Below are 115,343 nucleotides of genomic sequence, written 5' to 3'. Positions count from 1 at the left end.
ATAACAAACAAGAGGTAAAGTTCACAATACAAGGTATGACCTGCGAGGGTTGCGAGGAACATGTAAACAATGAACTGTCTAAAGTAAATGGAGTATTAGCTTATAAAACTTCTTATGCCACCCGGAGCAGTTTAGTCACTTTTGATAAATCAAAAGTTGATGAAAAGACAATAGAGGCAGCAATTAATAAAACAGGATACAAAGTAAAAAGCTATGATTTTATGAATGCAGATAATACAGGCGTTTCATTCTACGAAGCTCCATTAGTTTGTCATGCTGCCCCATCAATTGGTTGCGGCAGTAAAGCAAAGTTTTTGTTAGTTGATTTAGAAAAGTATAATGATGCAGTAGAAGGGGCATGGTTAAATAAAACGGGAACAGTTGTAGCAGTAAAATGGAATACTAAAACCGAAGCAGATAAAAAAGTAGAAATTATTAAAACGGTTAGCACCAATCATAATATTGAACTTACTACTTTAGCCCAAACAGAAGCAACTGATTATGCTAATACATTTCCGAATAGCAGTGAATGGTATAGGGGCAAAGAGGTTGATAAATTAAGTAAAGAAGAAGCAGGTATTATTGCAAAGAATACTATTGCCAGTTACAAAGAAAAGAAATTGATAAAGCCATCATTTGAAAAACAGTTTCAGGCGGATATTGAAATGATTTATGCTGACCTGTTTCTTTCAATTTCTTCTTACAAAGACTTAACAACAGAAGCGTATAATAAAGTAGAGAGCCAGATACAACAAGCCGGAGAAAAATATGTAGGCAAAGGCAAAATGCCTCATGTAGAACTTTGTATTGCATCTGAAGAAAGTTGTGAAAAAGATAAATCATGTTCACCCGGAAGCGGTAAATCTTGCTGCGATAAAAACTAATAAAGAATGGAGAAAACACTAACGCTACAATCTACTATTACTTGTCCCGAATGCGGTTTTCAAAAAGATGAAACCATGCCTACGGATGCCTGTCAATACTTTTATAAGTGTACAAACTGCGAAACAATATTAAAACCAAAGCAGGGAGATTGTTGTGTGTTTTGCAGTTACGGCACAGTAGCTTGTCCGCCAATTCAGATGAATAAATCTTGTTGTGCATAGCCTTATTAAAATAGTTTCTTACATCATTATTCTTCTCGGAATAGTGCATATTAGATTTGCTTTTCCTCTATACATGAATACCGATACACTCTGGTTTGTAGGTGCAGGTATGGCAATTGTTTTTTCAGGACTACTTAACCATGTTGCAATAGACAGAGGCGGTTCAAAGTTCACAAAATGGATAGCAGCAATAACAAATGCAATTAATGGTGCAATGTATTGTTTTGCTTTACCCATACTGAAAGAACCACAGGTATATGCAGGTATCACTATTTTTCTGATAACTACTGTAGCTTTTATTGGTTTACGGCAACGGTTTTAGCAGAATATTATTTCTGAATTGTTTAGTTCTTTTTTGAAGAGGGGGAGGTTGGGATAAAATGGAAGTGATATCATAATATCAATTATTGCATATCCGATAAAGAGGTATCGGGCAGTGAATAAAGCAATTGAGCAGGAAATAAAACAGGAGAACAGGAACCAGATCAGTCTGAATTTGTAGAACTTTTCATATTCACTCATTCTTACATCAAAATCCTCTATTGATTGAATTTTAGAAAGCTGCTTTTTCTGGTAACTGGTGTGTATCCAGGCAAGGGCAATCATTCCAAAGAGAATATGTAAGGTGAATTTTGATACAGGAATTGTATCGATAAACACCAGCCCGTTTTTTAATAATAGGTAGGAAACTAGTACAAAAATTGCCTTAACAGCAAGCGATTGAAAGAAAATGGTGCTGTACTTGTTCTTCTGAATGGGGTATAAATTCATTGTGTTTTAATTAAAATATTCTTCATTGTCTTCCCTGGTGTGGTTTGAAATCCAATCCAAATGTGTTTCATATATTTCTCTTAAAGGGGTAGGCTCATCGGCCCATACGAAAAAACCTCTATCGTCGTATAGGTGAAACCCCGTATTGTTTTCAGCATCTAAGAAATAATCACTTTGACCTATTTTGGGGTCAATCCCATTATCTCGGTTCGCTATGCCTGTAAGTATATTTTCGATATTTATTTTTTCGATTGGAAATTTTCCTATTGATATGGTAGCACCAATCTTTTCGTAATATTCGTTTCCATTTTGGTCGAAACTGATCATCCCGGAATGGACGATTTCGTTCGTTGTGATGAATTTATTATTGCTGTCAGATCCAAATTGTTGAAAGTAGTATTCATCATTGGTTTTAATAAGTTGTTTGCCATCGTATTTATAAGATATAATCCACAAAGGGTTTTGGGTTTTACCAAACAGTTTGTTCCAGATGAGGGTAGCGCGACTTGCAGCCTGACTAATCCTCTTGTTATTTTCCACAGTTTCTTCTTCAGAAGTATTGATTCGGATGGTTATTTTTCCGCCTAATGTATGTTCAGTATCTATTTGGGTATCGGGGTAAAATATTTTCAGGTAATTTTCTAATTTATGGCGGATACTATGCATAGTAAAGCGGGTGTTTAAAAGCATTTAAGCATGCCCATATTTATTGGAATGTAGTGATTTGCGTATTGTTAATCACTAATAATTCAACATTGAAGCCTGCCTTTACAAGGTTTTGAACCACCTCATCTGCAATTTGCTTTGCTTTTTGGAAGCTGCATTCTTTGTTGAAGGTCATTTGGATACCCGGTGGTTCCCAGGAATAAGAAAACTCATCACCTTCAGTTTGAAAATAGCTCCATCCATCTCGCTCAATCTTTTTTACCTGATAGGTGGTAGGAAAAAGTAAGGTGTTGAACTGCTCTGACGATAATTCATTGTCACCAGTGATTAGAAATTCAAATTTCCCAGGCATATAAGCTTGCATTACGGGGTTGTATTTAAAATAAAAGTAGATAAATTATTCGCAAGAATAAACGCTGGCACCATATTGGAGTGCATATTCCTCCGAACTGGCCACTTTATTCCGGGGCAAATTGACCACTAAAAGTAAGTGCCATTTTAGTATTTAACTAGTTAGTATCATTTTCTTGACAGATTCAAAATAGTATCTGAATTCTCCTCGTTCATATCACCAACAACTATAAATTAGCCTTGGAAATCAGTAATCAATTAAGACCAGAATCCAATGATCAATTATTTGCGGAATTCAATGGTCAATTTATCCGGAATTTCCAACTAACACATCCTGTTTTGGATAAACAAGATAAAAACGGTCTAAAGTAGTTTGTCAAGATTTCGAAACTATTGGTAAAATTTATGTATTTTCAGCACACACTACAAAGTAAAAAATAGTGATTGAATAATTCATTGAACTAATAGGTTTTGTCATTTCCATCTTATTGATATTTAATTAGTTGTGAGCTTTGTTCGACTCCCCCCAGCTCCACATTTTATTGATTTTCAAGTTGTTTTAATGTAAGGGTTACCCGGTGGGTAACCCTTTTTCAGTTAACCGTGTATAATCCATGTGTTATCCATGTGTTATCCTTGTGCCGTGCTGTTGATTTACAATAGATTAGTGCAGTATGACACAAGGATAAGACATGGATTATACATGGTTAAAGCAAGGATAACCGGCTGAAATACCGTGTTTTCACGGGTTGCGGGAATCATTTTTCTCTTTTACATTTAGTTAAGGAAATATTACTTGCAATGATGCCGGGGAATTTCTATTTTGGAAACAGAATCCTTATCGCGGTGCCTGTGACCGAGGGGGCGAAGCTATTGGGTAAGCTCATCCCAGCTTCATCCAAACTTCATCCTAACTTCTTCCTATCATCAAAGCAATAATTCAACTTATCATGACGGGTTAAAGAGGAGGGGAGTTTCCGTGGCCTGAACGGGGAGATTAATTTGGTGCAGTAATGAAACGTGAAGAGGGGTTTAGAGATGCGGTGCATTGGGAATTGGTTCGGGTTCACCGGATTTTTCTTTCCGGGATTCATCATCGGGGGGCGGATCGGATTGCCCTGTTTTTTCCGGATGACCGGGTATTGCTGAGAATTTTACGTCCGTTGGGCATACAGTGGTCCAGAACGCATCGATGCTGGTATGGGCCTCTGAGCGCGGTCTGGTTTCGGCGGTTGGAGGAGTTGGCAGGTGGTTATCTTGAATTGGACAGACGGGCGTTGGATTTGTTTCTAAAAAAAGAGGCGGTACCTGAATCCTTAGATGCGGAAATAAGAGCGGCCTGTATTGCGGGGACTGAGGAATCCAAGGAGTTAAAAGAGCCAAAGGAGCCGCTGGGGCTGATGCCTCCAAAGGTGCCGATGTCATCAGAGGTGCCGGAAAGTTTTCCTGTTCGGCCCCATTCCCTGGATGAGAAAAATCGATTTTCAAACGAGAATAGGACTGCGCTGGAAGCAACGAGAAGGGAGTTGATTTTAAAAGCGTATAGCCCGAGTACAATCCGGACTTATTTGTATGAGTTAAGTAGTTATTTTGGTTTGCTGGGAAATCACCGGGCGGATGAAATGACGGTTGATCGGATCAAAGATTATCTGGCCTATTGTTTTACGGAGTTAAGGTTAAGTGAGCATACCATCCATAGCCGGATCAATGCGTTGAAGTTTTATTATGAGCAGGTTTTGAAGCGGGACCGGATGTTTTTTGAGATTTCGCGGCCGAAGAAGCCATCGCAGTTACCAAAATTATTGAATGAGGAGGAGTTGTCGCGATTGTTTAATGCGTTGGTGAATCGGAAGCATAAGGCGATGTTGTTTACGATTTATAGTGCGGGATTGCGGGTAAGTGAGTTGGTACGGTTGAAGCTGGCCGATATAGATGCGGTACGGATGCAGTTGTTGGTAGAGCGGGCGAAGGGGAAGAAGGATCGGTATGTGAATTTGAGTCCGGTTTTGCTGGATATTTTGCGGAAATATATTCAGTTGCAGGAGCAGCGGCCGCGGGAGTATTTATTTGAATCGGAGCAAACGGGTACGGCTTATTCGATTCGAACGGTTCAACAGATTTTTCATCAGGCGAAGGAGCGAGCCGGCATATTGAAGGAGGTAGGGGTACATAGTTTGCGGCATAGTTTTGCGACGCATTTATTGGATAAGGGGGTAGATATTCGTTATATAAAAGATTTGCTGGGTCATTTCAATATTAAAACAACGGAGCGTTATTTGCATGTGAGTAAGAAGCAGTTGGTAAATATTGTGAGTCCGTTTGATGATTTAATCCGGCGAGGTGGGGTGGAGTGGTAGGTTAAAAGGGGATTCGTTTCCAGGGAATCCATCACATTATAATCCGCGGCATTTTAGTTCGTCAAATCTAAATCCACTTAACCACAATCCGCCTCAACGCAAAGCCCACCCCCAAAACAGATTGACGCAACCGCAATTTGATTAAACGCAATGAACCCAATTCATTTTCAACAATTTAAGTTTTAACCCCCAACGTCTAATTGCGTAAATAAAAGCGTTAGTGGCAACCTTGCATCCAGAACCCAATAATCAACATCATAATAATTAATTGTGACAGGAGACAACTTTAATCGGTACAGAATTTCAACAAATTTTACGGTTCTCAAAATCGGTATTGTCATATTACTTTTTTCAGTCGTATTTTTCTTCATAAAAGAAGTTAGAAATGAGACTTTCAATTATAATTCAATAGCCGGACTGGCTATAGCTGGATTAACTCTGACAGCAATATTTTATTACATTAGTACAAGAAAAAGGATTGACTATGACGATATAAAACAAAAACTATACATAGTTGATGAAAAAAAACAGACAGAAATCGAGGTGCCTGTTGAAAACATAGATAAAATATACATATCTGCATTTGGACGAGGAGGCGACACATCATATGTAATTGTCTATAGAGATTATAATAATCAGAAAAATAAAGTAAGACTATATCCAATTTTTAATGACAATTCGATTAAGACAATTAAGGCAGACGCTAAGCATAAAAATCCCAATTTAATTATTAAAAACTGGTCAATTGGATGGAATGAATTTTTTGAATAAGTATCTCCTTTAAATTCATCGGCCGCCACTAACAGGCAGTTTTGCGCAATGCTGGCGGGACATCTGTACAATGAACAGCAGATCCTTTCTGTACAGCAGTACGGGCTATGTACAGATTCATCAAAAGAAAAAAGATTTAAACATTAATGAATAAATTAACATCGGGTCCGGCAATAGTGCTTCACTTCCAGCACTGCGCAAAGCTGCGAACCGTTACAGGCAATGGCGAAACTCCTAAATTCATGAGACTCCCAATAATTTCAGGCAACATTGAGCGACGAATGTTAATAAACTTTCGAGCAGACCCATCTGTTGTATCAAAATTGCTACCGCCTCCTTTTACTCCAAAAATCTACCGCGACAGTGCAATTGTAGGAATTTGTTTAATAAGGCTAAAGAAGGTAAGAGTAAAAGGGTTACCAGAATTTATTGGATTTGGATCCGAAAATGCTGCGCATCGAATTGCAGTAAACTGGACATTATCCGGAGTTAAGCACAGTGGCGTATACATTCCCAGGAGAGACACTTCATCCGTTCTAAACAGCATGGCAGGCGGTCGTATATTTCCTGGTGAACATCATCATTCAGAATTTATATCTAAGGAGAGCAATGGGACGTACCAACTAAACATGTCAAATACCGATGGGACAAAAATTTCGGTTCGGGCATACTTAAGTGAAAAGTATAATCCAGCCTCAATATTTGAAAACTTAGATACAGTATCTAAATTCTTTGAGGAGGGAGCCATAGGTTACTCGCCAGCAAAGGGACACTACGACGGTATTAAGTTAGACGTCACCAAGTGGACAGTTAAGTCATTGAACGTAGAAAAAGTGGAATCAAGCTATTTCTCGGACCCTACACTATTTCCGGAGGGATCAATAGAGTTTGACAATGCGCTGTTGATGGAGAATATTGAACATGAATGGCATGCTATGGAAAATATTAGCCACTGCCTGTAACAAGGGGTTTGGCGTCAGTGGGGCGCGACGAACAAACAATCAGCTTTTAAAATAAATCAACATTTGATCCGGCTGTGGAATCAAATTCAGATAAAGAAACATAATTCAACATTAATTAACATATGGGCAATGGTCCAGGCGGGACATTAATAATTCCCCACCGAACGCCAAGCCCTGAACGTTGGCTGCCATTTTACCAACCCTCCTAAATAATACAGCATAAAATGACTTTAGAAGCTGCATTGACAGAAATCAAAACGTTTTGGAGTTCAACCGAGCCATTTCCATTTGGAAAATACGACAATAGTCATCATGTAGACAGACTTAAAAAAGAGTTTGGTGTTGTAATTCCTGAGATTGTGCACAACTACGTAAAAAGTTTCGCCCCATCCAAAGACTTTTACTTTGATACAGTTGGTAACCCAATGTGTGTTTATGGTATTAACAATTTGAAATACAAACAAGACGGCTACAGTTATAATCCAGTAAAAAAAGAAGCTATTGAAAATTGGGAAAAAAGCTTTTTTATTTTTGCGGACGAGGGTGCAGACCCATTTATTATTGATTTAAACGAAATAGAAGACGGAATTCAAAAACTAATTCACGGGACAGGAGATTGGAATAATGGAGAAATTGTCGCAGATACATTCGGACAATTTATATTGTGTAGTGCAGCTCAACATCATGCACTAAACAACTTTGGGGACGACCCAATTATTGATGATGAGAGAGGTTTTAGTCTTACAGAGAAAGCTGCCAAATGGTATTTTAAGAATATGAAATTCTGGGCGAGTAATTATTATGATGAGTGGTGTTCGGTTTTTGACAATTGCTGACAAAAAACGGCAGCCAACAACTAAGCTTCGTCGGGTGCGAAGCACCAACGATGAAGCCAATGTTGCACGGAAGCTTCGATAGCCGGGCAATTACTTATGGGGATTGAATAGTAGAAGTTACTGGTGTAATAAATGAAGCGGGAGGATATGATTGATCTGTTGCTACAACATTGAGCTGCTTTCTTTCTTAGGTGAGCTAATTTTCCAGGGCCTCGATTTATTTACTGACAATTTTACGTGTTTTTCTTAGGTAATGGATATAGGTTTCCCTGGCCGGTTTGGCAAGTTGTTTTCATAGGGTCGACTTTTCAATGGATGTTACTTTGCTCATTAGTTCAATAGGCGGCCCCCGATGATCAAAATCCATCACCAATTGCATCCGGCCTTTTTTGCAACAGGGGCAGATCCCTTCAAGGGGTACGGATAGTTCTGAAGTGGGCTCTTCTTTTTGAACGCGGTTCTGCTCTGGTGTTAGTTGTTCCCGGATACTTGCAAGTGCTGTTTGTTTGACCGCATTACTCAACATCCCATAATGCCGGATCCGTACAAAACCTTTGGGAAGAATATGCAGGGCGAAGCGCCGAATAAATTCAACTGCGGATAAAGACATTTCTTTTTTTGTACCCGCGTGTCGGTAATCCTTATAGGTAAACTGAACGGTTTGATCATTAGCGCCTGTGATGCGATGATTGCTAATCGCAATTTTATGTGTATATCGCCCGAGATATTCAATTACCTGATCAGGACCACCGAAAGGTCGTTTGGCATACACTACCCATGGGGTAGCAAAAAGCTGGTTGAAAAATTCCGGTGCTTGTTCCGGAAAGGCTTTGCGCAACGCTGCTACATACCGGGCCCGGAATACCGCACTCAGGGCTTTTACCGGATAGAGAAACTTGCCCTTGCAGCGGGTGCTTTTCCACTGACCAGTGGAACTGATGCCGCCACCCGGAATAATGCAATGTAAGTGGGGATGCAAGGTCAAGGTTTGTCCCCAGGTATGCAGGATGCTGATCATGCCGGTTTGAGCACCCAGGTGTTTAGGATCCGATGCAAAAGATTGAATGGTGCTCCAGGCAGTGGAGAATAGTAACCCATAAATAACAGCCGGTTTAAACAGTGCCAATTGATTAATGGCCTCTGGCAAGGTAAACACGACATGGTAGTAGGGAACAGGCAATAGTTCTTCCTGCCGGGCCACCATCCAGGCTTCCCGTTGCTGCCCCTGACACTTGGGACAATGACGATTGCGGCAACTGTTATAGCTGATACGCAGGTGTCCGCAGCTGTCGCACTGATCAATATGCCCACCCAGTGCTGCAGTTCTGCAGCGCCGGATCGCATGCAGGGTACGCCACTGCCAACTGTTTAGGTGTAGTTGCTCATTGGCTCGCTCCCAGTGCAGGTTCAGAATAGTGGACAGTTCAAAAGCCGGCTGCACCCTTTATCTGCCGTAAAGCCGATCCAGCACACTCAGGGGTGGTCGATCAACAGGTTGTGCAACATGTAAATAAATCATGGTGGTATCGATGCTCTCATGACCCAGCAGTTTTTGAATGGTCATAATATCGATACCGGCTTCCAAAAGATGCGTGGCATAGGTATGGCGAAGTGTATGAACCGAAACTTCCTTTTTGATACCAGCCTGTTTGACGGCCTGAGTGACCGCCCACTGCACACCGCGCTGGGAATAGCGGCTGTCAAAATCACCCCCTTTGCGGCCTTCAATAGCAGGATCACCTTTGCCATTAAAAAGCCACTTCACGGGACGTTCGGCATCGATATATTTTTGAAGACCAGCAGTTAAAACAGCACCAATAGGAACATAGCGATCTTTCTTGCCCTTGCTTTGCCGGATGTGCAGCATACGGCGGTTCAGATCAATATCAACAAGTTGCAGGCTGCGAACTTCCATACAGCGAAGACCACAGTCATAAAGCAAAGCGATAAGAATCCGGTGTTTGAGTAGGGAGGGTGTGTGGAGTAGTTGTTTCACTTCTTCTCTGTTGAGTACCACCGGAAGTTTATCTTCCCGTTGAATAGCCGGAAGTGCGATCCGTTTGTGATCAAGTCCTTCCAGCCGGAAAACAAAGCGAAGGCCGAAAACGGTGTGTTTGAAATAGGATTCAGAGGGCGTATTATGTTGCTGCTGAAGGAGATACAGATAATCTTCAATCTGATCTTCATCAAGTTCGGTTGGCAGCGTGTTGAAATGCAAGGCCATCTGTGCAACATGACGAGCATAATTGTTAAGGGTACTTTCACTTCTGCCGGAAGTCTTCATGCGACGTTTTAGACGCGTAAATAAATCAGAAAAACCAGCTACATTAGCACAAGCTTGTGCAACCAGTGTGGAAGGACGCGGAGAACGGTTTGTAGTAGACATAATCTTTGATTTTTGGTGAAATCAAAAGCTACAAACCGTTCCCCGAATTTGAGCACGAAAGGCTACCGAAGGTTTAGTGCAACAAAAGGTTTGCCGCAAGGCTGGCGGACGTGATAACAATCGGCAGTTGTACTAATATCGGATAATATCGGGCTTGACCGAATTCTATTTGGCTTTTAGTTGTTAACTTCAACATTAGTTTTTCAATCGGCTTTAGTTGCCGGGCAGACAGTTATAAATACCAGCCCTGCGGCAAGCCTCGAACGTTGGGTGCAATACTACCAGACCAATCCTATGCAGTTAGACTCAATAAAATCTGCTCTATATCGACTTGAAGAGTTAATGTATGGTTACAATTTCGAAGTGAAATTAGGTATAGAAATTTTTGAAAATTGCAACTCAATAGTCAATTTCAAAATAAAATTAAGAGAAGCCTTTCCAGAAACAAGACCTGACGAAGCTACTTTGATTGAAGTAGATAGAGCTTCTTTTTGGCAAAACATAAATGAATGTCTTGCTTATCGTGGTGACAAATCCGAAGATTATTATCTCGGCGACGAAAATAAATTGCGTATTGAACTAGAACAAAAAAAGTATACAGATTTTCTTAAAGACTTTCTATCACATAGTTCAAAAATATTTGAATATTCAGACGAACGTGGAATCCCTGGTTACCCAGTATGGTGGGAATATAGATATTTTATTTTCGGAGAAAATGATATATGCATATTTACATATGGCGCAGCTTCTGATTGACTCGTATCGCACCCAACAAAGGGTTTGGCGTTAGTGGGGCGCGACGAACAAACAATCGGCTTCTACTATAAATCAAGACTTGATCCAACTACTGAATCAAATAAAAATTAAGAATCGTAATTCAACATTAAATAATTTATGGGCATTGGTCCAGGCGGGATATTAATAATACCACCACATCGCCAAGCCGTAATCGTGTGTGACTTGAATCTACTGTGGTGAACACAGGATGAATGCTGTAAAACTGATGGAAGCCTTTTGTAGCGATGCAAAAGATTGGCCTTCCGAAGACGACTTTCAGGAGTAGTTTTCAAACCACCTTATGCTGCAGATAATGGAAACATATTTGTGGTGAGCGATAAGGAAAAGCCGGAACTTGATTCCGGTAGGTGTTTACCAGGGAGCTGAACGCAAGTGAACCAATGATGAAGTCTCGTAAGGCAAATTACGATGTCAAAAGCAGGTAATTACGTTTGTACCTGCAACAGAGTGTAACGGTTACCTGATTACTGGTTACACGGCATCCGGGGTTAAGTTGGCAGGAACCTGGTATGGGCTGTTTTATGGAACAAGTGAAGTCGTTACCATCCTGTAAAATCGCAAGAGGACGCAGGCACTAAAGGATGTAGTGAGGTAACGGTGGCAGACTTAGTTATAGTAGCGATGAAGTTCCTGTAATGGGAGTGGAGCGAAGAACTAAGCTTGTTTAGTTTCAGCAATAATTTACAACCAGCAATGGAATGATTGATTACTATGAAGCAAAGTCACAGCCAATCACCAGGCTTATGGTTTGGCAGGCATACAAGAAAGTAAAAGCCAATAAAGGATCGTCAGGCAAAGATGCAATGAGTTGGGCATACTTGGATAAGCATGCGAAGACCTTGTTGTATAAACTATGGAACAGGCTTTCCTCCGGTAGTTATTTTCCCATGCCAGTCAGGCAGGTGGAGATTGCGAAAAGTGATGGAGGTGTTCGCCAGTTAGGCATACCCACATTGCTGGACCGCATAGCCCAGGAAGTAGCAAAACACCATCTGGAAAAGCAGGTAGAACCATTGTTTCACAACAGCTCATTTGGTTACCGGCCAAAACGCAGTTGTCATGATGCTGTGGCGCAGGCAGAGCGCAACTCATTCAATCATGATTTTGTAATTGATCTTGACATTAAAGGATTCTTTGATAATATAGATCATGAGCTGATGATGAAAGCCCTGCAACACTACTGCAAAGACAGATGGGTGCTGTTGTATGCACAGAGATGGCTTAAGGCGGGCGTAATGAGCAAAGATGGCAATGTGCTGCCATCTGAGGCTGGCACGCCGCAGGGCGGTGTTATAAGCCCGTTGCTGGCCAATGTCTTTTTGCATGCAGCCTTTGATAAATGGATGGAGAAGGAACATCCGGGAAAACCCTTTGAGCGCTATGCAGACGACATTGTGGTGCACTGCAAAACAGAGAAGCAGGCAAAGTATGTGTTAGCTATGATAACACGCCGATTAAACGCCTGTAAACTAACCTTGCATCCGGTAAAGACTAAGATTGTAAACCTGCGGGGGACAGCTGAAAAGAAGTATCCGAAAGGTTATGATTTTTTAGGCTTTACCATACGTCCGTCATTTAGTCAAATTAAGGGGAAGAACCTGCTGATGCCTGCAACGTTCATCAGTACTAAATCGAAGAAACGTGTGCTTGAAAAGTTTAAGTCGATGTCGATTCACAAAAGGCGCAGGCCTTTGAAGGAAGTAGCAGCGCTACTGACCCCAGTAATACGTGGTATCATCAATTATTACCACAAGTTTTGGGATGGGCACATGCACAAAGTTTGGTATCAGTTAAATCAAAGACTATTGAAATGGGTAAAGTGGGAGAAGGGTTTGTATGAGCATGCAGCCATAAAATGGTTGAAACAGCGGTATAAAGAAACTCCCCACTTATTTCCACACTGGCGGTTTGTGCATCCATAGCAAAACTTGCAAGTGATTTATAAACAAGAAGAGCTGTGTGAAGGGAGACTTTCACGCACAGTTCCGCGAGAACGTAGGGGTGCAACTCCCTTGCGTGACTCGATTGTGTGTAATTTTAACGACCCGAAACTATGAGCATTTTCAAAAGACTTTTTTCGACAAAAACAGCCGGACAGTCAAATGGGCAAAGTTATTTTTCTGAAGGCGACATATTTTATACCCATTTCGACAATCAATATCACATTTACAAACTATTAGTTTTTGTCATAGATTTGGAATGCTATCACGTTTTGGGTTATAAACCATTGGACACTTTGCCAAGTACCAAGAATATAGACAGTTTAACAGTTGCAGTTTATCATTCACCAATTGACAAGAATGGATTTAAAAATGCAAAGCTTCTAACAAACGATAAGATTTCATCAAAAGACCTAATTGGCTATCACGAATATTTAAGACAGATGAAGGAACCGAATTATTATATTCCAATTGCAAATGAATATTATCAAGCAGGACTTCGCTTGACTGAGGAGAAGAGGCACTATGATGCGATTGACTCATATTCAAAAGCAGTTGACTTAATGCCTGATTTTTTTGAAGCAATCGATAATAGAGCATTCTGCAAAATGGACTTAGGGCAATGGGCTGGGGCAATTGAGGACTTCCAAGAATCATTAGAAGTAAATCCAAATAGTTTGCTTGCAGAATTTTCAATTGGTGAGTGCTATCTAAAAATGGACAACTATCAGAAGGCTAAAGAACAATTTGAGAAAGCAATTGCTATTGACCAAACTCATCAAGCACCAAAAGACTTTTTAAAAAAGGTAAATGAGTTATTAGGTACTTCGTAGGACAAAAAACTAAGCACAACTTAGGAGTTTGGCGCTATTGGGGCGGACGGATCAAGAATTGGCGGTAAAATAGAACCAGGCATCAGTTTCAGAAGATGAATAAAATAGAGATTTGGTATTTTATTTTTAACAGAATATAAATAAATCCTGGTTTGATTTGTGGCATATCCATCCATTAGATTTCAAAAAAAATGAAGTAGGCTCAGAATGGGACGTTTCTTTTGGCTATTTATTTCAGACATACCAAATCCTGGTTAAAAAAATGAAGAATTACCCAAGAGACTATCAATGTTGGATTGAAATTGATATTAATGATCCGGATCAAAATGCTATTTACTTGCATTCAGAAAATCCCAATTCAGATAATTTTCCGATAAAATATTCGGAATCAAAAACACCGGAAATAAATGATAGATTTAAAGCTCTTATTAATAAATATGGATTACATGTATGTGGCATAAGGAGTATGGATGGGGATTTTATTTTCATATTTGATAAGGATGCTGGAATACCATTAAATAAATAATCTGCCGCTAACAACAAAGCTTCGTCGGGTGCGAAGCACCAACGATGAAGCCAATGTTGCACGGAAGCTTCGATAGCCGGGCAATTACTTATGGGGATTGAATTGTAGAAGTTAGTGGTGTTATAAATGAAGCGGGAGGATATGACTGATCTGTTGCTGTAACATTGATCTGCTTCTTTTCTTAGGAGAGCTAATTTTCCAGGGTCTGGATTTATTTACTGACAATTTTACATGTTTTTCTTAGGTAATGGATATAGGTTTCCCTGGCCAGCCGGAAAACAAAGCGAAGACCGAATACGGTGTGTTTGAAATAGGATTAAGAGGGTGTGTTGTGTTGCCGCTGCAGTAGATACAGGTAATCTTCAATCTGATCTTCATCAAGTTCGGTTGGCAGCATGTGGAAATGCAAGGCCATCTGTGCAACGTGTCGGGCATAATTATTAAGGGTGCTTTCACTTCTGCCGGATGTCTTCATGCGACGTTTTAGACGTTTAAATAAATCAGAAAAACCAGCTACATTAGCACATGCTTGTGCAACCAGTGTGGAAGGACGCGGAGAACGGTTTGTAGTAGACATAATTTTGATTTTTGGTGAAATCAAAAGCTACAAACCGTTCCCCGAATTTGAGCACGAAAGGCTACTGAAGGTTTAGTGCAACAAAAATATTTGTGTTACCAGGGCGGGACAGTGGAACTTCAGCAATAGATCATTGATGAGCAGCGGCTCGGACTTGTGATATTTTCCATTAGGCTTTTGAATATAAATATGGACTTTTGCAAGTAAATAATCGGCAGAGCAGGGCTGGACGTTAGTAATTGCCATGGCAACACAAATACTTCAACGTTGCACGCAATATTTATGATGCAATCACCAAATCAATATAAGCTAGACAAACGCATTTTCACAGAGATTGACTTCGACAATATGCAATGGCATGACAATCCAATTCATGCCATAACTTTCGGAGACAACTTTGAGTTGTTATTAGACATTGACTATATCTTCGAGTGGATTATAAAAGGCAATAAATATGTTTTTTGGATTTCGCCAAGTACATTAATTTTTGAAAACGTCTATGATTTGATATTAGATATTGGCCCAGCAACACCAGGTTTGACAATTGACTTTATCACAAAGGGAAATCCCCAAAAACCAAACAATACAGAACATATTAATCGTGACATCGAATTTGATTGGACAATTGAAACCCATGAAGGCTCTATTTCTTTTAAATCTATAGGATATAAACAATTTGTCAGACAGAGACCAAGACTACTTGCTACCCAAAAGATAGACAATATAGGCAGAGGCGGGATAACGTTTGACAGAATAACATTTTAAGCAATACTGCAGGCAACAGGGCAGTCGTTAGGCGTTATTCAATTGAGCATCAAAAGGTTCAAAGCAATTTTGCAGAAGTACCAGTTTTGGTAACTTTACAAAAACTACTAAAATGGGACGTAATACATCTGTATCCCTCGGTGACTATTTTGAGGACTTTGTAGAATCCAAAATTTCAGAGGGACGGTATAAGAATGCAAGCGAGGTAATCAGAACAGGGCTTCGTTTGCTGGAAGAAGATGAGCAATGTGTACTTATGCTACGTGACGAAATAAAACAGGGTATCTCCAGCGGAATTGACAATACGTTTGATCCAAAAAAACATATGGGAAAATTGAAATCAACTGTAATAATATGACAAAACTGATGCAGCAACGATTTAAATAAAGGAGTATACATGACCCTCAAACCTATAAAGACTAAGAAAGACTACCAGGTAGCTATATACAGGCTGGAGGTGATCTTTGATGCGCAGCCAGGAACTCCGGAGGGCGACGAACTGGAGGTGTTAGGCATTCTGATTGACAAGTATGAGCAGGAGCACTATCCAATTGAATATCCTGATCCGATTGAAGCTGTTAAGTTTCGTATGGATCAGTTGGGATATAGTCAGAGTGACCTGGCCAGTATGGTAGGGCTAAAAAAGTTGGGCAAGTGAAATACTGAATAGGAAGCGTAAGCTTACGTTGGAGATGATCCGGCAGTTGCATCAAGTACTTGGTATTCCGACTGACGTATTAATTCAGAGTTGCTAACTGAATTGCACTTCAGCCAACAGGTGTATTTCCGTAAAGCGGAGGGGGCCAGTGTAATTCAGCTGTAGAATATTAATCAACACTGGGCCTGGCTTGTCACGGTTTCTATTTAGCGTTGGAATAAAACATTGAACTAATAATAAATAGTCAGCCGGCTGGCCTAACGGGACATCAGCTATGGCCCGCCCTGACGTAAATACCTGAACGTTGGCGGTAATTTAAAGCAACAACAGACAAAACTATGACTACGTGACAAAAAAATTACAACTACTATTTATTTTTACACTTTTACTAATATTAATTTTTTGGTTTGGCGATCTGTTTTTGGGGACACCAGCAAAAGTCTCCGACAACGCAATTACAGAAGGTTGGGCTGATGACGATGCACATTCTAATAGCGAATTAATCAATGCACGACTTCTCTCATTGATATACGCAATACCAACCCTTTTGCTTTTATTGCTTACCATTAAATCCTATAGACTCAAAGACTATAAGTTATTCTTTGGGACATTTCTATTTGGTATGACACTTTTTCAAATAATTTCGGTTTTTGGATTTTTTAAAGTGACAGACAATGCCCCTGGTTTCTTAAGACCTGTATTAGCAGTTCTATTTATTTTGTTTTTAGCGGGGCAGATTGTTTCAGTTTATAAACTTTACAAATTAAGAGACCAAACTATGCTGGTGGGGATGAAAAATTAGAATGTCAATAAACTACCTCTAACGAGCAGTTTTGCGCAATGCTGGCGGGACATCGGTACTGGTAATAGTGCTTCATTACCAGCAATGCGCAAAACTGCCGACCTAAAGCTGAAATGCAATGACGACATAACTAATACGACAACTACTAATCACAATATTTACAATGGGGATATTTAATTTATTCGGGCAGGACAAACCCAAACAAGATCCATACTGGGAGTTTGATAAACAGGCACATTTCAGACCTAAACTAAATAAAGGTGACTTTTTCAAACTAAAAGGCTTTGACTTTGGTTGGTTTGTACTTGAACCAATTTCAAAGTTTGTTAAAGACAGAGACTACGAAATTGAAAAATGCAAGTCCCTATCATACGGACAAAAAGCTCTTTATTATTGGTGGTATATTGACGGACAAGTGACAAACGGCGGGTTTGTTCAATTCTATTACAATGGTTATGGTTGTTATGTGCCAACAATCATTAAAAGCCTTGAATCCATTGGCGACAAAAAAATGGCGCATTTAATTCAGAGGGCCGAGAACATTTATCAAAGTAACAAAAAGCTAATGGACAAAGCCAGAGAGAAGGATTTGTTCTGCAGTGATTTATATGAACGACTTGAAGAAATGTCTGCCTTAGACGATGCGTATTATATTCTCAACGACAAGACTATGGCTAAAATAGAAAAGTACATCAGAAAAAATCCAAAAGAAATTTGTATAGACGAAGATGGAAAAGAGTTTGATATGAAGTTTTCAGGTGAGTGCAAGACTTTTTACTCTGAAAATGTGATCAAAGATATTTTTTATTTGGAAAATGGTATTGTAAGTGGAGAGTTCAAGAGCTTTTATGAAAATGGGAAAATAAAAGAGCAAATTCAATATTCAAAGGGTGAGCAAACAGGGGAACGAGTTGAATACTACGAAAATGGGAATAAGAAATATTCTATTCGGAAAGACTCAACTTTACAACTGGTTGAACATTTTTGGTATTACGAAAATGGGAAACCAAAAAAGTTAGAACATAAAGTTTTGGACAAAGACGAAAGAATTGGTGAGTATAAAGAATGGTATGACAATGGACAGCTTGCGGAAACTGGGATTTATGTTTCAGCTCACGAAAGAGAGGGGAAATGGCTTGAATTTTACAAGGACGGAAGCAAAAAATTAGAAGCCGAGTTTATAAATGGCAATTTCTTTATTCAAAACTGCTGGAATGAGAAAGGAGAACAAACTTTAAAAGATGGTACAGGTTTATATATTTATGATTATAGTGGTTGGGAAGGACATTTAGACCATAATGAACAAGAGTACAAAAACTATAAAAGGCACGGACAACAAAAAACATTTACCAATGGTGTGTTAAGTCTTTACCAAGAAATGGAAAATGGAGTGGAGAATGGATTTACAAGAAGTTATTATAAAAATGGGAAAATAAAGGAAGAGAAAATTTATAAAGACGGTAATACCATATCTACAAAATTATTTCCTAAATCAGATAATCCTATTGGTAAAGTATCGTTTCAATATTTAATGAAAGATGAATGGTTGAAAGACGAAAACCTGCCAACTGCAGACACTTATCCTATTTGCACTAATGAAGATGAAATAAAGAGACTTATTAAAATACCTGAATCATTATTTGAACCGGAATATCAAGACGTAGAAGGATCAACATGTCTTTGGCTTTCAGTTAATGAAAATGGAAATGTTACTGATATAAAATTTAGATCTGCGTATATGACGGGAGGGCAAGAATTTACGGAAGTTGCTGATAAAATGAAATTTAAGCCTGCAACAAAAGACGGAATGAATGTTTCTTCATTCATTTACATTATTGCAAACTTTAACATTGAGTGACGATATCCAAAGATGCACCTCAGTTAACATTGGTATTACCAACAGCAACACCTGTCCGTAAGCCCGCTGGAAATTGTTTTTGCCCGAATTGAAAAAACTTAAATATCTTCAGAAAGAAAATCTGGCTTGACTGGCAAATAGTCTTGCAATTAATGTCCAAAATCCCTTTACGTGTACATCCGCTGCCCTTATAATGGAAATTGTTAATCTATCCTTAAGGCAGTGTCCAAAAATTGAGCAGGCTCGGTAATGGCCCTGAATCTAATAGTAGCATCAACACCTGTTACCCTGATACATTTTTTCAAACTACAATCTATCTGTTTATGAAAAAGTCTGGTATCGGTCCTTCGCTTTTGGTCAAATCGCTCCTTTTGTTCTTGCTGTTACTGCATTTCCACCTGACGCCATTAATTATGGCACAATCGGTTGATTTTTCGAATTGTGCCAGGTGCTCGCCCCGGCAAATTAGTTTTCATACCGATGTACAAACCAAATACCTGGGCATTTGGGGCGAAAACCCGGGCGTGCCTTCTACCTACTGGTTAAAAGGCACCAACAAATTTGGCGGAGGCTGGGAAATCGGCAATGTGGTAGATGCCTTTACAGAAAATAACTGGCACCCGCTGCGGGTTCCCAAGCAAATTATGGTAGGCACCATCCATAGTTTTGGCGTACACGATTGGGGTACAGAAAGTGATTGGAATATTCATATTGCACCCAGCCAGGATTTTGAAAGCCTCATTACTACGGGGCTGGAGCGCATTTATACCGATACTGACGAATGGATGCGCACCTCTGATGGTCGCTATACCATTGAAGCTGAGATCACGCCTCCTGTCTATGGCCGAAACAACCCATGGTTCAATAATATAACCGAAAAAACCTACCTGCAGAATAAACAGGTGGGCGTGTATGGACCTTTTGTTGCAGAACGACTTCATGGCTATCGTCCTGAAATTCATCCGGCAGAACAAGTATGGTGGAAAGAAAATGATAACACCACGGTATTGCTCCTGGTGGCAGATGCCTCCTTCCGCTTCGATGAAATGTCGGATTACTCAGAACAGGGTGCCATTGGGGATCCCAAACCCTGGTCCTTATCCAGGGCGCAGGAATCGCTTATTAAAATTCCGTTTAGTGTGCACCCAGGCCGGCAGGCCACTGCCTACAGCATTATCAACCTCATGGGCCGCCAGGGTTTTTACAGCAGCGCTTCTTATCCCGATGCTACTGTTGGCACCACGCATACGATCCGTTATGACGGAAGAGATGTGTTGACTGTAGTTGAATCTTCAGAGCTGGGTCAGTATGTGGGCATCAGTTTTGAAGAGGTTTGTTTTAATGCTTCCCAAAATCTGTTGCAGGGTTTTATCCAATTAAAAACTGCTATCGGCAATGGGGGCGACTACAACCAGGGATTTGTGGCTATCCAGATTGATAAAAAAGTATTTGTTGCCGGCGAATCTCCGGCGTTGCTGCAGGGCAATATTACCGAAGGTAACAATAGCTGGCAGGTCTACAACCAGCAATACAAGAACGAAGTGGCTTTTGGAGATATCGTATCATCCGATAAAACAGGGAAAGGTTATGTTGACGGGTTCATTGATTTTAATGGCAATGGCATTACTGATTTATTTGTAAGAAAAGACGGGCGGTGGATGGTGATGTACGATGCCAAAGGAGATTGGGTAGAAATCAACAACAGTTCCATTCCACTGGAGTCGCTCCGTTTTGGCGATATCAACGGCGACCGGCGAACTGATATCATGAGCGTGAGTCCGCAAAAAAAAGTACGGGTTTCTTATAGTGGAACCGGTCTGTGGCAGAACCTTACCGATGCCGGCGATCAAACCACTGACTTCAGGGTGGGCGATTTTAATGGCGATAACCGAACCGATATTCTTTATATGAAATTAATGCGTGTCGATCAAAATACATCTCCACGGGTGTTTCATTATAATATGTATGTAAAATATTCAGCTGCCGGAAACTGGGTGCTGCTGGAAAATGATTTTCAACTAACGAAGGCATCCGAATACAACGATAATTTCCGTTTCGGAAATTTCAACGGAGATAATATCACCGATATTTTCCGATTAAGCGGATCCAGATTTTATGTGTACTGGAATGGCCGCGGCGACCGCCAGGTTCTTTGCAACCTCCAGGCACAATACAGTGACCTGAATCATTTTATTTTTATAGACGATCATACGAGGAGCCGGTACACCGATGTGGTGTATGTACAGCCCGGTACCAATGTGTGGAAATTCTATCACGAAGGGCGGCGGATTACGCCCGGTAGAAATATCACGTATAACAACAAGGCAGAAGTTGTATTTGCAAAAACCGTGGCCAATGGGTTAGTCACTCCGCTGGCATTGGGAAAAGCTTCCCGCTTTCCAACGGTATCCGAACTAGAGATGCCCATGGTGAGCCAGGTAAAAATGGAGCCTTATGTACTGCCCGAATGGCAAAAAGGTTCGCTAAAGCGGGTACAGACCGATGGCCGCAGTTTGTGGCAGTACGATATGGACCTGGTATATTATCCCGGTATTAATCCGGTGCGTTACCGCTCACAGAATGCACCCAATATCAGTGCGGTGAAAGAAGCCCGTACCGGAAATGCATTAAACTTTTCGGCAATTAGCAGCCTGCAGGAAAATGGTCCGGGTAAAAAAATAGCCAGAGTAAGTAGTGTGCCGGTTTCCGCAGCCGGCGGTAAAGTGCAGGTGAAATTAGGAGAGATAGATGAACCTTTTACATTTGAACAGCCACCGCTTACGGTGGGTATCCGGGCTAAGCTCCTGAGTGAACAGGTTGCACGAGAAGGCAGTTGGGCCGTGTGGAAAGATTTTTTACAGCCTCTGGCGAAAGAACTATACCGGCCGCTGCTTAGCGCTGCGCCTGCTAATGTGCGGAAAATAAAAACCATAAAAGTGCAGGCTTATCCTTTATATGCTGTGTTCGAAAAAGATGAAGCAGTCCTTGCCGAACAAAGTGCGCTTACCCGGGAACTTAACAGTGTAGCCTACGGAACCAACGAAAGCAGGAAGACAGCATTATTCGGGACCAATAAAATATTTTCAGTGGAGTGGAAGCTTGTTTTGAAGAATCTTGTTACAGGGGCAACCGAAACAGTACCGCAAAGCAGGATAAGACTGAACAACGACAAATGGAAAAATGACCTGTTGGAATATAATTTCCCCAGCGATGATAATTTATATGAGCTCAGCGCAGAGGCCGAAACGGTGGATGTGCTGGGCAATCGCTCGGCAAAAAAGCAGGTATTCCGATATTACAACCAAAAAATAATTTTCACGAATGATGTGGCGCAGATCGCTGGCTGGGCGAGGTCGGCCTCACTGAATGAAAAAGCACAGGTAAGCCTGCAGGAAAAGGTCAGGGACCTTCAAAGCAAATCGTATTCACCGATCGACCTCTTGCAGTTTGTAAGGTAACATAACAGGACGGACAGATCTGTTGCCGGTAGTCGCAAACACTCTTCAAATAATATATCCATGCAAATATCTGCCTCAATTTCGAATTCTGGTAGCCACAACGAGGTTAAGGTTAATACCACCAATAAAACGAAATCCCTCTTAATTCCTCCCAAATCAGAAGGGAACGGTTCTTCAATTAACGGAGGCGAGTTGTTATTTCTGGCCCTTGCAACCTGTTTTTGTAATGATATCTACCGTGAAGCTTCAAAGAGAAAAATGCAGATTAAGTCAGTAGAGGTCTTTGTTTCTGGGGAATTTGGAGATGAAGGTACGCCTGGATTTAATATTCAATATGAAACGAAGGTGGACTGCGATGCAACAGAGGAAGAAATTAAAGATTTAATTTTCTATGTTGACCAGATTGCCGAAGTGCATAATACACTGCGGGTTGGTACTCCGGTAACATTGAAGAATTGAAGGACATTTGCCAGTTAAAGAAAAAATGGTCATTGGATGTAGTATTTTAAACAACACTGTATGGAACGTATGAAAAGTAAACTAGTTGTATTTATTTTCAGTATGCAATGCATCTACGGTTTTGCTCAAACCAACATTTCATCCAATCTAAAGAAGCAGGTTGATTCATTGGTAAGTATAGAAATGAAAAATCAGCGTATACCGGGTCTTTCACTTGTAGTAGTACGTGATGGAAAAATTGATTATGTAAATGGTTATGGCTATTCTAATCTCGAACATAAAGTACCTGTCAAAGCCGAAACCATTTTTCAGGCGGGTTCGGTAGGCAAACAGTTCACTGCATTTGCTGTGCTGCTGCTTGTTCAGGAAGGTAAAATAAGTCTTGATGATAAACTCACTACATATTTTCCGGATGCACCTTCCGGATGGGATTCAATTACCGTTCGCAATCTGCTTAATCATACCAGCGGTTTTGGTGATTATACCAATACAATTGATTATCGGGCCAATTATACGGAGGATAGTTTGTATCAGGTGTATAGAAAAAGGCCATTGCTCTTTAAAGCCGGCGAAAAACAACGATACAGTAATATGGGGTATGCTACCCTGGGATTAATTATCAGTAAAGCTGCTGGTAAATTTTATGGCGAATATTTAAAGGAACGAGTTTTTTTACCATTGGGCATGACTACAGCCCGAATTATCACTGAAGAGGATATTGTACTAAACAGGGCAGCAGGGTATCGGTTGTTGAATGACAGCGTTAAAAATCAGGAGTGGGTGTCTCCTTCACTCAATACCACTGCAGATGGATCAATGTATGTAACTGCATTGGATATGGCTAAATGGGAAGCAGGTTTAAATGCGGGGAAACTGCTGAAGAAGGAATATTACGATCTGATGTGGGCACCTACCAAACTCAATGACGGAACAATCGAAAATTATGGATTTGGCTGGTCAATTGATTCAGTAAATGGCAACAGGATAGTAGAACACAATGGCAGCTGGCAGGGATTTGAATGTACCATCAAACGTTATCCTGAAAAGAAAATGGCGGTGGTGGTATTTGCAAATCTAAAACGGGCAAGTACCTATAAAATTTCAACCAGAATCTTACGTATATATCAGCCGGAGTTAAGCCTTGCCAGTTTAAAAATAGTAACGGATACAGAGCCCGGCATCTCTAAAAAGGTAAATGAGTTTATCAAGAGTGTGATTGAAACAAAAATGCAAACGGATCAGTTCACAGCTGAATTGGCGGCGGAGCTCATGGATAGCACAATGCAGGCAAGAGGATCGGAATATTTCAAATCTAAAGGGGAGTTTTTAAGATCAGAGTTAGTTTCCAGAAAGGAATTGGGTAATGGAACCAGGGAGTATCGTTACAGGCTGATATTTAGTAAAGAAATTTTAGGGTTAATGATTCAGTTCAACAAAGAAAACAAGATCCAAGACCTGCAAACGAGTGAATAATTTCTAAAATTTACATTGTTTACATTTTTAATTACAACCCAAATCACACCATCCGCCGAATCTCTGACTAGCTTTGCCGTATAAATTATAGTATATGAAATATACTCAAAGAAAAATTTATGTGCTCGTCGTATCGCTTGCTGTGCTAAGCGGACTGGTATTTGCAAATCGGGGATCTAAAAATGAAACGAAGGCATCCAACCTTCAGGAGACGAAAAAATGGGAGGCTTCTCCAGACGGTATAAGGTACAAGGAATGGGAACTTTCCCCCGCAGGCAAAAAAGTGCATGCCAGTTTTGATAAAATAAAAAGGGAAATAAATACTTTCTCCGAAATGGAAGCCGTGGTAAGCTCTGTGACTTTCCAGCGCGAAAACGCTAAATCATCCGGACCCAAATGGCTGATAGTCCGAATTCAGGGCGAAGAATACATGATGCAATTTGTTCCAAGTGAGTTTCAGCAGTTGCAAAATCTGCAAGTGAACGACAAAATAATTGTAAAAAGTCGCAGTGCCGGGTATTCACCCAATCATCCCTATTTGATTCTATCAGGCGACTATATTGCGCTAAAAAAACAGGTTCTTTTTAAACGTGACTTTAGCAAGAATAAGGGTTGCTGAGGGAAGGTACTTTACAGTACAAAAATGTAAGGATTCATGCTTCATTGTACTATTATATATGAAGTATAATTAGTATATTAGTTATCTGTATGAATGCGCAAAAAATAACACCGTGTATCTGGGTGGAGACAACGGATGCCAAAGCAGTGGTTGATTATTACCTTTCTATTTTCAGGGAGGGTAAATTGAAAGAACATCGCCAGTACAAAAATCCACCTGAAGCAGGAGGGGGCGATTTTGAAACTGCTATTATTGAAATTAATGGGGTCGAATTCAGCATTTTAGCAGCTGGTCCTTTTTTCAAATTTAATGAGTCAGTTTCATTTGTAATAAATTGTAAAGACCAGGCTGAAGTGGATTATTATTGGGAGGCGCTGACTTCAAATGGCGGAGTAGAAAGCTCCTGTGGCTGGTGTAAAGATAAATATGGTTTATCCTGGCAGGTAGTTCCAGATGAATATTTTGAATTGATAAACAGTGAGGATGCTCAGGTTAGAGAAAAGGCAATGAAGAATACATTTAAACAGAAGAAACTAATACTTTCAGAACTTAAATAAAGTGTTGAAGTTCAGAATTTTGAACAATAAATTTTAATGATAAAAAAATATTCGGTTTTAATAAGCTTGGTCATTTCTGTGGTTTTGATTGTAGTTGCTGCTTTATTATATCCGGGAGGCTCCATTGTTGACCAAAATTCCATAGGGTTTGACTGGTCAAAAAATTACCTAAGCAACCTGTTTTCTCCAAAAGCTATGAATGGTTCCGAAAATCCTGGCAGAATTTGGGCAGTAATCGGAATGGTATTTCATTCAGTTGGGTATGGACTTTTTTTTATCAATATGTCAAAAAAGATCTCTTCGAAAATATGGTCTGCTGTTTTACAATTTATAGGGTTTTTCAACCTGTTGTTAATTTTTTTAATTGCAACACCCTTACATGACCTGGGAACATTTTCAATTATTTTAACCTTGTTAGGTTTATTTGGTATTACGGTTTTCGTCCTAATGTCAAAACTTCATTTTTTTAAATTTTGCTGTATTCTCTGTTTGTTAATCTATTACTGTTTCTTTTTCTTTTATGGTTTTGGTTATACGGAGTGGTCAGTGATACTGCAGAAAGTATACGTTATAACCTCTATTCTGTTGGTTTTAGGCCTGGAGTATTTTACCAGATATGAAGATTTTAATTCAATAAAATCAGTAGAAAATCCTTCCTGAACGAAGTTTTTTGTAATAAATCCGAACATTTCTGTACTAATAACGTACAGAGTGTTCATTTATGGATTTTACTAATTTATTGATAATCAATAGAAATAAGAATAGGTATAGCTATTGAAGGATTTGTTTCCACAAATCTGCGCTAAAACTAAAGCCATGCTTAAAAACTATATAAAAACAGCCTGGAGGCATTTATGGAAGAACGGAGTTTATTCCTTTATAAATATTACCGGTCTGGCTACAGGTATTGCTGTAGCAATGCTGGTTGGATTATGGATCTGGGATGAACTTTCTTTTAATTCAAATCACCAGCATCATAACCGGCTGGCACAGGTATTTCTTAACCAAACCACCAATGGAGAAACCTCTACCGATGAAACCATTGCCATGCCATTAGGGGAGGCCTTGCGTACCCTTCATGCGGCAGATTTTAAGCGGGTATCGCTTTCTTCCTGGGATAATGAGCATACGCTAACAGTGGGAGATAGTAAACTACCGGTGTCAGGAAGATGGGTGGAGCCTGATTTTCCTGAAATGTTTACGTTCGATATGGTTATGGGTAAAAGGGGTGTACTCAGGGATCCATCTACGGTGCTTATAGCGGAATCCATGGCAATGGCCCTTTTTGGTGAGGAAAATCCAATAAATAAGACAGTAAAACTGGACAATAAACTGGAGATGAAAATAGGGGGAGTATATAAGGATTTACCCCGTAATTCCAGTTTTTATGAAACAAAGATTTTGTTGCCCTGGGGGAACACCGAAAACTGGATGAATAAACAGACCAGCTGGTCTAACCACTGCGGTGTATTGTATGTTCAATTAAATCAAAACACTGATTTTGCTGCAATAAATGAAAAAATAAAAAATATCCCTACTGCGCATATTGAGAAGGTGAAAGAAGAGGTTATGCTTCACCCAATTACAAAGCTCAACTTGTACACCGAATTTGAAAATGGCCAAGCTGCAGGCGGACGTATTCAGTTTGTCTGGTTGTTTGGGATCATTGGAGTATTTGTGTTGGTGTTGGCCTGTATCAATTTTATAAATCTTTCTACGGCAAGAAGCGAGAAAAGGGCGAAAGAAGTAGGTATAAGAAAAGCTGTTGGATCCTTACGCAGTCAATTAATTGGGCAGTTTCTATGTGAATCTGTTTTATGCGCTCTGATTGCTTTTGTACTGGCATTGGTATTGGTGCAATTATCGCTTCCGTTTTTCAATAGTTTGGCCGATAAACAAATGAATCTTGTCTCAGTTGGTCCACTGTTTTTATTACTGGCACTTGCATTTACCTTTCTGACAGGAATTGTTTCGGGTAGTTATCCGGCTTTATATTTATCGAGGTTTGAGCCAATTAAAGTGTTGAAGGGTATTTTTAAATCGGGGCGGTTTGCTTCATTGCCGCGAAAAGTGCTGGTGGTGGTGCAGTTTACTGTTTCCGTAAGTTTAATTATTGGAACCATTATAATTTTTCGGCAAATTGAATTTGCAAAGGACCGCCCGACTGGTTTTTCCCGGAATAGTCTGATATCCACACCACTTACCGAGGGATTGTATGGAAAATACACCATTCTGCGAAATGATTTGTTGCAAACAGGTGTGGTGGAGAATATGGCGGAATCATCTCAGCCGACTTCACATTTCAGCAATAATAACAGTCTGGATTGGAGGGGGAAGGATCCGAATCTGGATATAAACTTCAGAGATGTTAATGTAACACCCGATTTTGGCAATACCGTTGGTTGGACAATAACAGAAGGCCGCGATTTTGCGAAAGAATGGGGTAATGATTCGGGTTCTGTTATACTCAATGAAACTGCAGTGGCCGCTACAGGTCTTTCATCACCTGTGGGTGAAATAGTAACCTATGGCGGAAAGGCGTATACGGTGATTGGAATTGCAAAGGATATGCTGACGCAATCGCCGTATGAACCCATGCACCCTGCGGTGTTTTTTTGCAAAGGCTGGATGGGAGTGATTACCATCCGGTTGAAGCAGGGTGTACCTGAAGCTGATGCATTGGACAAAATAGGAGGGGTGTTCAAAAAATATACACCGGATACACCATTCCAATATAAATTTGTGGAGGAGGAATATGCAAAGAAATATTCCAATGAAGTGCGGATTGGTAGTTTGGCCAGTTTCTTTGCAGTACTTGCCATTTTCATTTCATGTTTGGGTTTGTTTGGGTTGGCCTCTTTTATTGCGGAACAGCGAACAAAAGAAATTGCCCTGCGAAAAGTATTGGGAGCTACGGTGTTTAATCTTTGGAAAATGCAGTCGAAGGAATTGGTGAGCCTGGTGCTTATTGCCTGTCTTATAGCCATCCCCATTGCCTGGTATTATTTGAATAACTGGTTGCAGAATTACAGCTATCGGATGGAGTTATCGGTTTGGATCTTTATTGCGCCGATTGCAGGTGCCCTGGTCATTACTATTCTGACAGTGAGTGTTCAGGCAGTAAAGGCAGCGATGGCGAATCCTGTAAAAGGTTTAAGAACAGAATAGCCATGTTTAATAAATTATTAGCTACCCTGGTTTTGTTTTCAATAATGGAGTGTGAGGCACAAGTTATTGGAAAGAAAAAAACGATTTTATTTATTGGAGCGCATCCGGATGATGAAACGGCTATTAGCGAAGTGCTCACTAAATATGCGCGACTTGGAAACAAGGTTTATGTACTAATAGCAACGAATGGAAAGGATGGGACAAGAGTTACAAAAATTCCGGCAGGAGATTCATTGGGTACAATAAGAAAGGCTGAGTCTGTATGTGGTTGTAAGGCATTGGGCATAGAGCCTCCCATCTTTTTAGGTATTGAAAGACTGGATACAAAAATCGGAACCGGTAACTATTTTAGGGAGCATCAGCGGTTTCAGGATTCGTTAAAGGTGAGAATTCCCGCACTTGCTCCTGATATCATAATAACAGCCGGTCCGGATGGTGATACACATCATTCAGAGCACATTGTTGTAGGTGCTGCTGTAACAGAGTTGCTTCTTGCGGAGGGTTGGGTAGAAAAGTATGCCTTATATCATTTTGCGTGGAATAAAGGGGTGGCGTCTATAGATCCCGAAACTTATATGGATGAAAAATACGTGAATCTAAAAATCAGCTATACGGAAGAAGATGAAAGGAGGGCGATAGTGGCTTTAAATTGTTATATAACACAATTTACTCCGGAAGAATTAAAGGAAGAAGCAGACAGAAAACGGATGGACAAAACAAATACTATTAACTTCAGAAAGTTTGTGGTAATGAAAGGATTGATAAAAGATTTTGAATAAATTTCTGGTTCACTACCAATGGCACAGGTATTTTACTGTACAAGGTAGACCAAAGAATCAGACTTAATTGGCAGCAATACACTCAAATTTTGAAAAAATGAAAATACTATTGCCTTTATTTTTCTGCCTGGCTATACTTGGCTGTAGCAAAAAGGAGGGATCTCAAATTTCTGGATTACTTTCCAAAAGTTGGAAAATGACGGGAAGGGTGATATTAACTCCGCTACAGGGAACACCTTTAGAGGGGACTTCCAATGATTGGTTTAGTCCGGGTGGTTGCTATAGCGATATGATTTGGACTTATAAACGCAATGGGGAATTTCAAAATGAGCCGGCAGGTTCCTGTGTGCCCGGAACGGCTAATGGAATTGATACACTACGTGGCAGATGGGCACTTGTAAATGATAATAAAGTTATCAAAGTGCAATATACAGGTAGTGGATTTGAAAATTTTGAATTTCGAATTGTTACATTAACCAATACATTAATGGTTGTTGAAAGAGTGGAGAGGACCTCGGTGGGTGGTTCTGTAGTGCTGGATCTGCTCAATCAGTATGAATTTGTGCCTAAATAGAATCAATGCCTGTTTTCCAATGGATACTTTGGGAGAGAAGTGATGTTCTTCATAAATACAGCCATCGCACAATCGCCAATAAATTTGTCGATGACGCCGCCCTGTGCAATGATTCTTTTAGTATGGTCAGTTCCAGGTCATCATAATTTACCGGTTTGGTAACAAAGTCGAATTCGCTACGGTTCATGGCGGTACGGATATTATCCATATCACCATAGGCTGATACTATCACTACTGCAAGCGGATCATTGCTTCATTTCCATTGGCTGCAAATACAAAAACATACCGTTGTTCGCGGATATGACGTTTGAATTTTTGACGACCAGAGCTTCGAGATCTGCCTCTTCATTTCTGGAGCCCTGGATTGCGGGTATGCTGATCCGGCCTATTTTGACAGAGTTTTTAAACAGGAGTTTGGTAAAACGCCCCAGGAGTGGAAATTGCTGCAGATTTAATGTATCAAATTTGCACAAGTGCTGTATCAAAATCGAACATTCATTGCGGGTGTTAACACTCTTATTGATTAGAAATCAATTAACTGTAATCCGGCATATTTTTCCCTGATGTTTACTTATGCTAACTATATACCTGAAATTGGCAATCCGCGGAATCGAAAGAAATAAACTCTTTTTATTGGTCAACATAATAGGGTTGGCTGTTGGGTTGGCTACCTGTTTGCTGATGGTATTATATATTTTTGATGAATTGAGGGTAATAAAGGAGGTAACTTCCTCTTGCTTCCTATTTAATGCATGTTTGATTGCAGGCATTTGCCTATTGGATTGAATTGGCGTGGTGGATGTTTGTGTTTTCCGGAATACTGGCAGTAGGTATTGCCTTATTTACCGTAAGCTTTCAGGCATTGAAAACTGCGTGGAGTAATCCGGTTAAGAGTTTGCGTTCTGTATAATTTTTAAAAGTCAATCTTAAATTAAAGTATGAAAAAAATCATCGTTTTTGTGTTTTTTCTTTACGTTGGTTCCTTCGCATTTTCACAAGAAAAACTTTCGGATTTTATAGATGCAGTTGCTTCAAAAATTAACTTCAATGGTACTATTCTTATTGAAAGAGAAAATAAGGTTGTTTTTAACAGAAGCTATGGATTTGCAAATTTGGAATGGAAACAGCCAGGCTCAATAGATACCAAATACAAGGTGGCTTCCATAACTAAGTTTTTTACAGCAGTTTTGATAATGCAGTTGGTGGAAGAGAATAAAGTTGGACTTGATATGACAATTCCTGTATATATTCCAACCTATAAAGGGGATAAGACTATAACTATTCGTCAGCTGCTAAACCATAGTTCGGGAATGAAAAATATTGATACTATCAGTTCTGTTGAAAGTGCCGTTCTAAATGGTGTTCCGCTTTATCAAACCCCCAGAACAGCAAAAGAATTATTGGAGAAATTCTGTAGTGAACCTGTAGTTGCCAAACCTGGATCAGAGTTTAATTATAATAATGCTGATTATATAGTATTAGGTAATATTATTGAAGCGGTGTCTGGAAAAAGCTATGGAGAAGTTTTGCGGCAAAGAATTCTGGAGCCTCTGCGGATGAGCAATACAGGGTTGTTATCTCAGCATATTTTGTTAGACAAATTAGCTTCCAGTTATTTTAAGCGGGATGATTTGAAAAAAATAGTACCTGATCTGCCTGCATATTGGGAGAATTGGTATGCAGCGGGTGCCATGTATTCCACAAGTGCTGATTTACTGATTTTTTCGAAGGCAGTTTTTGGTGGTAAAATTCTAAAAAAGGCTTCACTTGATTCAATGTTTGTTTCCGGGAAAGGAGAATATGGTTTTGGAGTTTGGGTTTATAATGATTATGAAATTGATAATAAGAAGTATACTATTGTAAAGAGACCCGGACAAATTATGGGAGCGCAATCAGTGCTTTTTCATATTCTTGAGACGGGCCTTACAATTATTATTTTAAGTAATACCGGTTTTATTGATATAGATGGAATGGTGGCTGATTTAGCTGTTCAGGCTAGCCGTGTTGTTAATTGAACAATAATTCATGTAGGGTTAAAAAAAATTGGTTAGCAATTTTCCGAATTCCAATACAGTGCGACTATCGATTGAGGGTGGCAGGTGCTTTAGGGGGTTGGCTAATGTAGAAAAAATTACCCTTTAAAACTGAAAATTTACAAGTGTAAATGGAATTATTGGAAGTTTTGGATTTATCTTTTTGTCATGAAATCAGTTAATCACCTCTCACAAGTTTGGGTTCTTTTCCTGGCTCTATTTCTCAATGCCTGCCAAAGCAACGGGGAAAAGAACAATATTAATTCAATCAAAGATCCGCTTGAAATAAGGTTGGGTGATTTTATTATGATGGCTTCTAATTATGACGGAGCATTCTTCCGGAACGGTGATTCCATCCCTGAGGCTAAATCAGCTGAAGAGTGGTTGAGGGCCGGAGAAAACCAGACCCCCGCATGGTCTTATTTTAATAATGACAGGCATGCCGGGAAAAAATATGGGAAGATTTATAACTGGTATGCCATTAATGATCCAAGAGGTTTTAGTCCGGTTGGCTGGCATGTGCCTTCCAATGAAGAATGGATTCAACTGGAAAGATATATCATATCGGATTCCTTAATCTATTCTTTACTTGGTGGGTACCGAAGTAAAGAAGGAATTTTTACCGGGATGGATGAATTTACCTATCTGTTCAGTTCATCCGAGCGGGATTCAATTCAGAATGATATTTGGGGTAGGGGCCTGCATCGGGATAATGCAACCATGATGAGATGTGGTATGTATAAGGGACATGGCTTATATGTTCGTTTGATTAAGGATTTATAATACACGATTGCGCAAACTTAGTTTACCCATCAAAACTGCCATCCAGTCGATTTCCATTACCTCTATATTACAACATTTTCAGGAGGTGCTGATGCCGTATTTGGAGGAATCCGAACCAATCCGGATCTGAAATGGGAAGCCGCCAAACAGGCTGATATAGGGTTTGATTTCTCCTTTTTCAACCGCCGGCTTTCCGGTTCCATTGAATAGTATGAACATCGTACGTCAGATCTGTTATTGAATCTTCCACAGCCTTTAAGTTCCGGATATGGAGTGAAAACGAAGTATTGTCACTGGGGCCACTGGATCAGATATTCATGGGTGGTGCTGGTTTTATTTTCAATGCAAGCATTATTCGTCCGGGGGAATCACCGGGTACAGAATTAAATTGTAAATTAGGTTGCCAGCTATTAAATCTGGCCCAAATGGCAGAGCTCAAAACCAAACAGACAACTGCAGATGTGGAGGAATTTATCCACTCTTTTGCTGATACGGAACAAAAAAAGGCGGATAGTTTTGAACTTGTAAAACTGATGCATGAAGCAACAGGAGCTGCACCCAGGATGTGGGGCCCCTCCATTATCGGGTTTGGAAAATATCATTATAAATCGGAACGCAGCAGTCAGGAAGGGGATTGGCCATTGGTGGGATTTTCACCCCGCAAAGCAGCCATATCACTATATGTCTATACCCCCTGCGATGGTCAGGAAGAACTGCTTGGAAAACTGGGGAAGTATAAAATGGGCAAAGCCTGTATTTATATAAAAAAACTGGCTGATATTGACATTGCTGTATTGAAGAAAATGATGATGGCCACCATTCAATTTTTACAAACTACATATGGAAAAAATTAAAATAGAGCTCAAATGGGCCATTTATTTTTCATTGATGGTACTGGCCTGGATGAGCCTGGAAAAAATGGTTGGGCTGCATGATAAGCACATCGACTATCATCTGTATTTAACCAATTTGTTTGCTATTCCTGCTATTGCTGCACTGGTAATGGGAATACTTACAACTGCTATTGCGATGATCTTCCTTCGTTCAAAGACTAATAAAGGGTAAGTATTCTTTTCCTTTTAACTTCTGTTCCTCTGCGTCCTTTCCGGTTCTCCTCGGATTCCTTTCCAAATCGCCTCTATTTCCGAAGGCATCCCGAAGGCATCCCGAACCCAATTCGAAGAAATGGACATTTATCCCACCATACGCCGAAGTCCGTCACCAAAATGAACGGAGCCCGTCACAAATCCGACATAAAAGGTAAAAATCGATCCTATATTTGGTTTCAGCGCAAAAGCTGTTATATAACAGGAGTCGTATATTTTTTGAATTTGAAAAAATGGGTGATTCAAAAACTAAGAAACAATTATATACTGAAGTTGCCCGGGTGTTTATAAAACTCGGGGTCATTGGTTTTGGCGGACCGGCTGTTCATATTGCTATGATGGAAGAAGAGGTGGTGAGAAAACGGAACTGGCTATCGCCGCAGCATTTTCTTGACCTGGTAGGTGCAACCAATCTGATACCCGGACCTAACTCCACTGAAATGACCATGCATTGTGGTTATGAAAGAGCAGGCAGGAAGGGATTGCTATTGGCCGGCGTATGTTTTATACTGCCCGCCGTATTAATTACCGGATTTATTGCGTGGGCTTATCAGCAGTATGGAAAGTTACCGCAAGTACAACCTTTTTTATTTGGTATAAAACCGGCCGTTCTTTCCATTATTCTGATGGCTATGATAAGTTTGGGTAGAAAGGCAATTAAGTCTCTTCAATTGGCTCTAATAGGGCTAATTGCATTAATAGCAGTGCTGCTTGGATTCAATGAGATACTGGTATTTTTTTCGGCAGGTACACTGGGGATTCTTCTTCACCTGATTCAATCAGGCCGAACCATCAACGGAGTTTTTCCTCTGCCTGTGTTTTGGATCTTTTTAAAAATTGGATCCATATTGTATGGGAGTGGATATGTATTATTTGCATTTCTGGATGCCGAATTGGTAGAAACCGGGCTGCTGAGTAAACAGGCTTTGATAGATGCAATAGCAGTTGGACAATTTACGCCCGGACCGGTTTTTTCATCAGCTACTTTTATTGGCTGGCAGCTGGGCGGACCAGGGGGTGCTGTTGCGGCTACCATAGGCATCTTCCTGCCTTCATTTGTTTTTGTTGCCCTGCTTCGTCCGATTATTCCGATTCTGCGGCGTTCCCTTCTAATGGGTGCGTTTTTAGACACCGTAAATGTTGTTGCCATTGCAGTTATAGGTGCCGTTCTTTTTGAAATGGGCAGTGAGAGTATCAACGACTGGCGAACCATGCTGATAGCAGCCCTGGGTTTAATCGGAATATATTTTTTCCCAAGGTTAAATTCTGCGATAATAGTTATTGGCGGTGCGTTGGTTGGTTACCTGTTAAGTCTTATTTAGTTCAATCGTTTGAGCCCTCCTCCATTTCCAGAATCAGATTAGCTATCAGGGCTGTCCAGCCGGTTTGGTGTGAGGCTCCCAATCCCTGGCCTGTATCTCCATTAAAAAATTCATAGAAGAGATGATGGTCTTTAAAATGAGGCAGTGTCCATTCTTTATGTTCAGCCCCATGGTATTGATATTTTCCTGATGCATTCCGTTCGAATATTTTCAACAGGCGTTTGGTTAATTCATTCGCGATTTCTTTCAGTGTTTTTTTATTACCTGATTTTGCCGGAAACTCATACGTGAATTCATCCCCATAATAAGTATGGTATTTTCGAAGCGCGTTTATGATCAGATAATTGATTGGCAACCAGATGGGGCCGCGCCAGTTGGAATTGCCACCAAACATGGAACTGGTACTATCGCCGGGTTCGTATTGAATCCTGTATTCATGTCCCTGGTAACTGAACACAAAGGGATGATCCTGATAATGCTTTGATAAGGATCGTATACCATAATCGGAGAGGAATTCTGCCTCGTCTAATAAGCGCTTTAATAATAGCTCGAGCCGGTCGCCGATCATGATGGCGAATAAATAATTTCCATCCTCATTTTTCTTATTGATGTCAGAAATAATCCGGGTGAGGTCGGGACGGGTTTGCTGGATGACCGCGACTCTGGTATTAAATTCACGTAGCTGTTCAAACATACTCCCGTGCATGATTTCAACAGCCAGGAGGGGGATGATGCCAACAAGGGATCGCACCCGCATTCGCTGACTGCTGCCGTTTTCAAACTGGATGGCATCATAATAAAAGCCATCTTCCTCGTCCCATAGAGAGATGTCTTTTTTGCCGATATGATGCATGGCCCAACCAATGTTCAGGAAATGCCGGAAGAATTTGGCGGCAGATTCTTCGTAGGCTTTATTATGTTGGGCAAGTTCCAGTGAAATCCGAAGCATATTGATGGCATACAATGCCATCCAACTGGTGGCATCGGCCTGTTGCAATTTTTTGATGCCCGGCGGCATATGGTTACGATCGAATACGCCGATATTATCAAGTCCAAGAAATCCGCCTTCAAAAATATCAGTTCCATTAGCATCTTTTTGGTTGACCCACCAGGTGAAATTCATGAGTAGTTTCTGGAAGGATCGTTCAAGAAAATCCCAGTCGGGGATTCCTGTCTTTTTGCGGTCGGCTTCAAAAACATACCATACACCCCATGCATGTACAGGTGGATTTACATCGCTGAAATTCCATTCATAGGCCGGAATTTGGCCATTGGGGTGCATATAATATTCACGAAGGACAACCAGTAATTGCTGCTTTGCAAAAAATGGATCCACATGAACAAAAGTGGCCGCATGGAAGGCGAGGTCCCAGGCTGCAAACCAGGGGTATTCCCATTTATCGGGCATGGAAATGATATTTCTGGAAGTCAGGTGCTGCCAGTCAAAATTGCGTTTATAGTTGCGAGTGGGTGGATTAGAGCCGGGCTCACCAAACAGCCATTTGTATACATCGAGGTAATAGAACTGCTTGGTCCACAGAAGTCCGCTGAAACTGCTCCGCAGCAGGGATTTTTGTTGTGCGGGTAATACTGCCGGAATCAGGGAGGCATAATAGTGATTAGTTTCAATGATTCTTCGTTCGAATACTTCTTCAAAATCAGTCCAGGGATCCTGGAGGTATTGTTTGCAAAGTCGGATCTGAAAGCAGGCTGATTCACCGGCGCCGATTCTTTCTTTGTGCCAGATGGCTGCTTTGGTGCCTGTTTTGAGATGATTAACAGTGGGTTGCTGGTTTACGACATAATTGTTGATACCGTCTTTTACATAGAGACTATCATTTGGCCGGTGGTAGATTCGTTCATTATTGGTTTCATTATCGCAAAAAAGTTGTTCTCCCCCCTGGTGATAAAAATAAAAAGTGCCATTTCTGCTGGAATTAGTTTCCAGGCAATGGGGAGATCGGCGTTTGATTTCCGGTTTGCTGAATCGGGGATTGTGGTTCCAGAAATTCCGGAACCAAATCTGTGGCAATACATGAATGTCGGCAGGTTCGGGACCGCGGTTATACACGGTGATCTGCATTAGGATATCATTGTATTCTGCCTTAGCATATTCAATAAAACAGTCGAAATAACGGTTCTCTTTAAAAGCATCGGTATCCAGTAGTTCAAATTCGGGCTGATGCCGGTCGCGTTTATTTTTTGCCAGCAATTCTTCATAGGGAAAATTGCGCTGGGGATATTTGTAAAGGTATTTGCAATAGGAATGGGTAGGGGAGGAATCAAGTTGGAAATACAATTCTTTTACATCCTCGCCATGATTTCCTTCATTATTGGTGAGGCCAAAGAGTCGTTCCTTGAGCAGGGGGTCTTTTCCATTCCAGAATGCAGGAGCCAGGCAGAGAATCTGATCGCTGTCGCAGAATCCGCCAATGCCATCTTCTCCCCAGCGATAGGCATAACTTCTGGCAAGGTCATGGTTGATGAAACTCCAGGCATTCCCTTCCACACTATAGTCTTCCCGAACGGTTCCCCATTGGCGGTCGGACAGGTAGGGCCCCCATCTTTTCCAGTTTTTGCTATTGTTTGAGATGGAAAGCCGATCTGATTCACTATTTTTAAACATACGCAGTTGAGTTATTCCATGCAGCAGCAATGGATCAGTTGTTATGGCGGAGCAACCGTATGTTTGTGATGCAATCAAATCATAATAATACGGATGTTTTCCCAAAGAAAAGCGGGAAATCTAAGACGAATTTTTAGTAAGTTAAAAGTGTGATTATGCAGGAATTGCCATGCCGCTTCATGCTCAGTTTTGCGGTGCGAGGCAACCGGCATCCCAGTTTTTTGAGTCCGGGAAGAGCCAGATTAACCATTAAGAACCCTCAGGATTCAACCGGAACCCATGTTTATGTTGCCAATGCTAATGCGATGGAAATAGAAGGTGCAACAATTGTTCTGACAGATGCCCTCATACTTGCGGGTACTACCGGAAAACAACTGGCGGTACTATCATCTCATCCGGGATATTACAAATAGGCAAACGGATATATTATTTGGTTGCGTGTTGATCAAAGCTAATCATCCAGCTAACACCAAAAGGATCTGTCAACATGCCGAAATAGGAGCCCCAAAAAGTCTGGTTCATTGGCATGGTAGCTGCGCCACCATTGGATAGACCGGCATAATAACGGTCAGCATCTTCTTTAGAATCTGCATTTACAGAAATGGAAAAATTATTTCCCTGAATAAATCCGGCCTCATAGGCAGATCCACAATCACTACCCATTAATACAGATTGGCCAATTTGGAGTGAAATATGCATTATTTTATTTTTGTCGGAATCCGGAACTTTATAGTTTTCATTTTCGGGCATTTCTCCAAAACGGCCAACATGAATGAATTCTCCGCCGAAAACCGATTTGTAAAACTGAAAAGCTGCTTCACAATTGTTTTTGAAATTTAAATACGTGTTGGTGGTTAACATGGCTTTCTTTTTTTATGATAAAGGTTATTTTTCCATGCGAATACGGAATTCCTGAATTTTGGCAGGTGTTTCCGGAGATAAAGTAAAGTAGATGCGGATATTGGCTTTTTCACCGTATAGTATAAAGGTTCCCCGTAAATTGTTTTCGGGTTTCATTTCACCGGTTCGGATTATTTTTCCTGCTTTCCTAAAAAGCTCTGCGGACTCTTTACGGAGACTATCGATCAGATAATCCAGAAAGAAATTTTCGGCAAAGCTCTCTGATTTTTCTGCGTTTTTCCAATCTGGTAAAAAAGCAGTTAGTTCTTTTTGACGTTGTATCAGAATTGGTGAAGGTTGAATGTTTCTGGGCTGCAGACCAGTTTTTTTAATTAACAGATCAATTGCCTCTGTATTTAATCTGGAAGCAGGTGCATAGGTCTGGTTGATGAAACTTACAATTCCGATACCATAATCAGGCAATATGGCCCAGTTACTTCCAAATCCTGGTAATCCTCCACTGTGTCCCACAGTAACCCTTCCATCGCAATCGCTCGACCAGCGAAGCCCGTACCCATAACCCGAGCTGATGGGGCAGGTTCGTCCATCCGGGTATTTATAACCTGGATTTAATCCGGCAAAGTTCCAGGGATGTTGCATTTCCCGCAGGGAGCTTCGTTTAAGCGGCCCATTATCCGGCTCATTTCTTGCAGGCCAGGCACCCAGCATAAAGCTCATATAGCGAGCAAAGTCTTCTGCAGTGGTAAGTATGCCCCCCATGATGCCATAAGCGCCATCGTGCTCAAGTGGTTGCGCCACCCAGTCATCATTTATCCAGCGGTAACCAATGGCCAGTGTGGAATCCGGAACATCAGCATACTCCCAATACGTATGAAACATGCCAATTGGCTTCCATATATATTGTTGTATATATTCCTGGTAGGACATGCCAGATACTTTTTTTATTATGGCACCCAGCATGGCAAAACCCATATTACTGTATTCATAGGCAGTGCCTGGAACGGTGGAGTAGGAGATGCCCTTTTTAAACATGGCATGCATTTCTTCATCGGATATACCAAGTTGTCGGTCGCCCCAGGGATTGTCTTCAGGAAAACCTGCAGCATGAGTCATTAATTGACGGATGGTAATCGGACTGGCATCTGTAGTGAGGTAGTTTGTATTAACCAGTTCAGGAATATAAAGATGGGCTGGTTCATCCAGTTGTAACCTGCCCTGATCTCTCAATTGCAAAATGGCTACTCCTGCAAAACTTTTGGACATGGAAGCGATGCGGAAAACTGATTCTGGATTAACTGCAGACTTTTTTTCCCGGTTCGCCATACCTGAAAATTTGAGGTGCACTAATTTCCCATTTGCTACGATGCCATATACGAAACCGGGATTGTTTGATTTTGCAGCAAATTCGGTGAATAATTTATCCACTTCTGCAAATCCATCTGAGAGTTTTGTAAGATCCGTATTCTGAGAATAGGCAGCCATAAGCGGTAAGGCACAAACGAAAATCAGGAGAATTCTAATCTGATAAAACATAAGAAAGAATTGGTTTATGCTGTTGGGATAAATTCAATTTCAAGACAGGCACCCACTGCATTGGCTTCCGTTACCACCTGTGGAATACCGTTGATAATGTCTAATGATGGACGATGTATATGCCCGGCTAATACCCCTATAATTGCGGGGGAAGTAAACACGGTGCGATGAAACTCCATTGTGGCAACAGTATGTCCACTTTCGGGCCAGCGCTCTCTTCGCTCCAAATCAAAATTGCGATCTGCTTTTGCTCCCCATTGCGGATGGCCACAACCATAACCAACTGACCGGCCGGGTGCATATAATGGAATATGTAGCATTACCAGGACTGGCTGTGAAGTCTGTAATTGTTGTTGGAGAAATTGCAATTGAGTTGCGCTGATCTGGTAGTTCGAATTGTCGAATACAAGGATCCGGACGCCGTGCAATTCTGTGACCTGCATCATGGGGTCATTCTGTTGATAGAGCGGTAGTAAGCGCTTTTGGATCCAATCGTTCCGTAAATCAGCCATGGAGCCCTGCATACCTTCATAATGCCAGTCGTGATTACCTGCGGTGTAGAGGTAAGGTAAACCCGCACTGCGCATTTTTTCCACCACAAATTCTATTGCTGCTTCGGAAGGAAAGCTGACTATATCTCCAATGAGTGTTACGAGTTCTGCCTTGTTTTTTGCCGCGAGTTCGAGGGATGCAACCAGGCTTTTTTCTGGATTGGTGGGTTCGCCGGTTAAATAATGGTTGGTTTGATTATACGCTTTGGCCATGCGGGCACTATAGGTTTGGAAGGGCAATCCTCTTTCATCATCCCGGAAAAGATGGGTATCCGCAATCATCACTGTTTTAAACTCTTTTTTGATTTTCGGATGAAAAAACTTTAAGCGGGTTCCATCGAGTGAAAAACTTCCGGTTCGCTTTGTTTTTTCAGGTGCTCCGGGAACCGACCAGGCAGGAAGACCGGCTCCCAATCCAGCTGCGGTGAGCAGTTGGAGTAGATCTCTTCTTTTCATGTTGGAGGAACTGTTTCCCTAAACTACTGAAAAAACTCGTGGTAGGCCGCTGAATTATAGTTGCGGGCACCTTCGATCCGATCAACCAGTTCTCCTTTTTCATTAAAAATAAAGGTGGTTGGAATGCCTGATACTTCAAATAAAGAAGGAAGGGTCTGTTCTGCAAAATAAACAGGTGATTGAATCCCGTTTTTTAAAGCAAATTCAACTCCTTTTTTACGGTCTTTATCCACGGATAAGAGAACGATGGTTGATTTGGAGGTATCCATTTTAGCGTAGAGTTCATCCAGTGAGGGCATTTCTTCTATGCAGGGAAGGCACCAGGAGGCCCATAAATTAACCAGCAGTTTTTTCCCTTTTAAAGATGCAAGATCAAAGGGTTCATTCTTTATATTTACCAGCTTCACGGAGGGTAATGGTGATCCCGCCAGTTTGTTTTTCTGGTTCATTTCCTCAAAACTATTACTGGTCCTGGGTTTCATGGAATTATCGCAACCTGTCAGTATAATGCCGACCAGTATGCTTACCCATAATATTTTCTTCATATCCTGAAAATTACCAAATGATTTACTAAAAAAAGCTCAGCTTGTGACAAGAGTCGGTTAAATATGGTCCGATCCGATAATGGTCCAGTCTTTCTGTGCCATTCCTTTCTCCAGCCAGCGATCCATTTCGGCTGCGCAGGCGGGTAAGATAGCGAGATGTTTACCGGCTTGTTCGGCGATATCCAACATCAGACGGGCATCTTTCCTGCTCATTTGTAATTCCCAGGACGGCTGGTCGTAGTTGCCACTCAACATACGTGCCAGTCGGGTTGGTGCGGTTGCCCCTGCATTCCAGTTGTCGAATAATTTGGTGATATCCGCATTGGGAATATCCATCGATTTAGCAATAGCAAGCATATCTGCAATACCGGTTGTCATGGTTATCAAAAAGGAATTTCCCATTAGCTTGATGGCGGCTGCGCGACCCGGTTCTTTGCCATAATAGATTACTTTACCTGTCATGGGTGTAATCATGGGCATAACCTGTTCCAATTGTTCCGCATTACCAGAAATCAGCATAAATCCGGTGCTTTCAAGTGCATTTGCCGGCCCCATAAACACGGGAACATGCACGTAATGAATTCCTTTGGCAGCCCAGTTTTTTGTGCGGTCAATGGCGCCCTTCATCGTGGTTGTGGTATGGTCAAGGATAAAGCTGCCTGGCTGAATGGCTTCTTCTGCACTGGCTAATACAGCATCAACGGATGCGTCATCCGAGAGGGTCAGGTGAATGCGTTTGGTGCCACGAACAGCGTCCTTTATATCATTAAAAGCGATGGCACCGTCTGCTTCCAAAGCCGTTGCTTTTTCCGAGGAACGGTTCCATACCTGCACTTTTTCTCCTTTTTTCAACAGGGCTTTGGTAAAATTGGATCCCAGCAGCCCGGTGCCGATAAATGCGATCATAACTAACTATTTAGCAGGCTAAGGTCCGAAATCCGGCCAACTTTCCATCATCTTTAGTATAGGCAGCAAATCATTGGAGCGCAACCAGTTTTTCCAGGCAGGATCTGCTAATCGGTTAGGTTGTTGTTGACATGCTATCCAGATTTTTTGAGCAAAGAGGGGGCCCTTCTCATCGTAGAATTTACCCGCTGCAGCATGCCAGTTACTTTGGTACCATCCATAGTTTTTTGGAAATTCACGTCCGATTTTTTCATAGTTGTTTTCCAGTTCATCCAAACCCGTGTAAGGATACTCACTCGTGCCTGCAGCAATTACCATTTTGGGAAATGTTGTAAGTGCAGGCAGGGATTCCGGTTCTTTTTCGGCAATATAGGTATGTAATAAAAGGTTGCAATATAATTCAGCCATCCATTTGCGTTGTAATTGGATGGCAGCCTGCATATGAAAAGCATGGGCAAGTTCATGCAGGGCAAGTAGTTCGAAAAAATCTTCCATACTGCGTTCAGGATGGAAACTTTTCCAGAAAGGGTTATCGTGCGCGGCTACAATCAATGTTTTTTTGTCATCATAATGTGGCATGCCATAAACCAATTTCTGATTTGAATAGCGTGCCCAATCATTCTCATTCAACACCAATACATCCACATCCGGTTGAAAGGACAGGAGTTGATGGTAGTATTGATAGGCTAAATGTACCCGATTCGCAATAGTTGTTGCTTTGGATTCATATCCTTTGCTGTAATAAACATTGAACTCTTTTTTTGTAAGCTTTCCAAGTTTTGAATAATCCTGACCAAAAATTGAACTTGTTATCAGGGTGCCAAGCAGGCAGAAAAGGAAAGATGATTTCATGACTGATTATTTGCAACAAAATTCTATCAGGATTTTGCAGGCAAATAGTACAAACGCGACATTATAGCCGGAGGTTACGCTGCATTTTCATTGGCATTCGATCCAGTTCTTTTTCAATTCCACGGGGTGTTTGCCGGGCAAATTCTTTGAAATCCCGAATGAGGTGCATTTGGTCATAATAACCAACCGTATGGGCGATATTTGTCCAGGTGGTTGCAGGCATTTCTTCCCGCATACGATAGGCTTTTGAAAACCGGATCAGTCTTGCAAAATACTTAGGAGGAAGTCCAATTCTTTCTTTGCAAACCCGTTCCAATTGGCGGTTGCTTAAACAGGCGAGGGAAGCTACCTGATCAATGGGAAGTGTGCCATTGGATTTTAAGAGTTCCTGCATGGCGAGGTCAAATGGAAGTATTACTTTTTGATGCGCCAGTTGTTTTATCAGAAAGGATTCCATCAAATTTACCATTTCATCGAAATCAATACAATGTTGTAACATGTTCACTAAACTTGTGAGTGGTGTTCCGAAAAAATCGGTTGCATCAAAACTTTTATCCACCAGTTCATGCAAAGACATGCCTAACAAGCGGTATAATCCGGCCGGATGAAATCCAACCCGAATGGCCAGGTGCTCCTGGTGTAAACGTAAACTAACCGGACTGACCTGAGGCCCAACTATAACGGCAAGTGGTTGCCGGATATAAGGAGTGTTTTCATCAAATCGGGCACTTATCGGATCGCGCAGGTAGATGAACAGGGAGTTTTGCGGTGTTGGTTGATAGATGCAGCTGGCAGTTGGGTCATCCCGCTCAAAAATGGCATGTACGGGCATTATGCAATGAATACTATCTCGCAAAAGCGGGTGGGGGAGGTAAAACCTGGTTTCCAAGCCGGCTAGTTTATTGAAATATACCAATTATAATAAAATAAATCTCCCGTTATCTTCTGAAATCTATTATTCTGTGGAATGTAATCATATTAGCATTATGCTGATTTTCTGCACCTCCCAATCCATCCTCATAGGCAGTTCTGGAAACCAGTATAATGTCATTGTTTTCAAATTGCCAGTCTGCGTATTGAAATCCATGCTTCTGTATATCCGTACCCTGTAAGATGATTCTTTTTTTCTCCCAGTTTTGCAGATCAGCAGAGCATAATAATTGCAACGTATTTCGGGTACGTTCAACATTACCCCCCTGAAATTTAGTTGGAATTGCATTGGTGAGGGTCCAGTACTTGTTGGATACCGGATCTTTTCTGATGACAAATTTTTTACAGGCACCTGGAAGATGAATAAATCCGTTGGCGGTATCGAAACTTAGCAATCTTCCATTCTGCTCAATTTTCAATACAGCGGCAATTGTATCGGTTTTGCTATGTACGCGAAGAATATTTACAAGTTCTCCGTTGACGTTAACAACCATATTACCTTCCAGCCAGGCAGTTCCGATATGTAACTGGCTGCTGTCATAACTCAATTTATTGCTGATGGTCCAGCTCGACGATTTTAGTAAATCGCTGGTAATGGGAGCAGACATCACGAAGGCATTAAAACTTCCCCAGGGACCAGGCTGTTTCATTTCTTCCATGGCCCGATATATTCTTCCATTATTTATTACAACAGGAACGGCTGATGTATGTGCAATATATCCCCGCCTTACTTCATGTAAAATGCCTTTCTGTGCATCAATTGGTTCTGTCCAGGTTTTTCCTTCATCTTTGGAGACCCTGATGACTACATCTCCCTGTGGCAGCCTGGCTCCCATCATGTATAACAAGCCATTTAACTCAAAAAGATTAGACCAAAATTGTACAAATTCAGCAATTTTTATCCAGGATTTTCCTTTGTCGGTTGATTCGTATACCATGGTTACATGCTGGTTCTTCATTCCCTCACCAAACAGATCATGTGAAGCAATATATTTTCCATTTTTAAGTGCTACCAAAGCAGGAGAACCAACAAATACTTTTGAGGCAGCAGGCCGGTGAGCAATAACCACACCTGGAACCTTACTCAAATCTGGTTGCTGAGCCAATAATTTATGCTGCGGAAAGAAAATCAGGCATGCAAGGCTGGTTACTTTAAACATACTATCCTACTTAAACAACGTATTCAAAAATTCAGGATTCAATTCTACAGATGGTTTAAATGAACTACTGTTCATATATTCCAACAAACTATATTTTAACTGATTTGCAGTTAACCTTTCAGAAATAGATTGTTGAATATCAAAACTGCATATCAATAACTTTCCATTACCCATCTTAAGCTCGAGTAAACTTGCCAGGTTTTGATTACGAACAAAATTATCAATCGGACGAACTATGATTGCTTCATCCTGTATTTCATTTACAATCAGGGCCTTACTTTTGGTAACCAGATCCCACCATTGCCAGTTTGTGTAGCTATCTGTAGGGAAATCGGCCAGTGCCGGATGTTGATCTTTTATAAGCAATCCCATGGTGCCCGGCTGATCAGGGAAATGAACCGGACTCCAGAATACCGGAACAAATTTACCCTGAATACCCTCTAGGGTATCGGGGGGCGGACATAATAAAACTTTTGAACCATTTTTTAATGCAGCCAGAGCTTCAGTCTTTGAAAAGGTTACCAAAACAGCCCCTTCTGTAACAGTTAGATCTGCCGGATACACCCAAATTGGCCAGGTATTGCGATAGGCCGTTCCCTTAATGCCCACTTCTACTGTAAGTCTGGATGCTTTCTTAATTGTACCAAGACCGGCTTCAATACGACCAATCGGCAGCACATTTCCTACTCCAACATCCGCAACTGTAAATATTGAATCTGCCATTACGATATTATCATCATCCATTATTTTCCAGTAAAACTGTTGCTCTTTCAAAGGCTTAAAAAAATTTGACAACTCTATGCTTGCAGAAAATATTTCATTGTTACTGTAAGTTGCCTTGGGAAATCGAATGAGCGGAACAAGCGCACCACTGAATTGTTTAAATTCAGCCGCTGTAATAAATCCCTTCGACTCCCAAAAAGCATTTAATATACCCACCAGCGCTGTACCCTGCCCCGGAAAATCCTGCAATTGTAATAATTGAAATCCATCAAATTGAGGAGTTTTCATGGCACGTTCAATTTCTTCCTTATATAAAAGAGCTGCTAATTTTCCGGATGCTTGTAAAAACAATGGCGCCAGTGGCAACATGCCTTTTTTCTTCATATCCTCTCTGATCGAAATAAGGTTTACCGGCACCAGATTACCTTTATACCTGCTGATTTCATTGATATCAGGAAATACAGCGTACTGTCCAATTTCATGAGAAATCAGAGGAATAGCAATCTCTTTTGATGCAGTGCGAAAATCATCCGTAAACGACGGCAACTTATCGTTGAAAATACCTTGACCGCGTACCCATCCGTTTTTTGTCCATTGTGTAACAAAATATTCATCCCCTACCTGTGGAATTCCGGTAACTCCTTTTTGAAAAGAAAAAGTGGTGGTTGTATACAGGTGGCGTTTATCTTTTTGTTTCAACTCATTTACAAGTGAGGATAGTGCTGTAAAGTCTCCTTCCAGTTCGTTACCCATACTCATGAATAAAAAAGAAGGATGATTGCCATAGGATTTTATTATTCTGTGAGCTTCGCGTTTTAGAAAATTAAAGGCTGAAGTATCCTCCCCAACTTTCAGATTCCAGTGGGGCAATTCAACTTGCAGGTAAAATCCAACTTTATCTGCAGCAGTAAAGGCAGCAGATGGCGGGCACCAACTATGGAACCGGAATGTATTGAGACCATAGGATTTCGCTTTTTCAAATAGCAGTTCCCAGCTTGGGATATCCATAGGAGGGTAACCAGTAAGTGGGAAAATGACACATTCCAAATTTCCCCTCACAAAAATTTGCTGATTGTTTAAATAAAGTGCCGCATTCTTTGCTTCGAAGGATCTGATTCCAAATGCTGTTCTCGTTGTATCTTTGCCAATAGCAGATTGTAACACCGTAACTAATTCGTACCGCTGCGGATTAAATTCATCCCAATAAACAACATGATCGGCAAATGGAATTTTTAAGTTGACCTGTCTGGTGGCTGCAGCCAGTTTAGCCGTCTTGACGGGCCAGTTTTTTCCTGTTTTGAGATCTGTTACATAGGCATTTAATCGATCACTGGCATTGATTGACTCTAATGCAACCTCTACTTCCAATACCTTTTTTTTAAGATCCGCACTTATAACTACATTATCAATTCGTTGGGCTCGTTCTGCAACTAAGGCAATTTCCCCTAAAATACCATTCCATTTTATTTGTGTGTGATTGGTATACGCATGTGTCATTTCACTACTCTGCTCAGACGCATACTGTTTAGCATAGATATTAATGCCCGGAAAAATATTACTGTTATCAACAATAATGCTTAACTCATGTGTGTGCCCGGCAATCAGTTTACCGGAAAGATCATATTCATGGGCCGCTACCAGGCTTTCACCGGTTTGCGAAATTTTTTTGCCGTCTATTTCAACCCACGATTTCCATAGAACCCGTTCCAAAATTAATTTAATTTTTTTTGAACCCCAATTTTTAGGAATACTGACTCTACGTGTATACTTCGCTTTTCCTACATATTCAGCTTTTCGTGTAAGATGGCCCAATGTACTGATGTCTAATTTAGGTGTAAGATCCAATGCCTGGCCAATACCTGCATCATCAAGTGTTCCGGGCAAGTGAATGCGTTGGAGGGAACTGTTTGGAATATCAAGCTCAACGTTCCACTCTCCACTCAGAGACAATTTTTCTGGTGATGTTTTTTGTGCAAACGAATAAGCGACGCCAACAAACAAAAAGACCAGTAACCATCCAAATTTCATAATATTAAATTTTACATCGTAATAGAACTATTTCATATAAATGCTGCACTACCACCATCTTCAGGTAATACCTCATAGGAAAGTAAACTCAAACCGCAATACTGCTCATAGGCCATAGTAATTTCGTTTTCCCAGGCATCCTTTTCGTCAGCTTTAACCAGATTAATGGTGCACCCTCCAAAGCCTCCTCCCATCATTCGAGCACCTTCCACCGCTTTATGATTTGCAGAAAATTGTACCAGAAAATCCAATTCATTACAACTAACTTCATATTGACCGCTCAGTCCATCGTGCGTCTCAAACATCTTTTTACCAAAATTCTTCAAATTTCCATTTTGCAAATCTTCTGCGGCAGCCAATACCCGGGCATTTTCTTCCACAACATACCTGCAGCGTTGATACACCAGTTGATCCAATGGTAAAGCATATTCGTCCAACATAGAAAGTGATACATCCCGAAGGCTCTTAACATCAGGCAACTTAGCCTGAATGATAGCAACGCCCTGTAAACATTGTAATCTACGCTCATTGTAAGCAGTAGAAGCCAAAGAATGTTTTACACGGGTATCTAATAACACAATCCTTCTTACATTTAGTTCCAGGGGCTTATACACATAATCAAGCGAGCGGCAATCAAGTTGCATAACATGGTTGTTTTTTCCGAATACACTTGCAAACTGATCCATTATTCCGCATTGTACCCCGGCAAATGTATGCTCTGCCAACTGTGCCAGTTTAACCATTGTTAACTTATTGAGTTCAAGTTGAAACAACTGGTTCAAACCAATGATAGTGGTACATTCCATGGCAGCAGAAGAGGACAGTCCGGCACCCAACGGAACATCGCCACCAATAACAATATTAAATCCACCTTGCACATGACCGTTAATCAGCAACTGATCTACTACTCCCTTTACATAATTGGTCCAGCTGTCTTTTATGGGGATTAATTGATTTAGATCCGCTTCTTCGTATAATTTAAAATCAGCAGAATAAAGTCCAATCCGGTTATCCGATCGTTTACCGAGTACTGCGTAAATTTTTTTATCAATTGCTGCAGGCATTACATAACCTTCATTATAATCAGTATGTTCACCAATCAGGTTAATTCTTCCTGGTGAAGAAGCCAATACTTCAGGAGCTGATCCAAATATGGATGCATATAATTGCTTGAGCTGGTCAATCATTTTATTGATAGGTTCCGGTGATTGTTATAACTGATTTAGGTGTAATTATCATTGGATCAGATCCAGACTTAACCTGATGCCTGAGTTCCTGCGTGCCGGAAGTTGTATAAACATGCACTTCATCACTTGCCAATTGAATACCCGATAAATTCATTTCCTCTTCCACGATTGTCATATTGATAAGCACCAGTACAAATTCTTTTGTAGTGGGATTTTTATAGGCAGATAACATCAGGTTGGTTGCCGCTGTTCTTGTATCCGTATTTTTTTCCAAACTGGCATCGACACGAATCATCCCAGGCCTTATAAAACGGGCGTAATTTCCAAAAGCCCATAACATTTTGGATGGATACACCAATCCATCCTGCTGTGTGGAAGCCAATTCTCCCATTGTGCCGCTATTATCTGCCACGTACACCAACCCGTCTTTATAATCAGACGGACTAACACCCAGCCACCACTGCCAGGAGCTGGCATTTCCCACAACAATATCTGTATGCACGATGCGTGCTATATAAAGAGCAGTTTGAATACCAAGATCTCTGCCATTTCCCTGAATATTATCTTCAGCACCCAGTATGCAATATTCCGATTGCCAATATCCTACTGAAGGATTAACGGATTGCATTCTTGCGGCAAGTTGTTCACGATTACTGATTAAGGAAGACACATCAGGCTGAGCAAAATAACTATGGGCGCTTAATACCGGAGCAACGGTGGGAAGTGACCCTATATAACCTGCACTTGATGGATTCCAGAAATAATTAAATACATCACTTCTTTGTGCGGCATTGGCCACCGGTCCAAATGCATAGTTAACTGCTGCTACTTCCCCTGCTGCAATTTTAGTAGATAGCCCTTTCTGTGTAAGTTGCTGATCAAGTGCTTTAATAAGAGTAACCGCTTCTTCATTGGTAGCAGGTGTGCCTTCCTGGCTTGCGAGGCCATTACTTCCCGCTGTCCAGTCCCATTGCGGTTCATTTAAGGGACTCAAATAATTAATCGGAATGCCTGAATTAGAATAATGTTTTGCGGTTTCTGATAAGAAATCTGCAAAAGCAACCATTTTACCAGGTTTTAAATTCAGCTTACCGAGATCTTCACCTCCTGGTGCAAATGCTTTTCCGTTCTTAGTCATATGAACCGGAGGACTGATGGAAAAAAGTAAAAAATTTTCAACACCACGATCTTTTGCAGCTTTGGCAAACCACTGATTACCGGCCTGCTTAGTGAAGTCATAACTATCATCTGCCAACAGAAATGATTCTTCTCTTCTCCAAGGAGAAGCTATCTGACTTTCATCTCCCTGCTCAAAACTACCTGCGCCAATATTGATTCGCCACATAGATAAACCAATGCCTTTCGGATTTCCCTGAGCGTCCACTTCTTTGCTAAATAGCAGGTCGGCTATTTGATTTCTTTTTTCTTCAGGCCAGTTTTTCCCAATAAATTTTATACCCCAGCAATCGGATGCGCCAAAGCTGTGCATGGTCTGTTTTTCTGCAGACAGATTGATGGAAGCAATCAAGGGTCTTTTTTGATTACAGGTATCGATTCCTTCAACCATACAGGGGTCTGCGGGCATGGGTGGTGGCCCCGCTTTACTGCAGGCGATTAATACAATTGCCAGTACAGAAAAAATATTCATCTTAAGCATAATTTAATCATTTAAAAAGTTCAATCAATATCCCGGATTTTGAACCATTGCACTATTATTATTCAGCGCACTGGAAGGGATGGGCCATAATTCGTGAATACCTTCTTTAAAATAAAAACCTTTATTAAGTGGTTCGCGGTGGCCGGCAGTTTCAATTGGATCAGTATTGATGGTAGTATTATATCTTACAAAGCTTCCATCAGGGCCCATTAAATGTGCAATGAGTTTTTTGCCTCCAATAGTAATTCTTCGAATGTCATCCCACCGGAAGGTTCCTTCACCCGCCAGCTCTAACCTTCTTTCTAACCAGATGGCTTCTTTTAAGGCATCACCTGATAAATTTTCTTTTTCAGGAAGATCAACCCTTCTTCTTACCTGATTAAGCGCCTGCAAAGCGATATCCGGTTTATTATTAAAAGCAGCTGCTTCCGCAAGCATTAATAATACTTCTGCATAGCGCATTTTAATATAATTATATGGCCAGGGATCTCCAACACGATAACTTAGCGGAATATAGAATTTTCGATAATAACGAAACGAGGTATGAGCAGGTTTTCCATTAATCTTATGTTCAGGGAAAATGCGTGCCGGGCTTTCATTATGAACCAATTCTCCCGCTTTCAGGATAGTGGCTAAACGACGTACATCATCACCTTCATTGAGGTATGCATTTTCCAGATCACTGGTGAGGCCAAACCATCCCCAGCCGCCGTCAACAGATGCCGCACCGGTAACAACGCCAGGTAATGGACCTCTTGATAAAGGAGCAGCGTTTACATAATTTACTTCAAATAAACTTTCTGAACCATGCATGTTATCAGGTTCAAAGAGGGAGTTGAATGGTACCTGCAGCGCATATTTTCCACTATTAACAATAACTTGCGCAGTTTGCTCAGCATTTACATAGTCTTCTGTAAACAGATAGGCTTTCGCTAATAAACCAAGCGCTGCTCCACGGGTGGCTCTTCCCATATCTGAAGCGCTGTACTCGTCTTTTTCTGGCAGAACAGCAGCGGCTTCTGTTAAATCCTGAATAACCTGCTGATACAATTCCTGCACCGGTGTACGAGGTAGAAATAATACGCCGTCTGTTGATTCAAATTGATTATTCATCACATCATCACCAAAGTTCTTTGCCAATTCAAAATAAAAGAAGGCGCGAAGAAATTTCACTTCGGCCACATATCTATCTTTTAGCGACTCCGGAAGCGATGTAACTGCCGGCATTCCGGAAATTACAAAATTGCAATTGCGGATTCCTTCATGCATATTCTTGTAAAAATTCTCAATATAACTTACAAAAGAATTTAATCCGGTAAAGTCACTTACACCCAGTTCAACGGGTCTGTCCTGATAATCATTGGCAGCCCATCCATCATCGGTGGAAGATTCCATTTGTAATCTTGGAAAAAGTACCTGATTCCAATCGGCACCATCCATGTAGGCATAACAGGCATTTACGATGGCTCTTGCATTTTCTGGATCATTTAGGGAACCTGTTTGTGCATTAATACCAATCAATTCCTTATCAAGAAAATTTTTACTGCAGGAGAGCAGGGAAATTGCCAATACTGTAGCAAGTATGGGAGGAAAATATTTTTTAAATAGCATAACAAATCATTTAAATATGAAATAATCAAAAGCCTACAGATAAACCAACCGTAATGGCTTTACGAACAGGCGACTGCGAAAGATCAAAACCGGGAGCCAATACACCAAAATCATTATTAAATATTTCCGGATTGAGTCCTTTATAACTGGTAATCGTTAAAATATTCTGCATGTTCACGTATGCGCGAAGTTTTTTTAGTTTGATTCGACTTGCCAAAACCTCGCTGAAAGTATAGCCAAGCTGAACATTATTAAACCTGAAATAATTGCCCTTTTCTATAAACCAGGAATTGGAAGATTTGAGGTTATTATTGGCATCCTGGGCATCGTTGATGAAACGCGGATAGTCATTTGTACTTCCATCTCCATTCCAGGCTTTATCTAACGAACCAGCCATCACATTGGAACCCAGTGAACCCATTTCAAGCCATTTTTTGGCTACCCAGAAAACTTCATGACCAAATCGTCCAAATCCTGTTACGGCTACATCAAATCCTTTGTAACCAACGCGGAGATTAATTCCAAGATCCAGGTCGGGATATGCATTTCCAATAACCGTTTTATCTTCTTCATTAATAACTCCATCTCCATTCAGATCAGCAAAAATAAAGTCTCCGGCTACGGCATTCGGCTGTATGAGATTTCCTGATTTGTCTGTGTGTGCATTTAAATCAAACTCGTTCTGAAATACGCCCAGCACCTGGTAGCCGAAAAAATTACCGAGTTGTCCGCCACCTTTGTCAATCTTTACCAGGTTCCCACCAAGATCTTCTCCTACCCGGTAGGTACCTTGTGAGCTGGCTAATAAGGGTACATTATTATTGGTGCCTAATTCATTCAGGTAAACTTTGGCGCGAGACATATTCACGCTGACATCGTAATTAAATCCGCTTGCAAAGCGTTCTTTGAACCCAACTACTGCTTCCATACCTTTTACTTCCATAGTACCCAGGTTATACCATGCACCAGAACGAATGCCCAGATCGGGCCTTCCTGCATTATCGAAAAACAAGAGGTCTTTTGATTTTCGATTATACATTTCAAAATTTACATAGAGCCTGTTTTTTAACCAGTAAGATTCTACAGCAAAGTTCATATCCTGAGTAGTTTCCCAAATCAGGTTAGGATTTCCGGGCCTGCCCAGTGCCAGAATATTACTAACTGCTCCGCCCATCACATAAAAATTGTCTGCACCACCATAACTTACAATTCTTCGGCTAAGCAGGTCTAATCCTACTGAAGGATCACTGAAAGAAGCATTACCTACAGTGCCGTATCCTGCTCTGATTTTCAGGAATGATAAGGGTTTAATATTTTGGATAAATTTTTCCTGAGTAACAATCCAGGAACCTGAAATGGAAGGAAAGTTTCCGTATTTTTTATTATCAGGAAAACGGGAAGATCCATCCCTTCTGATAGCCATTTCAATAAAGTATTTATTGTTGAACTCATAATTCAATCTGGCAAAAGAGGATGCCCAGGTTTCATTGTAACGGCTGCCATTAGCATTCAGGAAATTATCGGGAGAGGTTGCCAAAATTGGTGTACCTGCATTACTGGGGTTCCATAAGCCAGGCTGATCAACAGGAATGTATGCACGGGCTGCACCATTGCTTGCCCCACTTTCCTTTCTTGATTCATATCCGATAAGTACATTAAAGCGATGCTCCTCATTAATGGTAAATAAGTAATTGGCTGTATTGGTTAACCGCCAGTCCATACTGTAACCTGCGCTGGAATAGGCTCTTGACGAATAGAGATAATTATCTTTAGTCTGATCAGGATTCACGGCTACACTATCGTAGTTCTGATCACGAGCACCAAAAAAATTATTAAAGAAAGGTGGTGAGTAAGAGCGGGAAAAATTATTACTGGTATTTAATCCTGCCTGGGTTCTGATTGTAAGATTCTTAACGGGCATGATATCAATATGCACATCCCCTGTTAGCCCCAATGCATAGTTTTGATTGTGTCTGCTCCTTGCCAGCACTGCAGCCGGATTGGCATTTCGCTCAATGGCAGATGCAGAGAATTGACTGTATTCATTTTGACCGGATCGTATGTTATAAATGGGTAAAATGGGCTCGGTACGAAGGGCAGACATAAGGTCTCCACCCAGGCCGCTATTCTGCCAGTTTTCAAACCGTGGATAGATGGTAGTTCCCATTTTCACAAACTTACTGGGCTTGTAATCGAGGTTCACCCTACCGGTTGCACGTTGGGTAGATCCGTTATAGAAAGGGCCTTCCGTACGATAATAACTTAAACTCGCGTAGCTGGTTAATTTTTCACCACCACCACTTACCCCCACGTTGGCAGTAACTACATTAGTGGGAACAATAACCGTTTTCCACCAATCTGTATTAGTCGCCCACCCTGGAGTAGTATAATTATTAAATCTTCTTTGTTGCACGCCCAGATATTCGGTTGCATTTGCCATGCCCGGATTTGAATAAAATTCCTGCCCGTAATTGACATCCACATCGGTTTGAACTACCCCTGCTTTACCCTTTTTAGTAGTGATCACAATTACACCACCAGATGCATCCGATCCATAAATGGCGGCTGCAGCACCGTCTTTCAGAATATCAATATTTTCCACATCGTTGATGTTTATCATATTGAGATTAGCCCTCCCCAGATTGATTCCATCCATAATGATCAAAGGGTCTGAGCTGGTATTAAGTGAAGTAAAACCACGTATCAATATTTTCGGATAACCTCCACTGGTATTGGTAACCTGCACCCCGGTAACTTTACCCTGCAGCAGGGTTCCCATATTGTAACCGGTCTGATTCTGAATTTCCTTTGCTTTGATAGATGCAATGGAAGAAGAAACAGCCAATTTTTTACTTTTACCATATCCAATATCTACTACTACTTCCACATCATCCAAACTTGCACCCAGAGAAGTAAGCTGAACTGTTAGATTTTGCGTTGCCCTTATGTCAGTGGTTTGAAAACCAACATAAGAAATGGTAAGGATGTTTCCTGGCGCAGTTGTTAATGTAAATTTACCATCGGGGTTAGTTGTAGTGGTACTACCGCCATTTTTAATGGTAACTGTTGCGCCTGCCAGGGGTTCACCTGTTTCAGTTTGAACAATTCCATTAACAGTGATGGTTGTTTGAGAAAATACATCTGCAACTGCAATTATAAAAAAGAGCAAAGCAGGCAGTAGGGTTCTAAGCAATCGTTTCATAACCATTTAGTTTAATTCGTTATTGTTTTTCGAATTTTGAACGGTTGATATAGGTATCAAACGTTACTTTATAAGTAACTGGAGCAGACGTTATTGGAAATCCACCACCATTGGCGCCGTCATTGGGGATAGTGTATTCAGGATTTGGCCCATTATCAAAACGCCAGAAATCTGTCCAACCATTATTTGTAGTGAAAATGAACTGTGCTTCGGTATAAGTTTGGCCGGGAGGGATTCCCAACTTTACCAATTTGGTAAACCGATAAGGGTTGTCTGGATCTTTGTCTAACAAAATAATATTGGGCAATGCATTCTGCCAGGCCATAGCCGGATAGTCGTAAAAACCCTGACCAGCAATAGCCACCTGATTAAATGCGCCAGCCGGGTCTGGTGTGGGAAGTTGTTCTACTACATAATCAAGACTAAGTGTATTATAAGCAATACTAAAATAGCCTTTTGCATTTAATACAATTGGTTCAGCAGTTGCAGGATCTGCTATTAATTTGGAAGAATTGGCAGGATCTTTACCATACAATGCTCTTTCAAAATCAGTTTTACTGGGCGTAAACCAAATATTGGTACCTGCTGCTTCCGAATAATACAAGGCCCTGTAACTATAGGCACCGGTTTTATCAACGCGCATAGGCACTCCAAATAATGCAGTGGAGGCGGCTGGAGCCTCTTTATTGTCTGTCAAATACATTCTGGGAAAATCTGTATCCTGCATTACCACAATTTCTTTAGTGGACTCTATGCCTCCAACGTTGGTGCCCGTTAGTACAATTGTATGTATTTTATTGGCAGCATTCTCCGGCATCCTGAATTTGTACTGAACTCTGTATGTGGCAGGGTTGCTGCTGTCTTGTAAAGAGATGGTATTATTTAAAAACCATTCATCATAACGAAGATTAAATGAGCGTAAGCCAACCTGATCAGTCAGCAGCGCATCGATCGTAAAAATTGATCCCTGAACAGCAATAATAGTGTCTCTGGTTAGTGCAATTTCAGGAGGATTAGGTGCATCTGGCAAATCATCTTTTCTACATGCCATCAGGCAACTTAGCAGGAAGGCCAGCAGCAGCAGCAATGCGTTGGTGTTTTTTTTCATATAGCAGTTATTTGTTTGAACAGATCTAATTTCACATCATTTATAGTTTGCAACAATGGATTTTATCATTAAACTAATGGATATAAATATTGGTGTTTAAGTACGCGTTGGTGAAGCAATGCTCCCGCATGAACAGGATCCAGTAAAAGCACTTTATCAAAGCAATAGCCCGCTTTATCTGCTTCTCCAAGCCCCATCCATCCCAATGCCTGGAGATAATGGCAATGGATATTATTACGTACTATAAGGTCTTCATCAAAAATCATCAGATCAGGGTGCGAAACTGCAAAAAAATCCATTTTTATTTCTTTATTCAGGTTTGCAGTTCCATAATCTATCAACGAAACAAAGCGGTTACTGGCGGCTTCAATATCACCCAATTTCAACAATGCCATTCCCTGATAAAATATTTTATCGGGTTGCTGATCATTGTAAAAAAAAGCCATGGAAGGTTCAGTTAATCCGGAAGATGCTTTTCTCCAATAGTGTGTGGCATCTGCAGGCTGGTTCATTTTGTCATATACACAACCTAACCAATATTGAATATCATTTTCCTGTGCACCTGCAAGCTTTCCTTCACCCAGACAATCAGGATAGGTTTGGGCGGCAGTTAAACATTCTAAAGCCAATGCATAGTCGTCGTTACGATATGCCTCTTTTGCTAATTCAACCTGTATCTGAATATGTTGACCGGATGTTTTACCTTCTCCACCCTCCCATGGGTGAAATCGACGTTGGTATAGCAATGCTGATGCTTCTTTAATTTTGTTCAATACAGTATGAAGTTGAACATACTCAATGTACAGATCATCTCTTTCTTTTATTAGTTCCGGATAATTGCTCAGGAAAGTAAGCCGCTCTGCAGGTTCAACTTTTAATATTTTTTTCAACTGATCCAGCTCAAATAATATTCGAGCATCGGTGGTGTCTGCTTCAAATGCGGCGGACAATAATTTCAGTGCCTCCTGCCTGCGTCCAAACTTGTTAAAATAGGTAATACACAGATTACGTAATACAGTCGGGAAACTATTATTAATTTGAATGGATTGTTCCCAACAAATTTTAGCATCCTCATATCTCCGTTTGGAGAAATAATAATTACCCAGATAGTAAAGTGCTTTGTAATCGGTTGGATGGATCAGTAATACCTGCTTAAGTACTTCCACATCTTCAATTCGATTTGGGAAAACACGATCAGGAGAGCATTCAAATCCCTTTAAGATCATTTTTTTCCCCAGTTCCTGATTCCCTTTTTTATATTGATAATAACCCAGATAATAATGAACCAGTGGATAGTTAGTAGATGCTTCAATTATTTCCAATAATTGAATGGCAGCATCCATATCACCGGCTGAAGAATAATCGAGAGATATTTCTATATAGGTATGCACATTTCCACGCATCAATTCCTTCAACTCGCCAAGCTGTTTATGGCTTTCAGATTGCTTTCCGGCCTGGTTTAGCAACAGATACAATTCAAACAAATTTCCGAAATCAAATAAATCCTGCTTTACAGCATTAATTGCCGAATCCAATGCAAGATCCAGTTTATTGGAATGGCGGAGTATAATTGTTTTCAGATGCCGCCCTTTTGCACTTAAGTAATTTCTGTTAAGCGAAGCTTCTGCATGCAATAAAGCCGAGGTATAATTCTTGCGGATACAATCAATATAAGCAAGTTGCATAAACGCATTATCCTGCATGGCTGCATTCCAGGTAGATTTATAAAAATTGGAATACGCTTCTTCATAGCGTTCCTGAAATTTGAGCGCTAAACCCAGGTTGTATAAGGGTTCTCCTTCGTATGGGTTTGGATTGTGTTTATTCAGCTTTTGAATTGCTTTTTCAAAATAGGTTTCACTTATTTTAAATAATCCTTTTCTTAAATACAATAACCCCATTGCGTTATTGGTACGAACATCAGAAGGGTCTCTGCGCAGAGCTTCGCGATAATAGTCCTCTGCATTATATGTAGCATGCCGGTATTGCTCCAGATGTAAGCCTGCGAGGTACAATTCTTCCACGCTATTTACATCCAGTGGTGATGGAATAGGTTTTGCAGGATCTGGCAGAGCTTCCTCCTGATCAGGAACCGGCGTATAACTAACCAGCAATTGATCGTTTTCATCGAATACCTCTACGGTGAACGCTGTATCCGGTAAATGGTTCAAAGGGAGTTCAATAGTTTTTTTATAGGCGTTCTCGGGACCAAGTTCCAACTGTTCGGAAAAAATGATTGTTGCTTCATTACGCAAGCAGATTTTTATTTTTCTGCGTTGGGTAATATATACCTGAATGGTAGCAGTAGCATTGGCAAACTCAAGGTTCACCATAGCATCAATGGAAGCATTTTTTACCTTACCAATTTCTTTGTACGGCATAAAATATTGGCGAAACTCCCGCACTTCATTTGGCATAATCCAACTAAAATCAGGCTGGTTGTCTGTATAAACGCCACACATCAATTCGAAATATGGTCCATCTTCATCAGTCAGGTGTTTATCCCATGCTTTTCCAAATTCACCCGATCCCCAGGTCCATTGTTTTTTACCCGGACTAACATGATGGTTGGCTATATGCATTAAGCCGGCCCGTTTTTTATGGTGATATCCGCCAACAAAATTGAAGTTACTTTTACCGGCCATGTAGGAGGTTGGTACCGGAATATTGTTATATATGGAAATGTCAGTACCCGGAGAATAATCAATTTTATAGTAGGTTCCCGTTGCAATTGGAAAAGAACTTACATCTCTTTTGCCATGATCATATACAGCATGCACATCAGGAGGAAATATACTTTGATAATGTTCATCCACTGCTACTGCAGGATTAGCCCACCATAAGAACGTTTGTGGAAACGGGGTACGGTTATGAAGCTTTGCATGTAATTCTATATAGGCCCTATCAGGATATAAAGTAAATCCAAGCGAACACCTGGTTCTGAACATTATTTCGTATTCATTTACCCAAATAGTTTTACTTCCATCTGCATTTTCTTCAATACTGAAATCAGTAGCATCAAAAGTAGACGGACGGTGGTGTTGCGGCCAGTTAAATTCAATCCCTCCACTGATCCATGGACCGGCTAGTCCAACCAGTGCAGGTTTTATTACCTGATTATAATAAACAAAATGATAATCATTTGTTTTATCATACGCCATTTGAATTCGCCCGCCTAATTCAGGCAAAATCATCACTTTCAGAAATTCATTTTCCAGGTAAAGTGCTATCCATTCTTTATCTTCTTTACGATCATAAACTTTATCAATAACAGGATAAGGATACACAACTCCGCTGCTTCCCTGATAAACCCTTTTCTCAAGAAACATGGGATTTTTGTCAGGTTCGCCGATCCTATAGGTAGGAATGGTTACAGATTCCTTCCATGCTTTTACTTCCATGACTATATAATGGTTTTGTGATTTAGTGGGTAAAAAAACTTTCTCCGGTTTCTTCGAGTGATTTACCTTTTGTTTCCCTGACCTTCATTTTTATAAAAATGAATCCGGCAGCACATATGCCAGCGTATAGGTAAAAAGGCGTATAGGTTCCAAGTTTACTGGCCAGAATTGGAAATGTAAAAACAAGCAATGCATAAGCGAGCCAAAGTGCTACCACTGCGGTGGAAACTGCTAATCCTCTTACATGGGTGGGAAATATTTCTGCAATTAAAATCCAGGTAACCGGGGCTAACGACATAGCATATACGCCAATTGCGGCCAGTAATGTCCAGGCTGCTGCACTAGATTGTTGCTGCAATAAAAAACCGCTGAGCAGGTATAAAACCGACAGGCCTCCGGCACCAAAAAGCATCAGAGGTTTTCTGCCAATTTTATCAACCTGCCACATCGCCAACAGTGTGAATAGCAGATTAACAATCCCAATAAATACCGTTTGTTTTAACTGATCATCCTGATCAAATCCAATGCTTGCAAAAATGGTAGTTGTAAAATTGAACACCACATTAATACCGCAAAATTGTTGAAAAACAGCTAACCCCATACCAACCAATAATGCGGGCAAAACAGCTTTATGAAAAAGTTGGGAATAGCGAACCTTAGATTCACTGGTTATCTGCATACCAGAAGAATTCAACATATTATTGGCATAAGTCTTTCCACCAATTTTTGACAATACCTGGTATGCCTGATGATTTTTTCCTGCCTTACACAACCATCTGGGACTTTCTGGCAGCCACCAAACACCTGCCAGAAAAAGTGCAGCAGGTACTGCACCTAAACCCACCATCCATCTCCAGGCATCGGGTCCATCATTTCTAAGGCTGTAGTTTACAATATTGGTAATTAAAATACCTAGTACAATGGTGAGTTGATTAATAGCAATCATTCGTCCACGGGTTGCGGAAGGTGCTATTTCAGCAATGTAAAGCGGAGATAGGGTGGATGCCATTCCTACGCCAATACCTGCAATAAATCGACAGGCAATAAAAAAATCGCGACTGGTAGCGGCAGCCATTGCTAAGGAAGAAAGAAAAAAGATGGCAGCCGCCAGTAACAAACCGGGTTTTCTGCCATATTTATCGGAAAGGTTACCCGCTAACAGACATCCAATTACACAACCGAGCGCTAATGAGGCTGTTGCAAAACCATCCCAGTATTCATTAAAGGAAAATTGATCGCGAAGAAAAGGCAATGCGCCAGCAATAACAGCAAAATCAAAACCAAATAAATATCCACCCAGGGCAGAAATAAATGCCATCGAGAATACAAATCGATTATTAATTTTTATAGCATCGTTATTCATATAGCAAGCCTTGAAGTCTTACAAAGATGGACCACTAAACTGGCTTTAACAATGGAAGAAAAATATAAAATGATGGATATAATTACTATATTTAAGTAAACGATTAATACAAATTATGTTTAAAGATGGATATTATAGCCATACCTGAAACGACCCCAAAAATTAAGGAAGGATTTCAGGGTCAGCGTTCCTGCATTCTCCCACAAACCAAGAGAAAGCAATGTGCGTCACATGTTTTTTGCAAAAAACTATTTATTACAGACATGGGATATTATCCGAATGCCGCTTTTCACAACAGAAAGAGGGTACATGGCTGTAATCAGCATATCTTAATTTATTGCACTAAAGGAGAGGGTTGGTTCATTATCAATAGTAAACGATATATCGTAAAACCCAATTATTATTTTATACTACCCAAAGGAATTATGCATGAATATGGTGCTGATATAAAAACACCCTGGAGTATTTACTGGGTACATTTTACAGGTGATACGGCGGATTATTATACACGGTATCTTCAAACAAAGGAGGGATATGCGCCATCCATTGCAGCGCCGTCCCCTACCAGAATAATGTTATTTGATGAGATGTTACAACATCTCGAATTGATGAACAATACGGATAATCTTATTTATGCCAATAGCAGTCTTTATGCATTTTTGGCCTCTTTCAAAAGAGTACATTTTAAAACGGAGAATAAGAATGAAAATCCCATTCAGGAAATTATTGATTTGATGAAAAATAATCTTGATAAAAATTTTACACTCGAAGAGTTGGCCAAACATGTACACATGTCTCCTTCTCATCTTTCAACACTCTTTAGAGAGAAAACAAAATACTCCCCAATTAATTTATTCACTTCACTCAAAATTCAAAAAGCGGGTCAGTTATTAATGGATTCAGATCAAAAAATAAAAACTATTGCGCATACTCTGGGGTATATTGATCCTTATCATTTTTCCAGAGTATTTAAAAATACGATGGGTGTATCTCCCAAAAATTTTAAGGAAAGAGCAAAATAAATTAAAATCTCGATTTAATCCTGATCTTTGCGCCCTAAATTCTCCTCATGAAAGTAGCGATCAATGGAATGGGCCGGATCGGACGTTTGCTTTTTCGGCGCTTACTGAATCAGGAAGGTATTGAGCTGGTGGCAGTAAATGATGTGATGCCGATTGATAACCTGGTTTATTTGCTGAAGTATGATTCTTTATATGGACCTCTCCATAAAAACATCGTGTTAGATACAGATCGTATTTGTATAGATGGACAAAAAATTCATGCATTTCAACAACAGGATCCATCGCAACTGGATTGGAAATCACTGAAGGTGGATATTGTACTTGAATGCTCCGGTCGTTTCAGCAGCAAGGCCGGTGCGACGAAACACCTGACTTCCGGGGCAAGAAAAGTGCTACTCTCCACCACCGGATCGGAAGATATTCCCTTATTGATTTTCGGCTTCAATCAACACCAGCTGGTTGCATCAGTAGATATTATTTCTCCGGGTGGTTGCATGACCAATTGCAGTACACATATTCTTTACCTGATGCAATCCATCGGTATTGAATCTGCGCATTTTAATATCCTGCATTCCTATACTTCGCGTCAGGAGCTTGTAGATACTGCGCATCCGCAATTCAGAAGAGGTCGTGCGGCGGCTGAATCGATTATCCCGGTTGAAATAGACCTGGTGAAATCGCTGGACCGGCTCTTTCCATTGAAAGGGAAACTGGCTGCCATGTCGATTCGCGTGCCTGTTACAAATGGCGCACTGACGGATATCACCCTGCAAATGAAAGAAGATATAAGCCGAGATCAGATCAATGCCATATTTCGAAAAGCTTCTGAGAGCGATTATGCTTCGGTATTAGCATACACGGAAGATGAACTGGTATCAGCAGACATCAAAGGAAATACACATTCCCTCATTATTGATGGCAGTCTTACTTCTGTTGTTGGCCGCCAGGTAAAACTGATTGCCTGGTTTGATAATGAGTACGGTTATACAAGCAGAATGCTCGACTGGCTGCATTACTGGAAACCATTTTTATAAGCCATGCAGTATCAAGCTGTCCTTGTTCCTTTGCTGATCCTGACTTTATCCGCTTTGACTGTGAAGGCCGGTCTGCTTAATAAATTAGCTGCTTTGTCCGGCGCAATTGTTGCATATTTAATTTGGCTGGGGACAGGATTATCCGGCTTGATTTTGCTGGCCATTTTTTTTGTTTGCGGTGCCGGTGCTACCCGATTTGTCAGACAAGGGAAGCGCCTCCCAGGACCAGACCGAAAAGCCAGTCAGGTTTGGGCAAATGGTGGCGTAGCAGCATTGGCGGGATTACTTTCATTTCTTACTGCTGACCATCCTGATTTTTTTTTACTGCTGGTAGCAGCGGCCTTTTCCTCCGGCACAGGAGATACCCTGTCCTCTGAATTGGGTACCCGATTCGGAAAGCGATTCATTAATATCATCAGTTTTCAACCTGATAAACGCGGAGCTGATGGGGTGATAAGCGGGGAAGGGTTTATGTTTGGGCTGATAGGCAGCGGACTTATAGCTTTTGCCTGCTTCCTGCTTGATTTAAGCATCAGATCATCTCTTTATGTGTTGTTTGCCGGTGTTTTGGGAAATCTGGCTGACTCTTATTTTGGTGCACTATGGCAACGGAAAGGGTATCTTTCTAATGATTTCGTCAACCTGCTGAATACCCTGGTGGCGGTGATTTGCATAATCTTACTTATACTTGCTTTTTAATAAAATCCAGATCGATGAAACTATTAATAATTGGCAGTCTGACTGCATTCCTGCTTTGTTCCGGTTGTGAAACCACCCAGCATATTTTAAATGGATTACCAGCAGGAACTGACAATAATGTATCCCAGGTGGCAGCGGGACTCAAAGAAGCCCTCAGTATCGGCGCACAGAATAGTACCATCCGATTATCGTCAGTAAATGGATTTTTCTCCAATGCCGCATTGAAAATTCTGATGCCTCCGGAAGCGCAGAAAGTAGAATCTACCCTTCGAAGTATTGGCTTGGGATCGGTGGTGGATAAAGCCATTCAATCCATGAATCGTGGTGCGGAAGAAGCTTCCAAATCAGCCTTGCCGATTTTTAAAAATGCCATCACGCAAATGACGATCAATGATGCGGTGGGTATATTGAAGGGAGGAGATTTTGCAGCAACAAACTATTTCAAGGACAAAACAAGTTCCCAATTAACAGAAGCTTTCCGTCCGGTTATTGAGGCTTCCCTGAAAAAAGTGGAGGCCACCAAATACTGGAATGATGTATTTTCTGCTTACAATAAAGTATCCCGTACTCCGGTAAATACCGATCTCACTGCCTATGTAACGGAAAAAGCAATGGCGGGAATTTTCCTTGAGCTCTCGCTCGAAGAGCAAAAAATCAGAAAGGATCCGGCAGCCCGTGTGACAGAGTTGTTGAAGAAAGTGTTTAGTCAGCAGTAATTATAAAAACTCCCAGGCGCTTTTATAGGCATTTCGTTTTTCGGCCAATTCGATTAATCGTGCGTAAAAAGCGTGTTGTGCCAGTGTACTGCTATCGCCAATGATAACCAGTTTCATTTTGGCACGGGTCATAGCCACATTCATTCGTCGGATTTCTGAAAGGAAACCAATTCGGTTGTCGTTGTTGGAGCGGGTCATGCTGATATAAATGATATCGCGTTCCTGCCCCTGGAAACTATCAACTGTATTGATGGAAATCTTTGCCGATTCAGGGAAGCCGCCTGCATCTTTAAAGGCTTCCTGAATCGCTTCCAGCTGCATTTTATATGGCGCAATAATTCCAACTGACAACGGTTCCTGATTTTGTCCTGATTCCAGAATGGTTGACCAGTATTGGTTGAATTGTTTAACCAGAAAAGCAGCTTCTTCTGGATTGCTCATACTTGTTCCAACTTGTTTTTCTTCGAAACCACAGCCGGCTGTGTCGATGAACAAAAATGGAAGATCATGCGGCATAATTAATCGATCTGCCACATCTGGGGCAGCTACCAACCGATTTTCATAAAATTCCTGATTGGAAAATTCCATAATGGCAGCATTCATACGGTATTGAACCTGCAGCATGGACACCGTTTCCGGATAAGCCTTCAAGAGTTTTTCAAAAAGAGTAACAGTAAGGCCATTTGCAGCTGCTTCAGGACTTTTTACAGTAGGAGCAAGTTGGTGATGGTCGCCGGCAAGTACCAGTTTTTTCCCTTTGAGAATGGGAATCCACGCAGCCGGTTCCAGGGCCTGTGTAGCTTCGTCCAGGACCACCGTATGATAGCGAAGTTTTTCTATACTTGAATGTGCGGCGCCAACAAGGGTAGCGGTTATAACCTGCGCGCGATCAATGGTATCCCTGGTCATATACTGCAGGGTATCATCAACTTCCTGCATTATAAGTTTTGCTTCTTTGAAAAGAGCTTTCCGTTGTTCCCATTCCGCCTTACCAAAACTTCGTTTGTATTTGTGGGCCAGGGAGCGATATTCATCTGCCTGTTTTTTCATCTTCCGGATATCTTTCATGCGCGGATGAAGCGAGAGTTTGTCGTCCAGGGTAAGGGATTGAAGATGCTCAGATACTCTGACAGGATTACCTATACGAAGCACGGCTAAGCCGGCTGCTGCAATTTTTTCGCTCAGGAGATCAACGGCGGCATTACTGGCTGCTACCACCAGAATGGGGCCTTTTTCTGTTTGACTAAGTGCCTTTACCGCCTGTACAAGGGTGGTTGTTTTACCGGTTCCAGGCGGACCATGAACAATCGCAAGGTCTTCCGTCTGCAGAATTTTTCGGACAGCAGCCAGTTGGCTTTCATTGAGGCCCTTGGTTTGAAATTCAGGGATATCTCTATGCCAGTCTGGTGGCTCCTGTTGTGTCAGAATGCGAATCAATCTGCCATCCTCCCGTTTTTCTTTCAAAGCATCGGCCAATTGCAGGGCTTTCCGCATTTCTTCATAGCTGTTATCATCAAAAGCCAGGTCAATTCCCAGCTTGCCATCGTCTGCCCAATCTGGCAGATCCTCCGTTCGGAAGCTGATTTTCAGTGTGTTGCCGGATATATGCGAAATAATCCCCTCCATCCGATCTTTTTTGGGAGCATGGTTTGAGAAGAGGGTGGCCGCGCCTCCGAAGCGAAAAGCGGATGGGATTTCAGTGTGGGTTGTTCGTTCAAACTGGACCGTCAGATAATCACCCTTGCCCAGTTCTGTATCGCGGATAGCTACCGGGTACCAGCAGTAACCATTGGTTCTCCTATCCTGAACAGAGCTGTTTTGAGATAACAGATCAAATGCTTTTTTATCTTCTTCTCTTTCCTGTTTCAACAGCAGCGCCAGCTTTCTGAAATAATCCATCGGGCAAAATAATGAAAAAATAACCTATGTATACGCTTGCGTTTATTCTGGTATCGCGCTATATTGCAACGCGCGAAACCCCTAACCCATCTGAATGGCGAAAATAAAACCTTATCATTTTCTTCGCATTGTATTGGCATGTCTGCTGATATTTGTTGCATTTCCTGTTTTGAGTCAGTTGAAGGCTGATTTTACTATTGATAAACCAGGGGGCTGTGCACCACATGCAGTTTCATTTACCAATACATCAACCGGCACAACAGCGGCTACAAGCTATAGCTGGAGCTTCGGCAATGGAAATACTTCAGCATTGAAAAACCCGGGGGCCACCTATAATGATGAAAAAGTATATTCAGTAACGTTAACGGCAAAGGATGGCAGTCAAAGTTCTACTAAAACCCTGCAGGTTACTGTTTATAAAAAGCCGGAAGTTGATTTTTCTTCCAATGTGTTGAAGGGTTGTGCTCCGCTTGCTGTTGAATTATCCAGCAGTTCAACTGCAGGAAATGGAACTATTTCAAGTTATTTCTGGGATTTTGGAGATGGTGGTTTGCAGCAGGGTGCGGGTTTGCAGAAGATTTCCCATACTTACCAGAACCCTCAAAAAGCATCCATCAGTTTAACGGTGACGAATAGTCATGGCTGTTTTCGTACATTGGAAAAGCCGGCACTTGTAGAAATTTTTCCTGCATTAACTGCCGGATTTAATGTGGCGAGTCAGGTTGTTTGTAAAGAAAATGATCCGGTGAGTTTTTCGAATACAAGTACCGGTCCGGGTAATCTGACCTATGCCTGGGATTTTGGAGATGGTTCTACTTCAACTGCTGCTTCTCCTACACATACATATAATAAAAAAGGAAAGTTTGATGTAAAACTGACTGTTAAAAATGAATATGGTTGTGTTGCTACCAGTGCAACGGTTAAGTTAAGTGTGGCTGATTTTACTGCCGACTTTAAAGTGCCTGCATTAATTTGTAACGGCAACAGTTTTGTAATTCAAAACACAAGCACACCAGCGCCTGCTGAAGTATCATGGTCTGCAGATGATGGCAGTTCAGCATGGTCAAATGGAAATTCGTCTGTGAATTTTGTTTTTTATCAGCCCGGAAAGCGGAAGCTAACCATGAATGCACGTTATGGCAATTGTATTCAATCGGTTACCAAGGAAGTGGATGTGAAAACGGGACCAGATCTCGATGGGTTTGTATTGGACCTGGGATCAAGCTGCGGGGCACCTCAAACGGTTAAATTAAAGGATACAACCAGTTCTGCCGTCAAGTGGAGCTGGTCGGTTGATTTCAGTACTGCATTTGCCAGTACAAAAGAAGCCAGTTATACCTTTCCTTCAGATCGATCCTATTATGTGACATTGAAAGTGGAGAATGCTGCTGGTTGCGTTTCAAATGTTTCGAGGTATATAAATATTTATAAACCCAATGTTAGCATTACACTCCTCTCCGGGGCGCAATCCGGTTGTATAAATTTGAAGAACAAATTCGGCACCTATCAGTCGGAAGAAATAGAATCCTATCAATGGGATTTTGGAGATGGTGGTACGTCAACGCAGGCGGAACCGGAACATGTTTTTACAAAAGAAGGTGCTTTTAATGTTAAACTCAGTTTCACAACCAAATCCGGGTGTAAGGGAACTGCAACAACATTAATCAATATCAATAAAAGACCGGTGGCCGATTTTAAAACGGATCCCACCACTATTTGTGGGAATACACCACATCGCTTTACCAATCTCACTACGGGTTATACAACAGGCTACAGGTGGGAGTTTTATGATTTTCAGCCTACAACTTATATCGGAAACGATGCCATTCACCAGTTTCAAAATGCAGGAAAATATTCTGTTCAGTTGATTGCCTATAATGGCAATTGCCTCGATACCATGTCAAAAACGGACTATGTGGAAGTAAAACCTGGTTTTCCTGATGTGACGTACTCCACCAATACCTGTGATGATACCAGAGGAGAGGTAACCATTTATCAAGCCAGCAGGGATGCAGAAACCTATACCTGGGACTTTGGTGATGGGTCTCCACCAGTCAGCTGGGCAAATGGACAGGAGTATGTTCGGCATACCTATTCCAAGTCAGGCTCCTTTAAAGTAAAGCTTACGATCACTAATGGCTCCTGTACGGTCAGTGATTCGCTGGACGCTCCGGTTTTGCTGAAGCAGAATCCGGTATTGAGTTCTGCAATTACAGAACTCTGCTCCAGTTCATCGCTTGATATAAAAATTACCGGTATGGACAACAATCCAAGGCCTGTCAGCTGGTATTATGGAACGCATTATATGGTAAATAGTATACTTTACCAGGACGGCAGCCAGTATGAAAATCTTACTCAATCGGGTGACTATTGGACAACAACCTACAACGGCAGGCATAGCAATCTTGATCCTGCCAAAAAGGGTATTCAGGCGGTACTGCTTTCACATTATTTTGGTTGTTATGATACAACTAATTTACTCCCGCTAATCATCAAAGGCCCGATTGCAGATTTTAAAATGGCTGAGAACTTTTTTTGTTTTAAAGATTCAGCGCATTTTATTGATCAGTCCATTGGACAGAACAATGTACCAATAGTTAAATGGGAATGGAGCTTTGGCGATAATAGTACTGCTTCAAAAAACAACAATGCCCCGGTTACTCACTTATACAAGGAGCCTCAACAATATTATGCGAAACTGAAAGTGACGGATGCCGAGGGTTGCCATCATTCAACCGGAGATTATTCCAAGTCGGTTCGGATTTACGGGCCTAAAGCGAGTTTTAATTTTAGTCCGGCAAGAGTAATTCCTCAAACCACTGTTGGATTTTACAGCACCAGCAATACGTATCCCTATAATTCAATAGATTATCGTTGGAGATTTCAGGATGGCACAACGGCAGCAGGATATTATGCAGATAAATACTATCCGGGTGTTACCAATGATACGGTTCGTTTGATTGCAAGAGATATCACAACCGGATGCCGCGATACGGCCTATAAGGTGGTTGCAGTAAAAGATGTTTCTGCCGGATTTAGTTATACGACTTCCTATATAAACAATAATAATTGTCCGCCGGTTGTTGCAAGTTTTACCAATACTTCAGACAATTACCAGTCGATTCGATGGGATTTTGGAAATGGCCGCAGTGCAGGCAATTTGAACAATGTTTCTAGTACGTATGATCTTCCGGGTTTATATACTGTGACGATCTATGCATATGGCTTTAATAATACCGTGGATTCATTAAAAGTTCCTATAGAAATTAAAGGACCTTATGCTATTCTTTCTGCCGACACCTTATTTGGATGCCAGGATCTGACGGTGCAGTTAAATGCTGTGGTACGCAATGCAAGTTCTTTCACCTGGGATTTTGGCGACGGTACACTTTTGCAAACCACGGATACATTTGCTGTCCATACGTATCGGAGTCCGGGTATCTATCAGCCGGCTTTAATTCTTAAAGATCCTTCAGGTTGTGCAGGTAATTCGAAAATTGATGATAAAATCATTATTGATCAACTGCTGACCAAAGCCAGTGCCGACCCTGCTATTCTTTGTGACTCCGGATTTGTTCAGTTAAATCCGGAGATTACCAGTCTGGCAGCTTCTGAATTGGGTTTGCCGCTAAGCTATCGCTGGGAGTCTGGGCATGGTCAGCAAAGTGATTTGGATCTTCCTTCGTTTTATTATAACAGTCCGGGTACTTATGAAGCTGGTGTTGAAATAGTTTCACCATTTGGATGTAAAGCTTCTTCTGTGGTTTCGCTGGAGGTAGTACCTACCACAAAAGCTTCCATTCAGGGACCAGGTTCTATATGTGCCAATACAGAGGCATTGTTTACAGCAACTGCAGATCGGGATGGAGTAATGACATGGACCTGGGATTTTGGTGGAACCGGTGCAGCCAATCAACAGCATCCGGCTGCGATCCGATTTGCCAATGCCGGCAATTATCCGATTCAATTGATACTTGCGCATAATGGTTGCAGTGATACGACAGTGGCTCAGCTTATAGTGAATCCAAATCCAGAGATCGGTTTAACTCCTAAGGATCCGGTACTTTGTCTGGGGAATTCAGTTCGGCTGACTGCCAGAGACGGGGTACAGTATAATTGGCGTGCTGCGGATGGAATAGCTTCACTGAATTCTCCCAATCCTTTTGTTTCACCAGAATATACAACAACCTATCAGGTAACAGTTACCAATAGCTTTGGGTGCTTTAGCCGGGATTCTACAACTGTAACTGTTGGACGTCCGTTTACTATACAACTTGCAGAAGATACATCCGTTTGCAGAGGATTGTCTGTAAATCTGCCCGTTACAGGAGCCAATACCTATAAGTGGATTCTTGGAGATGGTCTCAGTTCTGCTACCAGTTCAACTCCGGTTGCAACTCCGGTTGCAGATACCCGCTACACGGTTGTAGGTTATGATGCTTATAATTGTTTTACAGATACAGCCCATGTTAATGTGGTGGTACGTGATTTGCCAACGGTAAATGCAGGAGGAGATCTCCAGTTGTTTACTGGAGAACGTGTAGAGCTTAAACCTGTTTACAGCAGCGATGTTGTTCGATATAATTGGACACCACAATGGTACCTGCAATGCACAACCTGCCCATATCCAATTGCAGCGCCCAAGGATGATTATACTTATACCGTTACGGTTCAGAACCAATATGGCTGTATTGCAACGGATGATATTGCCATCAAGCTGGTTTGTGCTGAAAATGTTTCTATACCCAATGCCTTTTCTCCCAATAATGATGGAAGGAATGATTTGTTTAATATGATGGGTAAGGGTATTAAAAAAGTGAAAAGCTTCCGTGTATTCAGCAGGCTTGGGGATGTAGTATTTGAGCGAACCAATTTCCAGATAGGTGACCGGGAGGCGGGTTGGAATGGAGCCATAAAGGGTAATCCTGCGCCTACCGGTACCTATGTGTATTTTGCTGAGTTCATCTGCGATTCCGGTGAATTATTTACGCGCAAGGGCACCATCGTAATTACCCGCTAGTTGGGATTCACCTTCAAAATAGATTTGGGTAGCCATGAGTTTTTTTACATGGTGACGGGTTTCTTTTGGAAGGTATTGCTGTAAATCCCAATAGTTTCTGGAACCTGCTTTTTTAATTGCTTTATAAACCGGACCGGGACCACAATTGTAAGCTGCAACGGCTAATGACCAGTCTTTAAAAGTGCGATGTAAATCGCGCAAATAAAGTGCAGCAGCTTTTGTGCTTTTTTGAATATTCTGGCGTTCATCAACAATTGAATCAACACGAAGACCAAGTTGCATGGCAGTGGATGGCATTAACTGCCATACACCAACAGCACCGACTTTTGAAGTGGCAGTACTTTTAAGTTCTGATTCTACAATTGCCATGTATTTTAGTTCAGCCGGCAATTTGTAGGAACGGAAAACCTTCCCCATCATTTTGAGTTTGGCTTTATCTCTTTTTTTAATGAGTTGAAATACTTCTTTCTGCATTTTGTTGTACTTGCTGATATACAACTGCAGCCCATAATGATGGGAATAACTTTTAGGCTCAAATACATCAAAAGAACCGAGGCTTCTTGTAGCAGCTTCTTCCACTACACTTCTTTTTTGCATGGAATTGCGTGCTGATGCACTGAAGAAAAAAAACAAATTAAGAACCATTACAAGTTTCAGCCATTGAGATCTTAACATACGGGTACATTAAAGATGAACAATGCCGACCCAGGGTTTTGGATAATAAACAGAAAAAGGAAGATCAAAGGAATATTGGAGAGGATCAGAATAACCGGCGGGCGGACGATTTGGGTTTTTCAACAATCCGGTAATCTGAACGATTGATGATGCAAAGCTAGTCTTTTGGAAACTTTAATGCAAGGTTGAAGTACTAGGGGAAAATACGAATCAACTTTTTCGGTTGTTCATAATCGTACCTACTGTATGCATAATCAATGACTTATGATTGAAAATTGATGTGGATAAGTTAATTGTTAAAAAGTAGTATCATTATGCTTTAAATCCATCATTTGACAATAAAAGTATTTCTTGCATTTGCGGCAGTTTACCTGATTTGGGGGTCTACCTATCTGGCGGCCCAGTTTGGATTGGCAACGATTCCACCTTATCTACTGGGGTCAATGCGCTTTGCAATAGCCGGACTGATATTACTAGGCTGGTCGCTCTTGAAAAAGCATCCCATTCCGGGCTCAAAAGTAATAACCGTAAACAGTATCGGGGGAATTCTGATGCTGGTGGGCGGGAGCGGTTCTGTATTATGGGCTCAACAATACCTGAGCTCGGGAATAGCAGCTATTCTGGTAGCATCTTTACCAGTCTGGTTTGTTTTACTGGATAAAAAACAATGGCCCTTTTATTTTGGTGATAAGCGGGTGATCATTGGTGTTATACTGGGATTTGCCGGAATTTTGTTGCTTTTTGGAACCGGTGTGAGAAATGGATTACAATCTGAATCGGGTTGGATGCAACTCATTGGAATCGGCGTTATTTTATTGGGTTGTATTTCCTGGACAATCGGTTCACTTTATGTTAAATACCAGGCTGTTCAGGCGGATGTGGCAACCAGTGCCGGAATACAGTTACTGGCTGCCGGAATTTTCTCCCTTATTCCCAGTCTTCTTTCCAACGAACTGACCGACTTCCAGTGGAGCCAGGTGAGTACCGGCGGATGGCTGGCATTGTTGTACCTGATGATTCCTGGCTCTGTAATAGCTTTTATGAGTTATCTCTATCTCCTGAAAGTTCGTCCCGCAGCCCAGGCTGGCACCTATGCCTATGTAAACCCTGTAATTGCGGTTTTATTGGGTGCCATTTTCGCCAATGAAAAAGTAACAGCTTTTCAGATAATTGGACTGGTTGTAATTTTGCTAAGTGTATTAATGATTAACTGGAACAGTTATACTACTGTTTCAAAAGCAGGCAAATAGAATTGACAAGTATGCAGCAAAGCAATTTAAACGGATTGAGAACAGTAGCTGTTACAAGATATGTAACTCCGCTTCGCGAAGGCGGATCATTGCCTGCTATTGCAGAGGCAGATGATGGCTTTTTATACGTACTGAAATTCAGGGGAGCGGGACAGGGAACAAGAGCACTGATTGCTGAATTGATTGGTGGAGAAATCGCCCGCTTACTTAGCCTTAAAGTTCCTGAACTTGTTTTTGCTACAGTAGATGAAGCCTTTGGTCGAACAGAGCCGGATGAAGAAATTCAGGACCTGCTGAAAGCAAGTGAAGGAATGAACCTGGGCGTTCATTATTTGTCAGGATCTATTACCTATGACCCCAATGTGAGCAGACCGGATCCGGTCCTTGCCTCCCGAATCGTTTGGATGGATGCTTTTCTGACCAATGTGGATCGTACAAGCAGGAATACCAATATGCTGATGTGGTACAAAGAATTATGGGTGATTGATCATGGCGCCTGTCTGTATTTTCATCATAACTGGGACGATTGGGAGGAACAATCCCTGCGTCCATTTGCAGCAATCAAAGACCATGTGCTGCTTCCTTTTGCTTCAGAACTGCAGGCGGCTGATAAATGGGGGAAGGAGCATATCAATCCGGCAGCCATTCATGCCATTGTAAAACAAATTCCGGAGGACTGGCTTTCCAAAGAACTGCCGCTGTCGTTTGATGAACAGCGCGCTGTGTATGAAACCTTTCTTTGCAGGCGATTAACCAATTCTTCCATCTTTTTAAAACAGGCCATCGATGCAAGGACAGCGCTTATTTGAGTACGCCATCCTGCGTGTAGTGCCCAGGGTGGAAAGAGAAGAATTTAGCAATATCGGAGTGGTGTTGTACAGCAGGGAAGCTAAATTTTTGCAATGCAAATTTCACCTGGATCCAGTTCGACTGAAAGCACTTTACAAGGAACTGGATCTGGAAGAATTGCAGGCTTATCTTAATTCTTTTGAGCTGGTATGTATTGGAGTAAAAAATGGCGGACCAATTGCCCAACTGGATCCAGCCAGCCGATTTCGCTGGCTAACGGCAACCCGAAGCACTATTTTACAAAGTTCCAAAGTACACCCCGGTTTCTGTGCGGAACCGGATAAAGCCCTGCAAAAATTGTTTGAACAGCTGGTTTTGTAAAGTATTATTTCCTGATTTGTCCATCCCCTTCGAGAATCCATTTTTCAGTTACCAGTTTTTCCAGCGCAAATGGTCCGCGTGCATGCAATTTTTGTGTGGATATACCAATCTCTGCACCCAAGCCAAACTCCTCTCCATCAGTAAACCGGGTAGATGCATTGGTGTACACTGCTGCAGCATCCACTTCACGAATAAAGCGTTCACATTGTTTTTTGTCTTCAGATACAATGGCCTCTGAATGTTTGGTGGAATAGGTGTCGATATGCCCCAGTGCTTCTTCTATTCCGGAAACTAATTTGATGGCACATTTCATACTTAGAAATTCACGACCAAAATCAGCCCTGGATGCTTTGCGTAAATAGGGATACCCTTTTAGCAGACGATAGGAGCCGGGGTCTGCAAAAATTTCCACTTCAAATGAAGCAAAAGGTGCCTGCAAATCCTTCAGCAGTTTCGGTGCAATGATTGCATCAATCAATATGGTATCTGCCGCATTACATACAGACGGACGGGAGGTTTTAGCATTTACAATTATGTCGATGGCTTTTTTCAGGTTTGCTTTTTTCTCGATATAAACATGACATACACCTGCACCGGTTTCTATGACCGGAACCCTGCTGTTCGTCCGTACAAATTGAATCAGCTGATCAGATCCTCTTGGAATCAGTACATCGATGTATTTGGTAGCGGTAAAAAGTTCCTGCACCACTTCACGATCCGGAGGAAGAAGGGTTACAAGAGCAGTTGGTAAATCATGGGCTTTCAGCACGCCATGTATAATTTTAACTGCTGCAAGATTGGTTTCTGCCGCTTCGCTGCTGCCTTTTAAAACGGCAGCATTCCGGCTTCGTAAACAAAGCGATGCAATATCAAAAGTAACATTAGGCCTGGATTCATAAATTGCACCCACCACACCCAGGGGAACGGAGATCTTCTTTAATTGAATTCCATTGGGAAGGGTTCTTTCTGCCAATAACTGTCCGGTTGGATCAGGAAGTTTTGCCACTTTTCGCATACTCGCGGCAATGGATCGAATCCGTTGTTCATTCAGTAGCAAACGGTCATTTCTTGGATTGTCGGGTGCTTGTTTGGCCAGATCGCGGGCATTGGCTTTTAATAAGAGGGATTGTTTTTCTTCAAGTGCTGTTGCCATATCAAGCAGGACTTTCTGCAGCAGTTTATTGGAAAGGGATTGCAGTGATTTTGCCGCTTTATGGGTTTTTATTAACGAAGATTCGATTGATTTCATGATTAGTCGTTGAATAGTACAATATCGTCGGCATGGGCTGCCACCACATTTTTCAGTTTAAGTTGAGCGATGATGGCAGCTGCATCCAGTCTGGCTTTGGCTACTCCGAGAATGGTATTGTCTTCATCCATTAACTGGATCACTTCACCCTCCAGGAATTTCCCTTCCACTTTGGAAATGCCAATCGTCAACAGGCTTTTGCGATTCAATAATGCTTTTGCTGCCCCTTTGTCGACATGCAGCGTGCCCAGGGTTATTGATCCGCTGGCCAGCCATTTTTGCCTGGCTCGAAGGTTCGATTTTCTTGCCAGAAAACAGGTGCCGTTTTTCTTGGCAAGGGCAGCTTTTAAGGGCTGATCCCCTTTCAAGCCACCTATCACCACTTCAATTCCAAGTGAAGAAGCCAGTCTGGTAAAGGTTAATTTGGACAACATCCCGCCCAGTCCCGGACCGCTTTTGTCTTTTGTAACATATTTTAAAACGGATCCATCCACTTTTTCAATCAGTGGTATGATTTTTTTCTGATCATCCAATACTCCGCCGGTGGAAGTACACAGAATCAGGTGACTGGCATCAAAGCCGATTGCTATGAGGGTTGCCAATTCATCATTATCAGAAAATTTTATTTCCACATTGCTCACCAGGTCGTTTTCATTAACGATGGGTACTATATTGTTTTCCCAAAAAGTGGTGAATGTCTGGCGCAATTGCAGAAACTGAATCCGGTTGGAAAAATGCACCCGTTCGCAAAGGGCCTGTGCAACATTTATCTTATGTTGTTGAAAATATTTATGGTAAAGCTGAATAAGGATAGGGTTACCCACTGCAGCTGCCGCCTTTCGCTCCAATAAACTTCCCTTATAATCTTTCAGGTATTTTTTTCCACTGCCCACTGCACCGCTTGATACCAGTACAATATGATAGCGTTTACTTAATGCTGCAATTTCAGCAGCCACTTTTTTAATGATTGCTGTATCTATGGTTCCATCGCCCTTACTTATGACTGCGGTACCCAATTTTATAACGATAACTTCCTTCGACATCCCCCGGTTTTTCTGCAAGATACTACAAAGCCTGCCGCTATCTTCCACTATTCAAAATCGAAAGTGGAGGAGCTTTCAAAACAGAGCGGCTGTTGAATAAACCAATTAGCACGGTCAAGCCCGTGATGGAAAGAAAGATCAATCCGGTTGCCAGCAAAGGCGGATTGAAACCAGTATCGAAACTGAATTTTGCCAATAATAAGCCACCAATCAATGCCAATCCAATACCGGTTATGGCTGCGAGTGATCCCAGAAAAAAATATTCCAACGCAGTAATAGCAAAAACCTGCCGGCTGGTAGCGCCGATAGTTCGCAGTAATACCGTTTCCTGCATCCGCTGGTATTTACTGATCAGGATGGAGGCAATCAAAACCATGATACCTGTGACAATACTAAAGCCACCTATAAACTGGATTACAAAACTGATTTTACCAAGAATATCATCCACTGTTTTAAGAATCAGATTAAGGTCAATAACTGAGACGGTTGGAAAATTTTCCACCAGTGCCCGTTGATATTTGGCAGAAAACTCAGCTGAGGGTACCCTTGTGACCAATACATGGAATTTTGGGGCCTGTTCCAAAACGCCTTTGGGGAAGATTACCCTGAAATTGGTTTGCACCCGGTTCCAGTCCACCGTACGTAAACTTCCAACAGTTGTTTTTATTGGAGCCCCCTGAACATTGAATTCCAGTTCATCACCCGGTTTAACTTTTAATCGTTTCGCATAACCTTCTTCGATAGAAATGCGGATATCGTTGAGGTTGGTAGCCGAGTCCTGCAGTTCGCCTTCCAGGATGGTTTCAGCTTCTGTAAGGCTATCCCGGTAGGTAGCCCTGATCTCTCCGTCAAAAGCCCTGCGCGGAATATCAATGGTGGTATCTGCTTTGAGATCTGCTGCAGAATACCCGCGAATAGAGGAAAGTCGCATGGTTACAATGGGCACATCCTGAATAATGGGCAAATTATAGGAGGCCGTTAATTTGTTAAGTGCTTCCTTTTGAGAAGGCTGGATATCAAATACCACCAGGTTCGGCTGGTTATCGCTTCCTGCGCGCTGTACTTTACTGGTTAATACTTCCTGGATATAAAACAATAAACAGATAAAACTGGTACCTAATCCGATGGCAACAACAAGTATAACCGTTTGGTTATTGGGCCGGAACAGATTGGCAAATCCCTGTCGCCATACATAGGCCAGCTGATTGGGAAAATAACGACGAATCAGGTAAATCAATAACCAGGCGGCACCGGAAAGCAAAAGAAAGGAAAGAATAACCCCTATTGTAAAACCAGTTGCAGACCGTATGGTACCTGTCTGCAACCAGCTGAAACCAAAAATAAATGCGATGATGGCAAAGCCCACCAATAAACGCCAGGCATCCTGCCACCAGCGGCTATTGCTGCCCGTTACTCTCAGGGTATTCAGTGGAGAAACTTTTCGAACACCCAATAAAGGCCAGAGAGCAAAAAGCAGGGATACTAATATTCCCACCAGAATACCCTGTCCGATTGCTTTCCAGGATACCTGCATATGAATTTCAATGGGAAGAAAATCTTTAAGTACCTGTGGCAAGAGAAACTGAATGCCTGTTCCAAGTAAGGCTCCCAATATGCTTCCCAGTAACCCGATCGCCAGCATCTGTACCAGATAAATCAGAAAAGCCTGCCTGTTAGTAGCACCCAGGCATTTCAGGATGGCAATTGAGCTGATTTTTTCCCGAACATATATATGTATGGCACTGGCCACTCCGATACAGCCCAATAAAAGGGCAATAAAACTTACCAACTGCAGAAATTCATTCAGGTCCCGAAAAGAGCGGCCTGTGCTTTCTTTGCGGGAAGCAACGGTTTCCAGATCCCAACCGGCTTCTTCCAGCCTGTTTTCGATTTTCGGAATTAGCAGGTCGATGGTGGATGCTGATGGAAATTTATAATAATACAGATAGTTGATTCTGCTGCCTTTTTGCAATAAGCCGGTTTCATCGATTGCTTCCAGCGGAATCCATACAGCTGGAGCAACCGCAGCTGAGAAGCCGGTTTTGCCGGGGGATTGTAGAATTTCTCCCAGTATCAGAAATGTTTTTTCTCCCACCCGGATCGAATCCCCGGGTTGGGCATTAAATTGCAAAAGCAGCGTTCTTTCCACCAATGCCCCCTCTTGTTTTGCAAAACCTGAGAATGCCTTAGCCGGACGGGTTTCCAATTGACCGTAAAATGGAAATCCGTTACTTACAGCTCTAACCTGTGCCAAACGGGTGCCTCCTGATTTGGTGAAGTAAATCATGGAGGCGAAATTATTTTCCGCTGCCTGTTTTGAAATAGAACCGATTGAATCCAGTATATGCTGAACGGTTGGATCCGGAGGCTGGTTGGCATCCAGTGCAAGATCGGCTCCGATCAGGGTCTTTGCCTGCAGGTCGATATCCCGCTCCAATGTATAACCGAGTCCGTATATTGCTACGAGAGCAGCTATGCCCAAAATGATGGACGAAATAAAGAGGACAAGTCTGGATTTATTCCGCCTGCTATCACGCCAGGCCATTTGCAGGATCCATTGGCTGTTCATGGCACCAGTTCCTCCCGATCCTTTTTGATTTCATCGGCTATTAATTTGCCGCCTTTCAATTTTATTATCCGATTGGTACGGCCTGCCAGTTCCAGGTCATGGGTTACCATTATCAGCGTGGTGGCTGCCGCTTTATTCAGGTTAAACAGCAGGGCCTCTATTTTTTCAGAGGTTTCGGCATCCAGGTTGCCGGTGGGCTCATCTGCAAAGAGAATTTTTGGCTGATTGGCAAAGGCACGCGCGATGGATACCCGCTGTTGTTCACCCCCGGATAATTGAGAAGGGTAGTGGTGCGAGCGATCGGCCAGTCCCACCTGATCGAGTAATTCCAGAGCACGGGAACGGATATTTTTCTCTTTTTTCAGTTCCATGGGCACCATCACATTTTCGATGGCGGTAAGGGTGGGCAGTAACTGGAAATTCTGAAACACGAAACCGATATTTTCATTTCGAATTCTGGCTAAGGCATCCTCAGACTGGTCCTGTAGGCGGGTGCCATTCAGGGCAACATAGCCGTGGGTAGCACGATCGAGCCCGGCACATAAGCCGAGGAGGGTGGTTTTTCCGCTTCCGGAGGGACCAACAATGGAAACTGTTTCGCCGGGTTGAATTGAAAAACTAATATCTTGTAGCACCTGAAGGGGGCTGCTGGCCGACTGATAAGTCTTGGAAAGATGCACCACTTCAAGTATTGGAATGCTAGTCAAACTCATTTGGTAAAGTAACTTTTAATATGGCACATAACAAGGCAAAGATGGTAAGGTTGGGAATAATGGGATTAATGGTGGCCCTGATGGGATGGGTGGCTTGTGGGGATGCGACCGATAGTTCCCAAAAAAACACCTCCGATTCGACCAAAATCAATCAGCATGAGCGTAAAAAGCTTATTTTTTTTGGAAATAGTCTGACTGCCGGATATGGGTTGGATCCGGAAGAAGCTTTTCCTGCCCGGACCCAGGTGAAAATTGATTCCCTGAACCTGGGGTATGAAGTGATCAATGCCGGATTAAGCGGAGAAACCTCGGCAGGCGGACTTACCCGGATCGACTGGATTCTGCAACAGAAGCCGGATGTTTTTGTTTTGGAGCTGGGTGCCAACGATGGTTTACGGGGGATTCCAGTTGCGGAAACCCGAAAAAATCTCCAGGGTATTCTGGATAAGGTGAAAGCTGCCAATCCGGAAGTAAAACTGATTATTGCAGGTATGATGGTACCTCCCAATATGGGCCCGGATTATGCACGCGATTTTCAATCGATTTATCCTGAATTGGCAAAAAATAACAAGGCTACCCTCATTCCCTTCCTACTGGAAGGAGTTGGCGGGGAGCCCAGACTGAATCTGGCAGATGGCATTCATCCAACAGCAGAAGGCCACCAAATGGTGGCCAATGCAATCTGGTTGTATATACAGCCCTTATTAGGAGCTGGCCAGTCGGGTTTGTAAACGAGTTCTTTTCACTCTTAATACGGCATGCATCAAAATCAGGCAGGCGGCGGCAAAATACCAACCGGTGCGAACTTCAGCAGGCTTGGAGGAAAAATAGGTTAGGCAGGCCAGGGCGATTCCCCATACAAGGAATACATGCAGGATCGCTGCGATTAGCAGGGTACGGAAACTTTTCATATACGGATTTTTTCAATTTATATAACCCCAAAGCCATTATTTTATTGTGCAGTAAAAATTTCGAGAAATTTCTACAGGTGAATAAGGCAGGAATTCATAGTTTTCTGCGGAATTTCATTAACCAACCACCTTGAATTCTTCTTTACCGTCTTTATTAACCCAGGTTCAAACAGCCTTATTTCGTCATTTACGGCACGATTATCTGGTAATTGATCAGGAACACCGGCTTTTGGAAATCTCGCGGACAAATTCTATTTTTTATAAAAATGGCGTAATAACTATTGGAATGTATCTGGATGAAGTGCTTAATCCGGACTGCCTAAAACAATTTGCAGATTTTTATCCACTGCTTGATCAAAGCAGACCTATTCTTACCATACCCTTATACCGTTTTGAAAAGGAAAACAAGGTGTACCATGGCGAAATGGAACTGATCCGGTTGGAAACACCAGGTGTCATCTTGTTGTTGTTAAAAGACAGAAGTCCGTTAGTTGCAGCAGAACAGGAAAGAGAATGGAAATTCAAAACCCTGGTCGAAAATGGAATGGACGCAGTGGTGATTTTAAATGAAATGGGGTCAGCTACCTATATTTCTCCTAACATTGAACAAATTCTTGGATACTCGGAAGAGGAAAGTTTGGGATTGAATTTGTTTGAGCTGCTCCATGAAGAAGATAAACCTAAAGTGCAGGCAGTTTGGATGGAAATGCTGGAAAAGCCGGGAGTGTCTATGCGCGGACAGGAAGCGAGAGTATTACATAAAAACGGGCAATGGCGCTGGATTGAAGCCAATATCAAGAATATGTTCAATGACCCCGTGATTCGGGGGGTGGTGGATAATTTCAGGGATATTACGGATCGAAAAAAAACAGAAGAAGAAAAGGATTTTGAAAGGAGAGATAAAGAAGCATTAATCAATTCTTCCACTGATCTGATCTGGAGTGTACGAAATGACCTGACCCTGCTGGCGGCAAATAGTCGCTTTTTGGAAGTTTCCAAAAATTACCTTGGATTGGAATTTAAGATTGGTGAAGACATGCTGCCTCCATCTTTTTTTGATGAAACTGCCATTCAATATTGGACAAAGCTTTATGAAAAAGCATTGGGGGGTGAAGTGGTGGATGAGGAAATGCAGATTTCCTTGCCGTATTCAAACCAGCAGCGGTGGCTGAACATACGCATGAATCCCATTATAAAAGATTCCGCCATTATTGGTGTAGCATGTTATGCCGCTGAAACCACTCGCAAAAAAATCTATCAGGAAGAGCTGCTTCGAATCAATCAAATGCTCGCTGAAGCGCAAAAAATAGCTCGCCTTGGCTATTGGGAAGTGGATTTGAATAAAAATGAAGTGTTTTGGAGTGAGGAAACTTATTCCATATGGGGATTGTCACCTGAAATAAAACCAGATCTCGATTATTTTTATTCCACCATACATCCGGATGATCTTTCCGAATTTAAAACCTTGAATCAACAATCCATTCAGGAAGGAATAACACTTGATGCCATTCACAGGATCCTGCTGCCGGATGGAACTATCAAACATATTCATGAACGGGGGGGACTGGTGAAAGACAATACCGGCCAGCCCTGGAAATTCAAGGGCACTTCGCAAGATATTTCTGATGAAGTTAAACGTACAGAAGAATTTCGTATTTCCAATGAGCGGTTGGAGCTCGTGAATAAAGCAACTTCGGATGCTATCTGGGATTGGGATCTCAAACAGGACTCCCTATATTGGGGAAGCGGATTCAGTTCCATTTTTGGTTATGAACTGGGGGATAATTCGGTTGATCCTGCCCGTTGGGAATTACTGGTTCATCCCGACGATCGGTCTGCAGTTGTGAAACACCTCAATGAAAGTCTGGCTGATCCGGATGTGTATACCTGGATGAGTGAGTATCGCTTTATGAAAAACAACAACGAGTATGCATTCGTGCTGGATAAAGGCTTTATGATACGAGATGGAAAAGGTAAGGCCATACGAATGATTGGAGCTTTGCAGGATATCAGTTCAATTAAAGAAGCTGAGCGTATTCTGAAGGAAGAACGGAATACGATGCGGGCCATCATTGATAATATCCCGGATTATGTTTTCGTTAAAGACAGGGAGGGGCGGCATTTAGTTTGTAATAAAGCTCAGATTGATTTGTATGGAATGGATTCGGAGGAGCAGATGCTGAATCGTACAGTTGATGAACTGCTTGGGCAGGAGAAATCCAGCTCCTTTAAAGAGGATGATGAATGGGTATTCGAATCAGGAAATCCTTTATTTAATAAAGAAGAAAAATTATACCTGCCAGACGGTGGTATCCGCTATGGGTTAACAACAAAAGTGCCACTAAAGAATGATGCAGGGGAAGTAGTTGGATTGGTTGGTATTTCAAGAGATGTTACCACCCTTTATAAGAAACAACTGGAAGACCGGCTGGCGGCAGCAATAACTGCCAAGGTGCTGGTGAGTGAAGATATCAAACAGGCTCTTCAGGAAGTACTTGCCTTACTTGGGAATTTTCTGCATGCAGCTGTTGGTCAGGCCTGGATGTTGAATGAAGGACAATTGAAACTAATTCGTTCAGCAACCTGGGATTCCGAAGGGAATAAGCAGGAATGGCTGGATTCTACACGGGATGAAGTGTATCTGTCGCAGCATTATCTTGCCGAATACTGGAGAAGGTCCGAACCGGCCTACCATCTGAAGGAATTGCCGGAGAAGGCCGCCTGTTCACTTATAATACCTGTTCCATACCAGGGTAAATCCATTACATTACTTCAGTATTTCTATGATTCGAAACAGGAAGCAGATGAAGATCTCTTGGAATTCTGTGCTGCATTGGGATCCAAGATGGGAATTGATATCAAAACAAAGAAAAGTGAACTGGAACTCAGCCTGTTTTTTACTCATTGTCCTGATCCATTATGTATAGCCAGTTCAAATGGTTTTTTCAGGAAAGTGAATCCTGCATTTATAGATTTATTTGGATTTGAAGAGTCCTTTGTTTTATCCAATCCCATCTTATCGTTTATTCATCCGGAGGACACTGCTTCTGCGCTTACAATCATGGAAAATGCATTCTCCGGATTATTGGTAGAATCTTACGAAGTCCGTTTTAAAACAGCAAATGGACTATGGAAGTGGCTTACCTGGAGTACTTCTGAATTGTTTTATGAAGACGGGGTTGTTTTTTGTTATGGTAAGGATATTTCTGAGCTGAAAGAAGCTGAAAGAAACCTGGTCCGGTTTAAAAAAGTAATGGATAGTTCACGTGATGGGTTTGCGATTTATAATCCGATTACCAGAGAAAGTTATATGAATCAGGCCATGCAGCAGATGCTTGGCTACACAGAGCTTGAAGTAACTCAAATGGAAACTCCTGCTATCACACATGTTGATGAGCAACAGGCAAGAGAAATGTTTGATACGGTTTTTGGAGGTGGTTATTATACGGGAGAAATTCAGATTTATACCAAGGACGGAAGGATTGCTGATTTTTACCTGAGTGCCGGACCAATTAATAATGAAGATGGAAAGGTAGAAGCAGTTTACGGTGTGCATATGGACATTTCGGAACGAAAAAAATACATGGCTTCCCTGCTGGAAGCAAATGAACGTTATAATCTGGTGGCCAGGGCTACGAATGATGCTATTTGGGATTGGAACCTGGAAACCAATGAAGTAATAAGAACTGGGAATGGTCTTGAAAACCTCTTTGGATATGATAGCGTGGAAGCCAGTGCCGATCGTAATTTCTGGTTGAAACGGGTCCATCCGGAAGATTTGCAGGGAGTGCTGGACCGGAGAGAAATCTTTTTAAATACAGCTACTGCTTTCTATTGGGAAGACGAATATCGCTTTAAAAAGGCCGATGGTAAACTGGCGATTGTACTGGATAAAGGGTATATCATCCGTAACCAGCAGGGGAAAGCAATCCGCATGATTGGGGCAACCCAGGATATAACTCATCGTAAACAGTACCTCAATGAAATTATCCGGGTTAAGCAAAATCTGGATGCACTGATCAATAATACCGGCGATATGATCTGGTCATATGATTCCGAACTTAAACTCATTATTGGTAATGCTGCCTTTCTGCAGGCTTACCGGGAACTTTCTCAGGAATATATTGAAGAGGGAAGTCCGATTCTTGCAGAATCCCTGCCGGATTATATCAAAGATCAATGGGCTCCATTATACAGGAAAGGTCTGGAAGGTGCTGGCTTTACTACAGATCTTGTTTATTACAATGAGGAAATTGGTGAAGACCAATATTTGATGGTATCCTTTACCCCCATCCGAAATGAAAGAGAAGAGGTGGTTGGTGCAGCCTGCTTTGCCAAGGATATTTCTGAATTAAAAAAAGCCAATCGCAAACTGGAAGAACTAAACCAGGAATTATTGCATAATGCAGAAGAACTGGCGGCTTCCAATGCAGATCTGGAACGTTTTGCGTTTATTGCATCGCATGATTTACAGGAACCACTGCGAATGGTGTCCAGCTTTTTGCAGTTATTGAATCAGCGTTATCAGGATCAGTTGGATCAAAAAGCACATACCTATATCGAGTTTGCCGTGGATGGAGCAAAACGGATGAAGGAACTTATTCATGGCCTCCTGGACTATGCACGAGTTGGAAGTACGCTGGCTGAAGCGGTACCGGTGGATCTAAACCTGGTAATGCGGGATGTGCAAATATTACTGAAGGCCAAAATTGAAGAAACCAATGGTGTTATAGTAGCAGAACGATTACCAATCATTCAACATGCAAACTATACCCAATTACTTCAATTGATGCAAAACCTGCTGGGTAATGCATTAAAGTATAGGGGGGAGGCAGATCCGGTAGTGGAAGTTGGATTGGAGGATTCCGGAGATACCTGGACCATCTTTGTCAGGGATAATGGAATAGGGCTGGATATGCGGTATGCAGATAAGATATTTCTCGTGTTTCAGCGATTACATCAGCAGAGAGTTTATAGTGGAACAGGTATCGGCTTATCCATTTGTAAACGGATTGTTGAAAAGATGGGGGGTAAAATATGGGTAGAGTCTCAACAGGGAAAAGGAAGCTGCTTTTATTTCACAATTGTGAAGTAACTTAATATAAAATACCCCTAACCGCATGGCACCCATTCAAATTTTGTTGGTGGAAGATAATGAAGGCGATGTTGTTCTTACGCTGGAAGCATTTGAGAGTATTCGGCTGGTAAATGCAATAAATGTGGTAAATGATGGAGAAGAAGCCATTCAATACCTGAATAAGGAAGGGAAGTTCATGAAGGCAGTGGAGCCGGATATGATTTTACTGGATATCAATCTCCCAAAAATAGACGGGAAAGAGGTATTGCACTATATTAAGACCCATGATCGGTTTAAAGTAATACCGGTGGTAATCCTAACCTCCTCTGCTTCAGAAAAAGATATTTATGATACCTATGCAGAGCATGCCAATTGTTATATAACCAAGCCTGTTGATTTTAATAAATTCATTACAGTCATAAAATCAATTGAAACTTTTTGGATAAATATTGTACAATTGCCGGTCAAATCCAATTAACCGGCTATGGCAAAGAGGATAACGGAAGATGAATTTCTGGAAAGTTTGAATAAAGGTGATATGCCTGAAGGGTTAACAGTTTACCAGCAGTCCTTGTGGCAGGATGGAGCAGGTAACTGGGATACAGCACATACCCTGATTCAGGATCTGCCGGATAAAAATGCCGCCCTTTTACATGCCTATCTGCACCGGGTGGAAGGAGATCAATGGAATGCAGGATACTGGTATCGTAAAGCAGGTGAGAACATGCCCTCGTGCAGTCTTAAAGCAGAATGGAGTCAATTGGTGAAACGTTTTCTTGCATGAAAACTGCCGAACATCCCATTTATAACTGGCCTTTTGCCCTGGTATGCCTGAGTTCCCTGTTTTTTTCTGCCAGTTTTAATATGCTGATTCCTGAGCTGCCTGCCTATTTATCCAGTTTGGGCGGGGCCGAATACAAGGGACTAATCATTGCACTTTTTACCTTAACAGCCGGTATATCCCGGCCATTCAGTGGCAAACTCACCGATTCCATAGGTCGTATTCCTGTAATGGCAGTAGGTTCACTGGTCTGTTTTGTATGTGGATTTTTATATCCAATATTAACTTCAGTAGCCGGATTTTTATTGCTTCGGCTGGTACATGGATTTTCAACCGGATTCAAACCAACTGCAACTGCGGCCTATGTGGCCGACCTGGTACCTGTTTCCAGATGGGGCGAAGCAATGGGTATACATGGCCTCTGTTTCAGTACGGGAATGGCAATTGGTCCGGCTATCGGCAGTGCCATCGTTCAGGTTTATTCCATACAGGTTTTATTTTATGCCTCTTCTCTGCTAGCCTTGCTTTCTATTGTAATTCTTTACAATATGAAGGAAACCCTTCCGGATAAACAGCGATTTCATATACAACACCTCAAAGTGGGCAGGAATGATATAATTGAATGGAAAGTCTTTCCTGCTGCGCTTGTAACTCTTTTGTCCTATCTTTCTTATGGTGCTATTCTCACCCTGGTTCCCGATTGGGGGGATCATATCGGAATAAAAAACAAAGGCGTGTTTTTTATGGTATTTACCATCGCATCTTTACTGGTCCGTTTCATAGCAGGAAAATTATCGGATAGACGTGGCCGTGAGACTGTAATTCGGGGTGGTTTGATTATGCTGGTGATTTCATTACTTGTGATGGCTTACTGGCAGTCTACAGAAGGTTTGCTGGCTGGTGCAGTATGTTATGGGATTGCAACTGGTATTTTATCACCTGCAATCAATGCCTGGACAGTAGATATGAGCGATAAGGACAGAAGAGGTAAAGCCATGGCAACCATGTATATTGCACTGGAAGCCGGCATAGGATTGGGTGCCCTGATTGCAGGAACAGTTTATCAGGATCATCTGACCCGAATTCCCTGGCTTTTTTATAGTGCGGCCGGAATTACCCTGATCGCCATTGTTTATATGTATTGGAGAAGAAAAAATGCAGGAACCGATAGTAGAAGTTAAAGAAATTACGGCCATCGCCGGGGATCAGACAATTCTTTATCCCATCAGTTTATCCTTGCAGGCGGGGCACCGTCTTGCTATTGCAGGAGAAACAGGTTCCGGTAAATCAACCCTGCTCAAATCGATGGCAGGTTTGCAAAATCTGTCAGGTGGTGCTGTCTATTGGAAGGGCAGGAGAGTGGAAGAGCCCTGGGAGAAGCTGGTACCCGGACACCCATATATTGCCTATTTATCGCAGCATTTCGAATTACGGAATAATTACAGAGTGGAAGAAATTCTTTCCTATGCGGAAAAAATCACTGGGGAAGCTGCTGCTGAAGTTTATCGCTTATGCCAGGTAAATCATTTATTGAAACGGAAAACAGATCAGTTATCAGGAGGCGAAAGACAACGTATTGCGATGGCCCGTCTGCTGGTTGGAGCCCCCACTATATTTCTGCTGGATGAACCCTTTTCCAACCTGGATGCATTGCATAAACAAACAATGAAAGAAGTGATGCGTGATCTGGGAAATGCCATGCATATCACCTGGGTGCTTGTATCACATGATCCTGGTGATTTGCTCTCCTGGGCAGACGAATTGTTGATTTTAAAGGAGGGGAGAAGAGTGCAGCAGGGAAACCCTCTGGAATTATTTTTTAATCCGGTTGATGCTTACTGTGCCGGTTTGTTGGGCCCTTATTCTGTTCTGGGGAATAAAATTCTTCGTCCAACTGACTTTGAACTTGTTCCGGTTGAAAATGGGGTGCTAAGCGGAACTGTGCTTGGAATTGAATTTATCGGTTATGGGTACCTGCTTAGCGTCATTCTAAATGATGGACAAATAGTACAACTATTTCATTCGGAAACAGTTCCCCTTCAAAAGGCGGTTGGCATTCAACTCAGATAAATTATATTTAGAACTTTATTTCCTGCATCTATTCATGCCATATGACAAAAACGAAGTTCCAGCACTTATTTAGTATTCCTGTAATTGTAGCCGCACTCGGTTATTTTGTTGATATCTATGATCTACTGTTGTTTGGAATTGTTCGGATTCCCAGTTTGAGAAGCATGGGACTGGATGAAGCTTCTCTTTCATCAGTAGGAGCCTCCATCCTCAACTGGCAAATGACCGGACTGCTGATTGGAGGCATACTTTGGGGGGTGCTGGGAGATAAAAAGGGCCGGCTATCTGTTTTGTTTGGGTCGATCTTAACCTATTCGCTTGCCAATATTGCCTGCGGATTTGTAAAAGATCCGGATACCTACAAAATCCTGCGCTTTATCGCTGGCATTGGTCTGGCTGGTGAATTAGGTGCCGGAATAACCCTTGTTGCTGAGGTATTACCCAAACGCCTGCGGGCACTGGGAACCTCTCTGGTAGCCGGAGTTGGCTTATTAGGCGCAGTGGCAGCTTATTTTACGGTGGAATTATTTGATTGGAGAACAGCTTATTTTATTGGAGGCGGAATGGGAATTGCTCTGCTGCTGATGCGGGTAGGTGTATTTGAGTCGGGTGTTTTTTCAGCACTTAAAGAACATCGCCATATTAAAAAAGGTAATTTCTTCTCCCTGTTTACCAATAAGGATCGGTTGATCCGTTATCTGAAATGTATTGGCATGGGCCTTCCTACCTGGTTTGTAATTGGGATTCTGGCTACATTCAGCAATGAATTCGGAAGAGCTTTGGGCATCGAAACACCAATAGAACCGGGCTTGTCTATAATGTGGTGTTATGTTGGCTTATCCATCGGCGACCTGTCCAGTGGCATACTCAGTCATAAACTGGAATCAAGAAAAAAAGCAGTGCTATACATGATGCTGTTTACGGTGGCAGGCAGTCTGATCTATTTGTTTGCCGGAATAAAAACAGCCACAGGACTCTATGCAATAAGCTTGTTGATGGGCTTTGGGATCGGTTATTGGGCGATGTTTGTTACCATTGGTGCCGAGCAGTTCGGTACCAATCTGCGAGCCACAGCAGCTACCACCATTCCCAATATGGTTCGGGGAACAGTAGTAGGGATGACGACCCTCTATGCCTATTTTAAAGAAGGGTTTACCGTGATCCAGGCAGGTGCACTGGTAGGGTTGATTTGTTTTATTATCGGTATAACATCCACGATCACTATTTCTGAAACTCATGGGCGAGATCTTGATTTTCTGGAGGAATAATTATGCAACCGGTAACTATTAAAACCATTGCCGAAAAACTCGGATTATCCATAGCCACTGTTTCCAGAGCATTGAAAGATAGCTATGAAATTTCCGCTGCAACCAGAGAGAAAGTAAAACAGGCAGCATTGGAAATGGGCTACCAGCCCAATGTTAATGCCAGTGGTTTAAGGGCAGGATCCAGTAAAACAATTGCAGTAATGGTGCCGGAGGTGGAAAATCATTTTTTCTCTCAGGTTATTAGTGGGATAGAATCGGTGGCAAGGGAATATGATTACCATGTACTTATTTACCTGACGCATGAAGACCCTAAAAAAGAAGAAGCATTTGTGCATCTCCTTGGAAATGGAAGAGCAGATGGTTTGCTTATTTCAGTTACCCATAACCGGGATGGATATGCGCATTTGAACAGAATGGCATCAGCTGGCTTTCCCATGGTCTTGTTTGATCGCCTGGTTGAAGAAGTGGCTGTTCCGCATGTATGCACGAATAATGAAGCGATAAGTTTTGAGGCAACCAGTTTATTATACCAGCGGGGTGCAAAAAAAACGGCCTTCCTGGGATTGGATGCTGATTTGTTTATCACCAGAACCAGGCTGGCTGGCTACAAAAAAGCAGTTGAGCAGTTTGATCCGGGTGCAGCGCCACTTGTTTTTGCCGGAACCGGCAAACCCGAACTGGATCTTCCCCGCCTGAAGAATTTCCTTCACAAATACCAACCGGATGCTCTCTTCGGCGCTTCCGAATCAATGGCGCTTTTACTGTATGAGCTGGGCAGCCAGGAAAAATTTCATATACCAGACGATTATCAGTTGATCAGTTTTACCAACCTTTCTGCAGTTCCATTTTTGAATCCCTCTCTTACGGCTATAATTCAACCGGCGTTTGAAATTGGCAAGGAAGCAGCTGAACTGCTTTTTAAAGTTATAAAGAAAAAGAAAATATATTCCGCAGAGCAGAAAAGAGAATTGCCCTCCGCGATCCGATTGGCTGCTTCCATCCGCGCTCCATCCTCGTAAACGTTTGCATAAGTAAACTTGCCGGTAAGCGGTGGAAAGCGCAATTTTAGACCTGCGAATTTTCTTACCATACAAAAACTACGAAATGCTTGACAGGAGACGATTTTTGCGGCAATCCGCATTAGCTGGAGCAGGAGTATTGCTGGCTCCATCCTTTTTAAAAGCAGGAAGCGCTGCTAATTCAACCGTTGTAATTGGTGTGGTGGGTACCAATAGCCGGGGATTTTATCTGGCTAAATTGTTTGCAGCCATTGAAGGTGTAACAGTTGGTTATATCTGTGATGTGGATGAACAGGTATTGAATAAAACCCTGGCTGAAATTGAAAAACAAACCGGCAAACGTCCCAAAGGATACCGGGATGTCAGAAAAATGCTGGAGGAAAAAGACCTGGATGCCATTTGCATTGCAACTCCTGATCATTGGCATGCGCCGGCAACACTCATGGCTGTACAGGCAGGAAAGCATGTGTATGTTGAAAAGCCCTGTTCCCATAATCCAGCAGAAGGGGAAATTTTAGTTGCTGCTCAGGCAAAATATGGAAAACTGATTCAGATGGGTAACCAGCGCCGCTCCTTCCCCAAAGTGATGCTGGCAATGGAGGAATTGAAAAATAATGCCATCGGCCGGGTTTATTTTGCAAAGGGATGGTATGCCGCTAATCGAAAATCAATTGGAAAGGGAAAACCCGCTGCTGTTCCTTCACACCTCGATTATGAACTCTGGCAGGGCCCCGCAATTCGCAGAGCATACCAGGATAACCTGATTCATTACAACTGGCATTGGTTTTGGAACTGGGGAACCGGTGAAGCCCTGAACAACGGAACCCATGAAATTGATGTGATGCGCTGGGGATTGGGAGTTGATTACCCAACCAAAGTGGTATCTGCAGGTGGCCGATATGCCTTTCAGGATGATTGGGAAACACCCGATACCCAATCGATCACCATGGAATTCGCCAATAATACCGCCATGTTATGGGAAAGCAGGAGTTGCAATCCACATCCGATAGAAGGAAGTGGCAGGGGCGTGGTCTTTTATGGAGAAAAAGGAACCATCGTGATTCCGGGCGGCGATGATTATAAAATCTACAATCTTGACAATAAACTGGTAAAGAAAGTAGATACAGAAATCCAGCAGGTCAATGCTACCAATACTATGGGGATGGGAGAAAAACTGGATAGTTTGCATCTTCAGAATTTTGTGGACGCTATCCGAAATCAAAAAAAACTGACTTCTCCTATATTAGAGGGACATAAAAGCACATTATTGGCGCAATTGGGCAATATTTCCTGGAGAACAGGCAGTGTCCTGAATTGTGATCCATCCAATGGGCATATATTGAATAATAAGAACGCTGCCCGTTTATGGAAACGGGAGTATGCAAAGGGTTGGGAAATGAAATTATAATGAATAACACTACTATTATGCGCTATTTATTTTTGTTGGTGATTCTTAGTTTTCTTACTGCCAGGTTACATGCTCAGGTTGCTAAGGAACAATGGGTTTCTTTATTTAATGGAAAAGATCTGAAGGGCTGGAAGCAATTGAATGGAAAGGCTTCTTATGTAGTGAAGGATGGAGTTATAGTTGGTACAACCGTTTCCAATGAACCCAATTCATTTCTTGCAACAGAAAAAAATTATACTGATTTTATTCTTGAACTCGAATTTATGGTAGACCCTTCCATGAATTCCGGTATTCAGTTCCGTAGCGAAAGCAAGGCCGATTATCAGAACGGAAAAGTACATGGTTATCAGATGGAAATCGATCCATCCAAACGCGCCTGGAGTGGAGGGATTTATGATGAAGGTCGCCGTTTGTGGTTGTATTCGCTCGATTATAATGAGCCCGCAAAAACAGCATTTAAAAATAATCAATGGAATAAATACAGGATTGAATGCGTTGGGAAATCAGTGCGAACCTTTGTAAATGGAATTCCTGCTGCTCACCTGGAAGACAGTATGCTGACCAGCGGTTTTATTGCCCTGCAGGTACATTCCATTGGAAAAGACGAACAGCCTGGAAAACAAATCAAATGGCGGAATATCCGTATTCAGACAAGCAATCTCCAACCTAAAAAAAGTGAGCCGGTTTTTGTTGTCAATCTTCAGCCGAATACGCTTTCTGCCAGCGAAAAAGCGCAGGGGGTTGAACTGTTGTGGAATGGGGTGGATACCAAAGGCTGGAGAGGAGCACATAAAGATAAATTTCCTGAAAAAGGCTGGCAGATAAAGGATGGTATTTTAAGTGTTCAGAAAAGTGGTGGTGGCGAGTCCACCAATGGCGGCGATATTGTAACAGAAGAAATGTATGGAGCCTTTGAATTGCAATTTGAATTTCGAATTACACCCGGTGCCAATAGTGGAGTAAAATATTTTGTTACAGAGCAGGAACAAAGTTCCGGATCTGCTATTGGGTTGGAATACCAGGTACTGGATGATGAAGCTCATCCGGATGCCAAAATGGGGGCTGTCGGAAATCGGACCATGGCATCTTTGTATGATCTGATTCCTTCCTTAAAAATGAGCCAGAGCAGACGCAAGCCAGGTGAATGGAATAAAGGAATGATCCGCGTTTATCCCGATAATCGGGTGGAGCATTTTCTGAATGGGTATAAAGTGGTTGAATACCAGCGGGGTACTCCCATTTTTTATGCATTGGTAGCCCGCAGTAAATATGCCAACTGGAAAAATTTTGGTATGGCTGAAAAAGGACACATATTGATTCAGGACCACGGTGATGCGGTGGACTACCGGTCAATCAAAATATTAAGTTTGAAGTAGGAAGTAGGAAGTTGGAAGTGAGAGAACTTCCAACTTCCAACTTCCTACTTCAAATTTCCAACTTCAAAATTCAAACTTCTATGGGGGTTTTAAATGATTTCTCACTTCAGGATAAAGTAGTAGTAGTAACCGGCGGTACCGGTGTATTGGGTGGTGCTTTTGTTGAAGCCATCGCAGATGCCGGGGCAGCTGTTGGCATATTGGGCCGGAATGCCGCAATTGCGGAAGAAAGAGCCCAAAAAATAAGGACTGCAGGCGGTAAAGCCATCGCCCTGGTTGCTGATGTAATGAAAGAAGATGAACTGGTTAATGCAAAGAACCTCATCCTGAAAGAATTTGGCAAGGTAGACGGACTTGTAAACGGTGCCGGCGGAAATATGCCGATTGGCGTTTTACAGAACGAAGAAGATCTTTTCAAAATGAATCTGGAAGGGATGAAGACAGTGATGGATATCAATCTTTGGGGAACCATTATCCCAACACAGGTATTTGGAGCCACCCTGGCAGAAAATCCAACAGCCAGCATTGTCAATATTTCTTCCATGAATTCCAAACAGGCTGTAACCAAAGTATTGGGATATAACCTCGGAAAAGCGGCAGTTGATTGTTATAATGAATGGTTTGCGGTTGAGTTGGCGAATCGGTATGGTGACCGTATCCGGATGAATGCACTCACGCCCGGCTTTTTTCTTACAGAACAAAATCGTAAACTGGTTTGGCACCCGGACGGTACGCTTTCAGCACGCGGACAATCCATCATCAATAACACCCCTTTCAAGCGCTTTGGAAAGCCGGAAGAATTAACCGGTGCATTAATATGGTTATTGAGTGATGCTTCCCGTTTTGTAACCGGTTCACAAGTGGTAATTGATGGTGGATTCTCAATTTACAGTGGCGTTTAAATATTGATATGAAGGCACCTTACTTTAGTCCCAATAGTTTAATTCCAACCATGCGCTGGTTTGGAGAAAAAGATCCGGTTTCACTGGCAGACCTTCGACAGGCAGGCTGTACCGGTGTTGTAACTGCTCTTCATCATATTCCTAACGGTGAAGTGTGGACGAAAGAAGAAATAGAAAAGCGATTGAAATTGATTGAAGCAGCCGGATTGAATTGGGATGTGGTGGAAAGTGTTCCGGTTCATGAAGAAATCAAAACCCGCACAGGACAGTTTGAATTGCATATCCGAAACTACCGGGAATCTTTAATAAACCTGGGAGCCGCCGGCATCAAAACAGTTACTTATAATTTTATGCCGGTGATTGATTGGACCCGAACCGATCTTGAATATGTTGTGGCAGATGGAAGCAAGGCACTGCGTTTTGAACAGGCCGGTATTATAGCCTTCGATCTTTTTATATTGAAAAGAGAAGGCGCAGCATCGGATTATTCAACAGCTGATATTGAACGTGGAAAAGCCCTGTTTGCCAGCATGGACGATGCCGCAAAACATAAACTGGAACGGACTATAATTGCCGGATTGCCGGGTAGTGAAGCCTCTTTTTCTGTTGATCAGTTTCGGCAGGCAATGGAACCTTATAAAAACCTGATCCGGGCTGATTTGCAACAAAACCTGGTGCTGTTTCTGGAGGCGGTTTGTCCCATTGCAGAGGAAGCCGGCGTTCAACTGGTCATACATCCCGATGATCCTCCCTTTCCCATATTTGGATTGCCCCGGGTAGTAAGTACGGCCAGTGATCTCGAGCATCTGTTTTCGGTTGTGCCTTCCCGTGCAAACGGACTTTGTTTCTGTACCGGATCTTTCGGTGTGCGCGCAGACAATGACTTGCCAGCCATGGTTAAGCAGTTTGGCAGCAGAATTGGTTTTTTCCATCTCAGAAATACCCGTCGAAATGAATGGGGTGATTTTTACGAGGACAATCATCTCGAAGGAAATGCAGATATGCCGGCAATCATGAAGGAAATCGTTCAACTTCAGCAAAGGGAAACACGCCGTATACCCATGCGGCCCGATCATGGTCACCAGATGCTGGATGATCTTACTAAAAAAACAAATCCGGGTTATTCGGCAATCGGCAGATTAAGGGGATTGGCCGAGTTACGCGGACTGGAATTAGGAATTCAATCAATGAATAAAGAAATATAATTCATGGAGAAGCAATTGCAGCAATGGCCGGATGAGTCGTTTATTTTACAGAATGAAGCAGCGAGACGATTGTATGTTGATTTTGCAAAAGATCAGCCAATTATCGATTATCATTGTCATTTATCACCCGATGAAATTGCAGCCAATAAGCAGTTTGAAAACCTGACTCAGATCTGGTTAAAAGGAGATCATTATAAATGGCGGGCTATGCGGGCCCTGGGTGTATCTGAAGAATTTATAACGGGTACAGCATCTGATCAGGATAAATTTATGGCCTGGGCTAAACTTGTTCCGCGTACCATCCGTAATCCGCTTTTTCACTGGACGGTTATGGAAATGGCCAATCCATTTGGAATAAAACAATTGCTGAATGCATCTACCGGTGCCGGTATTTATGATACCTGTAATCAACTTCTACAAACACCCGATTTCAGCACACAAGCGCTTATTCGCAACCGTAAGGTAGAGCTGGTAGGCACAACCGATGATCCCTGTGATGATCTTGCTTATCATAAATTATTTGTACAGCAGAATGCCGGCTTTCAAATGTTGCCGAGTTTCCGGCCCGATCCCGTGCTGAATGTAAACAATCAAGCGTCATGGCTGGCATATTTAGGCAGACTGGAAGCAGTAACCGGACGATCCATCAACCAGCTTGATGATTTACTGGAGGCATTGGATGAACGTATTCAATACTTCCATAATCATGGATGCCGGGTGGCAGATCTTGGTCTGGTTCAGTTGCCTGATTTGATGCAGTTGCGTGATAAAAAACAGGTGGAGCAGGAATTTCGTCTGCTGGTAAGTACAAAAAATTACCAGGTGCAATCGCCGGATTCACTGGCCGGTTTCATTCTATTGCATATCTGCCGGAAATACAAGCAATTCGGATGGGTGCAACAATTTCACCTGGGTGCAATCAGGAACCTGAATACACGTCTGCTAACCAGACTAGGCGCTGATAGTGGCGTGGATTCCATTGGGGATGACCAGCAGGGAATTCGTCTTGCCCGCTTTCTGGATGCACTGGATCAGACCGATGAACTGGCCAAAACAATTTTGTACAACCTGAATCCCGCATTAAACGAAGTATTCGCCAGTATGACAGGCAATTTTAACGATGGTAGTATAGTGGGTAAAATTCAATTCGGTTCCGGCTGGTGGTTTCTTGATCAGATGGATGGCATGGAAAAACAATTGAACGCCTTGTCCAGTATCGGAATTCTTAGTTCTTTTATCGGGATGACGACTGATAGCAGAAGTTTTCTTTCCTATTCCAGACATGATTATTTCCGCCGCATACTTTGTAATCTGATTGGAACAGATATGGAAAAAGGCCTCTTGCCAATGGATTATGCATGGATGGGGACTATTGTTTCTGATATCTGCTATACCAATGCCCGAAATTATTTTGACCTTCCCTGATTTTTTTTCTTGCAGGATAGGGGTAAGTGAATGGATGATTGTCGGATTAGCAAATACGTTGAATCATGACAATCAAATCAATTCTGGCAGCCATGCTGCTTTTCCTGGCTAGCCTGGAACTCAGTGCGCAAAAGAATGAAACCCTTTTTAAGTCAAATGGCATCCGCAAATCCGGCGGTTATGGAGCAATTTCCAATAAGTTCACGCGTATCAATGGTGAATTCGCCAATATTAATGAAGTTTATGGTGGCTGGTATGTAAATCGTTCTTTCCTGATTGGGGTGGCCGCTTCTGCTACAACCAACCGGATGAATGTTCCGGAGGAGAATAAAATATGGGATGGCGAAAAAATGACCTACCAATATGGCCAATTCGGATTAATGACAGAATATGTAGTGGCCTCTACCAGGAAGATACATTTTGCAGTGAACCTTATTACCGGTGCCGGATTTATGTTGCAGTATGATCGAAGAGATTACGACGATTGGGAGGAGTATGACAGCCGCAATCCGAACTTCTTTTTTGTAATGGAACCCGGTGCCCAGGCGGAACTCAATCTTACCAATTGGATGCGTTTTAGTCCGGGTATTTCCTACCGCCGTGCTTTCGGTTCCAATAGCAAGGGCTTAAGTGATGATGACCTGAGTGGACTTTCAGCAAATGTTACATTCAAATTTGGACGTTTCTAGATAATTCAAATTCACCCGTCGGGTAAATTTACTGGCCGAAATACTGCACCTGGATCCGGATATCTCTGTTCCTGCCTTTATCATCAGTGCAGGAAATCTTAACCGGACCCGGTTCGGGTTGAAAAAATACCCGCTCTTTTGCAGCGGCCGATTTATAATAGCGGTCATTAATATACCAATGTACCCGCAGCACATCCGAAGCAGCCTGGCACTGAAGGAGTAATGGCTCTGGATTTGTTTTTTCCATCAGATAGTCGGTTCCATTCCGGGGAAAAAGAATGGCCGGTGCACCTTCCCTGAAAATTTGTTCACAGTCAGGGTTATGTGCGGGAACTTTTTTATAGCTGATTTTCCGTTCCTCCATCCAACGCAATAGTGATGGATCTAGTAGTGGGAACCGTTCTTTTTTATAGCCCGATGCAGGCAGGCATTGCATACAATAAGAATGATTTCCATCTGCACTCAGAAAGACCTCCCTGCTGTGTTCACAGGGTTGTCCGCCTGATACGAGTGGAATAAAATAATCAGTAATCAGTGATTCACAATATTCCCCAGGTGGAAGTCCGCTTGTGGCACAGACTTTCCGGATATCGCATTCAGATGGTTGTGTAAACCAGTCCTGTTCTGTATCATAATCGATTGAATTGAATAAGCGAAACAGCAGGGGAGTTGCAGTTTCAGCTCCACTCAGGGATGTGGCCCCTTCTCCTGAAAAATTCCCCACCCAAACCCCAATGGTGTAACGTTGATTATAGCCGATACTCCAGGCATCTCTTCGGCCATACGAAGTGCCGGTTTTCCAGGCTATCCTGGGCATCTTCTCCGTGCTTTGCCAGCTTAAAGGAAAATCAGGCCGGTTCACTTTTGATAATACCTGATTCAACATAAAGGCGGCCGCGGAAGAAACCAGCTTTTTCGATACCGCACTGCTGTCTTCCCTGTTATAGATCAGGGGGCGATATTCACCCTGGCGGGCAAAACTGCTGAATAATCCGGTCAGTTCTTCCAGACCGGTTCCGCAACCACCCAATACCATCGATAATCCCAGTTTGTTCCGGTCTATTTTTATCTGTTCAAAACCAATACCGGAAAGTTTATCAATCAACACATCTTTACCTAGTTTGGCTAAAGTTCGTACTGCCGGAATATTCAGTGAATGATCAAGTGCATATTCCATACTTACGGCTCCATTGAACTGCCGGTCGAAATTCTCCGGTGCATATCCTTCATAGTTGGTTGCTACATCGCTCAATATGGTTTTAGGAGTTAATTGCCCTGCATCAATGGCCAGTCCATATACCAGCGGTTTTAAAGTGCTGCCCGGTTGCCGGATGGCTGCCGCACCGTTTACCTGTCCGCCATCCGAAACATCATTAAAATCTGCAGATCCGATATAACTGATCACCTGCGCTGTTTTGTTATCAAGTACTATAACTGCTGCATTTCGGATCTGCTGGTAGCGTAATGGCCGAATATAATCAGCCACCAGTTTTTCTGCTTTTAATTGCGTGTTCAGATCGATATAGGTCTGATAGGAGGGCCGCCCGCTTTTTTTCAATTTATAGGAGAGATGGGGGATGAGTTGGGGGGCCGGATGCCGGAAGGCAGTCAAAGGCTCATCCAACGCATCCCGAATGGAGATTTCGCTGAAAATTCCGGATGAACGAAATCGTTGCAGCCATTTATTTCTCTCCATTATAATCCGATCATTATGTTTGCCCATTACCAATGAATTCGGCCGGTTTGGGATGACCGACAAGGCCAATATTTCGGCAAGTGACAGGTGATCCGGATTCTTTTGAAAATACAATACCGAAGCAGACTTTACGCCTTCAATATTCCCTCCATAGGGCACCAGATTCAGGTAAAGCTGAAGGATTTCTTTTTTGCTGTAGGTCCATTCCAATTGCAAAGCCCGGAATGCTTCGCCGATTTTTTTTAACCAGCTCCTGCTGCCAGGTTCCATGGCACGTGCTACCTGCATCGTTATGGTAGATGCGCCGGAAGTTCGTTTTAAATGCAGCAGATTATTCCAGGCAGCTCTGGCAACCGCCAATGGATTGATACCGGGATGATAAAAAAAATAGCGGTCTTCCTTTTCAATAATGGCTTTTTGCAGCAGCGGAGAAATTTCTTCGAGCTCTGTTTTCATCCGCCATTTTTGATCCGATGTTAAATAGGCATGAACAACCGAACCTTTATTGTCTTTAATGATGGTTGACCATTCTGGTTCCGCCGGCAGGGGAAATAGCAAATGCAGCAAAACGGTCAGTACTGCTAAAACCAGGATTGTCAGGATTGTTTTTTTTAATCGTTTCAGACGCTTCAAGTACTTGGATTGGTTTAACAAACTTACAGGTTTCCTATATTTTGATTTCGTTAAACTAACAGATACATTTGAGGACAATTCCAACCATTTATGCCTTTCCTAAAACGAATCCTTCTCTTTCTTTTTTTATTCATTTCCATGCTGGCCTGTAACCGAAAAGCGGTGGTGCTGGAATATACCAATGCAGAGAAAGAAGTGCTGCCGCTTCAAAACCTGGTATTCCGGTTTAATCATCCCATTGTAGCAGATTCCCTGCTCAACCAGTGGGACTCAACCGAATTCGTACAATTTGAACCTGCCATACCCGGACGGTTTCGCTGGGAACAATCCAACCTGCTGGTGTTTTCGCCTGCCAGTCCTTTGTTGCCGGCTACAACATACAAAGCCCGGTTGACATCTGCCGTACTGAAAGGTTCAAAATTTAACCAGATAGAAAAAGCAGAGGCACTGGAATTTACTACCCCACTGCTGAATCTCGATCAAACCAATACATCCTGGCTGCTGCCGGAAGATGGTGGTACTACTCCCTATCCACAGGTTGATCTTTATTTTAATTATAAAGTGGATGCCGCAAAACTGAAAGAGCAGTTAATTCTGAAGGAGGGCGACAAGCCCATTGCATTTACCCTATTGACCATTGGAAAAGATTCCAAAATTTCGCTTCGTTTGCAGGGCGTTAAACCGGAAGATAAAGATCTTTCCATCGCCCTTACTGTTGCCAAAGGTATAGTTCCGGAGGGCGGTCAACAGGGATTGAAAGAAGAACTAAAACAAAACCTCCTGCTTCCATCTCCCTTTGTTTTAACCATCAATGGCGTTCAATCCGAACACGATGGAACCAGCGGCAGAATTCTGGTGAGAACCAGTCAGCAGGTAGTGGAAGCCGGATTAAAGAATTTTATCAGCCTGGAGCCTGCCACCGCATTTCAGGTGCAACTGATGGAAGATGGGTTCATGATTACCAGCGAAACAATCAATGCAGAAAAAAGCTATCAGGTAAAACTGAAAAAAGGATTAAAAGGGGTATTAGGCGGACAATTAAAAGAAGATGTCACAGAGTCTGTTGCTTTTGGTGAACTGGAACCATCTGTTCGATTTGTAAATGGTAAAGCCAGTTATTTATCAGCCGAAGGAGCGCGTCATATTGAACTGAAGATTGTAAACGTTCCCCGTATCAAACTGGTGGTATCCAAAATTTACGAATCCAATCTGCTGGCGGCAAATAAATATGGATATTATCCGAAAGAGGCCAGTGGTGCATCTAACTATGACGAATATTATTATGAAGGGGATGGAGATTTCACTATGGGAGATGTGATTTATGAAAAAGAAATTGATACCCGTTCGTTGCCACGTATGGGGGGCTCCCAATTGCTTGAATTTAACCTGGAGGATCGCATCCCTGACCTAAAAGGTGCCTACCATATCAAAGTGCGATCCATGGATGATTACTGGGTGAATGACAGCCGGCTGATATCACTTTCTGATATCGGAATGATTGTAAAAGAGGGAAAGGAGAAGTTGGTTGTATTTACCAACTCAATCAAATCAGCCACCGCATTAACCGGTGTTAATCTGGTGGCTTATGGCGCCAATAATCAGGTGCTTGGTATGGGTACCACCAATTCGGAAGGGGTGGCAGAAATCGCCGTTTCCCGTAAAGATATAAACGGCTTCCGGCCTGCCATGATTATAGCAAAAACAGCCTCGGATTTCAATTATCTGCTGTTTGCAAATACCCGGGTAAATACATCCCGATTCGATGTGGGGGGTAAGCGCCTCAATGCAACCGGACTGGATGCCTATGTTTACACGGAAAGAGGGATTTACCGGCCGGGTGAACAAATTCATTTTGCTGCCATTGTACGTGATTATAAATGGAAAGCTGTTGCAGATCTTCCAGTAAAATGTAAGATTCTTTTCCCTACGGGAAAAGAAATGAAGAATTTCAGAAAAACACTTAATAAGGAAGGTAGTACAGATGGCAATATAAATCTTCCCGTGGCAGCCATTACCGGAACCTATCTGCTGGAATTATACAGTGGAAATGATGTATTGCTGGCCAGCCTGCCCATTCAGGTAGAAGAATTTGTTCCCGATCGTATAAAAGTTCAGACAAATCTGGATACCAAAGAATTGAAACCCGGTGAGACTACAACACTCTCACTTGAAGCTCAGAATTTCTTCGGTCCGCCTGCTGCCAACAGACGCTATGAAACAGAGATACAGGTGAAGCAGCTCCTGTTTTCATCCAAAAAATTCAGAAACTATCAGTTTGCCCTCACCAATCAGCAGAGTTTTTTTGATAAGAAATTTGAAGAAGGCAATACGGATGATCAGGGTAAGGCAAGTGTGGACTATACAGTACCATCGATTTATAAAATGATCGGTCTCCTGCAGGCGCGTTTCTTTACAACCGTGTTTGATGAAACAGGCAGGCCGGTGAGCAGGGTTGCACAGGCAGATATCAGTACCCAAAATGCTTTTCTCGGTATTGGTTATAATGGCTACGATTATTTTCCCCTGAATCAGGCGGTTAAATTTCCGCTTATTGCATTAAGTAATACGGAACAGGTGCTGAATGGTCAGTCTGCCAAACTGGAAGTGATCAAACAGGAATATCGCACGGTTTTGAGCCGGAGTGGTGAATACTTCCGGTATGAATCCCAAAAGGAAGAAAAAATTGTAGCAAGCAGTACAGTTACCATTTCCGGTGAAAATTCCAGTTACTCATTTGTGCCACGCTCTCCCGGAAATTATGAAATTCGTTTAAGCCTTCCCGGTAGTACAACCTATGTAAGCCGGTCTTTCTATAGCTATGGCTATTGGGGTGGTGATTATAGTTCCTTTGAAGTGGATACGGATGGGAATATTGATATAGAAACGGATAAGGCTACTTATAATCCGGGTGATCAGGTAAAGATTCTCTTTAAAACTCCCTTCAGTGGTCGTTTACTGGTTACAATGGAGCAGGATAAGGTTATTACCTATCAGTACCTGATTGTCGATAAACGCACGGCAACCGTTTCGCTTCCGATAACAGAAGAACATTTGCCCAATGTATTTATTACGGCAACCTTAATCAAGCCACACGAACTGACCGATATTCCACTTACGGTGGCGCATGGTTTCAAAGGGATAACAGTTTCGGATAAACGAAGATCCATGCCGGTTGAAATCTTCGCCGAAGCTTCCAGCAGATCAAAAAAAATGCAGACGGTGCGGGTGAATGCTGCTCCGGGAGCTATGGTCACCCTGGCTGCAGTTGATAATGGTGTATTACAGGTAACGGATTTTAAAACGCCGGATCCCTATGGGCATTTTTACGCCGATCGGGCATTGTCTGTTAATGCATTTGATCTCTATCCTTTATTGTTTCCAGAATTAAAAGCTACCCGAAGCAGTACCGGTGGTGATGGAGACCTGCGCATGGACCAGCGGGTAAATCCGATGCCGAATAAAAGAGTCAAAATTCTTTCCTATTGGAGCGGACTGGTAACAGCCAATGGTTCGGGAGAAGCCAGTTTCTCCGTGGAGATTCCGGCATTTTCGGGTGAAGTCCGCCTGATGGCCGTAGCGCATAAGGGAGACCGATTCGGATCTGCAGAGAAAACAATGAAAGTAGCGGATCCGCTGGTGTTGAGTACAGCTTTGCCGAGATTTATGAGTCCGGGTGATAGTATTGAAATCCCAGTAACACTCAGTAATACCACCGCTCAGTCCATTTCAGGCAAGGCGAAAATTAAAGCAGGTGGTCCGGTTGATCTGGGAGGTCAGTCTGAGCAATCCGTAACCATACCTGCCAATTCCGAACAGCGACTGGTATTTAAGGCCATGGCAAAACAGGCTATCGGTGAAGCACAGGTGAAAATTGAAGTGGCAGCCGGCTCAGCAACCTATTCAGAAGAAATTGATATTACCGTTCGGCCTGCATCAACACTTCAAAAAAGAACAGGAGCGGGTGTTGTTGCTGCCAATGGAACTGCCAGCATCAACCTGGGGAATCCTGATTTTATACCAGCATCAGTACGCTGCAAATTAGTGGTTAGCCGATCACCTGTTTTGGAATTGGGGACTGTATTGGAAAAACTCGTTAACTATCCCTATGGATGCACCGAACAATCCATATCTGCGGCATTTCCTCAATTGTATTTCGGTGAAATGACTGAGTTGTTAAAAAAGGGAGATGCCTCCAAAAAAACTGCCGCTGCCAATGTATTGGAAGCCATCCGGAAAATAAAAATGAGGCAATTGTACAATGGAGCATTGTCATTATGGGACAATGATAAAACCGAACATTGGTGGACCTCTATCTATGGAGCTCATTTTTTACTGGAGGCGAAAAAAGCCGGATTTGAAGTAGATCGATCCCTGTTGGAAACATTGTTGAGTTATATCAACCAGCGTCTGGGGGCAAGGGTAACTGTGAATTATTACTATAATACCAACCAGCAAAAAAAGATTGCACCAAAAGAAATGGCGTATAGTCTTTATGTGTTGGCATTGGCAGGGAAAGCCAATATTTCCAGTATGAATTATTATAAATCAAAACCGGAATTGCTGAGCCTGGATTCTAAATACCTGCTGGCGGCGGCTTATGCGCTGGCTGGTGATAAGAATCGGTTTACTGAGTTATTGCCGGGAAGTTTCTCCGGAGAAGAAGCCATCGCGGAAACAGGTGGAAGTTTTTATTCTGTTTTGCGGGATGAGGCCATTGCACTCAATGTGTTGGTGGACGTGAATCCAATGCATCCGCAGGTTCCGGTAATGGCTAAAAGCCTGGTGCAACGGTTCAAACAAAGAAACTGGTACAGTACACAGGAAGCAAGCTTTGGCTTCCTGGCACTTGGCAAACTGGCAGCAAAACAAAAAGCGTCCAATTCAACTGCTGCCATTCTTGCCAATGGGAAATCCATAGGTACCATGAACGGGAACACAAGTACACTGAATGCTGCTGCATTGGGAACTGGTACGGTTCAGATTAAGGCAACAGGCGGACCAGTATATTACTGGTGGGAAGCAGAAGGTATCAGTGCAACGGGATTCTATAAAGAAGAAGATCAGTACCTGAAGATCAGACGGGCGTTTTATGATCGTAATGGCCGGTTACTTACAGGAAAAACATTCAAACAAAATGATTTAATCATTGTGCAGCTGGCGTTGGATAAAACTTATTCGGGAACGATTGAAAATGTGGTACTCACTGATCTGCTGCCAGCCGGATTTGAAATTGAAAATCCGCGTACCAAGGATATTCCTGGAATGGATTGGATCAAAGATGCATCCGCACCCACTTCGCTTGATGTGCGGGATGACCGGATTCATTTATTCGTGGATGCCAACCGAGCAAGGCAGGTATATTATTATGCGGTGCGTGCTGTTTCCCCTGGCGTATTCCAACAGGGGCCAGCCAGCGCAGATGCTATGTACAACAGTGAATATCATTCATATCATGGGGCGGGAAAAATTACTATTACAAACAGATAATGGCAACAGATATAATTGGGGCAGACCTGGTGGATGCTATTCGGGATCGTGCAAGAGAGGCTGAACTCAGGGGGAAGTTGGCAGATGAAGATTGGGCTCTGGTTCAACAGCATAACTGGTTGAATCTATATTTGCCGGCAGAGCTGAAAGGGCGTGGCTTTCCCTTTCCAGATTCGCTGGATTATCTGGAACAGCTTGCTTATACCGATGGCTCACTTGGCTGGACCATTACCCTTTGCAGTGGAGCGCACTGGTTTTTGGGGTTCCTGGATGAACAGTTGCGGGCTTCGCTTTTTATAAAAGATCGCTTATGCCTGGCTGGTAGCGGAGATGCAGGTGGTTCCGCCATACCTCTGGATGGTGGTTACTGGGTGGAGGGCAGCTGGCCACATGCAACAGGGGCGGGGATGGCTACCCATCTTACGGCGAATCTTATACTGAATGGGAGGGTTTTCCCTTTTCTTTTCTATGCAGATGAAGTGGAGCTTTTTTTCAATTGGACAACCATGGGAATGAAAGCAACAGCCAGTCATGGTTTCCGTGTAAGGCCCCGATGGATTCCTGGCAATCGCATCTTTTCTATCGAACCTGAAAAGGCAATCTGTCCCGATCCGGTTTTTCAGTACCCGTTTGAATTGATAGCTGCCTATACGCTGGCGGTTAATATTACAGGCATGGCTATGCGATTTAAAGAATTGGCAAATCAATCCGGAAAATCGGATGATATAAGATTTGAAATGGAAAGAAAATTACTATTTGAAAATGCTGTTCATCATTGGCAGGTGGTGAAGGAGGGAAGCGTAATTCCACCTGAAACTATAAAGCAAACAACTGCAACTGCCAGAAATTTAACCGGAATTGTTATCCATCTTGTGCAGGATTTATACGCAGGTATGGGATTATCTGCTGCAAAGGAGGAATCCGAAATCAACCGCATCTGGCGAAATATTCATACCGCTGCTTTGCACCCGTTATTAAGGAAGATTCCCTAAGGAAAGTTGGGTATAGAGATAAGCACAGATTCGTTGAGACATATCCCTCCACCTTTTACGTGCACCAAAACCACCCCCCAAAACCGGATTAAAATGTTTATGTAATTCATGCCCACTATTGACATAGATATGTGCATAATGAGGAATGCCGGAACGTCTGGCCTGTCTTACAATAATACCTGTTCCAAAAAATGGGCCGGCTGAATTATTGGAGGGTACAACCCGATCGCTGCTGCCGTGAATGGAAATTATCGGAACCCGGCAGCTAGAGATCCAGCTACTGTCGTAAATCGATCCCCACATATTGATAGCTGCCAGTATCTTATTTGGATTATGGGTGGTATCTGCTTGTTTGCTGTCGGGCTTTTTTAGGTAGGAAGCAAATTCCGCTTCACTGGTACAAACCTCATGCAGGGCCATCATTCCGCCTGCAGAATTTCCGGCAAGTAGGATGCGGGCAGGATCAATCCGGTATTGTGCTGCATTCGCCTTGAAATAATCAATAGCAAGTTGCAAATCTTTCAAGGCATCATAACAGCCTTCTGCCAGGTCTTCAAATTTCGATAAGGGCTTTTTTTTGCTTTTACGATAATTGATGGAAGCCACGGCGTAGCCTCTTTTCGCAAATTCACGGGCCCAGAATGGGGTGCTGTCGGATGATTTATTGCCGAGTTTAAATCCGCCGCCATGCATGGCAATGATCAACGGTCTTAACAATACCGTATCTTCTTTGGAGGCATACCAGTCGAAATGGTGATGTTTTTTTTTGATACCCTCCATTTGCTGCGGATAGTAGGAGAGGTTTCGGGTCCGTTGGATTTTATCGTATTGAATGTCTTTGTAGCGATGGTTGTTTTTCGTTTGCGCCTGGCTGTGAGTCAGTGCAGCATAGCATAGAATACCTGTCAATAAAAGACGAAAGGGCATAGGCTGATCAGTTATCGGTAAGAGATTGGGTTACCACTCCGAATTCAAATTGCATTTCATTGAGTCGGCGATACAGGCCATCTTTCGCCATTAATTCCAGGTGGGTACCGGATTCATGCACAATGCCTTTATCCACCACCATAATCAGGTCGGCATTACGGATAGTTGATAAGCGATGAGCAATTACAAAGGAAGTGCGTCCCTTCATCAGGTTTTCCAAAGCTTCCTGTACCAGTTGTTCACTTTCACTGTCGAGTGAGGAAGTGGCTTCATCCAGAATCAGAATTGCGGGGTCCTTTAAAATGGCGCGCGCGATAGCAACCCGCTGACGCTGTCCGCCACTTAACTGAATTCCGCGTTCACCTACAATGGTTTCATACTTATCCGGAAAAGCATCAATAAACCGATGGGCATTCGCTTTTTTTGCAGCCTGCACAATTTCTTCATCGGTTGCATCTGGTTTACCGTAGGCAATATTTTCCCTGATACTTCCCCCAAATAATAATACATCCTGCGGAACAAAGGCCATTTGGGCCCGAAGTTGTGATAGAGGAAATTCAGCAGCCGGACGGCCATCGAAGGAAATGAGACCACTATCTGGTTCATAAAAGCGAAGCAACATTGAAACAAGTGTGGATTTACCTGCTCCACTTGGTCCAACGATGGCTACCTGCTGGCCATTGCTGGCTGCCAGGCTCAGTCCTTTCAAAACAGGCGTATCTTTTCGGGATGGATAACTGAAGTGAATGCCATCAAAACGCACATCTCCCCGGATACGATTTTTATGTTCAATTTGGATGGGTTCCAAAGAAACGGGTTCGCTTTCACTTCTTAAAATTTCCCGGATGCTTTCTGTAGCGCCCAATGTTTTCTGCAATTGAGAAAACATATCGGCAAAACCGGCAAAAGTACCACCCACAAACATGGAAAAAATAACAAACATGGTAAGTGCACCCAGTGAAAGTTGATTGGATTGAATCATGTTAGCTCCATACCACATCACAAAGGCGATGGCACCAAAAACGCTGAAGATCATAAAAGAAACAAAAGCACCTCTATAGCGTGCATTGGTAATAGAGGTGTCAACTACGGCTAATATGCTTTTTACATATCTGCTGATTTCATGAAACTCACTGGTGAAGGCCTTTACTACGGTAATGCCCTGAAAAGTTTCCTGAACAATGGTACCGCTTTCTGCGAGTTGATCCTGGGCTCGCTTGGCCATTTTACGAATTTTTTTGCCGAAGAATACTGCGAGAATAGCAATTACCGGAACAACTCCCAGCATTACCAAAGCCAGTTCCGGACTGATCCAGAAAATAAAAATAAGACCGATTACCAGGGTGAAAATTCCTCGTAAAAATTCAGCCAGTGTAAAGGAGATCGCATCCTGAATCTGTGATAAATCAGAAGAAATCCGATTACTGAGTTCACCCACTCTTTTCTCGGAGAAATAGGACATTGGCATGCTCAGCAACTTGCTGTATACATCTTTCCGCATACCGGCCAGGGAACGTTCTCCCACCGCGGTCAGCAGGTACACCCGCATGTAGGAAAAAAACATCTGGAAGCTGAGCGTAATGAATATCAGGAGTAAGGTGGTATTTAAACCCCAGCTTACATTTCGTAACTGTTCACCAAAAGGCAGGGCAGAAGAATTGGCAGGCACCACTGCACCTCCTGCGCCAGGTACTGCGGCATCAATCATTTTCCCGAGGAATAATGGGAAAAGACTGGTGGTTAATGCAGAAAGCGCTATGAATACCAGGCTCAGGATAAATTGACCCCGGTACGGCCGGAGATATTTAAATAGTACCAGTGCCTGTTTCAGCGATTCTTTGGAAATTTTAACTTTTGGCCCCTCATTCGACTCGTCCTCCTTGTTCCTATACCGTCCTCTTGCCATATTTTTACGTTTCTGGTTAATTGACCGCAAGATACGTCAGCAACCTGCTTAATTGAATCAATATGCTTCTACGAATTACAGTTCTGTCCTTTGTTTTGTTGACTTATGGCCTCACCGCCTGCTCCCAGCAACCGAAAATCGATTTTGAAGCCTATAATCCTCCTTCCACGCTGGTAGTACCGGAAAACCCGGTTAGTAAGGCAAAATATCCTTTTATTGACGTGCATAATCATCAATATCGCATGGGTTCAGGAAGTTTGTCAGGATTGATTACCGATATGAATGCACTCAACCTTAAAATCATGGTGAATCTCAGTGGGGGCAATGGAGACGGACTTAAAAAGATGGTAGAGAATGCCCGCAGCCAATACCCGGGCAGGTTTGTGGTTTTTCATAATATTGATTTTTCGGGCATAGGTGAACCGGGCTGGAGCGAAAAAGCAGCCAAACAGGTGCAGGAGGATTACAATAATGGCGCACGCGGACTGAAAGTGTTCAAGAATCTTGGTTTTTCTGTGAAAGATAATAAGGGTAGTCGGGTGCCGGTTGATGATCCACGACTCGACCTTATTTGGAAAAAATGCGGGGAATTAAAAATGCCAGTGCTGATTCATACAGCTGATCCCGAGCCTTTCTGGGACGAACTCAATAATGACAATGAGCGACTCCTGGAATTGTACACACATCCCCGCAGAAAACGGAGTGGCTCTGATCCTGCACCATGGGAAGAGCTGATAGCCGAACAACACCGGATGTTTCGTAAGCACCCCGGAACAACGTTTATAGCTGCCCATTTTGGATGGTATCCAAATAATCTGAAGAAACTGGATTCACTTATGACGGCCTTGCCCAATGTGGTGGTGGAATTTGGGGCGGTAATTGCTGAATTAGGCCGTCAACCCCGTACGGCCCATGATTTCTTTATCAAATACCAGGATCGGATACTTTTTGGAAAGGACAGTTGGGTGCCTGCTGAATATGCCACCTATTTCAGAGTGCTGGAAACGGCCGATGAATACTTTCCTTATCATAAAAAATACCATGCTTTCTGGCGGATGTACGGACTTGCACTGCCGGATGAGGTATTGAAGAAAATCTATTACAAAAATGCGCTTCGGATCATTCAGGGATTGGATGCCAGTCTGTTTCCACGGTAATTAAATGAAAATCCGGGTACCTGTACCAACTGCATTGTAATTTTCTCTGAATTCCTTGGGGGTGCAGTTTTTTTTCTTCTTGAAAACCCTATTGAAATTGGACATATTGTTGAATCCGCAACGATAGGCAATTTCACCAATGGTATGTGTAGTGTCAATTAACATTCTGGTTGCATGTCCCAATCGGATATCAATCAGGCTGTCAATAAAATTATTACCTGTTCTGGCTTTAAAAAATCGGCTGAAAGCGACATCTGACATGTTGACCAGTTTGGCAAGTTCAGAAAGTGTAACGGGTTTATCAAAATTTCCATTCAGGAAATCCATAGCCTTTTCTATACGGCGACTATTATAGGTGAAATGTTCCGTATTGTTAAAGCTTGCATCTGAGAGAATACGCATGTTTCGGGAGGTAGATAAATCATGCAGAATGGAAAATAATTCCAGGACGGAATCAAACCCGTTTTTCTGATTTAGTAAGCGAAGCCTGTCAGACAATTGGCGGGCTGTTTCCTGGGAGAAAAGAATTCCTCTTGCTGATTTTTCCAACATGGCCCGGATAAAACTTAACTGGTTCCGACGTAAAAATTTATCATCCAACAGGTCCTTGTGAAACTGAATGGTAACTTCTTTGATTTGCGTGCTTTCGCATTTGTTATTAAACCAGCCATGTTGTAAATTGGAACCTATCAATACCAGTTCAAAGTCCCCGATATCCTCCATGTGATCTCCAATAATTCGTCTTGCGCCGGCAGCATTTTCAATAAAATTTAATTCAAACTCTTCGTGATAATGTAACGGAAAGTCAAATTCTTTTTTTGTACGGGAAAATAGTGTAAAGCAATCACTCTGTGTGAGCGGTGTAATCTCTTTAAGCAGATCGTTTTTCATATGACTTCAGGCAAAATAGTATTAATCAAAAGAAAGATACGAAAATTCAGTTTAGAGTAATATTTGATTAAAATAGTATTAATAATCTGTCGAAAATAAAATACCCGCGCCTAAAAGGCAACGGGTAAGTTGTAGTTGATTGTTCAGGGTAACCAGGGCCTATAACTGTTTGCTGTCTTTTGATTTTACAATCTTGCGTACTGGTGTATTTCCTCCACCATTCAGGGTCAGGTCAACCGGTTTATTGGTTATCCAGTTGCCACGGGTGAAATCAGGAATATCCATGCTTTTGCTGCGGTTGTTAACGGATTGGTTGGAAAGAGGAATAACCGAACTCCATAAGGCTGCATCGTACACATCCTGATCAAGTGGCAATCCATTGCGAAGGCAATCGATCAGTCGCCAGTCCATAATGAAATCCATTCCCCCATGTCCGCCTACACCTTTGGCAATTTCACCAATATGTTTAACGATTGGAGGGGTGTATTTTTCTTCCAGTGATTTGAATTCTTCCTCTTTTATCCAGCTATGACCGAAGGCGATTTTTGCCGGACTTGGCCATTTTTGTGCAATCCCTTTAGTACCGCTCACGAGGTGAATTCGGGAATAAGGTCGGGGGGAGCTTACATCATGTTGTATCAAAATGCTTTTTCCCTTATGGGTGCGAATCAGGGTATTGTTCATATTGCCCCGATATTTTTGATGAACATAGGGTTCGAAGAATGCATCTGTTTTTGCCAGTTCAGCTGCTTTTGCGCCCATTGAAAAATCATTGGTAGACATAGAGGTCAGATAGTCGAACTGATCACCCCTGTTGATATTCATGCACTGTGCAACTGGCCCTAGTCCATGGGTAGGATAGAGGCTGCCATTCATGCGGATATTTTCTTTTAGTCGCCACATATTGGCATATCCTTTTTTACTGAAATTCAGGTCCAGTAAATCATGATTATAAGCACCTTCTGCATGGAGTACTTCACCAAACAACCCATTGCGCGCCATATTTAGTGTGAGCAATTCGAAGAAATCATAGCAACAATTTTCAAGCATCATACAATGCTTTTTGGTGCGTTCGGATGTTTCAACCAGTTGCCAGCATTCATCTATACTAAGCGCTGCAGGAACTTCGGTAGCAGCATGTTTGCCATTGTTCATAGCGTATACAGCAATGGGGGTGTGGAGGTCCCATGGAGTGGTGATATAAATGAGGTCGATGTCTTTCTGGTCGCATAATTGCTTCCACCCGTTTTCTCCGGAAAATTCTTTTGCTTTTGGCAATCCGGCTTTTGTCAGAATCTGTTGGGCAGCACTTGCTCTTTCAGGATATAAATCACAAAGTGCTTTAATCTCCACGCCTTCGATATGACTCATGCGTTCAACTGCACCCGGACCACGCATTCCCAGGCCAATAAAGCCAATTCGGACTTTATCAAGTTTGGGTGCAGCATAACCACACATATTAAAAGAAGGAGAGGAGTTGGCAGCAGGATGCTTGTACTCTTCCGAACGGTCATTACCCAAAACAGGCCAGCTGCTGACAAGCGCACCGGTACCCAGGGTCAGGTTACGTAGGAACTTTCTTCTGTTTGAACTCATTTTGCTTTATTTAGGTCGTGATGGTTGATGTATCGGTTGAGGATTTCCGTTAGTTCGGGTTCTTTTTTATCCAGTTCCTGTAATAAACGGATCTGATTTTGGGTGCGGTGAAGATTATGATCTGGATATTTTGCTCCATAATAACGGTCCAAATTCAGGTAATCAGTCAGAAAACGGATGGCCTGCATATAGATCATGAATTTTCCTGCATAAATAAATGCCTGTTTTTCCGAGGTCGTCAGAATCGACTTCATTTCGGATAAATAGCCTTTTACGATTGCTTCAAAAATATCTGTCCGTATGCTGATTTTATTAAGATCGGTTTCTTCTTCACTGGCTGGTGACAAATAGGTTCTAAGCATATCACCAACATCACTGATGAAATAACCTGCCATAACAGTATCCAGGTCTATAACACAAAGCCCTTTATTGTTATTATCCAGTAATACGTTGCTGATTTTTGTATCGTGGTGGGTTACCCGCTGATGAAAATCAGGGTTTTTACAGATGGCCGCGTATGCAGTTACAATTCCGGACTGTGCCTGGAGGTAGCTGATTTCAGGTGCAGCTGTCCGTATACGGGTGCTATCGCCCTTTTCTACTGCTGTCTCAAATTGACTATATCGCAAACTCAGGTTATGAAAATCAGGAATCGTTGTATGGAGTTTGTTTGTATTCATGCCTTCCAGCAAAGCAGTGAACCGTCCGAATTGTTTAGCCGCTTCAAAAGCCTGTGATGGTTCAGATACAACATCAATACTATGTGAATGCTGAATAAATGGCATAAGTCGGAAATACCCATCCGCTTCTGATATCGCCAGTTCCTGATTGTCCAGGGTCTTGATTGGTTCTACAAATAAATAGTCGGGATGAT

The 115,343-nt window shown here is 42.2% G+C and carries 95 protein-coding genes (2 of these 95 running past the window's edge); 57 read left to right on the top strand and 38 right to left on the bottom strand.

The features are described from left to right. From merTP to B2746_RS07995, 3 genes are all read left to right on the top strand, one after another. On the top strand, positions 1-884 hold the 3' portion of the coding sequence (gene merTP / locus B2746_RS08005) for a mercuric transport protein MerTP (RefSeq protein WP_239597187.1). Its footprint begins 388 nt before the window's first position; 884 of the gene's 1,272 nt are visible here — the last part of the coding sequence; its start codon lies off the left edge, out of view; it ends in the stop codon at positions 882-884. Positions 885-890: 6 nt separating this feature from the next. Beyond that, positions 891-1,106: a GDCCVxC domain-containing (seleno)protein gene (locus B2746_RS08000; RefSeq protein ID WP_290792337.1), complete on the top strand. Its 216-nt coding sequence runs from the start codon at positions 891-893 to the stop codon at positions 1,104-1,106. A 73-nt stretch (positions 1,107-1,179) separates the two neighbouring features. Beyond that, positions 1,180-1,428 carry a hypothetical protein gene (locus tag B2746_RS07995; protein WP_239597184.1) on the top strand — a complete coding sequence of 83 codons (249 nt, stop codon included), beginning with the start codon at positions 1,180-1,182 and terminating at the stop codon, positions 1,426-1,428. On the opposite strand, the gene B2746_RS07990 is transcribed toward B2746_RS07995, so the two are convergent. The 3 genes from B2746_RS07990 to B2746_RS07980 are packed head-to-tail and all read right to left on the bottom strand — an operon-like array spanning position 1,425 to position 2,907. Continuing rightward, the gene (locus B2746_RS07990) at positions 1,425-1,877 is read right to left on the bottom strand and encodes a hypothetical protein (protein WP_290792336.1); all 453 of its coding nucleotides are present in this window, start codon (positions 1,875-1,877) and stop codon (positions 1,425-1,427) included. The genes B2746_RS07995 and B2746_RS07990 overlap by 4 nt on opposite strands. A gap of 6 nt (positions 1,878-1,883) precedes the next feature. Next, positions 1,884-2,543 carry a DUF3885 domain-containing protein gene (locus B2746_RS07985; protein ID WP_239597180.1) on the bottom strand — a complete coding sequence of 220 codons (660 nt, stop codon included), beginning with the start codon at positions 2,541-2,543 and terminating at the stop codon, positions 1,884-1,886. A gap of 40 nt (positions 2,544-2,583) precedes the next feature. Continuing rightward, positions 2,584-2,907, bottom strand: coding sequence for a hypothetical protein (locus B2746_RS07980; protein WP_239597178.1), 324 nt, complete (start codon positions 2,905-2,907; stop codon positions 2,584-2,586). Between the two features lie 1,000 nt (positions 2,908-3,907). Here B2746_RS07980 and B2746_RS07975 point away from each other — a divergent pair. The 4 genes from B2746_RS07975 to B2746_RS07960 all read left to right on the top strand — a co-directional run bounded on the left by B2746_RS07975 (position 3,908) and on the right by B2746_RS07960 (position 7,820). Further along, positions 3,908-5,251, top strand: a complete 1,344-nt coding sequence (locus B2746_RS07975; RefSeq protein ID WP_290792335.1) for a tyrosine-type recombinase/integrase — start codon at positions 3,908-3,910, stop codon at positions 5,249-5,251. 270 nt (positions 5,252-5,521) lie between these two features. Beyond that, positions 5,522-6,022: a hypothetical protein gene (locus B2746_RS07970; RefSeq protein ID WP_290792334.1), complete on the top strand. Its 501-nt coding sequence runs from the start codon at positions 5,522-5,524 to the stop codon at positions 6,020-6,022. Positions 6,023-6,168: 146 nt separating this feature from the next. Further along, the gene (locus tag B2746_RS07965) at positions 6,169-6,984 is read left to right on the top strand and encodes a DUF2071 domain-containing protein (protein ID WP_290792333.1); all 816 of its coding nucleotides are present in this window, start codon (positions 6,169-6,171) and stop codon (positions 6,982-6,984) included. A gap of 224 nt (positions 6,985-7,208) precedes the next feature. Further along, positions 7,209-7,820 carry a hypothetical protein gene (locus tag B2746_RS07960; RefSeq protein WP_290792332.1) on the top strand — a complete coding sequence of 204 codons (612 nt, stop codon included), beginning with the start codon at positions 7,209-7,211 and terminating at the stop codon, positions 7,818-7,820. 292 nt (positions 7,821-8,112) lie between these two features. Here B2746_RS07960 and B2746_RS07955 read toward each other — a convergent pair whose 3' ends face one another. Together B2746_RS07955 and B2746_RS07950 are read right to left on the bottom strand one after the other, a co-directional pair. After that, positions 8,113-9,261, bottom strand: coding sequence for an IS91 family transposase (locus B2746_RS07955; RefSeq protein ID WP_290792331.1), 1,149 nt, complete (start codon positions 9,259-9,261; stop codon positions 8,113-8,115). 3 nt (positions 9,262-9,264) lie between these two features. Beyond that, entirely contained in the window at positions 9,265-10,206 is a 942-nt protein-coding gene (locus B2746_RS07950) for a tyrosine-type recombinase/integrase (RefSeq protein WP_290792330.1), read from the bottom strand. Between the two features lie 180 nt (positions 10,207-10,386). On the opposite strand from B2746_RS07950, the gene B2746_RS07945 reads away from it, so the two are divergent. From B2746_RS07945 to B2746_RS07930, 4 genes are all read left to right on the top strand, one after another. Then, entirely contained in the window at positions 10,387-10,962 is a 576-nt protein-coding gene (locus B2746_RS07945) for a hypothetical protein (protein WP_290792329.1), read from the top strand. A 740-nt stretch (positions 10,963-11,702) separates the two neighbouring features. Beyond that, a complete protein-coding gene (ltrA, locus tag B2746_RS07940; protein WP_290792328.1) occupies positions 11,703-12,926 on the top strand; it encodes a group II intron reverse transcriptase/maturase in 1,224 nt (407 codons plus the stop codon). Positions 12,927-13,057: 131 nt separating this feature from the next. Beyond that, positions 13,058-13,777 (top strand): tetratricopeptide repeat protein, encoded by a 720-nt coding sequence (locus B2746_RS07935; RefSeq protein WP_290792327.1) that lies wholly within the window; start codon positions 13,058-13,060, stop codon positions 13,775-13,777. A 157-nt stretch (positions 13,778-13,934) separates the two neighbouring features. After that, a complete protein-coding gene (locus B2746_RS07930; protein ID WP_290792326.1) occupies positions 13,935-14,303 on the top strand; it encodes a hypothetical protein in 369 nt (122 codons plus the stop codon). A gap of 316 nt (positions 14,304-14,619) precedes the next feature. On the opposite strand, the gene B2746_RS07925 is transcribed toward B2746_RS07930, so the two are convergent. Continuing rightward, positions 14,620-14,880 (bottom strand): phage integrase N-terminal SAM-like domain-containing protein, encoded by a 261-nt coding sequence (locus B2746_RS07925; RefSeq protein ID WP_290792325.1) that lies wholly within the window; start codon positions 14,878-14,880, stop codon positions 14,620-14,622. A 282-nt stretch (positions 14,881-15,162) separates the two neighbouring features. Between B2746_RS07925 and B2746_RS07920 the strand changes: the two genes are divergently transcribed. The 15 genes from B2746_RS07920 to B2746_RS22825 all read left to right on the top strand — a co-directional run bounded on the left by B2746_RS07920 (position 15,163) and on the right by B2746_RS22825 (position 30,505). Then, on the top strand, positions 15,163-15,645 hold the full coding sequence (locus B2746_RS07920) for a hypothetical protein (RefSeq protein ID WP_290792324.1): 483 nt from the start codon (positions 15,163-15,165) through the stop codon (positions 15,643-15,645). Positions 15,646-15,757: 112 nt separating this feature from the next. After that, complete coding sequence (locus tag B2746_RS07915; protein WP_290792323.1) at positions 15,758-16,003, top strand: type II toxin-antitoxin system ParD family antitoxin; 246 nt, start codon at positions 15,758-15,760, stop codon at positions 16,001-16,003. A 39-nt stretch (positions 16,004-16,042) separates the two neighbouring features. After that, complete coding sequence (locus B2746_RS07910) at positions 16,043-16,303, top strand: helix-turn-helix domain-containing protein (protein WP_290792322.1); 261 nt, start codon at positions 16,043-16,045, stop codon at positions 16,301-16,303. Between the two features lie 346 nt (positions 16,304-16,649). Beyond that, positions 16,650-17,105: a hypothetical protein gene (locus tag B2746_RS07905; protein WP_290792321.1), complete on the top strand. Its 456-nt coding sequence runs from the start codon at positions 16,650-16,652 to the stop codon at positions 17,103-17,105. Between the two features lie 163 nt (positions 17,106-17,268). Further along, entirely contained in the window at positions 17,269-18,963 is a 1,695-nt protein-coding gene (locus tag B2746_RS07900; RefSeq protein WP_290792320.1) for a DMP19 family protein, read from the top strand. A 413-nt stretch (positions 18,964-19,376) separates the two neighbouring features. Beyond that, entirely contained in the window at positions 19,377-22,421 is a 3,045-nt protein-coding gene (locus B2746_RS07895; protein WP_290792319.1) for an FG-GAP repeat domain-containing protein, read from the top strand. A gap of 60 nt (positions 22,422-22,481) precedes the next feature. Beyond that, positions 22,482-22,880 carry an OsmC family protein gene (locus tag B2746_RS07890; protein ID WP_290792318.1) on the top strand — a complete coding sequence of 133 codons (399 nt, stop codon included), beginning with the start codon at positions 22,482-22,484 and terminating at the stop codon, positions 22,878-22,880. A 60-nt stretch (positions 22,881-22,940) separates the two neighbouring features. After that, positions 22,941-24,353 (top strand): serine hydrolase, encoded by a 1,413-nt coding sequence (locus B2746_RS07885; protein WP_290792317.1) that lies wholly within the window; start codon positions 22,941-22,943, stop codon positions 24,351-24,353. Between the two features lie 94 nt (positions 24,354-24,447). Then, positions 24,448-24,972, top strand: coding sequence for a hypothetical protein (locus B2746_RS07880; protein ID WP_290792316.1), 525 nt, complete (start codon positions 24,448-24,450; stop codon positions 24,970-24,972). 89 nt (positions 24,973-25,061) lie between these two features. Beyond that, complete coding sequence (locus B2746_RS07875) at positions 25,062-25,529, top strand: VOC family protein (RefSeq protein ID WP_290792315.1); 468 nt, start codon at positions 25,062-25,064, stop codon at positions 25,527-25,529. A gap of 36 nt (positions 25,530-25,565) precedes the next feature. Then, the gene (locus tag B2746_RS07870; RefSeq protein WP_290792314.1) at positions 25,566-26,189 is read left to right on the top strand and encodes a hypothetical protein; all 624 of its coding nucleotides are present in this window, start codon (positions 25,566-25,568) and stop codon (positions 26,187-26,189) included. 156 nt (positions 26,190-26,345) lie between these two features. After that, positions 26,346-28,697: an ABC transporter permease gene (locus B2746_RS07865; RefSeq protein WP_290792313.1), complete on the top strand. Its 2,352-nt coding sequence runs from the start codon at positions 26,346-26,348 to the stop codon at positions 28,695-28,697. 2 nt (positions 28,698-28,699) lie between these two features. Further along, complete coding sequence (locus B2746_RS07860; RefSeq protein ID WP_290792312.1) at positions 28,700-29,476, top strand: PIG-L deacetylase family protein; 777 nt, start codon at positions 28,700-28,702, stop codon at positions 29,474-29,476. 97 nt (positions 29,477-29,573) lie between these two features. Then, entirely contained in the window at positions 29,574-30,050 is a 477-nt protein-coding gene (locus B2746_RS07855; protein WP_290792311.1) for a hypothetical protein, read from the top strand. 311 nt (positions 30,051-30,361) lie between these two features. Beyond that, on the top strand, positions 30,362-30,505 hold the full coding sequence (locus B2746_RS22825; protein WP_414655283.1) for a helix-turn-helix domain-containing protein: 144 nt from the start codon (positions 30,362-30,364) through the stop codon (positions 30,503-30,505). A 75-nt stretch (positions 30,506-30,580) separates the two neighbouring features. On the opposite strand, the gene B2746_RS07850 is transcribed toward B2746_RS22825, so the two are convergent. After that, positions 30,581-30,820 (bottom strand): hypothetical protein, encoded by a 240-nt coding sequence (locus B2746_RS07850; protein ID WP_290792310.1) that lies wholly within the window; start codon positions 30,818-30,820, stop codon positions 30,581-30,583. A gap of 168 nt (positions 30,821-30,988) precedes the next feature. Between B2746_RS07850 and B2746_RS07845 the strand changes: the two genes are divergently transcribed. Both B2746_RS07845 and B2746_RS07840 read left to right on the top strand, forming a co-directional pair. Further along, positions 30,989-32,065, top strand: coding sequence for a serine hydrolase domain-containing protein (locus B2746_RS07845; protein WP_290792309.1), 1,077 nt, complete (start codon positions 30,989-30,991; stop codon positions 32,063-32,065). Positions 32,066-32,251: 186 nt separating this feature from the next. Then, entirely contained in the window at positions 32,252-32,866 is a 615-nt protein-coding gene (locus B2746_RS07840) for an FISUMP domain-containing protein (protein WP_290792308.1), read from the top strand. Between the two features lie 78 nt (positions 32,867-32,944). On the opposite strand, the gene B2746_RS22760 is transcribed toward B2746_RS07840, so the two are convergent. Continuing rightward, positions 32,945-33,085 (bottom strand): hypothetical protein, encoded by a 141-nt coding sequence (locus tag B2746_RS22760; protein ID WP_349680606.1) that lies wholly within the window; start codon positions 33,083-33,085, stop codon positions 32,945-32,947. A 206-nt stretch (positions 33,086-33,291) separates the two neighbouring features. Here B2746_RS22760 and B2746_RS07830 point away from each other — a divergent pair, with 206 nt between their 5' ends. From B2746_RS07830 to B2746_RS07820, 3 genes are all read left to right on the top strand, one after another. Further along, entirely contained in the window at positions 33,292-33,720 is a 429-nt protein-coding gene (locus B2746_RS07830) for a DUF1801 domain-containing protein (protein ID WP_290792307.1), read from the top strand. Continuing rightward, complete coding sequence (locus B2746_RS07825) at positions 33,707-33,931, top strand: hypothetical protein (protein WP_290792306.1); 225 nt, start codon at positions 33,707-33,709, stop codon at positions 33,929-33,931. Before B2746_RS07830 ends, B2746_RS07825 begins: the two co-directional genes overlap by 14 nt. A gap of 274 nt (positions 33,932-34,205) precedes the next feature. Then, positions 34,206-35,294, top strand: a complete 1,089-nt coding sequence (locus tag B2746_RS07820) for a chromate transporter (protein WP_290792305.1) — start codon at positions 34,206-34,208, stop codon at positions 35,292-35,294. Between the two features lies 1 nt (position 35,295). Here the strand turns inward: B2746_RS07820 and B2746_RS07815 are convergent, their stop codons facing one another. After that, positions 35,296-37,920 (bottom strand): MGH1-like glycoside hydrolase domain-containing protein, encoded by a 2,625-nt coding sequence (locus B2746_RS07815; protein WP_290792304.1) that lies wholly within the window; start codon positions 37,918-37,920, stop codon positions 35,296-35,298. A 155-nt stretch (positions 37,921-38,075) separates the two neighbouring features. Here B2746_RS07815 and B2746_RS07810 point away from each other — a divergent pair, with 155 nt between their 5' ends. Next, the gene (locus tag B2746_RS07810) at positions 38,076-38,333 is read left to right on the top strand and encodes a hypothetical protein (RefSeq protein WP_290792303.1); all 258 of its coding nucleotides are present in this window, start codon (positions 38,076-38,078) and stop codon (positions 38,331-38,333) included. A gap of 13 nt (positions 38,334-38,346) precedes the next feature. On the opposite strand, the gene B2746_RS07805 is transcribed toward B2746_RS07810, so the two are convergent. The 16 genes from B2746_RS07805 to B2746_RS07730 form a co-directional block, all read right to left on the bottom strand. Beyond that, positions 38,347-38,781, bottom strand: coding sequence for a VOC family protein (locus B2746_RS07805; protein ID WP_290792302.1), 435 nt, complete (start codon positions 38,779-38,781; stop codon positions 38,347-38,349). Positions 38,782-38,805: 24 nt separating this feature from the next. Next, complete coding sequence (locus B2746_RS07800) at positions 38,806-40,314, bottom strand: serine hydrolase domain-containing protein (RefSeq protein WP_290792301.1); 1,509 nt, start codon at positions 40,312-40,314, stop codon at positions 38,806-38,808. Positions 40,315-40,328: 14 nt separating this feature from the next. Beyond that, entirely contained in the window at positions 40,329-41,321 is a 993-nt protein-coding gene (locus B2746_RS07795; protein WP_290792300.1) for a metallophosphoesterase family protein, read from the bottom strand. Between the two features lie 23 nt (positions 41,322-41,344). Further along, positions 41,345-41,866 (bottom strand): TlpA family protein disulfide reductase, encoded by a 522-nt coding sequence (locus B2746_RS07790; RefSeq protein ID WP_290792299.1) that lies wholly within the window; start codon positions 41,864-41,866, stop codon positions 41,345-41,347. 57 nt (positions 41,867-41,923) lie between these two features. Continuing rightward, entirely contained in the window at positions 41,924-42,772 is an 849-nt protein-coding gene (locus B2746_RS07785) for an NAD(P)-dependent oxidoreductase (RefSeq protein ID WP_290792298.1), read from the bottom strand. A gap of 18 nt (positions 42,773-42,790) precedes the next feature. Next, positions 42,791-43,624, bottom strand: coding sequence for a hypothetical protein (locus B2746_RS07780; protein WP_290792297.1), 834 nt, complete (start codon positions 43,622-43,624; stop codon positions 42,791-42,793). Between the two features lie 61 nt (positions 43,625-43,685). Beyond that, complete coding sequence (locus B2746_RS07775; RefSeq protein WP_290792296.1) at positions 43,686-44,513, bottom strand: helix-turn-helix domain-containing protein; 828 nt, start codon at positions 44,511-44,513, stop codon at positions 43,686-43,688. A gap of 49 nt (positions 44,514-44,562) precedes the next feature. After that, positions 44,563-45,714, bottom strand: coding sequence for a sialidase family protein (locus B2746_RS07770; RefSeq protein ID WP_290792295.1), 1,152 nt, complete (start codon positions 45,712-45,714; stop codon positions 44,563-44,565). Between the two features lie 6 nt (positions 45,715-45,720). Further along, a complete protein-coding gene (locus tag B2746_RS07765; protein ID WP_290792294.1) occupies positions 45,721-48,465 on the bottom strand; it encodes a glycoside hydrolase family 2 in 2,745 nt (914 codons plus the stop codon). 32 nt (positions 48,466-48,497) lie between these two features. Next, the gene (gene galK, locus B2746_RS07760) at positions 48,498-49,652 is read right to left on the bottom strand and encodes a galactokinase (protein WP_290792293.1); all 1,155 of its coding nucleotides are present in this window, start codon (positions 49,650-49,652) and stop codon (positions 48,498-48,500) included. A 1-nt stretch (position 49,653) separates the two neighbouring features. After that, positions 49,654-51,300, bottom strand: a complete 1,647-nt coding sequence (locus B2746_RS07755; protein WP_290792292.1) for a glycoside hydrolase — start codon at positions 51,298-51,300, stop codon at positions 49,654-49,656. A 33-nt stretch (positions 51,301-51,333) separates the two neighbouring features. Continuing rightward, positions 51,334-52,920, bottom strand: coding sequence for a RagB/SusD family nutrient uptake outer membrane protein (locus tag B2746_RS07750; RefSeq protein ID WP_290792291.1), 1,587 nt, complete (start codon positions 52,918-52,920; stop codon positions 51,334-51,336). Positions 52,921-52,945: 25 nt separating this feature from the next. After that, complete coding sequence (locus B2746_RS07745) at positions 52,946-56,122, bottom strand: SusC/RagA family TonB-linked outer membrane protein (protein ID WP_290792290.1); 3,177 nt, start codon at positions 56,120-56,122, stop codon at positions 52,946-52,948. A gap of 19 nt (positions 56,123-56,141) precedes the next feature. Then, positions 56,142-57,230, bottom strand: coding sequence for a hypothetical protein (locus B2746_RS07740; protein WP_290792289.1), 1,089 nt, complete (start codon positions 57,228-57,230; stop codon positions 56,142-56,144). A gap of 68 nt (positions 57,231-57,298) precedes the next feature. Further along, positions 57,299-60,631 carry a DUF5107 domain-containing protein gene (locus B2746_RS07735; RefSeq protein ID WP_290792288.1) on the bottom strand — a complete coding sequence of 1,111 codons (3,333 nt, stop codon included), beginning with the start codon at positions 60,629-60,631 and terminating at the stop codon, positions 57,299-57,301. 22 nt (positions 60,632-60,653) lie between these two features. Then, positions 60,654-61,994: a sugar porter family MFS transporter gene (locus tag B2746_RS07730; protein ID WP_290792287.1), complete on the bottom strand. Its 1,341-nt coding sequence runs from the start codon at positions 61,992-61,994 to the stop codon at positions 60,654-60,656. A 125-nt stretch (positions 61,995-62,119) separates the two neighbouring features. Between B2746_RS07730 and B2746_RS07725 the strand changes: the two genes are divergently transcribed. Genes B2746_RS07725 through B2746_RS07710 form a run of 4 tightly spaced genes read left to right on the top strand, consistent with a single transcriptional unit; the run spans position 62,120 to position 65,465 of the window. Next, positions 62,120-63,016, top strand: coding sequence for an AraC family transcriptional regulator (locus tag B2746_RS07725; protein WP_290792286.1), 897 nt, complete (start codon positions 62,120-62,122; stop codon positions 63,014-63,016). 47 nt (positions 63,017-63,063) lie between these two features. Further along, positions 63,064-64,050, top strand: coding sequence for a type I glyceraldehyde-3-phosphate dehydrogenase (locus B2746_RS07720; protein ID WP_290792285.1), 987 nt, complete (start codon positions 63,064-63,066; stop codon positions 64,048-64,050). 3 nt (positions 64,051-64,053) lie between these two features. Then, positions 64,054-64,749: a DUF92 domain-containing protein gene (locus tag B2746_RS07715; protein WP_290792284.1), complete on the top strand. Its 696-nt coding sequence runs from the start codon at positions 64,054-64,056 to the stop codon at positions 64,747-64,749. A 14-nt stretch (positions 64,750-64,763) separates the two neighbouring features. After that, positions 64,764-65,465, top strand: coding sequence for a DUF4197 domain-containing protein (locus B2746_RS07710; protein WP_290792283.1), 702 nt, complete (start codon positions 64,764-64,766; stop codon positions 65,463-65,465). On the opposite strand, the gene B2746_RS07705 is transcribed toward B2746_RS07710, so the two are convergent. Then, positions 65,466-67,364 carry an IGHMBP2 family helicase gene (locus B2746_RS07705; RefSeq protein WP_290792282.1) on the bottom strand — a complete coding sequence of 633 codons (1,899 nt, stop codon included), beginning with the start codon at positions 67,362-67,364 and terminating at the stop codon, positions 65,466-65,468. A 94-nt stretch (positions 67,365-67,458) separates the two neighbouring features. On the opposite strand from B2746_RS07705, the gene B2746_RS07700 reads away from it, so the two are divergent. Beyond that, positions 67,459-72,384, top strand: coding sequence for a PKD domain-containing protein (locus B2746_RS07700; RefSeq protein ID WP_290792281.1), 4,926 nt, complete (start codon positions 67,459-67,461; stop codon positions 72,382-72,384). Here B2746_RS07700 and B2746_RS07695 read toward each other — a convergent pair. Beyond that, positions 72,346-73,059 (bottom strand): lytic transglycosylase domain-containing protein, encoded by a 714-nt coding sequence (locus B2746_RS07695; RefSeq protein WP_290792280.1) that lies wholly within the window; start codon positions 73,057-73,059, stop codon positions 72,346-72,348. The two genes, B2746_RS07700 and B2746_RS07695, sit on opposite strands and share 39 nt — an antisense overlap. Positions 73,060-73,391: 332 nt before the next feature. On the opposite strand from B2746_RS07695, the gene B2746_RS07690 reads away from it, so the two are divergent. The 3 genes from B2746_RS07690 to B2746_RS07680 are packed head-to-tail and all read left to right on the top strand — an operon-like array spanning position 73,392 to position 75,479. Then, positions 73,392-74,309 carry an EamA family transporter gene (locus B2746_RS07690; RefSeq protein ID WP_290792279.1) on the top strand — a complete coding sequence of 306 codons (918 nt, stop codon included), beginning with the start codon at positions 73,392-73,394 and terminating at the stop codon, positions 74,307-74,309. An 11-nt stretch (positions 74,310-74,320) separates the two neighbouring features. Then, on the top strand, positions 74,321-75,118 hold the full coding sequence (locus tag B2746_RS07685; RefSeq protein ID WP_290792278.1) for a HipA family kinase: 798 nt from the start codon (positions 74,321-74,323) through the stop codon (positions 75,116-75,118). Further along, entirely contained in the window at positions 75,096-75,479 is a 384-nt protein-coding gene (locus tag B2746_RS07680; RefSeq protein ID WP_290792277.1) for a DUF3037 domain-containing protein, read from the top strand. Before B2746_RS07685 ends, B2746_RS07680 begins: the two co-directional genes overlap by 23 nt. 4 nt (positions 75,480-75,483) lie before the next feature. Here B2746_RS07680 and B2746_RS07675 read toward each other — a convergent pair whose 3' ends face one another. The 4 genes from B2746_RS07675 to B2746_RS07660 are packed head-to-tail and all read right to left on the bottom strand — an operon-like array spanning position 75,484 to position 81,053. Then, on the bottom strand, positions 75,484-76,728 hold the full coding sequence (locus B2746_RS07675) for a glutamate-5-semialdehyde dehydrogenase (RefSeq protein ID WP_290792276.1): 1,245 nt from the start codon (positions 76,726-76,728) through the stop codon (positions 75,484-75,486). A gap of 2 nt (positions 76,729-76,730) precedes the next feature. Continuing rightward, positions 76,731-77,771: a glutamate 5-kinase gene (proB, locus tag B2746_RS07670; protein WP_290792275.1), complete on the bottom strand. Its 1,041-nt coding sequence runs from the start codon at positions 77,769-77,771 to the stop codon at positions 76,731-76,733. Between the two features lie 37 nt (positions 77,772-77,808). Next, positions 77,809-80,340 carry an ABC transporter permease gene (locus tag B2746_RS07665; RefSeq protein WP_290792274.1) on the bottom strand — a complete coding sequence of 844 codons (2,532 nt, stop codon included), beginning with the start codon at positions 80,338-80,340 and terminating at the stop codon, positions 77,809-77,811. Next, complete coding sequence (locus B2746_RS07660) at positions 80,337-81,053, bottom strand: ABC transporter ATP-binding protein (RefSeq protein ID WP_290792273.1); 717 nt, start codon at positions 81,051-81,053, stop codon at positions 80,337-80,339. The genes B2746_RS07665 and B2746_RS07660 overlap by 4 nt, the downstream gene beginning before the upstream one ends. Before the next feature lie 20 nt (positions 81,054-81,073). Here B2746_RS07660 and B2746_RS07655 point away from each other — a divergent pair, with 20 nt between their 5' ends. Then, complete coding sequence (locus B2746_RS07655) at positions 81,074-81,784, top strand: arylesterase (protein ID WP_290792272.1); 711 nt, start codon at positions 81,074-81,076, stop codon at positions 81,782-81,784. Here the strand turns inward: B2746_RS07655 and B2746_RS07650 are convergent. After that, complete coding sequence (locus tag B2746_RS07650) at positions 81,758-81,964, bottom strand: hypothetical protein (protein WP_290792271.1); 207 nt, start codon at positions 81,962-81,964, stop codon at positions 81,758-81,760. The genes B2746_RS07655 and B2746_RS07650 overlap by 27 nt on opposite strands. A gap of 130 nt (positions 81,965-82,094) precedes the next feature. Here B2746_RS07650 and B2746_RS07645 point away from each other — a divergent pair, with 130 nt between their 5' ends. From B2746_RS07645 to B2746_RS07585, 13 genes are all read left to right on the top strand, one after another. Beyond that, positions 82,095-87,059 carry a PAS domain S-box protein gene (locus B2746_RS07645; RefSeq protein ID WP_290792270.1) on the top strand — a complete coding sequence of 1,655 codons (4,965 nt, stop codon included), beginning with the start codon at positions 82,095-82,097 and terminating at the stop codon, positions 87,057-87,059. Between the two features lie 25 nt (positions 87,060-87,084). Then, a complete protein-coding gene (locus B2746_RS07640) occupies positions 87,085-87,519 on the top strand; it encodes a response regulator (RefSeq protein ID WP_290792269.1) in 435 nt (144 codons plus the stop codon). Positions 87,520-87,525: 6 nt separating this feature from the next. After that, positions 87,526-87,825, top strand: a complete 300-nt coding sequence (locus B2746_RS07635; protein ID WP_290792268.1) for a hypothetical protein — start codon at positions 87,526-87,528, stop codon at positions 87,823-87,825. Further along, positions 87,822-89,003 carry an MFS transporter gene (locus B2746_RS07630; protein ID WP_290792267.1) on the top strand — a complete coding sequence of 394 codons (1,182 nt, stop codon included), beginning with the start codon at positions 87,822-87,824 and terminating at the stop codon, positions 89,001-89,003. The genes B2746_RS07635 and B2746_RS07630 overlap by 4 nt, the downstream gene beginning before the upstream one ends. Next, the gene (locus B2746_RS07625) at positions 88,978-89,892 is read left to right on the top strand and encodes an ABC transporter ATP-binding protein (protein WP_290792266.1); all 915 of its coding nucleotides are present in this window, start codon (positions 88,978-88,980) and stop codon (positions 89,890-89,892) included. The genes B2746_RS07630 and B2746_RS07625 overlap by 26 nt, the downstream gene beginning before the upstream one ends. Before the next feature lie 41 nt (positions 89,893-89,933). After that, entirely contained in the window at positions 89,934-91,160 is a 1,227-nt protein-coding gene (locus B2746_RS07620) for an MFS transporter (RefSeq protein ID WP_290792265.1), read from the top strand. A 2-nt stretch (positions 91,161-91,162) separates the two neighbouring features. Then, positions 91,163-92,179 (top strand): LacI family DNA-binding transcriptional regulator, encoded by a 1,017-nt coding sequence (locus B2746_RS07615; RefSeq protein ID WP_290792264.1) that lies wholly within the window; start codon positions 91,163-91,165, stop codon positions 92,177-92,179. Positions 92,180-92,264: 85 nt separating this feature from the next. Then, complete coding sequence (locus B2746_RS07610; protein WP_290792263.1) at positions 92,265-93,587, top strand: Gfo/Idh/MocA family protein; 1,323 nt, start codon at positions 92,265-92,267, stop codon at positions 93,585-93,587. 17 nt (positions 93,588-93,604) lie between these two features. Continuing rightward, positions 93,605-94,963 (top strand): 3-keto-disaccharide hydrolase, encoded by a 1,359-nt coding sequence (locus B2746_RS07605; protein ID WP_290792262.1) that lies wholly within the window; start codon positions 93,605-93,607, stop codon positions 94,961-94,963. Between the two features lie 80 nt (positions 94,964-95,043). Further along, complete coding sequence (locus B2746_RS07600; RefSeq protein ID WP_290792261.1) at positions 95,044-95,865, top strand: SDR family oxidoreductase; 822 nt, start codon at positions 95,044-95,046, stop codon at positions 95,863-95,865. An 8-nt stretch (positions 95,866-95,873) separates the two neighbouring features. Further along, positions 95,874-97,070, top strand: coding sequence for a mannonate dehydratase (uxuA, locus tag B2746_RS07595; RefSeq protein WP_290792260.1), 1,197 nt, complete (start codon positions 95,874-95,876; stop codon positions 97,068-97,070). Between the two features lie 3 nt (positions 97,071-97,073). After that, complete coding sequence (uxaC, locus tag B2746_RS07590; protein ID WP_290792259.1) at positions 97,074-98,495, top strand: glucuronate isomerase; 1,422 nt, start codon at positions 97,074-97,076, stop codon at positions 98,493-98,495. Between the two features lie 65 nt (positions 98,496-98,560). After that, positions 98,561-99,184: a hypothetical protein gene (locus B2746_RS07585; RefSeq protein ID WP_290792258.1), complete on the top strand. Its 624-nt coding sequence runs from the start codon at positions 98,561-98,563 to the stop codon at positions 99,182-99,184. A 28-nt stretch (positions 99,185-99,212) separates the two neighbouring features. Here B2746_RS07585 and pbpC read toward each other — a convergent pair whose 3' ends face one another. Continuing rightward, positions 99,213-101,513, bottom strand: a complete 2,301-nt coding sequence (gene pbpC, locus B2746_RS07580) for a penicillin-binding protein 1C (protein ID WP_290792257.1) — start codon at positions 101,511-101,513, stop codon at positions 99,213-99,215. A gap of 90 nt (positions 101,514-101,603) precedes the next feature. Here pbpC and B2746_RS07575 point away from each other — a divergent pair, with 90 nt between their 5' ends. After that, positions 101,604-107,000, top strand: a complete 5,397-nt coding sequence (locus B2746_RS07575) for an alpha-2-macroglobulin family protein (RefSeq protein ID WP_290792256.1) — start codon at positions 101,604-101,606, stop codon at positions 106,998-107,000. Further along, positions 107,000-107,992, top strand: coding sequence for a hypothetical protein (locus B2746_RS07570; protein ID WP_290792255.1), 993 nt, complete (start codon positions 107,000-107,002; stop codon positions 107,990-107,992). Before B2746_RS07575 ends, B2746_RS07570 begins: the two co-directional genes overlap by 1 nt. Here the strand turns inward: B2746_RS07570 and B2746_RS07565 are convergent. Together B2746_RS07565 and B2746_RS07560 are read right to left on the bottom strand one after the other, a co-directional pair. Continuing rightward, entirely contained in the window at positions 107,975-108,919 is a 945-nt protein-coding gene (locus tag B2746_RS07565) for an alpha/beta hydrolase (RefSeq protein WP_290792254.1), read from the bottom strand. The genes B2746_RS07570 and B2746_RS07565 overlap by 18 nt on opposite strands. A gap of 7 nt (positions 108,920-108,926) precedes the next feature. After that, entirely contained in the window at positions 108,927-110,825 is a 1,899-nt protein-coding gene (locus B2746_RS07560) for an ABC transporter ATP-binding protein (protein WP_290792253.1), read from the bottom strand. Between the two features lie 62 nt (positions 110,826-110,887). On the opposite strand from B2746_RS07560, the gene B2746_RS07555 reads away from it, so the two are divergent. Then, a complete protein-coding gene (locus B2746_RS07555) occupies positions 110,888-111,982 on the top strand; it encodes an amidohydrolase family protein (RefSeq protein ID WP_290792252.1) in 1,095 nt (364 codons plus the stop codon). On the opposite strand, the gene B2746_RS07550 is transcribed toward B2746_RS07555, so the two are convergent. The 3 genes from B2746_RS07550 to B2746_RS07540 form a co-directional block, all read right to left on the bottom strand. Next, complete coding sequence (locus tag B2746_RS07550; protein ID WP_290792251.1) at positions 111,983-112,873, bottom strand: helix-turn-helix domain-containing protein; 891 nt, start codon at positions 112,871-112,873, stop codon at positions 111,983-111,985. A 159-nt stretch (positions 112,874-113,032) separates the two neighbouring features. Beyond that, positions 113,033-114,469 carry a Gfo/Idh/MocA family protein gene (locus tag B2746_RS07545; RefSeq protein WP_290792250.1) on the bottom strand — a complete coding sequence of 479 codons (1,437 nt, stop codon included), beginning with the start codon at positions 114,467-114,469 and terminating at the stop codon, positions 113,033-113,035. Next, positions 114,466-115,343, bottom strand: partial view of a phosphotransferase enzyme family protein gene (locus B2746_RS07540; protein ID WP_290792249.1) — the 3' portion only. 205 nt of this gene lie beyond the right edge of the window; 878 of the gene's 1,083 nt are visible here — the last part of the coding sequence; its start codon lies off the right edge, out of view — the gene reads right to left on this strand; the stop codon is at positions 114,466-114,468. The genes B2746_RS07545 and B2746_RS07540 overlap by 4 nt, the downstream gene beginning before the upstream one ends.

Origin of the sequence: Flavihumibacter sp. UBA7668 (assembly GCF_002483205.1) — a bacterium.
GTDB lineage: Bacteria > Bacteroidota > Bacteroidia > Chitinophagales > Chitinophagaceae > Flavihumibacter.
The sequence above is the reverse complement of the archived record's forward strand: the minus strand, read 5'-3'. Positions and strand labels throughout refer to the sequence as shown.

What these genes read in the sequence shown, in the direction of transcription:
- B2746_RS08000 (WP_290792337.1), top strand. Translation starts at nt 891, where the DNA reads ATGGAGAAAACACTAACGCTACAATCTACTATTACTTGTCCCGAATGC.
- B2746_RS07995 (WP_239597184.1), top strand. Translation starts at nt 1,180, where the DNA reads ATGAATACCGATACACTCTGGTTTGTAGGTGCAGGTATGGCAATTGTT.
- B2746_RS07990 (WP_290792336.1), bottom strand. Translation starts at nt 1,877, where the DNA reads ATGAATTTATACCCCATTCAGAAGAACAAGTACAGCACCATTTTCTTT.
- B2746_RS07985 (WP_239597180.1), bottom strand. Translation starts at nt 2,543, where the DNA reads ATGCATAGTATCCGCCATAAATTAGAAAATTACCTGAAAATATTTTAC.
- B2746_RS07980 (WP_239597178.1), bottom strand. Translation starts at nt 2,907, where the DNA reads ATGCAAGCTTATATGCCTGGGAAATTTGAATTTCTAATCACTGGTGAC.
- B2746_RS07975 (WP_290792335.1), top strand. Translation starts at nt 3,908, where the DNA reads ATGAAACGTGAAGAGGGGTTTAGAGATGCGGTGCATTGGGAATTGGTT.
- B2746_RS07965 (WP_290792333.1), top strand. Translation starts at nt 6,169, where the DNA reads ATGAATAAATTAACATCGGGTCCGGCAATAGTGCTTCACTTCCAGCAC.
- B2746_RS07960 (WP_290792332.1), top strand. Translation starts at nt 7,209, where the DNA reads ATGACTTTAGAAGCTGCATTGACAGAAATCAAAACGTTTTGGAGTTCA.
- B2746_RS07950 (WP_290792330.1), bottom strand. Translation starts at nt 10,206, where the DNA reads ATGTCTACTACAAACCGTTCTCCGCGTCCTTCCACACTGGTTGCACAA.
- ltrA (WP_290792328.1), top strand. Translation starts at nt 11,703, where the DNA reads ATGATTGATTACTATGAAGCAAAGTCACAGCCAATCACCAGGCTTATG.
- B2746_RS07935 (WP_290792327.1), top strand. Translation starts at nt 13,058, where the DNA reads ATGAGCATTTTCAAAAGACTTTTTTCGACAAAAACAGCCGGACAGTCA.
- B2746_RS07925 (WP_290792325.1), bottom strand. Translation starts at nt 14,880, where the DNA reads ATGTCTACTACAAACCGTTCTCCGCGTCCTTCCACACTGGTTGCACAA.
- B2746_RS07920 (WP_290792324.1), top strand. Translation starts at nt 15,163, where the DNA reads ATGATGCAATCACCAAATCAATATAAGCTAGACAAACGCATTTTCACA.
- B2746_RS07915 (WP_290792323.1), top strand. Translation starts at nt 15,758, where the DNA reads ATGGGACGTAATACATCTGTATCCCTCGGTGACTATTTTGAGGACTTT.
- B2746_RS07910 (WP_290792322.1), top strand. Translation starts at nt 16,043, where the DNA reads ATGACCCTCAAACCTATAAAGACTAAGAAAGACTACCAGGTAGCTATA.
- B2746_RS07900 (WP_290792320.1), top strand. Translation starts at nt 17,269, where the DNA reads ATGGGGATATTTAATTTATTCGGGCAGGACAAACCCAAACAAGATCCA.
- B2746_RS07895 (WP_290792319.1), top strand. Translation starts at nt 19,377, where the DNA reads ATGGCACAATCGGTTGATTTTTCGAATTGTGCCAGGTGCTCGCCCCGG.
- B2746_RS07890 (WP_290792318.1), top strand. Translation starts at nt 22,482, where the DNA reads ATGCAAATATCTGCCTCAATTTCGAATTCTGGTAGCCACAACGAGGTT.
- B2746_RS07885 (WP_290792317.1), top strand. Translation starts at nt 22,941, where the DNA reads ATGGAACGTATGAAAAGTAAACTAGTTGTATTTATTTTCAGTATGCAA.
- B2746_RS07880 (WP_290792316.1), top strand. Translation starts at nt 24,448, where the DNA reads ATGAAATATACTCAAAGAAAAATTTATGTGCTCGTCGTATCGCTTGCT.
- B2746_RS07875 (WP_290792315.1), top strand. Translation starts at nt 25,062, where the DNA reads ATGAATGCGCAAAAAATAACACCGTGTATCTGGGTGGAGACAACGGAT.
- B2746_RS07870 (WP_290792314.1), top strand. Translation starts at nt 25,566, where the DNA reads ATGATAAAAAAATATTCGGTTTTAATAAGCTTGGTCATTTCTGTGGTT.
- B2746_RS07865 (WP_290792313.1), top strand. Translation starts at nt 26,346, where the DNA reads ATGCTTAAAAACTATATAAAAACAGCCTGGAGGCATTTATGGAAGAAC.
- B2746_RS07860 (WP_290792312.1), top strand. Translation starts at nt 28,700, where the DNA reads ATGTTTAATAAATTATTAGCTACCCTGGTTTTGTTTTCAATAATGGAG.
- B2746_RS07855 (WP_290792311.1), top strand. Translation starts at nt 29,574, where the DNA reads ATGAAAATACTATTGCCTTTATTTTTCTGCCTGGCTATACTTGGCTGT.
- B2746_RS07850 (WP_290792310.1), bottom strand. Translation starts at nt 30,820, where the DNA reads ATGCCTGCAATCAAACATGCATTAAATAGGAAGCAAGAGGAAGTTACC.
- B2746_RS07845 (WP_290792309.1), top strand. Translation starts at nt 30,989, where the DNA reads ATGAAAAAAATCATCGTTTTTGTGTTTTTTCTTTACGTTGGTTCCTTC.
- B2746_RS07840 (WP_290792308.1), top strand. Translation starts at nt 32,252, where the DNA reads ATGAAATCAGTTAATCACCTCTCACAAGTTTGGGTTCTTTTCCTGGCT.
- B2746_RS22760 (WP_349680606.1), bottom strand. Translation starts at nt 33,085, where the DNA reads ATGTTCATACTATTCAATGGAACCGGAAAGCCGGCGGTTGAAAAAGGA.
- B2746_RS07830 (WP_290792307.1), top strand. Translation starts at nt 33,292, where the DNA reads ATGGCAGAGCTCAAAACCAAACAGACAACTGCAGATGTGGAGGAATTT.
- B2746_RS07825 (WP_290792306.1), top strand. Translation starts at nt 33,707, where the DNA reads ATGGAAAAAATTAAAATAGAGCTCAAATGGGCCATTTATTTTTCATTG.
- B2746_RS07820 (WP_290792305.1), top strand. Translation starts at nt 34,206, where the DNA reads ATGGGTGATTCAAAAACTAAGAAACAATTATATACTGAAGTTGCCCGG.
- B2746_RS07815 (WP_290792304.1), bottom strand. Translation starts at nt 37,920, where the DNA reads ATGTTTAAAAATAGTGAATCAGATCGGCTTTCCATCTCAAACAATAGC.
- B2746_RS07810 (WP_290792303.1), top strand. Translation starts at nt 38,076, where the DNA reads ATGCAGGAATTGCCATGCCGCTTCATGCTCAGTTTTGCGGTGCGAGGC.
- B2746_RS07805 (WP_290792302.1), bottom strand. Translation starts at nt 38,781, where the DNA reads ATGTTAACCACCAACACGTATTTAAATTTCAAAAACAATTGTGAAGCA.
- B2746_RS07800 (WP_290792301.1), bottom strand. Translation starts at nt 40,314, where the DNA reads ATGTTTTATCAGATTAGAATTCTCCTGATTTTCGTTTGTGCCTTACCG.
- B2746_RS07795 (WP_290792300.1), bottom strand. Translation starts at nt 41,321, where the DNA reads ATGAAAAGAAGAGATCTACTCCAACTGCTCACCGCAGCTGGATTGGGA.
- B2746_RS07790 (WP_290792299.1), bottom strand. Translation starts at nt 41,866, where the DNA reads ATGAAGAAAATATTATGGGTAAGCATACTGGTCGGCATTATACTGACA.
- B2746_RS07785 (WP_290792298.1), bottom strand. Translation starts at nt 42,772, where the DNA reads ATGATCGCATTTATCGGCACCGGGCTGCTGGGATCCAATTTTACCAAA.
- B2746_RS07780 (WP_290792297.1), bottom strand. Translation starts at nt 43,624, where the DNA reads ATGAAATCATCTTTCCTTTTCTGCCTGCTTGGCACCCTGATAACAAGT.
- B2746_RS07770 (WP_290792295.1), bottom strand. Translation starts at nt 45,714, where the DNA reads ATGTTTAAAGTAACCAGCCTTGCATGCCTGATTTTCTTTCCGCAGCAT.
- B2746_RS07765 (WP_290792294.1), bottom strand. Translation starts at nt 48,465, where the DNA reads ATGAAATTTGGATGGTTACTGGTCTTTTTGTTTGTTGGCGTCGCTTAT.
- galK (WP_290792293.1), bottom strand. Translation starts at nt 49,652, where the DNA reads ATGATTGACCAGCTCAAGCAATTATATGCATCCATATTTGGATCAGCT.
- B2746_RS07755 (WP_290792292.1), bottom strand. Translation starts at nt 51,300, where the DNA reads ATGAATATTTTTTCTGTACTGGCAATTGTATTAATCGCCTGCAGTAAA.
- B2746_RS07750 (WP_290792291.1), bottom strand. Translation starts at nt 52,920, where the DNA reads ATGCTATTTAAAAAATATTTTCCTCCCATACTTGCTACAGTATTGGCA.
- B2746_RS07745 (WP_290792290.1), bottom strand. Translation starts at nt 56,122, where the DNA reads ATGAAACGATTGCTTAGAACCCTACTGCCTGCTTTGCTCTTTTTTATA.
- B2746_RS07740 (WP_290792289.1), bottom strand. Translation starts at nt 57,230, where the DNA reads ATGAAAAAAAACACCAACGCATTGCTGCTGCTGCTGGCCTTCCTGCTA.
- B2746_RS07735 (WP_290792288.1), bottom strand. Translation starts at nt 60,631, where the DNA reads ATGGAAGTAAAAGCATGGAAGGAATCTGTAACCATTCCTACCTATAGG.
- B2746_RS07730 (WP_290792287.1), bottom strand. Translation starts at nt 61,994, where the DNA reads ATGAATAACGATGCTATAAAAATTAATAATCGATTTGTATTCTCGATG.
- B2746_RS07725 (WP_290792286.1), top strand. Translation starts at nt 62,120, where the DNA reads ATGGATATTATAGCCATACCTGAAACGACCCCAAAAATTAAGGAAGGA.
- B2746_RS07720 (WP_290792285.1), top strand. Translation starts at nt 63,064, where the DNA reads ATGAAAGTAGCGATCAATGGAATGGGCCGGATCGGACGTTTGCTTTTT.
- B2746_RS07715 (WP_290792284.1), top strand. Translation starts at nt 64,054, where the DNA reads ATGCAGTATCAAGCTGTCCTTGTTCCTTTGCTGATCCTGACTTTATCC.
- B2746_RS07710 (WP_290792283.1), top strand. Translation starts at nt 64,764, where the DNA reads ATGAAACTATTAATAATTGGCAGTCTGACTGCATTCCTGCTTTGTTCC.
- B2746_RS07705 (WP_290792282.1), bottom strand. Translation starts at nt 67,364, where the DNA reads ATGGATTATTTCAGAAAGCTGGCGCTGCTGTTGAAACAGGAAAGAGAA.
- B2746_RS07700 (WP_290792281.1), top strand. Translation starts at nt 67,459, where the DNA reads ATGGCGAAAATAAAACCTTATCATTTTCTTCGCATTGTATTGGCATGT.
- B2746_RS07695 (WP_290792280.1), bottom strand. Translation starts at nt 73,059, where the DNA reads ATGTTAAGATCTCAATGGCTGAAACTTGTAATGGTTCTTAATTTGTTT.
- B2746_RS07685 (WP_290792278.1), top strand. Translation starts at nt 74,321, where the DNA reads ATGCAGCAAAGCAATTTAAACGGATTGAGAACAGTAGCTGTTACAAGA.
- B2746_RS07680 (WP_290792277.1), top strand. Translation starts at nt 75,096, where the DNA reads ATGCAAGGACAGCGCTTATTTGAGTACGCCATCCTGCGTGTAGTGCCC.
- B2746_RS07675 (WP_290792276.1), bottom strand. Translation starts at nt 76,728, where the DNA reads ATGAAATCAATCGAATCTTCGTTAATAAAAACCCATAAAGCGGCAAAA.
- proB (WP_290792275.1), bottom strand. Translation starts at nt 77,771, where the DNA reads ATGTCGAAGGAAGTTATCGTTATAAAATTGGGTACCGCAGTCATAAGT.
- B2746_RS07665 (WP_290792274.1), bottom strand. Translation starts at nt 80,340, where the DNA reads ATGAACAGCCAATGGATCCTGCAAATGGCCTGGCGTGATAGCAGGCGG.
- B2746_RS07660 (WP_290792273.1), bottom strand. Translation starts at nt 81,053, where the DNA reads ATGAGTTTGACTAGCATTCCAATACTTGAAGTGGTGCATCTTTCCAAG.
- B2746_RS07655 (WP_290792272.1), top strand. Translation starts at nt 81,074, where the DNA reads ATGGCACATAACAAGGCAAAGATGGTAAGGTTGGGAATAATGGGATTA.
- B2746_RS07650 (WP_290792271.1), bottom strand. Translation starts at nt 81,964, where the DNA reads ATGAAAAGTTTCCGTACCCTGCTAATCGCAGCGATCCTGCATGTATTC.
- B2746_RS07640 (WP_290792269.1), top strand. Translation starts at nt 87,085, where the DNA reads ATGGCACCCATTCAAATTTTGTTGGTGGAAGATAATGAAGGCGATGTT.
- B2746_RS07635 (WP_290792268.1), top strand. Translation starts at nt 87,526, where the DNA reads ATGGCAAAGAGGATAACGGAAGATGAATTTCTGGAAAGTTTGAATAAA.
- B2746_RS07630 (WP_290792267.1), top strand. Translation starts at nt 87,822, where the DNA reads ATGAAAACTGCCGAACATCCCATTTATAACTGGCCTTTTGCCCTGGTA.
- B2746_RS07625 (WP_290792266.1), top strand. Translation starts at nt 88,978, where the DNA reads ATGCAGGAACCGATAGTAGAAGTTAAAGAAATTACGGCCATCGCCGGG.
- B2746_RS07620 (WP_290792265.1), top strand. Translation starts at nt 89,934, where the DNA reads ATGACAAAAACGAAGTTCCAGCACTTATTTAGTATTCCTGTAATTGTA.
- B2746_RS07615 (WP_290792264.1), top strand. Translation starts at nt 91,163, where the DNA reads ATGCAACCGGTAACTATTAAAACCATTGCCGAAAAACTCGGATTATCC.
- B2746_RS07610 (WP_290792263.1), top strand. Translation starts at nt 92,265, where the DNA reads ATGCTTGACAGGAGACGATTTTTGCGGCAATCCGCATTAGCTGGAGCA.
- B2746_RS07605 (WP_290792262.1), top strand. Translation starts at nt 93,605, where the DNA reads ATGCGCTATTTATTTTTGTTGGTGATTCTTAGTTTTCTTACTGCCAGG.
- B2746_RS07600 (WP_290792261.1), top strand. Translation starts at nt 95,044, where the DNA reads ATGGGGGTTTTAAATGATTTCTCACTTCAGGATAAAGTAGTAGTAGTA.
- uxuA (WP_290792260.1), top strand. Translation starts at nt 95,874, where the DNA reads ATGAAGGCACCTTACTTTAGTCCCAATAGTTTAATTCCAACCATGCGC.
- uxaC (WP_290792259.1), top strand. Translation starts at nt 97,074, where the DNA reads ATGGAGAAGCAATTGCAGCAATGGCCGGATGAGTCGTTTATTTTACAG.
- B2746_RS07585 (WP_290792258.1), top strand. Translation starts at nt 98,561, where the DNA reads ATGACAATCAAATCAATTCTGGCAGCCATGCTGCTTTTCCTGGCTAGC.
- B2746_RS07575 (WP_290792256.1), top strand. Translation starts at nt 101,604, where the DNA reads ATGCCTTTCCTAAAACGAATCCTTCTCTTTCTTTTTTTATTCATTTCC.
- B2746_RS07570 (WP_290792255.1), top strand. Translation starts at nt 107,000, where the DNA reads ATGGCAACAGATATAATTGGGGCAGACCTGGTGGATGCTATTCGGGAT.
- B2746_RS07565 (WP_290792254.1), bottom strand. Translation starts at nt 108,919, where the DNA reads ATGCCCTTTCGTCTTTTATTGACAGGTATTCTATGCTATGCTGCACTG.
- B2746_RS07560 (WP_290792253.1), bottom strand. Translation starts at nt 110,825, where the DNA reads ATGGCAAGAGGACGGTATAGGAACAAGGAGGACGAGTCGAATGAGGGG.
- B2746_RS07555 (WP_290792252.1), top strand. Translation starts at nt 110,888, where the DNA reads ATGCTTCTACGAATTACAGTTCTGTCCTTTGTTTTGTTGACTTATGGC.
- B2746_RS07550 (WP_290792251.1), bottom strand. Translation starts at nt 112,873, where the DNA reads ATGAAAAACGATCTGCTTAAAGAGATTACACCGCTCACACAGAGTGAT.
- B2746_RS07545 (WP_290792250.1), bottom strand. Translation starts at nt 114,469, where the DNA reads ATGAGTTCAAACAGAAGAAAGTTCCTACGTAACCTGACCCTGGGTACC.